A 109967-nucleotide genomic window follows, 5' to 3' on the forward strand; every position below is an offset into this window, starting at 1 on the left:
TTGCTGGTGAACTGCGGGAGGAAGAGCAGGGCGACCGCGACGGCGAGGAACACCACGAGCGCCGTCACGTAGAGCGGGAGCCGGAAGCGGCCGAGGTCGAAGGTGCCGGGCTCACCCGCGGGGATCGTGCCGCGCCGGTAGCCGACGATCAGCCCGATGGTCTGCAGGATGTAGACGAAGAAGAACAGCAGCGATGCGATGCCGATGATGTAGTTGAACGCCTTTTCGTTGACCAGCGCCGAGAGCAGGAGGGCCGTTGACAGGCAACCCAACCCGAGCACGGCGTAGGTCGGGGTCTTGCTCTTGGGCGACACGTGGCGCCACACGTGGGAGAACGGGAGCATGTTGTCGCGGGCCATCGAGTACGTGAGCCGAGTGGCCACCAGCATGTTGGCCAGCAGACAGGCCAGGATGTTGGTCAGTGCCACGGCCACCACGATCTTGGTGACGACGGGACCGGCCTGCTGGGTGATGATCTCTTCGATCGGCGCGGCCGAATTCGCCTCGACCGCAGCGGTGTCCTTGATGGCCAGCACGTACACCACGTACATCAGGAATTCGATGACGATCGAGGTGATGAGGGCGTAGAACATGGTCTTGGGCACCACCCGGCGGGCGTTCTTGGTCTCCTCGGCGACATCGGCCCCCGATTCGACTCCGATCAGGCCGAAGAACGGTCCCAGCGCGGCGGCGAGCCAGGCCAGCATGTAGGAGTCCTTGTCGCCGGACTGCCCGCCGGTGAACAGTGTCGAGATCGGCTGGTGGTTCTCCGGCGAGGAGAACGCGATGATCGCGATCAGTGCCGTGGCGCCGACGGTGATGACGAGTTCGAGGCTGACGCCGATGTTGTTGACCATCGTCGCGAACCGAACGCCGTAGATGTTGATGAGCACGCACACGAAGACCACCGCGATGGCCAGCAGGATCTGCGCGCTCTGGCTCATGCTCCAGCCGAACAACCCGCCGAGGTACCCCGACAGGATGAAGCCGACGCCGGTCATGCCGCAGACCCAGCCCAACAGCGCGATGACGCCGGTGAACCACGCGAGATTGGGCCCGTTGATCCGGCTGATCCACTGATAGGAGTAGCCGGCCAGCGGCAGCTTGGCCGTCAGATCGGCGGCGATGAACGTCCACAGCGTGAACACCGCGCCGGCCAGCAGCAGCGTCCACACGAACGGTGCGCCGGCGGTGAAGTAGCCGGCGCCGAAGCCGGTGAACACCGCGGTGGTGGCGCTGATCGTCGCGAACCCGATCGCGAACGATGCCAGCGTGCCGACCGAACGGTCCAGCTTCTGGGTGTAGCCGAGTTCGGCGAGCACCGCGTCTTCGGTGTTCGTCTCGGGTGGGGATGAATGAGTAGGGCGGATGACTGCGTCGGTCATGGTCACTCCAGGTCACGCTGGGGGGATGGACACTCCAGGACAGACTTCCGCCATCTCGGCGTCACCGGAAGTTCGATGTTTTGATCTCGTCATAAACTGCGCTTATCACTCCGGTTCGGGTTCCCCGGTGCTCCACTGTTCGGCCACCAACCGGACGAGGGCGTCGGCCTGGGGCGTCAGGTTGCCGGGGTTCCAGGCGAGTGCGGTGTGGCTGGGCGGCCGGTCACTGATCGGGACGTAGGCGATGCCAGGCCGGTCGTAGAACCTGGCCACCGACGACGTCGTGAAGCTGATCCCGAGCCCGCGCGCGATCGCCGTCGTCTCGGCCTCGTAGGTGGCGGCCACCGCGGCGATGGTCGGCGGGCGGTTGCCCCGCACGTCCATCGCCAGCCAGTAGTCGCGCCACGTGCCCGCTGTCAGCGGCGCGCATACGATCGGATCGTCGAGCAGCTCCATGACCGAGACCTCGGCGCGCCCCGACAGCCGATGGTCGCGAGGCAGGCAGGCCACCCACGACTCGGAATCCAGCATCAGCATGCGGTGCTCAGGCAGGTCGACCGGCGGACGAATGATCGCCACTTCGGTGGTGCCCTCGGCGAGGCCCGCCGTCGGGTCCGCGAAGTCGAACTCGATGGGTTCGACCGTGACGTCGGGGTAGGCGGCCTCGAAGCGGCGCACCAGGCGGAACAGCAGGTCAGCGCCGGTGCCGATAAGGTAGCCGACCCGCAGCACGCCACGGCGGGTGCCCGAGAGCATGACGAGGTTGTCGACGACGGCATCCACACCGGCCAGTGCCTGCTGCACCTGGGGTAGCCAGGCCGTGCCGAGATCGGTGAGCGCGACCTCGCGGGTGTTGCGCCGGAACAGCACGACGCCGAAGTGCTGTTCGAGTTGCTTGATCGCGGTGGACAGCGCGGGCTGGGTGATGAACAGCTTCTCGGCTGCGCGCCGATAGTTGAGCTCCTGGCCGAGGACGGCGAAGTAGCGCAGCTGGCGCAACGTCACGTCGGTGCTCGTGGTGCGCCTCCTCGCCGGGGTTGGGACCTGTGAGGCGATGCTAGGCGCACCGGTAGCCTGAAGCACCGTGACTTCAGGAGCATCAGGTATCGGCGTGGCGACCATCGCGGCCGACGGATCCGTTCTCGACGTGTGGTTCCCCGCCCCCGAGCTTTCGACCGAGGCAGACTCGGGGACCGTGCGGCTGTCGGTGGCCGAGGTGCCCGCCGAACTGGCCGAACTCGCCGGCCGCGATGACGACCGCGACGTCGAGACGGTGCTGGTGCGCACCACGATCGGGTCGCTGGAGGACAAGGCCGTCGACGCCTATGACGCCTACCTGCGTCTGCACCTGCTCTCGCACCGACTGGTGGCGCCGCATGGGCTCAACGCCGACGGATTCTTCGGCGTGCTCACCAACGTCGTGTGGACCAACTACGGGCCATGCGCCATCGAGGGATTCGAGATCGTACGAGCCCGGTTGCGTCGCCGTGGCCCCGTCACCGTCTACGGCGTGGACAAGTTCCCCCGGATGGTGGACTACGTGATGCCGGCCGGGGTGCGGATCGCCGACGCGGATCGGGTGCGCCTCGGTGCGCACCTGGCGCCCGGGACGACGGTCATGCACGAGGGCTTCGTGAACTACAACGCCGGCACGCTGGGCAGCTCGATGGTCGAGGGCCGCATCTCGGCGGGCGTGGTGGTCGGCGACGGCTCCGATGTCGGTGGCGGCGCGTCGATCATGGGCACTCTCTCCGGTGGTGGCACGCAGGTGATCTCGGTCGGGAAGCGTTGCCTGCTGGGCGCCAATGCGGGCCTGGGCATCTCGCTGGGCGACGACTGCGTGATCGAGGCCGGGCTCTACGTCACCGCAGGCACCAAGGTCACCACCGCGGACGGGAAGACGGTCAAGGCTCGTGAACTCTCGGGCGCGAACAACCTTCTCTTCCGGCGTAATTCGGTGACAGGCGCGGTCGAAGTCGTCAAGCGCGATGGCACCGGCATCACGCTGAACGACGCCCTGCACGCCAACTAGTCCCGCCAGTTCGGCGAGCGCTCGTGTTTGTACGTCGACACGCCGCGCGCGCTGGCAGTCTCCGCGCGCTCGGCGCGCGCGAGCGCGCATCGGGCGCCCGTGACCGAACTCTGACGAACACGCCGCAGCCACGGGAATCCGTTTACCACCCCCGGCGCGTGGGGATTGTCTTCGAAACCACGTCGACAGGAGTCACCCATGGCGGCGAGCGGCGAGCACGAGACAGCGCTTCCTCCCGACCCGGACCCCAGCGACACGACCGGCCTCGCTGAGGGCGGCAGTGTCCAGCCGGGCGATACGCCGCCAGATTCGGGTTCTCTGTCGGCGTCGGCGAACCAGGACCCGCCGCCCAAACGCCGGTTCACACCGGTGGCGATCGCGGGCATGGCCGCCGCCGCACTCATCGCCGTTCTCTTTCTCATCGTCGCGGTCGTCTACGGATTGCAGGTGTTCGGACTGATGGACCGGTGGTGAACCGGCGCGCGTAAGGTCAGGCGCCCCGCCGGTCCACCCACGCCGCCAGCGCGTCCGGCGTCGTCACATGGTCGAGTCCCGCGATCACAGCGCCCTGCAGCGGCCCGTCCTCGCCGTGCTGGGCATCGCGGACCGCAGGCGGCGACGCCTTCCGGAACGCCATCAGCCCGTCACGGAAGGCAGCGTCGAACGCATCGCCGGCCTGTGCGCGCACCAAGGCGGCTACCCCGCCGAGCGTCACGACCTGCGGGTCGTGCAGATTGACCAGTGCTCCGATGCCACGGCCCAGAGACGTCGCCACCCGCTCGAACGCTTTGTGAGACAACGCGTCCCGATGTGCGGTGAGGACACGGACATAACCCACCGGATCGGCGGGCTCCGGCTCGCCGAGGTGACGCGCCAGCGCCCGGCCGTCCACGGTCAGATCCCAGCAGCCCCGCGCCCCGCACGGGCACTCGCGGTCGAGGTCTCCGAACGGAATGTGGCCGTACTCCCCCGCCGCTCCGTGCGCGCCTGCGACCGGATCACCGTTGACCACCAGCGCCCCGCCGATGCCCTTCGCGACCATCAGATGCAGTGCCGTCGTCACGCCGCGCGCAGCACCGGTGCGGGCCTCGGCCAACCCCGCCAGGGTTGCGTCGTTGCCGAGCAGCACGGCCACCCGTCGTGGGATCCTCGCGGTCAGGACCGCGAGGTCGACATCTCGCGAACCCCGGGCGGTGAACTGGACGAGCCTGGCCTCGCTGACCGTGCCTGCCACCGACACCGAGAGCGCCGCAACACGATCGGCGTGCCGGCGATACGCCGCGCCGATCGCGCGCGACATCGCTGTCAACGCACCGCCGAGATCGTCACCGGCATAGGCCTCGTGCGCGACGATCTCAGGGCGGCCGTCCACACCGGCGACCGCCAGCCGCCAATCGGCAGCCCCCAGGTCAGCCGCCAGGATCAGCGGGCCCTCGGGGTGGGCGGCCAGCACCGCGGTCGGGCGGCCACGCCCCTGCGCCGCCGCGGGGGCCTCGTCGAGCAGGCGGGCCTTCCGCAACCGCGCGGCCAACTCGCTGGCGCTGCCGCTGCCGATGCCGAGACGCGCCGCTGCGGCGGCGCGCGTGATCCCGCGTTCGTCCCGCATCACCGCGAGGAGCTGCGCGGCGGTGAGCCAACGCAACCGTTCGGCGTGCGCAGAGACCATGCGCGATACTCCTTTTGAATAAACTCGGCTTCCGAGTATATTAAGCACACGTGACTCTGACAGCCGACCAGGACACGACGCGCGGTCTGCGCGACGCCCTGCCCGCCCTGCTCTCGCTGGCACTGGCCTCGGCACTCGCGGTCACCACCGAGATGCTGCCGGTGGGGCTGCTCCCCGACCTGGGCTCGGCGTTCGGCGTCTCCGCGTCGACCACCGGCCTTCTCGTAGGGCTCTACGCGGTGATGGTGGCGGTGTTCGCCGTACCGCTGACGATGGCCACCTCCCAGTTCCCCCGTAAACCGCTCCTGATGACCACGATCGCCGGCTATGTGGTGAGCAACACAGTGGTCGCACTCGCCCCCACCTTCGCCGTCGTCGCCGTCGGCCGCGCCGTCGGCGGCCTCACCCACGCACTGTTCTTCGCGTTGTTGATCGGCTACACCCCGCGGCTGGTGTCACGTGCGCAGGTGGGCCGGGCGCTGGCGATCGCCGGCAGCGGTGTCTCCGCCGGCCTGGTGCTGGGCGTGCCGCTGCTGACCTCGCTCGGGGCGGCGGCCGGTTGGCGCGCCTCGTTCATCGCACTGGCGGTGGCGTCGGTCGCGACGTTCGTGCTCGTCGGTGTCGTGCTCCCGGCGGTGGCCAACACCCTGCCGACCAGCAAGCCCGAGCCCGGGCGCCGCGGCATGCTCGCCGCCGTGTCCGCGTCCAACCTGGTGGTCTTCGTCGGCCACTTCAGTGCCTACACCTTCATCAGCCTGCTGCTGCTGTCCAGCGGCGTCGGGCCGGCGTTCATCGGACCGATACTGCTCGGCTGCGGCGCGTGCGGGCTGATCGGACTCTGGTACGCCGGCAAGGGACTCGATCGCAATCCCCGCCGCACCACCCTGATCCTGCTGCTGGCCACCGTGGCGGCCGTGGTGCTGCTCGGACTCGGCTGGCCGGCGCTGGTGGCTGTCCTCGGCGCGACGGCGCTGTGGTGCGCCGCGTTCGGCGGGGTTCCATCGATCTATCAGGCCTGCGCGGTGCGCACCCACGCGGTGTCGCCGGAACGTGCCGGGGCATGGGTCAACGCGACGGCCAACGTGGGGATCGCCGGTGGATCCGCGCTGGGTGCGATGCTGCTGGACCGGGCCGGGCTGGGGGCGCTGCCGTGGGTCGCGGTGGCCTTGATCATCTGCGGAACGGTCATTGCCGCGGTGTCGCGCAAAGCCTTTCCGGCTCAGCCCTAGTTCAGCCGGCGGCGTTGGGCCGCAGCGGCGGGCAGTTACCCTGCGCGTCGACGGCCAACTCGAAGTGCCAGATCTCGTTGGCATAGATCTGGCAGAGTCCGAACTGCTTGCCGTTGGCGATGAGCCATTCATCGGCCGCGGGCGGCCCGATGTCGACCGCTTCGCCCTGGACGTGACGGGACACCTCCGGCGTGGCCACGAACTGCGCCGCGGCTGCCACACTGCCGTAGCTGCGTACCGCGTCGTCGAACAGCCGCTGTTGGAAGCCTTTCGAGCGCCAGCCCGAGGTGATGCGGATGTCGATACCCGCCGGCTGCGCAGCCCGCGTGGCGTCCTGAACGGCCCGCACGAGAGCCGGATTCATCTGCGAGAGAATCGGGTTGGCGGTGTCGAACGGTGACAGCGTGGTGCCGTCGGGCAACCAGCCGCCCGTGGTGTCGACGGCCGCCGACCCGATGGACAGCGGTTCGACGGGCGGGGGTGGCGCGGCGGGTTCGGGTGGCGGGGGCGCGACGATGCTGGTCTGGACGAGCATGACCTGCGGCTGCGACGGCGGTGACTGCTGGGGCGCGTAAGCACAGGCCGCGACGGTCAGCGCGCACCCGATCGCCGCGAGCGCGCGTGTTCTGCCAGATGAGCGCGGCGTGTTGCGTGCAGACACGCTCCCTCGCCGGACCGACATCAGAACTCCTGCAGCAGTTGCTTTTTCAGCACCTTGCCCATGCCGTTGCGGGGCAATGCGTCGACGATGCGCACCTCCCGCGGCCGCTTGTGCACCGAAAGCTCCTGCGCGACATGCTCGATCAGCTCATCAGGTGAAGCGTCGCCGACCACGAATGCGACGATCCGTTGCCCGAGATCGGCATCCGGCGCCCCGACGACCGCGACTTCACTCACCCCGGCATGCGCGAGCAGCACGGTCTCGATCTCGCCGGCACCGATACGGAAGCCCCCACTCTTGATGAGGTCGACCGATTCGCGGCCCACGATGCGGTGCATACCTGCCGCGTCGATCACCGCGACGTCGCCGGTGTGGTACCAACCGTCGTCGCCGAGCACCTCCGCCGTGGCGTCGGGCCGGTTCAGGTACCCGTCGAACAGTGTGGGGCTCTGCAGATACAGCGCGCCGATCGTCTCACCGTCGTGGGGGGCGATCGTCCCGTCCTCGGCGACGATCTTCGTGTTCACGCCGTCCAGCGGAAGACCCACCCACCCCGGCCTGCGTTCGCCGGATGCCAACGTGCTCAACGTGATCAGCGATTCGGTACTTCCGTACCGTTCCACCGCCTGGTGGCCGCTGAGCTCGGCCAGCCCGTCGAACACCGGCACCGGCAGCGCCGCACTCCCCGACACCAGCAGTCGCGCCGGCGTCATCGCCCGGGCGGCGTCGCCGTCGTCGACGATGCGGGACCACACCGTGGGCACCCCGAACACCAGGGTGCCGCCGGCGGACACCGCCTGCGCGTAGTTCTGCGGCGACGGCTTGCCGGTGTGGACGAAGCGATTGCCGATGCGCAGCGAGCCGAGCAGGCCGAGCACGAGCCCGTGCACGTGGTACAGCGGCAGCCCGTGCACCAGCGTGTCCTCGGCCGTCCACTCCCAGGCCGCGGCGAGCATGTCGATGTCGGCCGCGATCGCCCGGCGACTGACCAGCACGCCTTTGGGCGCTCCGGTGGTGCCCGAGGTGTAGATGATCAGCGCCGTCGCGTCCGCGGGGGGTTCGGCGTAGCGGTGCCAGGACCGGGCGTGCATCCGCACGGGAATGTGCGGCAGGCCCCCGGTGTCCTCGGGCAGCTCCCCCAGCCAGGCCTGGGCACCGGAATCGCTGAGGATGTGGCGGCGCTCGGCAGCGCCCACGTCGGCGGGCACCGGGACCACGGGCACGCCGGCGATCAGCGCGCCGACGACGGCCAGCACGCTGGCGGCGGTCGGCCGGGCGAGCACGGCAACCGTCGTAGCACCTGCGACGCGTTCGGCGACCGAAGTGGCTGCGCCGACGAGGTCGCTTCGGCTCAGCGTCACGCCGTCGATCCGCACCGCGTCGTCGATATCGGCTCCGGCAGCCACCGCGGCAGGGTTCAGAGAGGCCAGCAGCACCCACTGAGGCTACCCGGCCGGGCCTGACCTACTCGGCGATACTGGGGCCATGGAGCCGATCCGGGCGCTCGCGTCACGCGAGATCTATCAGAACAACTGGTTGACGATCCGCGAGGACGACATCGCGCGCCCCGACGGCAGCCGCGGGATCTACGCCGTCGTCGACAAGCCCACCTACGCGCTGGTGATCCCGCGCGATGGTGACCGGTTCCACCTCGTCGAGCAGTTCCGCTACCCACTGGGATTGCGGCGCTGGGAGTTTCCCCAAGGAACCGCCCCGGACCGCGCCCACCTCGAGCCGGCCGAACTGGCGGCGCGCGAGCTCCGGGAGGAGACGGGTTTGACGGCGCAGACGCTGACCGAACTCGGACTGCTCGACGTCGCGCCGGGGATGAGCAGCCAACGCGGCCGGGTGTTCCTGGCCACCGGCATCACCGAGGGCCCGCACGACCGTGAGCACGAAGAACAAGACATGCGCAGCGCGTGGTTCGTGCGCGCCGACGTCGAGCAGATGATGCGTGACGGCGTCATCACCGATGCGCAGTCGATGGCGGCGTGGACGTTGATGCTGCTTGCCGGGCTGTGACGGCTGACTGCGGACGAGATCAACCCGTGACGCAACCGTGCCCGTGTCGGCGGGGATCGGCGCCCGTCAGCGGAGATACCGTTCACAGGTAACAACTGCAACTACGGCGAGGAACCATGTCTGCCCGACGGACCGCCTGCGCGTCTGCGATGCTCGTCGCCGCCGCGTGCGTCCATCCCGCCGCGACGGCAACGGCCGCCCTCCCCGACTGGTCCGGGCCCTACACGGTGATCACGTTCGCATCGAGCAAGCTGGGCACCAGCATCGCCGCCCGCCAGCCGGAGCCTGACTTCCGCGCCCAGTACACGTTCAACACGTCCTGCGCGGGCACATGCGTGGCGACGGCGAATGACGGTCCGGCCCCGAGCAATCCGACGGTGCCGCAGCCGAGCCGCTACACGTGGGACGGCAAGCAGTGGGTGTTCAACTACAACTGGCAGTGGGAGTGCTACCGCGGCGACGATGTGCCCCGCGAGTACGTGCCCGCCCGCTCACTGGTGTTCTACGCACCGACGTTGGACGGTTCGATGTACGGCAGCTGGCGCACCGAGATCCTCGAGGGCGTCTGCAAGGGCACCGTGATCATGCCGGTCGCGGCGTACCCGGCCTGAGTGCCCGGCCTAGGCCAACAGGCCGTCCACGAGCGCCGTGGGCGAACCGAACCGGTGCGCGGTGACCGAGACCGCCTGTTCGCGCAGGAACGTCAGCATCTCGACCCGCCCCGCTTCGACCACCGGTTGTGCGTACAGCGCGATGTCGGCCCTGCCGTCGCTGGCTGCGGCGAACGCTTCACGCGTGCCCCCCAGGAGCCGGACGCGGGCAGGAGCTTGGTCAATACTCTTACTGCGCAACCTCGTTCGCCAGGCGTCGGCGTCCTCGGCGCGACAGGTCACGCCGTGGGCGTGCAGCAGCCCGGCCACCGCCGGCTCCAGCGGCGAAGGGGTCGAGACGGTGACATGGCTGCGCGCCAGCACACCTGCAGCGACGACGCGCAGCAGCGCCACGGTCGAGTCGTCTTCCGCGCGCACCGTCACCGGCACGGGCCGATAGCGCAGGACGTTCTTCTCTGCCGCAAGACCTGTCACGTCGCGGGCCACACCGAACTCCTGCTCCCAGGCCAGCGCATCGGAAGCCAGGGACCGTTGCAGGACATCGCGGTTCACACCGAGATCTGCTGCAGCACTCAGGAAGTCGTCCAACACAGGCGTCAGAGCCGTGCCGCGTGTCGCGGGTGCGGTCTGCCAGTCGGTCAGCCCGATCAGGTAGTTCGGCCCGCCGGCCTTGGTGCCGGCGCCGACCGCGGACTTCTTCCACCCGCCGAACGGTTGCCGTCGCACGATCGCACCGACCGTCGACCGGTTGACGTAGGCATTGCCGGCCTCGACCGTGTCGATCCAGCGTACGATCTCGGCACGGTCGAGGGAATGCAGTCCGGCGGTCAGACCGTAGTCCACCTCGTTCTGGATGGCAATCGCCTCGTCCAGGTCGGCGGCTTCCATGAGACCCAGTACGGGACCGAAGTATTCGGTCAGGTGATATTCCGAGCCACGACGCACCCCGGTCTTCACCCCGGGCGACCAGAGCCGGCCGGTGTCGTCGAGCCGGCGCGGCTCGACGAGCCACTGCTCCCCCGGACCCAGAGTGGTCAAGGCGTGCAACAGTTTTCCATCAGCAGGCTCGATCACCGGACCCATCTGCGCGGTGGGGTCAGAGGGGTACCCGACCGTCAGCGAGGTGACCGCGTCGACGAGCTGATTACGCAACCGCGCGGAGTTCGCGGTGGAGCCGACCAGGATCGCCAACGATGCGGCCGAGCACTTCTGGCCGGCATGGCCGAACGCCGAGGCCACCAGATCCTTGACGGCCAAGTCGATGTCGGCATGCGGGGTGATCACCATCGCGTTCTTGCCGCTGGTCTCGGCGAGCAGCGGCAGCTCCGGCCGCAGCCGACGGAACAGGGCCGCCGTGTCGAACGCACCCGTGAGGATCAACCGACCGACCCGCGGATCGGAGACCAACTGCGAACCGAGTTCGCTCTCGTCGACGTGGACGAGCTGCAGCACGTCGCGCGGGACGCCGGCGTCCCACAGCGCCTGCACCATCACCGATCCGCACCGGCGCGCCTGCGTGGCCGGCTTGATGATCACCGCGCTACCGGCCGCCAGCGCCGCCAACGTCGAGCCTGCCGGGATCGCGACCGGGAAGTTCCACGGCGGCGTCACGACGGTCAGTCCGACCGGGACAGCGGTGGCGCCGTCGACGTCGTCGAGGGTTTCGGCAAGGTGGGCATAGTAATTCGCGAAGTCGATGGCCTCTGAGACCTCCGGATCGCCCTGGTCGAGGGTCTTGCCGGTCTCGGCGGCCATCACCTCGAGCAGCCGCGCGCGGGCGGCTTCCAGGGTGCCGGCGGCACGCCGCAGGATCGCCGCCCGGTGTGCACCCGACTGCGCCGACCATGCACTGCCGGCGGCGACACCGTCGGCGATCACCGTCTCGAGGTGATCGGCACCGGTCACCGTGTGCTCGTCGACCAGCGCCAGCCCAGCCGCGGACTGCGCGATCCGCTCGGTGATCGCCCGGCCCCAGGCCCGGTTGCCCGGCAGCGAGGGATCGGTGTCGGCGACGTTGGCGAACACCGGGTGCACCGCCCCCTCCGGGTCGTCGGTGCGGCGGTCCTGACGGCGATTGGGCAGTGGCACCTGAGTGTCGAGGGCGGCCAACGAGGCCACGAACCGGTCCCTCTCCCGCTCGTACAGGGACCGCTCGTCGTGCAGGTCGAACACCGCCGACATGAAATTCTCCTGGCTCGCGCCTTCTTCGAGCCGTCGCACCAGGTAGGCGATCGCGGCGTCGAAGTCCTTCGGGTGCACCACCGGCACGTACAGCAGCAGGCCCCCGACGGTGCGGCGGACCGCTTCGGCCTGAGCTTCGGCCATGCCCAGCAGCATCTCGAAGTCGATGCGGTCCCGGACCCCGCGCCGCCCTGCCAGCACCCACGCGTAGGCGATGTCGAACAGGTTGTGGCCGGCCACCCCGATGCGCACGTTCGCCACATGCTCGGGGTGCAGGGCGTAGTCGAGGACCCGCTTGTAGTTGGTGTCGGTGTCTTGCTTGGTGGGCCACGTCGCCACGGCCCACCCGTGCAGGTCGGCCTCCACGTGTTCCATCGGCAGGTTGGCGCCCTTCACCAGACGAACCTTGATGCCTGCCCCGCCGCGCTGTCGGCGGGCACTGGCCCAGTCCTGCAGCCGCATCATCGCCGAGAGGGCGTCGGGCAGATAGGCCTGCAGCACGATCCCCGCCTCGAGATGCAGGAGTTCGGGACGGTCCAGCAACCGGGTGAACACCGCGATCGTCATCTCGAGGTCGCGGTACTCCTCCATGTCGAGGTTGATGAACTTCGACGTCGGCGAGGTGGCCGCGAGCGTGAACAGCGGAAGCAGGCTGCGTTCGACGTGGTCGACCGCCTCGTCGAACGCCCACGGGGAATGAGGCGGCACGGTTGCCGAGACCTTGATCGAGACGTAGTCGACGTCTGGACGCGCGAGAAGTCGTTCGGTGCCGTCGAGGCGGCGCTGCGCTTCTCCCTGGCCGAGAACCGCTTCACCCAGCAGGTTGATGTTGAGCCTCACCCCGCGGTCGCGGATGCGGGCGATGGACGGGCCGAGGCGCCGGTCGGTGGCGTCGACGAGCAGGTGGCCGACCATCTCCCGCAACGCCCTGCGAGCGATCGGGATGACCAGTCCGGGGACGACGAGCGACAGTGCCGCGCCCAGCGAGATCAGGCGGCGCAGGTGCCACGGCAGGAAGCCCGGGGCGCTGCGCGCGAGATCGCGGAGGTTGGCGGCTGCGACGCGGTGGTCGTCGGGGCGGATCACCCGGTCGACGAAGCCGACGGTGAAGTCGAGCCCGGCGGGGTCGCGGAGCACGTCGGCGAGCCGGCGGGCCGCCGCGGTGTCCCGCCGCCCTGCGGCATCGTCGAGCCAGCCGCGGACCAGGGCCTCGACGTCGGTCAGCACGTCGGCGTCACGGTCGATGAGTGTCATGTCTCCATGATCCCGGCCGACGAAGCCTAAAATAAAGCGATGATTTGTGAAGGTAAAGCGTAAGCAGAAGTGACTATTCGGCGCCCGGATCTGCTCGACACCCGCCGCTTGCGCCTGCTGCGGGAGCTGAGTGTGCGCGGCACCATCGCCGGCGTCGCCGAGGCGCTGCACCAGAGTCCGTCGTCGGTGTCCCAAGCCCTCGCCCGGCTGGAGCACGACGTCGGGGTGCCCCTGCTGGAGAAGGTCGGCCGGCGGGTGCGGCTCACCCCGGCCGCCGAAGTGCTCGTCGAGCACACCGCGGCGATCCTGGACCGGCTCGAGCTGGCTGCGAGCGAGGTCGCGGCGCGCAGTGGCGAGGCCTCCGGGACGGTGCGTCTCGCCGTGTTCCAGTCCGCCGCCTCGGCGTTCATGCCGCAGATGCTCACGGAGCTGGCGTCCCGTCATCCGCGTCTGCGTGTGACGATGTCGCAGCGCGAACCGGAACAGGCGCTCTACGAGACGTGGCTGCGGGAGTTCGATCTGGTGATCGCCGAGGAGTACCCCGGGCACGCGGCGCGGGTCTATCCCGACCTGGATCGCGAGCCGCTGACGTCTGATCTACTTCGGCTCGCCGTGCCCACGACCGGTGAGCGGTGGGAGCGGGTGCGCACCGTGGCCGACGCGGCCGAGCTGCCCTGGACCATGGAACCTGCCGGCACCGCATCCCGGCACTGGGCCGAACAGCTGTGCCGCCGAGCCGGATTCGAGCCCGACGTCCGCTTCGAGACCGACGACCTGGAAGCGCAGATCGCGCTGATCGAGAGCGGGAACGCGGTGGCGATCCTGCCGGATCTGATGCGGGTGCGACGCCGCCCGGACGTCCGCGTCATCGACGTCGACGCCCGCCGGCGCACCGTGTTCACCGCGACCAGGACCACGCTCAGCCGCACCCCGGCGATCCGCGCCTGCCGCGAGGCACTCGCCTCGGTCGCGCCGGCAGAGCTCACGCTTTCTTGACCGCGATTTTCTTCCGCGAGCAGACGCGAACTCGCGCACTTTCGGCGTGGCGCGCGCGAGTTCGCGTCTGTTCGCCACAGGGACCTGAGCCCCGGGCACTCGCGGCGGGACGTCAGGCGAGCCGGGCGGCCGCGGCGGTGATCCGCTCGTCGGTCGCCGTCAACGCCACCCGCACGTGCCGGGTGCCGCGGGGGCCGTAGAACTCGCCGGGTGCGACGAGGATGCCGCGCTCGGCCAGCCACGCGACCGTGTCGCGGCCCGGCTCGTCGCGGGTGGCCCACAGGTAGAGCCCCGCCTCGGAGTGGTCGACCGTGAATCCGGCCGAGCGCAGCGCGGGCAGCAGCAGCCCGCGCCGATGCTCGTAGCGGGCACGCTGCTCAGCCTCGTGCGCGTCGTCGTCCAGCGCGGCCACCATCGCGGCCTGCACCGGCGTCGGCACCATCATCCCGGCATGCTTGCGCACCGCGAGCAGCTCGGCGACCACCGCCGGATCGCCGGCGACGAAACCGGCGCGATAGCCGGCCAGCGACGACGTCTTCGACAGCGAATGGATGGCCAGCAACCCGGTGTGGTCACCGTCGCAGACGTCGGGATGCAGCACCGACAGCGGCGCCGCGTCCCAACTCAACCCGAGGTAGCACTCGTCGGAGGCGATCAGAACGCCGCGTTCGCGCGCCCAGCCGACGACCTTGCGCAGATGCTCGACGCCGAGCACCTTCCCGGTCGGGTTGCTGGGCGAGTTCAGGAACACCAGCGCGGGAACCTGCGGCCCCAGCTGTGTCAGCGAGTCGGCCCGGACCACAGCCGCGCCGGCCAGAAGGGAGCCGACCTCGTAGGTGGGGTAGGCCAATTCGGGCACGACGACGGTGTCGGAGGGACCGATACCGAGCAGGGTCGGCAGCCACGCGATCAGTTCTTTGGTGCCGATCACCGGGAGCACCGCGGCGGGGTCGAGCCCGGTGACGCCGTACCGCCGGGCGAGCGCCGCGACCGCCGATTCGCGCAGCGCGGCCGTGCCCGCGGTGGTCGGGTAGCCGGGCGCCGCGCTGGCGGCCGCGAGTGCCTCGCGGATGATCGGAGCAACCGGGTCGACGGGCGTGCCCACCGAGAGGTCGACGATGCCGTCGGGATGGGCGCGCGCGGCCGCGGTGACGTCGGCGAGGGTGTCCCACGGGAACACCGGTAACGACGCCGAACGGCGACGGGCGGCGAGGTCAGGCACGGGACCGGGTCCCGCCGTTGAGGTCAGTCCTCACCCTGCGGCGGCAGGTCCTTGACCGCCTGCGGATCGTTGTCGGTCTGGCCGACCTTGGATGCGCCGCCGGGCGAGCCCAGCTCGCTGAAGAAGTCGGCGTTGACCTGCGTGTAGCTGCTCCACTGGTCCGGCACATCGTCTTCGTAGTAGATGGCCTCGACCGGGCACACCGGCTCGCAGGCGCCGCAGTCGACGCACTCGTCGGGGTGGATGTACAGCATCCGGGCGCCCTCGTAGATGCAATCGACAGGGCATTCCTCGATGCATGCCTTGTCTTTGACGTCGACGCAGGGCTCGGCAATCGTGTACGTCACGAACTTCTCCTAAGTCCTCTCGAACTACCTGTCCGGTGGGCTGTTCCCGGTAGGCGCGCTGGTCGGCGCGACCGGCTCAGCAAGTATCCCTGCCGATGGTTGGCCGCGCGTGTCAGTGTGCCCTAACTTCGCCGAACACCCGTGGGGGTTCCGCGTGGTTACTGATACTAAACGTCGCAGATACCACGCGCGTGGGACCTCCGCGATTGTCGACGCGACGTGTCGGGAATGTATTCGGACCGCGGTCCGTTTCAGCGGATGTTGCCGTCGGACCGTCCGACGCATGTCCGGAAGGAACTCCCATGACCAGCTCTGTTGCCACCGCCCTGCCGACCGGTACCTGGGCGATCGATCCCGTCCACTCCTCGGTCAACTTCTCGGTACGCCACCTCGTCGTGAGCAAGGTCCGCGGCGGATTCGACACCTTCAGCGGGACGATCACCGTCGCCGAGGACGGCACCCCGTCCGTGCAGGCCGAGATCGCAGTCGACTCCGTGAACACCCGCAACGAGCAGCGTGACGCGCACCTGAAGGCCGCCGACTTCTTCGACGTGGAGAACCACCCCGTCGCCACCTTCGCCTCGACCTCGGTGCGTGAGGCCGGCGACCACTACGTGCTCGAGGGAAACTTCACCCTCAAGGGCATCACCAAGCCGATCTCACTGGACCTCGAGTTCAACGGGGTGAACCCCGGCATGGGACACGGCGAGGTCGCCGGTTTCGAGGCGTCAGTCGTGCTGAACCGCAAGGACTTCGGCATCGACATCGACATGCCGCTGGAGACGGGCGGCGCCGTGGTCGGCGACAAGGTCACGATCACGCTGGAGATCGAGGCGCTCAAGCAGGCCTGACGTTCGCGGGCCGCATCGCCTCAGGCGATGCGGCCCCGCTCGGTCACCAGGTGATGGCTTCTTTCAGCCCGGCCGAGACTGCCTTCTTCGCGACCTTGCGACCCTTGTGGCGCTTGCCCGACGAGGCGCGCCGACGGCGCAGCAGCAACACCGCGACGACGACGGCGCCGACGGCTGCCGCGAGCGCGACCACGGACGTCTCCGGTGCGTTCTCGGTCACGGCGTGCTTCACCTCGCCGGCCTTGTCCTGCACGGAATCGGCGACCTCCGAGGCCTTTTCGCCGGCCGCCTGCGTCACGTCGTCGACCTTCTGCTTCGCTCCAGCCTCGACCCGATCGGCCGCGCCATCGGCGCGCAGATCGTCGTTCCCGGTCGCCTCGCCCACCGCTTCCTGCGCGCGGCCTGCCATCTCCTGAGCCTTGTCGGTCAGCTCTCCCATGATCACTCCTTCGATTTCACGTTGTCACCTGTGAGACGGCGGCGAACAGCGAAACCGAACGGCTGGGGATCCGTGACGTCCGACACAACGGTCAGCGATGGGTCACGCGGGTGACGCGCATCGACGGCACATGGCCCGCGTCTCCCGGTTGGTCCGGGAAGTCGAAGACACCGAGGATGAGCATCATCGGATAGTCCGGCGCCTGGGTGCAGGTTCTCGTCACCTCACCGTCGATGGTGAACTCCACCGATCCGGGGCGCCAGTGGGCGGCGTAGGTGTGGGACCGGGTGATGTCGATGTCGCGGCGCTCTGCCGAGAAGTCTTCCCGCAGTGCGGGATCGCGAAATCGATGAATACCCTGCCCCACCTGCGCGGTACCGCCCTCGATCGTGTCGCCGAAGACCTCCATCAGGCAGATCTCCCCGCACCTGTCCGCGCGGTCCTCCAGCCCCACCATCCAGGCCGAGAACATCGATCGCGCACCAAGATCCGCGGTGCACGTGACCGCGATCGACCCGAAATGCGGGGTGAAGCCGAGCACCGTCGGCTGCTGCTCGCGCACCACCAGGTCGTCCCGGAACGGTTGCGGCGCATCGGTCGACCCCACCGGCCCTGATCGATTCGCACTCTGGATCGCCGACACCCGCAGTGGCGTCTCGTGCAGATCAGGACACCACAGCGGGTGATCGAAGGGAACCGACAGTGTCAGGCCGTCATCGCCCACCGTGTAGGCGGCCGCCGCCGCGGCTCGCGAACTCCACGCGGGAAGGTAGGACGCCGTCCACACATCGGGATCGAGGACAGCGAACCGTTCGTCGAACCCCATGGCGCGGACTCTAGCGACTATTCGTTGACGAGGCCCCACTTCGCCTCGGTGCCGACGTGCCCGATGCGGACCACCTGCACGGTCGTCGCCACCCCGATCACCACCGCGAGCACCGCCACACCGATCGCGATTCCCTTGTGCGGCGTGTCCGAACGCCCGGCACGCACGTGCAGCACCGCGATCGCGATCGCCATCACCAGCAGCGCGATCGAGAAGTAGATCATCGTCTCGCCGCGCTCCTCGTGCAGTTCCAGGATCGGGCTGTGCGAGTCCTCCCGGTTGTACAGCCATTCTCCGGCCGACGTGGTCAGTGGGGTGAGCACCAGGTTCACCGCGGCCAGCACCACTACTAACCACACGAAACGTGTTCGCGCCCAAGGTAATAGCGCGCAGAGTATGCCGAGACCGGCAGTGAGCGGGGCGAGGACGACGATGGCATGGACGAGAAGAGCATGCGCGGGCAGCCCGGCAATGGTGGACACGAGTTCTCCCTAAGGGGTCAGGATCGAATGACTGATGTCACCGATCTGGTCGATCGTCAACGTCAACTGATCACCGGGTCGCAACCAGTGGCCCGTCTCCATGCCGGATCCACCCGGCAAGGTTCCCATGGCGAACAGCTCTCCGGGAAAGAGTCTTTCGTCCCGAGATGCGTGAGCGAGCATGTCGCCCAGCGTCCATTGCATTCCGCTGCTGAACACCGTCGACACGGTCGCGCCGTTCACGGTCACCAATCCGGTCAGTTCGTGGATGTGAGGCAGGATCTCCTCCGCACTCACCGCGAGCACCGACATCGAGGAGGTGAAGTGTTTGGCCTTCTGCGGCCCCAGTCCGGTCGCCATCTCACTACGTTGTACGTCACGGGCGCTGAAATCGTTCACCACGACGAAGGCTCCGATGGCCTCGACGGCTTCCGCGGGCTGGGCGTTGTGGAGCGGTGCGCGCAAGACGAAGCCGACTTCCAGCTCGAAATCCAGTGCGCGCGAATAGGACGGAACGCTGATCGGCGTGCCGCTGGGCACGAAGGTCAGATGGTTGGACATGTAGTAGATCGGCTGACGGTAGAACAGCGGCTTGGGCTTGAACGCGGGGAACGGGCGGCGGGTCAGCTTCTCCACCGTTCCTGCGGCGCGGGATTGGCCAGGATGGAAGCGGCGCACCAGACCGCGCGCCGCATCGATGGCGTGCCGTTCGTAGAGCATGAAGTCGCGAAACGACGCGGGCTGGACAGGCAGGACGTGGCCCGAGAGCTGGTGGTGGTCGCGCGCCATCGAGAGTTCCCACTCGCGGTCGAACACCTGACCGCCCAGGGCATCGGTGTCAGGTGCGGCCTGCCATGTGCCGTCGTCGCCGAGCGCTTGCACCTCGATGCGTCCGTCGACCAGCATGCGCCGCAGCTTCACAGTGAAGGTGATACCAGCTGCAGCTGTGAATTGCGGTGGGACGTGCGCACTCGTCACGATCGAGTGCGCGCGCAGCGCCCACCTTTCGCGGCGTGTCGAGAGACAAACACGCTCGCTCGCCGGACAGGGGCTAGGCCGCCAGCGGGGTGTAGTCGGTCGAGCGTTGGCGGGCCGGGCGGCCGATGCCGTCGGCGATGGCGACCAGTTCGGCAACGGTCTTGGCGCTGCCGTTCTCCGAGCCCGCCATCCGGGAGATCGTCTCCTCCATCAGCGTGCCGCCCAGATCGTTGGCGCCGCCGTTGAGCATGACCTGGGTGCGCTCGACGCCGAGCTTGACCCAGCTGGTCTGGATGCTCGGGATGCGACCGTGGAGCATGATCCGCGCCAACGCGTGGACGGCCCGGTTGTCTCGGTGCGTGGGCCCCGGTCGCGCCCCACCCGCCAAGTACAAGGGCGAGGACTGGTGCACGAACGGCAGCGGGACGAACTCAGTGAAGCCACCGGTGCGGTCCTGGATGTCGCGCAGCACGTTGAGATGGCCGACCCAGTGTCGCGGCGTGTCGACGTGGCCGTACATCATCGTCGACGACGACCGCAGCCCGACCTCGTGGGCGGTCGTGACGACCTCGATCCACATCGAGGTCGGTAGTTTGCCCTTCGTCAGCACCCACCGCACCTCGTCGTCGAGGATCTCGGCCGCGGTGCCGGGGATGGACCCGAGGCCGGCTTCGCGCAGCGCGGTCAGCCACTCCCGGATCGACGTACCGCTGCGGGTGACACCGTTGGCGATCTCCATCGGGCTGAACGCGTGCACATGCATCGAGGGCACCCGCGCCTTGACCGCGCGCACCAGATCGGCGTAGCCGGTGACGGGCAGTTCGGGATCGATGCCGCCCTGCATGCACACCTCGGTCGCCCCCGCCACGTGCGCCTCCCACGCCCGGTCGGCGACCTCGGCCGTCGACAGCGAGAACGCGTCCGCATCGCCTTTGCGTTGCGCGAACGCGCAGAACCGGCAGCCGGTGTAGCAGATGTTCGTGAAGTTGATGTTCCGGTTGACCACATAGGTCACGTCGTCACCGACGACGTCACGGCGCAGCGAATCTGCCAGTGCGGCAACGGCATCCAGGGCCGGCCCGTCTGCGGTGGCCAGGGCCAGGTACTCGTCGTCGGAGCATCCGGCCGGGTCTCGCTCCGCGGAGCGCAACGCGGCCAGCACATCGGTGTCGATCCGCTCGGGGGCCCGGGCGGCGAGCTCGTGCACCTTCTCCCGGATCGACTCCCAGTCGCCGAACGCCGACCCGAGGTCGCTGCGGGTTTCGGTCAGGCGCCCTTCGGAATCGATCGCGCTGTGCAGATCGATTCGGCCGAGGGATTCGGTGGCCTCGTCGGGTTCCTGCCACGGCCGCCCGACCGGGTCGACGTCCAGGGCGTAGCCGGTGTCGGGATCCGCCAGCGCGTTGACATGACTCATCACGCGAGGGTCGATCCAGGCCGCCCCGGCCTGCACGTACTGCGGCTGGGCAGTCAACCGCTGCACCAGGTCATAGCCGGCTTCGGCGGTCACCTCAGCAAGCTCGTCGAGCGCGGGCCACGGCCGCTCGGGGTTCACGTGATCGGGAGTCACCGGCGAGACGCCACCCCAGTCGTCGACGCCGGCGGCGATCAGCGACAGACACTCCGACCGCGAGACGAGGTTGGGCGGGGCCTGGATTCGTACCTTGGGCCCCATCACCAGCCGCGTCACCGCGATCGTTGCCAGGAAGTCCTCCAGGCCGGCGTCGGGAACGGCCGCCATCGCGGTGTGGTCCTTGGCGCGGAAGTTCTGCACGATGACTTCCTGGACGTGCCCGAACTCCTTGTGCGAGCGTCGGATCGCATGGATCGTCTCGGCCCGCTCGGTCAGCGTCTCCCCGATACCGACCAGCAGCCCGGTGGTGAACGGGATCGACAGACGGCCGGCGTCGTCGAGGGTGCGCAGCCGCACCGCGGGGTCTTTGTCGGGACTGCCGTAGTGCGCCAGCCCCTTGGTCTCGAACAGCCGTCGCGACGTCGTCTCCAGCATCATGCCCATCGACGGCGCCACCGGCTTGAGCCGCGAGAGTTCCGACCACGACATCACCCCGGGATTCAGATGCGGCAGCAGCCCCGTCTCCTCCAGCACCCGGATCGCCATCGCCCGCACGTAATCAAGCGTCGAGTCGTAACCGCGTTCGTCAAGCCACTGCCGCGCCTCGTCCCACCGCGCCTCCGGCCGGTCACCGAGGGTGAACAGTGCTTCCTTGCAACCCATTTCGGCACCGGCCCGCGCCACGGCCAGGATCTCGTCGGGCTCCATGTACATGCCCTTGCCCTCGGCGCGAAGCCGTCCGGGCACGGTGACGAACGTGCAGTAGTGGCACGTGTCGCGGCACAGGTGGGTGACCGGGATGAACACCTTGCGCGAATACGACACCGGCAGCCGGCCCGCGGCACCCCGCCGGCCCGCCGCCTCCAGACCCGCGTCCCGCACCCTCGCCGCAGACGCCATCAAGTCGGCCAGATCCGCACCGCGAGCCGTCATGGCGACCGCGGCTTCCTCGACGTTCAGCGTCACACCGTCACGGGCACGCCGCAGTACCCGCCGGACCGCCGCCGCAGAGGGCGGTGTCGCGGGCGAAGGCAGGCTGGGGTCGGGCAGATCGGTGCCGCGCTGGGAGTTCAGAGCCACTTCCCCATAACCCCGGCGTCGACGCGGATCATCCGCGCGTCTCACATTCTGAAACCACAGCGCCTGGCATAGGGGCCACAGTAGTCAACGGCGGTTGGTCCCGGGGCTCGCCCCGGCCCGTTCCGACGCTGCCCGCCGCCTTGTCAGGAGCCAGCCGGCGGGGAGCGCCCCGACGGCGATGAGCAGGATCGACGCGTACTCCATCAACCCCACTCCGCCGAACACGATGTCGTCGCCGGGACCACCGAACGTGCACAGCAGCACGGTCGCGAGCCACGCCCACAGCGGCGCGGCCGCCAGCCGCGTCGACGACGTCCACTGCAAGGCCACCCAGACCAGGGCGACGTTGATCGCTCCGCTGAGCACGGCACTGATCGGGACGGGGACGCCACCCACCCGCAGCGGCAGGAAGAAGACGGCCATCAACGCCGAGAGCACGCCATCGACGGCGAGGACGGCGAGCACGACCCAGCGCAGCCGGTCCGACGCCGGCACCGCGGAGGACGTCAGGTCGGGATGCTGTCGATCACGGACACCAGCGAGCCGATGACCCACTGGAAGTTGTCGAGGCGGTCCTGCCAGTGCTGCAGGTTGGGATCGAGATCCGGATCCATGAGCTTCCCTTCCGCGCGTCGGGCAGACCAGCGCAGCGTACCCCGTCCTGCGACGGCTCACTCCAGACTCAGCCCAGCGAGCAGGTCGGTCTCCCACCCACGCTCGTCGCGCTCCCCCGCCTCGCCGGAGACCAGCACGTAATGCTCGACCGCGGGCACCGGGAGGGCGATGTTGTTCGACAGCGCCATTGCAGTGCCGTCGGGTGCGACCTGGACCTGGGTCGCGTGCGCGCGCAGCGCGGCCACCTTGGCGGGCAGGTGCGCGCTGACGTCGAGCGCGGCATCGATGGTGTCGTCGTCGAACCCGATGAGCGGCAGCGCGCCGGCGTCGAGGGTGACCCAGTGCTCCGGAAGCCCGGACAGCCCGGCGAGCCCGTCACGAATCGCGTTCTGCGACATGACGTTCCAGTAAACCTTGGGCACCCGCCACTGCGCCGCGGCGACCCCGGCGATGGCGATCCGGTGAGCGTGGATGTGGTCGGGGTGGCCGTAACCGCCCTGCGGGTCGTAGGTGACCACGACGTGCGGGCGCAGGTCGTCGATCACCGCTGCGACCGCCGCGGTCTGCTCGTCGATGTCGCCGTCGACGAAGCGTTGCCGATGCCGGGCGGGCGTGCCCGCCATGCCGGAGTCCCGCCACCGGCCGGCGCCGCCGAGGTAGCGGGGACGGTCGACCCCGAGCGCGCTGAGCGCGGCGGTCAGCTCACCGATGCGGTAGCCGCCGAGCTGGTCGGCCGCGTCGACGGCCAGCTGCGCCCACTCCTGCCCGATCACCTCGCCCTCCTCACCCAACGTGCAGGTCAGGACGTGGACCTGCGCGCCGCGGGCGCAGTAGTGGGCGATCGTGCCGCCGGTGGTGAGGGTTTCGTCGTCGGGGTGGGCGTGGACGAACAGCAGCCGCGGCGTCTCCATGCGCTCAGCTTGCCCGCTCGTCTGCCGGTCATCGACTCCAGGTGTGGCTTAGATTCGCCTCGTGTCTCGCCGCATGATCGAGTTCGGCTGCGCGATCGTCGTGATCGGCCTGCTCGCCGGCGTCGCGGGAGCTGCGACGACGTTGATGCTGCACGCTGTCGAGCACCTCACCTACCGCTACAGCTTCGGGACGCTGCTCGCCGGCGTCGAGAACAGCGGCGACTGGCGCCGCGCGCTGGGTCCGATGATCGGCGGCGCGCTGGCGGGCACGGGCTGGTGGCTGTTGCGGCGCCGCGGCTCCGTGCCCGGCCTGTCCGCAGTGCTCGCCGGGGAGCAACCCGTGCGGCGGTTGGCGCTGACGGGCGACGCCGCACTGCAGGTGCTGCTCGTCGGATCGGGGGCATCTCTGGGGCGGGAAGGTGCGCCCCGTCAGCTCGCCGTGGCGTGGGGGGATCTCGGTACCTCGCGGTGGACACTGACCGCCGAGGACCGCCGCATCCTGCTCGCGTGCGCGGCGGGCGCAGGGTTGGGCGCGGTGTACAGCGTGCCGCTGGGCGGCGCGTTGTTCGCGACGCGAATCCTGTTGGGCACCTGGCATCCTCGCGCGGTCGGCACCGCGCTCATCACGTCCAGCCTGGCGGTCGCCGTCGCGGCGCCGGTCACGCACCTGGAGCATCCGCTGACCTGGCCGGCCGCGAGTCTCTCTCCGCTGCTGGCTCTGCTCGCCGTGGCGCTGGCCCCGCTCGCAGTGGCCGTCGGGTGGGCATTCACGCGGGTGACCGCTTCCCGGCCCGCGGCGGTGTCGCCGGCCTTGGTCCCTGCGATCGCCGCGGCCGGACTCCTCACCGGGGTGTGCTCGATCTGGCTCCCGGTGCTACCCGGCAACGGTCGCAGCGTGCTCGAGGTCAGCGTCGACAGCGGCCTCACGATCGGCGCCGCCGCGGCCATCCTGGTGCTCAAACCGCTGCTGTCGGCGGCGTTTCTGCGCGCCGGGGCCGTCGGCGGACTGCTGACCCCGGCGCTGGCGACGGGAGCGGCGGCCGGTTCGGTGGTGGCGCTGGGCCTCAACTCCGTGGCCGGGACCTCGCTGCACGTGCCCGCGGTGTCGCTGATGTGCGCGGCCGGTGTGCTGGCGATCACGCAACGCTCGCCGTTGTTCGCCGCCCTGTTCGTGTGGGAGCTGGCACGCCCGCCGGTGTGGCTGCTGGCGGTGTTCGCGCTAGCGGCGTTCACCGCGTACGGCCTGACTCGGCTGCGTCGGGTCAGTTGCTCATGACTACTGGGGCAGCTTGAGCCACTGCCCGGCGTCGCCGACGATGCCGACCGGCACGGCGCCGGTGAGGCTGACCCCCTGCACGCTGGGCCCAGCGGCAACGATCGTGGTGTCCTGCAGGATCGGCAGCACGGTGGCCATGTCCCACAGCCGCGGTTCGACGTCGTCGATCACCTCGCCGATGTCGGCGGTGCCCTGCAGGGCGGCGTCGATCCGAGGCTGGATCGTCCGATCGCAGACGCCGGTGATGTTGCTCGGAGCCTGAACGAGCTGGCCGGTCTCCGGCGCGGGCACGGGCGTGGTGGCTGTGGTCGGCTGGGCAGTGGTCGTCGGTGACGGCGTCGGAGAGGACGAGCTCGGTGCAGTCGAAGCAGGTGTGGTCGGGGTGCTCGGCGCGGTGGTCGGGACGGCCGTCGCCTCCAGCGCGGGACATCCGAATCGCGATGCCAGCGCGGTTGCGAGATCGCCCCCGGCCTGATGCCAGCCGACGACGGCGTCGACCGTGTTGTCGGTCAGCGCCTCGCCGTAGAGCGTCACCGGGTCGAGTGCCGACACCGACGCCGCGATCCCGACACTGCGCAGCTGGTCGGCCGCGGTGTTGGCGACCGCCACCGATGTCGGGTCGTTGGCGGCCACGCCGAGGACGAACGTCAGCGGCTCGCCGTCCTTGACCAGCTGGCCGCGACCGTTCTCCGGCGGCGCCGGGCTCGACGTCGGTGTCGGAGTCGGAGTCGGGGTCTCGATCTGGTAGCCGGCAGTCCCGAGCAGCGCCATCGCCTCATCGCGCGTCATGGCGGGAGGAGCCGTCGGCACATAACCCGGGTCCGACGGCGAGCGGACCTGCGCCTGCGCCAGCGTCACGGTGTTGTCGTCACCGGCTCCGACCGCTGCCAGCAGATCGACGTCGAGGAGGCCGAGGACGGCCTTGCGCACCTGCGTGTCCGCGAGCGCGGGCCGTTGCGCCCGCAGTGTCAACTGCATGACGCGCGGGGTGACGATCCGGGCGGTCCGCACGTCGGGGATCGCCGAGAGCTGCGCGAACACCGCGGATCCGCCATGCACCTGCGCCACCTGGGTGTCTCCGTTGCGGATCGAGTCGGCCAGCGCGGCAGGCGCGCCACCGCGGCGGAACAGGATGAGGTCGGGGACGGCGGGTTTGCCCCAGTAGCGGTCGTTGCGCGCCAGCAGGATCTCGTCGCGCTGCGGGTCGATGCTCTCGACGCGGAACTGCCCGCCCGTCACCGGAAGCGCCTGCGCGAGCCCCGCGGAGAACCCGCCGGGCACGTCCTTGACGATGTGCGCGGGCAGGATGTTGTGGAACAGCTCGCGCCACGCCGGGTAGGGCTGCGAGAACGTGACCACCGCGGTCTTGCCGCCTTCGACGGACTGCACCCCGGTGATGAGGTCGTAGCCGGCCGGGTCCACCGTTCCCGGCTCGCTGACCATCTGCCGCCAGAGGTACCAGAAGTCGTCGGCGCCGATCGGCGCATTGTCCGTCCACTGCGCCTCGGGACGGACCTTGTAGGTGACGGTGAAGGGGTCCTGATCGGTCACCTCGGCCGACTCCAGCAGCGTCGGGTCCATCTCCCAGCGCGAGCCGGTCGGGGTGCGGGAATCGGGGATCGGCCGGAAGGTGCTCGGCAGCACCAGCGAACTGATCGCCGCGTTGACGGGCGACTGGTCGGACACCATGTGGGCGTTGAAGCCGGGACCGATCGAGTCGATCGCCATGATGATCTGCGTTGCCTTCGTCGGCGGCGGCGCCGTGGACTTCGTGGTGTCGGTGCTCTGCGGCGCGGGCGGCGGGCTCACCGTGCAGCCCGACACCGCCACCATCACGGCCGCCGCGCAGCAGAGAACTCGGCGGGCGATCGGCACGCTGTACAGGGTAGCGACGGGCTTGCCCTACACCCCGGCCTGTTGGTTGGACTGCTTGGCCCGTGCTTTCGCCCGCGCCCGCAGCGAGGCGGTCAGCTCCACTTTGCGCACCCGCACGATCTCCGGCGTCACCTCGACGCACTCGTCCTCGGCGCAGAACTCCATCGCCTTCTCGAGGTCGAGTTCCAGCGGGCGGGCCAGCGTCTCCATCACGTCGGCCGTCGAGGACCGCATGTTGGTGAGCTTCTTCTCCCGGGTGATGTTGATGTCGAGGTCCTCGGCGCGCGGGTTGATGCCGACGACCTGGCCCTCGTAGGTCTCCTGCCCGGGCTCCACGAAGAACTGCCCGCGGTCGGCGAGCTGGATCATCGCGAACGGCGTGATCTGGCCGGACCGGTCGGACACCAGCGAACCGGTGTGGCGCGCGCGGATCTCTCCGGCCCAGGGCCGGTAACCGTCGAACACGGCGTTGGCGATGCCGGTGCCGCGGGTCAGGGTCAGGAAGTCGGTGCGGAACCCGATCAGCCCGCGGCTGGGAACGATGAAGTCCATGCGCACCCAGCCCGCCGCATGGTTGGCCATGTCTTCCATGCGGCCCTTGCGGGCGGCCATGAGCTGGGTGACAGCGCCGACGAACTCCTCGGGGCAGTCGATCGTCATCGCTTCGAACGGCTCGTGCAGCTTGCCGTCGATCGTCTGGGTGACCACCTGCGGCTTGCCGACCGTCAGCTCGAAGCCCTCCCGGCGCATCTGCTCGACGAGCACCGCGAGCGCGAGCTCGCCACGGCCCTGCACCTCCCAGGCATCGGGGCGGCCGATGTCGACGACCTTGATCGACACGTTGCCGACCAGTTCGGAGTCGAGCCGGTTCTTGACCATGCGGGCGGTCAGCTTGTGTCCGGAGACCTTGCCCGCCAGGGGCGAGGTGTTGGTGCCGACGGTCACCGAGATGGCGGGTTCGTCGACGGTGATGCGCGGCAGTGCGTGCGCGTGGTCGGGGTCGGCGAGGGTGTCGCCGATCATGATCTCGGGCATGCCCGCGACCGCGACGATGTCGCCGGCGACGGCTTCGTCGGTGGCGGTACGTTCCACACCTTCGGTGACCAGCAGCTCGGTGATCTTGGCATTCGTGATGACAGGGTGGCCGTCGACCTCACGCATCCAGGCCACCTGCTGGCCCTTGCGGATGCGGCCCTTGTAGATGCGGATCAGTGCGAGACGGCCCAGGAACGCTGATGCGTCGAGGTTCGTGACGAGCGCCTGCAGCGGTGCTTCCGGATCGCCCTGTGGCGGCGGAATGTGCTCCAGCAGCACGTCGAACAGTGGGTCGAGGTTGTCCCCGTCGGGGTTCTGCCCGTTTGCGGGTTCGGTGGTGCTGGCGATACCGGCACGCCCCGAGGCGTAGAGGACAGGCAACCCGAGCGCGAACTCGGCTGCCGTCTGCGCTTCGGCGTCGAGGTCCGAGGCGACGTCGAGCAGCAGGTCGTGGCTTTCCGAGACGACCTCGGCGATCCGGGCGTCGGGCCGGTCGGTCTTGTTGACGACGACGATCACCGGCAGGTGCGCGGCCAACGCCTTGCGCAACACGAAACGGGTCTGCGGCAGCGGGCCCTCGGATGCGTCGACCAGCAGCAGGACACCGTCGACCATGGACAGGCCGCGTTCCACCTCGCCGCCGAAGTCGGCGTGGCCTGGTGTGTCGATCACATTGATGACGGTCATCGACCCGTCGGGGTGGTGGCGGTGCACCGCGGTGTTCTTCGCCAGGATCGTGATGCCCTTTTCCTTCTCCAGGTCACCGGAGTCCATCAGGCGTTCGATCGCGTCGTCACCGCGGTGGGTCAGCGCCCCGGATTGACGGAGCATCGCGTCGACCAGGGTGGTCTTGCCGTGGTCGACGTGGGCCACAATGGCGACGTTGCGGAAGTCGGGGCGTGCAGTCACGCCCGTGATTGTCGCAGTGTCGTGCACCGATCGCGAAAACGAGAGATACCCGTCACGTGGCCAGCAAGCTCACCGACCTCACCCCGAAGAAGAAGTGTTGCCGCAGCAAGCCGCGCTGCAAGCGGTGTCCGGTGGTGCTGCACAAGGTCGACAAAGCCCAGCGCAACGGGCTGCGTGGCAAGGAGTTGCAGAAGGTGTTTAAGCGGGCCCGCAAGGCCTGATCAGGAGCCGCGAATCGGCGTACCGTGGGGTGATCCGTCAGCTTCGTGGAGGTTGGCCATCATGACGTACGAAGTCCTCACCGTTGCCCTGATCATCGCGCTCGCGACATTGGCCGCGCTGGCGATCTATCTGGGCCTGATGAACTGGATCGGCGCGCTCTACATGGTGCGGTGCACGGCCTGTCACCATCTGGCGTTCAGTTCGCGCCGCGATCCGCGACTGTCGTGTCCGCACTGTGAGCACCCGTCGCTGCTGCACCCGATCTACGCGGTACGCCACCGCGATGCCCCGGTGCGCGTTCTCGACGACCGGCTGCGGTTCTAGCGCGGCACGTCGGGCGGGCTGATGCTGCGCGGCGTCAGCCCCCGCGAGCGCACGTGCGTCGCGATTTCGCCCAGGCTGGTCGTCCACACATCCGCGTGCCCGGCGACGTAGCCGATCAGGTCGTCGAGTTCTTCTGCCCGCGAGGGCCTTCCGCTGAGGAAGGGATGGTTGGTCAGCACCCAGCAGCCACCGACACGGCGCAGCGCGTCGAACTCGAGTTGCCACAATTCCCGTGCCTTGCGGGGTGATTCGATGAGTCCGCTGCCGGACACGTCGGGCAGGTAGCAGTACTGTTCCCAGTCGTCGAGCGCCCACTGGATCGGGATCTCCACGAGCTGCCCGTCAGCCCCGACCGCGAGTTCGTAGGGGTGGTCGGCGTCCATGAGGCTGGAGTCGTAGAGGAACCCGCGTTCGAGCAGCAGGGCCGGGGTGCGCCACGACAGGTCCCACATCGGCGCCCGGTATCCCACCGGCCTGATCCCGGCCACGTCGGCCAGCGCGGCCAATCCGCGGTCCAGAGCGTCGATCTCGCCCTCGAGGGACAGCTGCGTGGGTTGCTCGTGCAGGTAGCCATGATGGGCGACCTCGTGACCGGCCGCGACGATCGCGCGGACTGCCTGCGGGTAGCGGTCGGCGGTGTGGCCGGGCACGAAGAACGTCGACGCGATCTGATGACGCTCCAGCAGCGCCAGGATGCGCGGGACACCGACGAGCGGACCGTAGGCCTGGTGACTCATCACGCTCATCCGCGCGCCGACCGACTGCCAGTCGCCCGACGAATTCCACAGCACCGCGGATTCGGCATCCAGGTCGAACGTGAACGCCGCCGCCGCGACTTTGCCGCGCGGCCAGTCGAATTCGGTCATGTCATCGGCCTGCCATCAAGGTGATCAGTTCGTAGGCGAGGTTGGCCGCCGCGACGGCGGTCACCTCGGCGTGATCGTAGGCCGGCGACACCTCGACGACGTCGCCGCCCACGATCGGCAGGTCTCGCATCGCTCGCAAGATCGCGACCAACTCCCTGCTGGTCATCCCGCCGATCTCGGGAGTGCCTGTGCCGGGGGCGAACGCGGGATCGAGGACGTCGATGTCGATGGACACGTACACCGGGTGATCTGCCACCCGCTCGAGGATCCGATCGATCGTGCCGTCGACGCCGATGCGATCGATGTCGCGGCAGTGCACCACGGTGAAGCCGAGTTCGGCGTCGTCGAGCAGATCGGCTCGGTCGTAGAGCGATCCGCGGATCCCGACGTGCGCCGACCGGTCCTTGACCAGCAGACCCTGCTCGGCGGCCCGACGGAATGGCGTGCCGTGGGTGCAGGGTGCCCCGAAATAGGTGTCCCACGTGTCGAGGTGGGCGTCGAAGTGCACGAGCGCAAGCGGTCCGTGCATCGCGTGCAGCGCCTGCAGTGCCGGTAGGGCGATCGTGTGATCGCCGCCGAGCAGCACCACCCGCTGACCGTCCTCGACGAGCAGATCGGTCACCCCGTCGCGGATCTGGTCGACTGCGGTGGCGATGTCGAACGGGTTGGCGGCGATGTCGCCGGCGTCGATCACCTGGGCCGCGGTGAACGGCGCCACGTCGAGTGCCGGGTGGTAGGGCTTGAGCAACCGCGACGCCTGCCGGATCGCGGCAGGACCGAATCGCGCCCCAGGCCGGTAGGTCACCCCGCTGTCGAACGGCACGCCCGCCACCGCGATGTCGTAGCGCGGCACCTCGTGGCGCTGCGGCAGCCGCGCGAACGTGCCCAGGCCCGCGTAACGGGGCACCTGCTGGGCATCGACCTGGCCCACGGTGCCGTTGGCAGTGTGCACATGAGAGCCCTGTGCCATGACGTGTTCTCCCTTTCGCGTCCGTCTCACACCCGTGACCGTGTCGAAGCGCCGTTGCAGGACAGCACCTGTCCGACGACGGCTGATACCTCGAAGTCGGCGAGCATCTCCACGGCCACCGCGATCTCGTCAGGAGTTCCTATGCGCCCCAAGGGGATTGCAGTGGCATATCGGGCGTGCACGGTGGCCAGGTCAACCCCCGCTGCGGCGGCGTCGACCTCCAGTTGCGGAGTGTCGGTGACACCGGGTGCGACGCCGTTGACGATGATGCCCTCCGGGGCCAGTTCACGGCCGAGGGTCTTCACCAGCGAGATCAGCCCCGCCTTGGACGCCGCGTACGCCGTCGCCTCGGGCCAGCCGGTGACACCCCATTCGCTGGTGATCACGACGATGCGGCCCTCGCCTCGGCGGCGCATGTGCGGTAACACCGCCTGGATCAGGAAGAAGGTGCCGCCGAGATTGGTGTCGACGACTTTCCACCAGTCCGCGTCATCGTGGTCGAGCAGCGGCGCCATCGTCATGTAGGCGTGATTGGCGACCAGCACGTCCAGTCGACCGGCGGTGTGGGCGACGGCATCAGCGATACGCACACATTCGGCCGGATCGGAGACGTCGCCGGTTACCGCGAATCCGCTGATGCTGTCGGACAATTCGATGAGCTCGGGAGTCTCGCGCAGATCGTTGACCGCCACGGTGGCGCCGGCGGCTGCCAGTCGGCGGGCATGCGCGACACCCATGCCCTGCCCGGCGCCGGTGACCAGCGCGACGCGGCCCGTCAGAGAGGTCGTCATATCACCGCTCCCGAGTTCACGTTGACCACGTCACCGACGCTGAACCCCGCATCGCACACCAGGTACTCCACGCATCGGGCGACCTCACGCGGCAACGCCAGCCTGCGCAGCGGCAGTGTGCTGAGGTATTCGCTTGCACGCCAGGGGGAATCAGCCGCGAGCAGAGGTGTCTCGGTGGGTCCCGGAGCGACGGCGTTCACACGCACGCCCACCGGGGCCACCTCGGCGGCGAGGCTGCGCACCGCACCCAGCAGAGCTCCCTTGGCGGCGGCGTAGTGCGCATCGTGATCGCCGCCCCCGACCGCGAGTTCGCTCGCTATGGCCACCAACGAGCCCTGAGTCGCCTCCAGGTCCGGCAGACACGCCCGCGCGAGGTTCACGAAGCCGCCCAGGTGCACCCGCAGCATCCGCCGCCATGCCGTCGCATCGATCTGGTCGACCGGTGCCATCGCGTAATGTCCGGCGACGCTGACGGCCGCGGTCACCGGCCCCAGCCGTGTGCGCACCTCGTCGATGGTCGACGCGAGCGCTGCGCTGTCGGACACATCGGCGCGCACCGCGAGGTCGACGCCGTCTGCGTCGACGAGATCGACTCCGGCGACTGCGAACCCGCGGGCCCGCAGCGCAGAGACGACCGCGGCACCGATGCCGCTGGCCGCCCCTGTGACGACCGCAGTGCGACGGTCACTCACTGCCGGAACCGCCGCGCCTCGTCGGCGCGCTCGTCGAGGGATTCGGCCTCCTCAACGACGCTGACGGCGACGATGCGGGACCGGACCGCGGCGAAGATCGCGGCACCGAGCAGCGCGAGTGCCAGCACTCCGATCCACACCGACCAGTCGAGGTATCGCTGTTCGTAGACCGCGCGGGGCCAGGAGATGTTGAGCATCTGCAACACCGCCCACACCACGGCGACCGCCGCCACGGGCAGCGCGAACCGGCCGAGCGAGAAGGACGGTGCGGTCCAGGTGCGGCGGATGAGCACGATCAGGAATCCGATCAGCGGGAACAGGAACGCCAGATAGAAGCCGCCGGTGGTGAAGTTGACCATCAGCGAGTAGATGTCGCCGGCGACGATCGACAGCCCGAACAGGGCACCGCCGACGACGGTGGTCACGGCGATGGCCGCCACGGGCATCCGGTTGGCCCCACCGAGGCGGGCCAGTACTCCGGATGCGGGCAGCGCGCCGTCGCGGGCGTAGGCCCAGATGACGCGCGACGCTGCGGTCTGCAAGGCCAGGAAGCTGGCGAGGAACCCGATGACGAACAGCACCTCCACCGGTTTCGCGATTCCGGCACCCAGCGCCGCGGTCAGGGTGTCGTACACCGGGTCGGCGACCGAACCGGCCGTCACCGCGTCGATGTCAGGGATGGCGAGGATTATCGCCAGGCTCGAGTAAGCGACGACGAGCGCGATGAACGTCAGCGAGAACAGGACCGCCTTGGGCAGATCCCGGCGGGGCTCGTGCACCTCCTCGGCGATGGCGCCCGCACTCTCGAAACCGACGAACGAGAATCCGATGAACGCGACGGCGATCAGAAACGGCCCCGACAGGTAGGACCAGGTGTCGACGCCGCTGCCGCCGCCGTCGAAGAGCACCGAGACTGAGTTGTTGCGATGGAACAGCAGCAGCCAGGTGCCCAGCCCGATCGAGCCGAGCACCTCGGCGACGATGCTCGCGGTCATGAACAGTTTCAGTGCGCCGCGACCGATCAGGTTGATCAGCGTTCCGCACAGCAGGATCACCAGCGCGATGACCGCTCGCAGACCGCCCGAAGGAGCGCTGACCCCGGCGATGTCGGCGATGAACCCCGCCGCCCCCAACGCCACGGTCGCCATCGCGATCACCAGGGTCCACATGTAGAACCACCCGGCGAACCAGCCGTACCCGGTGCCCAACAGCCGGCGCGACCACTGGTAGATCGAGCCCTCCAGCGGCCAGCGGGACACCAGGGTGGCGAACACGAACGCCACCAGCAACTGGCCGCCGAACACCAGCAGGAAGCCCCACCAGAAGCTGGGGCCCGCGGCGGTCAGGGCCAGCCCGAAGATGCCGTAGAGGGCCACGATCGGGGAGATGAAGGCGAACGCGAAGGCGAACGCCGACCAGAGCGAGAACTCGCGCCGCAGGGCGTAGGGCGAGTCGACGCTGTCGAGCGATGACGACATGAGTGCTCCCATTCGGTCCGGGTTGGGAGAACTATCGGTCCGCGTTGTCGTGATCACCACCCGAAGCGCGGAAAACGCTGCGATCGCACCCCACACGGGGTGCGGCATTGGACGATCGCACAACGGCGCGCAGCGACGATGTGACCACGGCGTTACGCTCGGCCCATGACCGACCCGCCGGCCCCGGGCGCGGTGGCACCGACGGTGCGCGACCTGCTGGCCGGATCGCCGTTGGGTCTGATCGAGCCGCCGGGCGAACCACAGGACATGGACCGGCCGATCAGCTGGGTGCACACGACCGAGATCCGGGACCCGGCCCGCTATCTCCAGGGCGGGGAATTGGTGTGCACCGTGGGTCTGTCGCTGCACACGCCGCAGGACTGCCACGTCTTCGCCGACGCGCTGGCCCGCTGCGGCGCTGCAGGGGTGTGCTTCGGCACCGGTGACGGGCACGACGTCGTCCCGGCCGAGCTCCTGGACAGGTGCCGAGCGCACGGCCTGCCGGTGGTGATCGCGCCGCGGGACGTCCCCTTCGAGACCGTCAGCCGCTTCGTGGCCGACTACCGGCTCGGCGCCGAACTCGCCGTCGCCCGCGCGACCACCGCTCTGGTGCCCGAGATGATGGCGGCGCTGCGGCGGCGCGATCCGGTCCGCCTGCTGCTCGACCGGGCTGGGGAACTGCTGGGCTGTTACTTCATTCTCGACGAGCAGCAGAGCCGCCCGCCGTCCGACGACGACCACACCGAGGTCACGGTCACCATCGGTGACCTGGGTGCACTGGTGTGGATAGGTCGCGGCGCGCCGCCCGACCCCTCACTGCTGGAGACCATCGGCCGTTTCGTGCAAGCGGCACAGAGCGAGCACGACATCGAGGCCGCCCTCGCCCGGGAGCGCGTCGGCCAGCTGCTCTCCCTCGTCGAACGGCGGATGCTGCTGCCCGACGCGCTGCATCAACTCCTGCGCTGGCCCACCACACCGTCGGCGACGGTGCGGGTGTCCGCATGGCCCGGTGGAGCCGGCGCCCTGCTGTCCCTGGCCTTCCCCGACGCCCTGGTCGGCGACGCCTCCGATGTGTGTCTGGTGCTCAGTGAGGCCGGGGTGGACGACACTATCGCCGAGACACTGTCGCTGCCCTCGGGCCATTCGGCGGAGGTACCGATCACCGAGCTGGGCCCGGCGATCGCCCAGTCTCGTATTGCGCTGGGCCTGGCCCATCAGCACGGCGGCAGCATCGGGCCCGATCAGCTCAGCACGCTCACGAGCCTGATCGAGCAGCTGCCGAAGGCGCAGCTGACTCCGTTCGTGGCCCAGCTGATCGAGCCGCTGCATCGGCTCGACCGCGAGCGTGCCACCCAGCACGTGCGCACCCTGCGCACGTTCCTGGCAGCCAACGGTTCGCTGTCCGAGACGGCTCGCACACTGTTCCTGCACACCAACACCGTGCGCCACCGGCTGGCGCGGATCCGCGAGATCACCGGCCGCGATCCACTCAGCTTCGACGACCAGACCGCGTTCGCGATCGGACTGCGCGCTTTCGACCGCTCCCCCGGCGGCGCCCGGCGCGATCACGGTCAGTGATGCGTGATGGGGAACAGCGGCGGGTTGAGGCGGGCGAAACCCTCCTGGCGGTAGTAGGGAAAGTGGGGGTAGGGCGGTTCCCGTCCGCTGACGGCATCGAGGCGCGCGATCTGGTCGGGGGTGAGCGCCCAACCGACAGCTCCGAGATTCTCCTCGAGCTGGCGGGCATCGCGGGCGCCGACGATCACCGATGCCACCGTCGGACGGCGCAGCAGCCAGTTCAGCGCAATCTGTGGAATGGTTTTGCCTGTCTCGCAAGCGATCTCGTCGAGGACGTCGACGACGTCGTACAGCAACTCTTCATCGACCGGCGGGCCGGCAGCTGCGGTCTCGTGGAGGCGACTCTGGGTCGGCACCGGCGAGTCTCGGCGAATCCGCCCGGTCAGCCGCCCCCACCCGAGCGGGCTCCAGACCAGGGCGCCAACGCCCTGATCGACGCCCAGCGGCATCAAGTCCCATTCGTAGTCACGCCCGATCAGCGAGTAGTAGACCTGGTGGGCGATGTGGCGTGGCGTGTGCGCCGCGTCCGCCGCCGACAGCGCCTTCATCAGTTGCCAGCCCGCGAAGTTGGAGACTCCGCTGTACCGGATCTTGCCCTGTCGGGTCAGGACATCCAGGGTGTCCACGACTTCCTCGACGGGGGTGTGGGCGTCGAAACCGTGCAACTGGAACAGGTCGATGCGGTCGGTGTCGAGGCGATGCAACGCCTGCTCCACGGCCGTGATCAATCGCGTTCGTGATGTTCCGGCATCTGCCGGGCCGTCTCCCATCGGCAGTGCCGCCTTGGTCGAGATCAGCACATCGTCGCGCCGACCCTTCACTGCCTGCCCGAGGATCTCCTCGGATCTACCGGCCGAGTAGACGTCCGCGGTGTCGAACACCGTGATTCCGGCGTCCAGGCACCGGTCGACCAGCCGTCGCGCCTCGCCCACGTCGGTGCTGCCCCAGGCGCTGAAGAACTCACCGCCTCCGAAAGTGGCTGCGCCGAAAGCGAGTTCGGACACCACCAGGCCGGAGTTGCCCACACGTCGGTACTCCATACCGCCTCCTTAATGGCACGAATTTCCTTTTAAGGAAGCTATCAGATGTTCATTCTTAAAGCGACGCTTGTCCCGTTAACATGATCGAATGGCGACACACCGACCCGGAGGCAGAACCGCGCAGGTGCGCGAGGCCGTTCTCGAGGCGACGGCCGACCTCCTCGTGGACGGCGGCCTGGAGGGTGTCGACCTCAGCGAGATCGCCCGTCGCTCAGGGGTCAGCAAGTCGACGCTCTACCGGCGGTGGGGCACGGTGTCAGCGCTCGTGGCCGACCTGCTCGTCGACATGGCCGACACGTCGTCGCCGCGGCCGACGACCGGGAGCCTGCCCGGAGACCTGCTCGCCATCGCCCTGCTGATCCAGCGCACCCTCGCGGACCCTCGACAGGGGCGCCTCTTCGCCGCGATCATCGCCGCCGCGACGTGCAACCGCGATACCGCAGACGCTCTCGCACGGTTTTACCGGACCCGTACCGACGAGTTCGCCCCTGCGATCTCCGAGGGAATTGCCAAGGGGGAAGGGCCCTCTGGAACGGACCCCGCAGACGTCATCCGCCATCTGTCCGCGCCGCTCTACTACCGGATGCTGACGGGCAGCGGGGCACCCGACGCCGAGGACGCCGAGCGCACGACACGGGCAACACTGGCCGCGCTCACCGCGGGGGTGTTCATCCGCGACACCGAAGGAACCACCGCGTGACGCGTCAGCCGTGCAGTAGAGCCGCCAGATCAGGCAGCCACGCCCGATCGGCCGGCACCCAGCGCAGGCCGTCGATGTCCGCGGCGACGACCCAGCGCAGCGCCCGATGGTCGTGCGGATGCAGCATCCCACCGGTGCGGGTCACCAGATACGCCCGCAGCGTCGCCGTCTCACTCAACGCGACATCCGCCCCGAGGCGTGCACCGACAGTGACCTCGATCCCCAACTCTTCCAACAACTCTCGCTGTAACGCCTCAGCGTCTCTCTCCCCCGTACCCACTTTTCCGCCGGGCAGCTCCCAGCACCCCGCCAGCTCGGGCGGACGGGCCCGCTGCGCCACGAGCAGCCTGCCCTGCTCGATCAGCGCGCCGGCGACGACAACCAGGGTGGACATTGCCGCAGACGGTATACCGTCGAACCCATGGCCGTGTTATCAGACGACGATGTCGATGCTGTCCTGCCCCAACTCGACGGCTGGGAGCGCTCCGACGGCGCCCTGCGCCGCAGCGTGGATTTCCCCGCTTTCCTCGACGGCATCGAGGCGGTACGGCGGGTGGCTGAGCGCGCAGAGGCGGCCGACCATCATCCTGACATCGACATCCGTTGGCGCACAGTAACTTTCGCGCTGGTCACCCATTCCGAGGGCGGTATCACGGACAAGGACGTGGCGATGGCCCGCGAGATCGACGGCCTCCTCGGCTAGCGATCCACCCCAGCGTCGTCAACGTCGCGACGATGTAGATCAGCCCGGCCCACGCCAGGTACCAGGGGCGGGAGATCTGCCAGATGGTCGGCTGAGCGAAGCTGAGCAGCCACGGCACCCCGATCAGCGTCAGCGCCAGCCACCCCCACCCCAGGATCCGCGCGCCGAGTTCTGCGCGCAGCGGGCCGTGCAGCAGCCAGATCATCAGCGGGATCAGCCACACCCAGTGGTGCGTCCACGAGATCGGCGACAGCAACAGTCCGAACAGCGACACGATGACGATCGCGCCGAGCCGGTCGGCCGCGCCGCCGATCGCGCGCCACGCCAGCACGGCCAGGACGGCCGTCACGGCGATCCCGGCCACGACGGCGGGGCCGTAGCCGGCGTCGTGGCCGAGGATGCGCGAGACGCCGCCGCGCCAGGACTGGTTGAACGATGTGCCGACCGGGCCGACACGCCCGGCGTCGCCGAGCAGGTCGGTGAAGTAGAACCGGGCCTGCTGGCCGATCACGAGCATCGACACACCGATCGTCGCGAAGAACACGACGGCGGAGAACGCCACCGCCGCCCAGCGGCGTGCGCCGGCGAAGTACAGACCCGAGACGGCCGGGGTCAGCTTGATGCCCGCGGCGAGTCCCACCAGCAGCCCCGACATCCACCAGCGTCTGCTGCGCACCGCGAGCAGGATGGCCAGCACCAGAACGACGTTGACCTGGCCGTAATCGAAGGTGCTGCGCAGCGGTTCGGTCCAGATGCCGACCGCGGTCCACAGCATGGCGACACGCCGGTCACCGCCCGCTGCGGTGTCGGTCAGCAGGTCCTGGCTGACCCGCACGACGCCGTAGAGCGCGGCCATGATCCCGAGCGACCACAGGAAGGCCACCACCGGAAACGGCAGCAGGTGCAGCGGATAGAACACCACCGCGGCGAACGGCGGGTAGGTGAACGGCAGCGGGAAGTCCGGGGTCTGGTCGGCGTAGACGTAGTCGTAGAGGGTGCCGGGCCGGTCCAGCGCGGCCGCGCCACCGACGTAGACGTGCAGGTCGACGAAGTTCGCGCCGTTGGGTAGCAGATAGGTCCATGCCAGCCGGGCGCCGATGCTCAGGATCAGCAGCACGGGGGCCGCGGCAGACAGCCGGGCTGCCCACCGTGAGCCCGCTGCCGCCTCGATGGTGTCGATGGCTCCGACTCTATCGATCGGTCACCATCTGCCTTCACGTCCGTAACGGTTGAATAAATGCCACTCATGTCACTTGAGTAACTCTAGTAACAGGCTAGCTTCGGGTTCAGGCGTGCCACTACATCGATTGGGAGTTCTCATGCACCGCACCCGGAAACTGTTCGCCACCACAATGATTGCTGCGGCAGGAGCGGTGACGGCTGCTGTTGCCCTCAGCGCAGGAGCAGCCGCTCAACCGGCCCCGGCCCCCGCTCCGGCGCCGGCCCCGGCCGTGCCCGGCCTGCCGTTCCTGCAGCAACTCGCCGCCAACCCGGCGGCTGCGACGCAGCTCATGCAGGGTTTCGCCAACCTGATGGGCGGCGCCCCCGCCGCCGCGTCCGCGACGACGAGCGCCGCCACCGCACCGCTGGCCCCCGCCCCGGGAGCCACCGCGTCACTGACTCTGCCGCCGAGCGTCAACGCCCTGCCCGGCGCCGTCGCCGCGCTGCCGGAGACGCTGCCCGCGGCCATGCCGACGGTGACGGCCACCCCCGGCACCGTGCCGGCCGGCAACACCACCACCGTCCCGCCGGTCAACACGCCGGCCGCCGCTTCCCCGCTGTCGGGTCTGACCGATGTCCTCGGCGCGCCCGGCAGCCTGGCCTCACTGCTGCCCGGCGGGTCCCCGCTGTCGAGCCTGCTGCCGACCGGCGCCACTGCGGCGACGCCCGCCGCTGCGACGACACCGGCCGTGCCCGCGGCGCCGGCAGCTCCCGTCGCGGCTCCGCTTCTCTCGGCCCTGCCCTGATTCAGCTCGCCCGATAACCGCCCATCCGACACGAGGGGAACCATGTCAACGATCAGGACGATGCTCACCACCGCCTTGGCGGTGAGTTCATCGACCGCGTTGCTGGCGGTCGGCGTGACCGGCGTCGCTCACGCCGATCCGGTGGCGCCGCTGCCGATCGACGGACTCACCGCACCGGGCCTGCCCGCGGTGCAGAGCCTCGGGCCGGTCATCCAGCAGGCCGCGGCGGATCCGTCGAATGCGGCGTCGATGCTGATGGCCGCCGCGGCGGTGTTCGCCGGCGACGCCGCGGCCCCGGCGCCGTCGCGGGACGTGGCGTCGGCGGTCAACCAGTTCGTGCAACCCGTCGCGCACGTTCCTGCGGCGGGGGCGGTGCCCGGCGCGGAGGCTCACCTCCCGGCGGGCGTGAACCCGGAGTTCGCGGTGGGTCCGGCTCCGGATGCTGCGCCGGAGGTGGCGCACATGGTGACGCCGCAGGCGGCGCTGCCGGGGCCTGACCCGGCGGCCGCCGTGCCCGCACCGGCTCCCGATCCGGCGGCCCCGCCGGCACCGGCCCCCGATCCGGCGGCCCCGGCCGCCACGCCGGTCGCCGCGACGACGCCCGGCGGGGGCGTGTTGGGGCCGAATACCCCGGTGACGCAGGACTTCCTGTATCCCTCGATCAGCAACGGCTGCCTGGCTGACGGCGGCAACGTGCTCGCGACGGCCATCTCGGTGGCAGGCCCGGCCGCGATCCCGCTACCCGGACCTGGCCCCGGCCAGACGGCGTACGTGTTCACCGCGATCGGCACGCCCGGTCCTGCGGCCGAGCAGAAGCTTCCGCTGAACGCCACGTGGGTCAACCTCACCACGGGCAAGTCGGGCAGCGTGACGCTGAAGCCCCGGCCGGACATGAACCCCCAGGGGCCGACGACGCTGACGGCCATCGCCGACACCGGCTCCGGCAGCATCATGTCGACGATCTTCGGTCAGGTCACCACGACCGAGAAGCAGTGCCAGTTCATGCCGACGATCGGCTCCACGGTCGTCCCCTGATCTGGCTCCCCCTCGCGAAGGTGCATTCACGGTAGCGGCAACGACGCCGCAACTACCGTGGGTGCACCTTCGCGCTGTGGTCAGTAGGCCATGAACAGAATGGCGTCGCGGTCGTAGTCGCGGCCGGGGTGCACCTCGGACAGATGCGCCTTGGCCTTCTCGACCAGATCGTCCTCGTCCTTGCCCTGGATGGCCTCGCCGCACGGGCAGCTCAAGTGAGTCTTCATGACATCACAATGGCACACATGGACACCTACGAGGTGATGCGTTCGACGGGGGCGGTCCGGCAGTTCACCGGTGACCCTCTGCCCGACGAGACGCTGTACCGCATCCTCGACCACGCACGGTTCGCGCCGACGGGCGGCAACCGCCAAGGGGTGAGGGTGATCGTGGTGCGCGAGTTCGATACGCGCGTGGCGTTGGCGACCCTGAGCGAGACCGGCGCGCGCCGCTACAGAGCCCAGTCCGCGAACGGCGAAGGTCCGTGGAATCCGTTGCAGCCCATGCGCGCGACCCTTGAGCAGGTGGCAGCCACCGAGGTGCCTGCCGCAATGACGGCGCCGCTGCACACTGCGGCGGTGGTACTGGTGGTCTGTGTCGATCTCGGCGTGGTGGCCGCGACGGATCAAGACCTCGACCGCATCGGCGTGATCGCCGGCGCGTCGGTGTACCCGTTCGTCTGGAACGTGCTGCTGGCCGCCCGTAACGAGGGCTTCGGCGGTGTACTGACGACGATGGCGGTTGCCGAGGAGCCGCGGGTCAAGCAACTGCTCGGCATTCCCGACGACTATGCGCTGGCCGCTGTCGTTCCGCTCGGTCGACCGCAACGGCAGGTCCGCACGCTCACCCGCAAGCCGGTCGCGCAATTCGTGACGTCGGAGCGCTTCGACGGCGTGCCCTTCTCGAACGACGGCGTACCCGTGAGACCGTGAAGAGATGGCAGTGACGCTGGGGTACGCGACGGCCGGAGGGCCGGCGGCGGACCTCGCTGACCAGCTCGCCGAACTCGCCGCCGCGGGCGTCGACTCACGGCGCATCTTCACGGATCGGGCAGCCGGTTCGGCGGAGAAGATGCGGCCAGGATTGATCGCGCTACTCAGTTATGCCCGCCCGGGAGATGCGGTCGTGGTCGTGAGCCTGGACCGTCTGGGGCGCTCGTCGGCCGAGGTGGCGCACATCGTGGCGGACCTGACAGGCCGCGCAATCACGCTGCGCTGCTTGGCCAGCGGCCTCGACACCGCGAGCGCGGCGGGTCGAGCAGTGGCCGAGGTCCTGATTGAGCTCGCGGCGCTGGACACCGCGTTCGAAAGTGAACTCAGGTCGTAGCTTTGGCCGCCTTGGCCTTCGCTTTCATCTCCTTCTTGTACGAGCGCACCTTCTGCAGCGAGCCCGCGTCTTTCACATCGGCCACCGACATGTGGGCACCGGCCTTGCCGTAGTCACCGGCAGCGGCGCGCCAGCCCGACGGCGTGACCCCGTACTGCTTGCCGAGCAGCGCGAGGAAGATCTTGGCCTTCTGCTCGCCGAAGCCGGGCAGCGCCTTGAGACGACGCAGCACGGTCGCACCGTCGGCGCCGTCGGACCACAGGGCCGTCACGTCACCGCCGTACTCGTCGACGACCGTCTGCGCCAGCGCCTGCACGCGCTTGGCCATCGAACCCGGAAAGCGATGAACCGCAGGGGTTTGCGCGCAGACCGCGGCGAACTCCTCGGGGTCGAAGTCGGCGATGGTCGCGGCGTCGAAGCCGCCGATGCGGTCGGCGATCTTCTTCGGCCCGGCGAACGCCACCTCCATGGCGATCTGCTGATCGAGCAGCATGCCGACCAGCAGAGCGAAGGGGCTCTCGTCGAGCAGAGCGTCGGCGTCTGCGTCCTGCGCGAGGCACAACGTCACGGTCATCTGCAGCAGCTTACGTAAACGCGATGCGCGGCTCCACGCGCTCGGCACGCAACCTCGGACTTCTAGCTAGCCGTCAAACATGTGGCTAATCTCATCTCGCTTCTGCGAGAGCTGATTCTCCATGTAGATCGCGCTGAAGAGAGCAACAGCCAGGGCGAGCGACGCCACGACTCGAACCCACCCGACAGCTCGCATCAAGAACGCGACAGCTACTCCCGCCGCCGCCAGACCGACACCGGTCCAGATTGGGCCGGTGCCGGTGAGGAGGCTTGCCGATTGCATGGACATCATCAGGCCAATGACTGCCAGGACACAGACACCGATGGCGACGGCCGTATCCCGCCCCTTTGAAGCGTCGCGACTAGTCGTCGGGTTCACCCACCCAGTGCCGTCCCAATAAATCTGCCGGTTGGCGTCGAGGGGGTCGGGATACCACCCCGGTGCTTGAGAAGGCTGAGTCATTGCTTCGATCCCCCATTTCTTTCTCAGCAAGTATGCAGGGCGACCACGAATATTTTGGTTACAAAGGACAACATGACCTGAGGTAGCGACCGCACATGTCCGCCAATAAGCAAACGTGGGCGAGACCCAGGACAAGCGCCGTGCCCACGCCTTGAACCCATCCTGATGCGGGGCGCAAACGTCGACGTCTCGTCAGCGATCGCATTCCAGCGGGACGGTCGGCACCGTTTCTGGCAATTCGCTGACAGATAGCCAGGCGTCCACGTACTCTCCATATCTGCGCCTTGGGGGGTTCAAAGAATGAAAACCTATGTTGCGGCGGCCTGGATTGCCGGCGCTTTAACCGGAGCATTCGTCGTTGCGGCATCACCGGCCACGGCCGACAGTCCAGTTCATCAACTGCCGCTTAGCCCTGTCAGTCAACAAAGTGCCGTTCGATCGGCGCAGTCCTATCTGGAGATGTCCGGGTTCTCGCGCAGCGGACTCATCAATCAGCTGGAGTACGAAGGGTTCTCAACCGACGAAGCAGTTGTGGCTGCCGACAGTATCGGTGCCGACTGGAACCTTCAAGCAGCTAGGTCGGCAAAGTCGTATTTAGAGATGTCCGGCTTTTCTCGCAGTGGCCTCATCAACCAACTTATGTACGAGGGTTTCACGGCCGCGCAAGCACAGTACGGCGCGGCATCCGTCGGTCTGTGAAAACAACGGGGAGATAGAACGATGACCGCAAAATTTTGTCCGCTAGCGATGATCACCACCGTGATGATCGGGCTTGGATTGGCATACGCTGCACCCGCTTCGGCGCAAAGTTGGACGATGCCGAACCTCATCGGGAAGGATCTGCAGGGCGCCCAGGACGAGATCCAATCGGTCTCCGACGGGCAGGTCTGGTTCTCCGGTTCCACCGATCTGACCGGTCAAGGTCGCGCACAGATTCTGGATCGCGCGTGGGTGGTCTGCACATCGACGCCACCGCCCGGTTCACCGTTCACGACGACGACCGACATCACCTTCGGTGTCGTCAAGAAAGACATCGAGACCTGCCCCTGACGTGACCGCACCGAGGAGAACTCCATGAGGCGCATCGCCGTCGCGCTGGCCGCAGCAACTGTCATGGCGCTGGCGCTCGCCGGAACCGCCCAAGCCATCCCGGATCAAGGCACGCCGGCTTTCTACGCGTACCTGCAAGGCTTGCAGCGCAACGGCTACAACCTCAACCCGGATACCGCGTGGCGGGTCGCGCATCAGGCGTGCATCGGCGGCATCCCCGGCTACATCGGCCTCGAGCTGGCGGCCCAGGGCGTCATCGGCCCCGGCGCGCAGGAGCGCGTGTTCGACGTCGCCCGCAAGTACGCGTGCCCGGTGCAGTGACGCGCGCTGCGCAGTAGTCGGCCAAGGCACAGCCGAGGCATACCATCGACAACTGAATATGTGGCGAGGAGCGTGAACCATGTCCGGCCAGCTCGCCATCGCCCTGACCGTCGCGCTGATCGTCATCGCGGTGGCGGCGGTCGTCTTGGCGCTACGCACCCGGCGGGTGGTCGCGACACCGACCGAGCGGGCCGTGCACGCCGCGCTGCACACCGCGTCGCTCGCGGCCCGTGCGCTGCGCCAGGGCCTGACCCCGGACTCCGCCCGCGAGGCGGCCCCGTTCCTGCGGGAACTCACCGGCACCGACCGGCTCGCTCTGTTCGACAGCACCGGCAAGCTGCTGGTCTGCGATCCCGACGACCCCAGCGACGAATGGGACGCCGACGTGCGTGACGCCTGTGCGACAGCGGCCGGCGATTCGCTCTCCGGTCAGCGCCGTGTGATGGGGCACGCCCCGACCTCAGCGGTCGTCGCACAACCGCTGCTCGCCGACGGCGGCGACGTACTGGGTGTCCTGGTCGTGGTGACGACGCGCTCCCCGGGTCCGGGTCTGCTGGGCGCCGTCGGCGAGGTGGCCCGCTATGCCGCGAGTCAGATCGAACTCGCCGAACTCGACGCCTCGCGGGCCAGGCTCGACCGCGCCGAGGTCCTCGCGCTGCGCGCCCAGATCAGCCCGCACTTCCTCTACAACTCGCTGAACACGATCGCCTCGTTCGTGCGCACCGACCCCGATCGCGCCCGCGACCTCGTCCTGGAATTCGCCGACTTCACCCGCTACTCCTTCCGCGCCGCCGGCCAATTCACCACGCTGGCCGAGGAACTGAAGAACATCGACCGCTACCTCACCCTCGAGCGCGCCCGTTTCGGCGACGCGCTGCGGGTGCGGCTGCAGGTGGCCCCCGAGGTGCTCACCGTCACGGTCCCGTTCCTCGCTCTGCAACCGTTGGTGGAGAACGCCGTTCGGCACGGCTTCGCGGGACGCGGAAGTGGGTCCATCGAGTTGATCGCGCGCGACGAGGGCTCCGACTGCGTCATCTCGGTCGAGGACGACGGTGTCGGCATGGACCCCGAGGTGTTGCGTTCGGGAACGGGCGACGCACTGCCGACCGGCGACACGAGCGGCACCGAGGGCGCCTCGGCGCACGTCGGACTGACCAATGTCGACCATCGACTGCGCGCGGCATTCGGCAACGATTACGGTCTGGTGGTCGAGACAGCGATCGGCGCCGGCACCAAGGTGACCATGCGGGTGCCCAAGTTCCGATCCGGCGTACGGGCCGATGGAGGGACGTTCGGGGTGGGTCGAAATGGCTAGGCGTGTGTAGGCAGTGAGCAGATCCCTCACCGTTCTCGCGGTCGACGACGAGGTCCCCGCCCTGGACGAGGTGGCGTACCTGCTGAGCCGTCACCCCGACATCGGCGAGGTGATCCGCGCCGGGGACGCGACCTCGGCCCTGCGGGAGCTCAATCACCGTCGCATCGACGCGGTCTTCCTCGACATCAACATGCCCGGCCTGTCGGGCATCGAATTGGCCGGGGTGCTCGCGCACTACGCGCAGCGGCCGGCCATCGTGTTCGTCACCGCTCACGACGACAAGGCCGTCGCCGCCTTCGATCTCGGCGCGGTCGACTACCTGCTCAAGCCGATCCGCGACGACCGTCTCGACGAAGCGGTCCGTCGCGTCGTCACGTCCCGCCCTGCCGACACTCCGACCGAGCGCGACGACGCCGACTCCGACGTCATTCCCGCCGAACTCGCCGGCGTCACCCACCTCATCCCCCGCACGAGCATCAGCTGGGTCGAAGCCGAAGGCGACTATGCCCGCCTCCACTCGGCGTCCGGGGCGCACCTGGTGCGGATTCCGCTCAGCACCCTGGAAAACCGTTGGGGCGAGCACGGTTTCCAGCGGGTGCACCGCTCCTACCTGGTCGCGCTGCCGTTCGTGACGGGGCTGCGCACCGCGGACGGCGCGGTCCTGGTTCGCCTGCGCGACAACGGCGCGTCACCGGCGGTGGAACTGCCCGTCAGCCGGCGCCAAGCCCGCGAGCTGCGGGACCGGGTGGTGCGCAGCCCGATGCGCAGCCTGCGCCCGGGAGGCAGCGATGAGTGACCGCCCGCAGCGGCAACGGGTCGTGCTCGCGCACCGCCGCGGCGCCCGCATGGTGCGCACCCGCGTCGAGGTGCAAGAGCAGACCCAGGTGGGCGACGCGCTGGTGCGCGGGCTCGTGCGTGCGCAGCTCGGCTTGGCGCTGCGGCTCGGCGCGGTGGTGGTCTGCCTGGTAGGCGCGATCCCGGTGATCACCGCGCTGTTCCCCGCCCTGAGCTCGGTGACGGTGCTCGGGTTGCGGCTCAACTGGCTGGTGTTGGCCGGCCTGGTGTACCCGCTGCTGTACGGCATCGGCTGGGCCTACGTGCGACTCGCCGAACAGGGCGAGAGGGACTTCGTCGGCGTGGTGGACGCCGAACCGTGACCGGTTCACCGCTGACCGCCGCCGCGCTGCTGGCCGCGGCCGGTGCCACGATCGCGATCGGCGCCTACGGAGTCCGCTTCTCCCGCACCACCTCCGACTTCCTCGTCGCCTCCCGCACTGTCGGCTCGCAGTGGAACGCCGCCGCGATCTCGGGTGAATACCTCTCGGCAGCATCGTTTCTCGGCGTGGCGGGGCTGATCGCCAAGTACGGTGCCGATGCGCTGTGGTACCCGGTGGGTTTCACCGCGGGCTATCTCGGCCTACTGCTGTTCGTCGCGGCGCCGCTGCGCCGCTCGGGGGCCTACACCGTGCCCGACTTCGCCGAGTTCCGGCTCGGCTCCCAGCGGCTGCGCAAGATCGCGATGCTCGTCGTGGTGGTGATCTGCGTCTTCTATCTGGTACCGCAGTACCAGGGTGCGGGCCTGACGCTGAGCACCCTGCTCGGGACGCCGGTGTGGTTGGGGCCCTTGGCTGTCGGCGCGATAGTGCTGACCAACGTGGTGGCCGGCGGCATGCGCTCGATCACGTTCGTGCAGGCGTTCCAGTACTGGTTGAAACTGACCGCGGTGGCGATTCCCGCGCTCGCGCTGGCGGGTCTGTTCCTCGGCGATCGTGGCGGTGAGCTCGGTGGCCCGCTCCCCCCGACCGTCACGCAGGACATCACGGTGGCCATCGACACCGATGTGGTGGTGCAGGTGGTCGCCCCGGGAGGCATCACGGTCACCGGCACGCTCGACGGACGTCCGGTGGCCGAGGCGCCCGTCGGCGGCGCGGGCGAGCACACCCTGGGCGCCGGCAGCACGCTGCGGCTGGCCGCGGGCGCGGCGACACCGGTGGTCGCGGGCACCCCCGCCGCCGGGGCCGACTGGATCGCCTCGGGCGGCGGGTTGGGCGGTGCCCATCCGATGTATCAGGTCGTGTCGATCATGGTGGCGACCTTCCTGGGCACCATGGGGTTGCCGCACGTGCTCGTGCGCTTCTACACCAACCCCGACGGACGGGCGGCGCGGCGCACAGCCCTGGCGGTCATCGCGCTGCTGGCGCTGTTCTATCTGTTCCCGACGCTGCTGGGCGTGTTCTCCCGGCTCTACGTGCCGCAGCTGCTGATCACCGGAACCGCGGACGCGGCGGTGCTGCTGGCACCCGGGTCCGCGGTGGGCGGCGCGGCCGGGCAGCTGCTGGCGGCGCTGGTGGCTGCGGGTGCGATCGCGGCCTTCCTGGCGACGTCGTCGGGCCTGCTGGTCAGCTTCGCCGGCGCGTTGGCCACCGACGTGCTGGGTGGCCGCGTGCGGGACTTCCGCGTGGCTGCGGTGATCGGCGGTCTGATCCCGATTCCGTTGGCGCTGGCCGCATCCGGCGGGCTCGAGCTGTCCCGCAGCGTCGGACTGGCGTTCGCGGTGGCGGCCTCGACGCTGTGCCCACTGCTGGTGCTGGGCATCTGGTGGCGCGGCCTGACCGCCGCGGGGGCCGGGTGGGGACTGGCCGTCGGTGGGTTGCTCTCCGGCGTCGCGGTGACGGTTGCGGTCGCCGGGGGCGTCGACGACGACGTCGCCGGAGGGTGGCCTGCTGTGCTGATCGGGTATCCCGCCGCGATCAGCGTTCCGCTGGCGTTCGCGACGATGATCGTGGTCAGCCGCGTGACCCGCGAGTCGGTGCCCGCTGACGTGGCGCAGACGTTCGCGCGGATGCACCTGCCGGAAAACTTGGGGATGGTCGTCGAGCGCGTGCCCGACACGTAAGCCGCTTGTCAGCCGTTCGTCGATGCCGACCGACCGCTCACCGCAGCGCTGCCCGACCTCATCGTGTTCACCCGATTGTGCCTGTTTTTGTGACCCACATCTCAACTACGGTCCTGAGCACAGCCGGTTCACAGCAGTCAGGAGCGACATCACCGTGTCCGACACCGACCTACCCATCCGCCCGGACGCGATCAGCGGGGAACGCTATCTCGAAGTCCAGGCCAGCCCGGAGTTCCAGGAGCTACGAAACAGACTGCGCCGCTTCGTGTTCCCGATGACCGGGATCTTCATCGTCTGGTACGCCGTCTACGTACTGCTGGGCGCCTTCGCCCACGACTTCATGGCCACCAGGGTGTGGGGCGACATCAACGTCGGGCTCATCATCGGCCTGGGTCAGTTCCTGTCGACGTTCCTCATCACCGGCCTCTACGTCCGCTTCGCCAACCGTGAGCTCGACCCGCGCGCCGAGGCGATCCGCACCGAACTGGAAGGCGACCTCCGATGACCACCGTCCTGGCGCAGTCTTCGACCGTCGGCAACCCCATCGCCAACATCGGGATCTTCAGCCTGTTCGTCGTCGTCACGATGATCGTGGTGATCCGCGCCAGCAAGCGCAACGCCACCGCTGACGAGTTCTTCACCGGCGGGCGCGGATTCTCCGGCCCGCAGAACGGCATCGCGATCGCCGGCGACTATCTGTCGGCAGCCAGCTTCCTCGGCATCGCGGGCGCGATCGCGGTCTACGGCTACGACGGCTTCCTCTATTCGATCGGCTTCCTCGTGGCCTGGCTCGTGGCGCTGCTGCTCGTCGCCGAATTGCTACGCAACACAGGTAAATTCACGATGGCCGACGTGCTGAGCTTCCGGCTCAAGCAGCGCCCGGTGAGGCTCGCTGCGGCCACCAACACCCTGACGGTGTCGTTGTTCTACCTGCTGGCCCAGATGGCCGGCGCCGGCGGGCTCGTGGCGCTGCTGCTCGACATCAAGAGCCGCACCGGTCAGTCCGTCGTCATCGCCGTCGTCGGCGTGCTGATGATCGTCTACGTGCTGGTCGGCGGCATGAAGGGCACCACATGGGTACAGATCATCAAGGCCGTGCTGCTCATCGTGGGCGCCGGCTTCATGACCGTGATGGTGCTCGCCAAGTTCGGGCTGAACTTCTCCGAGATCCTCGGCTCCGCGCAGTCGGCGATCAGCGGCGCCACCACCGAAGGCGTCGCCAAGCGTGACGTGCTCGCCCCCGGCGCGCAGTACGGCGGCTCGCTGACCTCGCAGATCAACTTCATCTCGCTGGCACTGGCGCTGGTCCTGGGCACCGCGGGCCTGCCGCACGTGCTCATGCGCTTCTACACGGTGCCCACGGCCAAGGAGGCGCGGCGCAGCGTCGTCTGGGCCATCGCGCTGATCGGCGCCTTCTATCTGTTCACGCTGGTGCTCGGATACGGCGCGGCCGCCCTGGTCGGCCCCGACCGCATCCTGTCCGCCGCGGGCGGGGTGAACTCCGCGGCGCCGCTGCTGGCGTTCGAACTGGGTGGCGTGATCCTGCTCGGCGTGATCTCGGCGGTCGCGTTCGCGACCATCCTCGCCGTCGTCGCCGGCCTGACGATCACCGCGTCGGCGTCTTTCGCTCACGACATCTACGCGAGTGTCCTGAAGAACCATCAGGTAACCGAGGCCGAGCAGGTCCGGGTCTCCCGGATCACCGCGGTGGTGCTGGGCGTGTTCGCGATCGGCCTGGGCATCCTCGCCAACGGCCAGAACGTGGCGTTCCTGGTCGCGCTCGCATTCGCGGTCGCGGCAGCGGCCAACCTCCCGACGATCGTGTTCTCGCTGTACTGGAAGCGGTTCAACACCCGCGGCGCACTGTGGAGCATGTACGGCGGGCTCATCTCGACCCTCGTACTGATCGTGTTCTCCCCCGCGGTGTCGGGCGCCAAGACCTCGATGATCCCGGGCGCTGATTTCGCCTGGTTCCCGCTGGCCAACCCCGGCATCGTGTCGATCCCGCTGGCGTTCGTGCTCGGCATCGTCGGCACCTTGACCTCATCGGATCGCGGCAACCCGGAGGTCAACGCCGAGATGGAGGTGCGGTCGCTCACCGGTATCGGCGCGGAGAAGGCGGTCGCGCACTGACCCGGTCTGCGGAATAGCCTCGGCGGGTATGCCGCTGAGAATGTCCGTGCACCGTTACTCGATGGCTCTGCTGGGCTACGCGTTCGCCGCGATCATGGTCGGCACCACGCTGCCCACGCCGATGTACGCACTGTTCGCCGAGGAACTGCACTTCCACGTGCTGACGACGACGATCATCTTCGCCGCATACGCCGGCGGCGTGCTGTCGGCGCTGCTGCTGTTCGGCCGCTGGTCCGATGTGGTGGGCCGGCGGCCGGTGCTGCTGGCCGGGATCGCGATGGCGGCGGCCAGCGCCGTGGTGTTCGTCCTGGCCGACTCGGTGCCCGAACTCCTCGTCGGCCGGGTGCTGTCCGGGTTGTCGGCCGGGTTGTTCACCGGGACGGCGACGGCGGCGGTGATCGAGGCGGCGCCGCCGGCGTGGCGGAGCCGCGCGGCCGCGGTCGCCTCGGTGGTGAACATCGGCGGGTTGGGCCTGGGTCCGGTGCTGGCCGGCGTGCTCGTGCAGTACGCGCCACGGCCGCTGGACCTGAGCTTCGTCGTGCACCTCGCGTTGACGGTCGCCGCCGCGGTCGCGGTGCTGTGCTCACGGGAGACCTCCCCGCGGCAGGGCCGGCTCGGGTTCCAGCGTCTGGCGGTGCCGCCGGAGGCGCGGCCGGTCTTCATCGTGGCCGCGCTCGCGGGTTTCGCGGGGTTCGCCGTCACCGGCCTGTTCGCCGCGGTGGCGCCGTCCTTCCTGGCCGAGGTCATCGGCATCGGCAACCACGCGCTGGCCGGGCTCATCGCCGGCACGATCTTCCTCACCTCGGCGCTGGCCCAGGTCGCGGCGCGGACCATGAATCCCGAACGGGCCGTGGCGATCGGCTGCGCGATCCTGATCGCCGGCATGGCGACGCTGGCGGTGGCCCTGCACGTCGGCTCGCTGCCGGGCCTGATCGCAGCGGCCGTCATCTCCGGCATCGGCCAGGGCATCAGCTTCAGCCGGGGGCTGGCCGCGGTGTCTGAACGCACCCCGCTCGACCGGCGCGCCGAGGTCAGCTCCACCTACTTCGTCGTCGCCTATGTCGCGATCGCGGTTCCCGTGGTCGGTGAGGGCGTGGCCGCCCAGGCGTGGGGATTGCGCACCTCGGGGGTGGCGTTCGCGATCGCGGTCGCCGTTCTCGCTGCCGGCTGCCTGATCGCGATCCTGAGTGCTTCTACTCATTCGGAGGATGCCGAGCCGCAGCTAGTTTCGGGGCATGAGCCAACGGATGCGGTTTCCCCGCCCCGATGAGGTAGAGGCAGCCACCCCGCCCGAGCGCGATCGCGCGATCGACGTCATCCGCATCACCGCGCTCGTCGGAGTCGTCGTGGGTCATACCGTGATGGCGACCAGCACCATCCGTGACGGCGTCTTCGTCTGGACCAACCTGCTGACGGTGTCGCCGGTGTTCCAGGCGCTGACGTGGGTCTTCCAGATCATGCCGCTGTTCTTCTTCGCCGGCGTGGCCGCGTCGGTGCAGACGTGGACGCCGGGCGCGAGCTGGGGCGACTGGCTGATGCGCCGCTGCACCCGCCTGTACCGGCCGGTGTTCTCCTATCTGGCGATCTGGGCTGTGACGCTGGTCGTCGCGCGGGACGTGCTGCCCGTGCACGTCTACGAACCCATCGCCGGGATCTCCATCCAGCTGCTGTGGTTCCTCGGCGCCTACGTCCTGGTGCTCGCCACGGTGCCGCTGCTCGCGCGGATCACCACGACCCGTCGCTTCGTCACGACGGTGGCCGTCCTGTACGGCGTGGTCGCCGGGGTCGACCTGCTACGCATCAGCGTCGACGGTTGGTCGGCGCTCGGCTACCTGAACTTCGCGATGTGGTTGATCCCCGGCGCTTTCGGCGTCGCCTATCGCCGCGGCCTGCTGCGCGGCCGCACGGCGCTGACGACGGCGCTCGTCGCGTTCGGCGTCAACGTGGCGCTGGTGGCCTTCGGCCCGTACGAGCTCAGCCTGGTGGGGTTGGAGAGCCAGCATCTGAAGAACATGACGCCGCCGTCGCTGCTACTGGCTGGGCACGCGATCATGATGTGCGCGTTGGCAATTGCCGCTGCGCCCGCGATCGGCCGGTGGGCGCGGCGGCCACGGGTGTGGTGGGCGACGGCGATCGGCAACTCCGGAGCGATGACGCTGTACCTGTGGCACATCCCACCGCTGCTCGCCATCCATCTCGCGTTCGACTACCTGGGCTTCCCGCGCTTCGACCCCGCCGCGCCGGACTTCGTCGTCGTGTCCGTCCTGCAGGTGGCGATCATGGCGGCAGCGGTCGCTGCCGCGTTCGTCGCGCTGCGCCCGCTGGAGAACGGCCCACTTCCGTTGTGGGACGGCGGCTTCGTGGCCGTGCCGGGGGCACGCAGTGCCGCAGTCGGATCGCTGCTCTGCATCGCCGGAGCGGCGACGCTGGCATCGGTCGGGTGGGGCCTCAAGGATCTGGGCCTACCGCTGGTGGCCGTGACGCTGTGCGCGCTGATCGCGGCGAGGGCACTGGCCCGCGACGAGCGCCCGGTCACCCAGCCGCCGCGTGAGGCGGCCGCTGCGGGAAGGTGAGTTAGCCGCTCTTGCGGCGGAACTCGCGACGGTTCTCGAGCGGGCCGTGCGCACGGGGTTGCTTCGTACCGCCGTCGCGGTGGTTGGAGCCGCCGCCCGCCTGAGCTTTCTTGCGCTCCAGCGCCTCACGGAACTTGCGCTTGTTCTCGTCCTCGGGAGTATCGGACGACTCGGCCGACCCTTGGGATGCCATGGCGCAAGCGTAGCCGCTCAGCGCTTGCCGGGCGGCATGCCGTAGAGGTGTCCGATGGGTAGGCGCATCAACACCCGCCGGTCGTCGACCATGGCGCGGCGGTAGTCGTCCCAGTCGGGGTGTTCCCCGGCGATCTCGCGGTAGAGCTCGACCAACCCCGCGACGGTGTCGTCGTTCGGGTCGGCGGCAGGCGGGGTGAGCACGGCATCGCCCTCGGCCACCGCGTAGGCCCAGCCGTCGTCGGAGCTGACATGGATGGCTGCGCGGGGATCGCGGCGCAGGTTGCGCGTCTTGGCCCGCGGCTCGGTGATCGACACCGAGATCGTCAGCGTCCGCGGATCGAAGTGATAGGACACGTTCGACAGCTGCGGTCTGCCGTCGCGTTTGAGGGTGGCCAACACCCCCAGCGAGTTCCCGGCGATCAGCGCCAACAGCTTGTCGTCGAACACGTCGCGTGTCATCACCTGAGGGTACGTCGGCGCAGGAAGTGGAATGATCGAACAGGTGGACCTCATGCACAACACGGTGACCCCGCGATGACGCACTATGTCGCGCTGTTGCGCGGGGTGAACGTGGGTGGGGTCAAGCTGAAGATGCCCGAAGTTGCGCGCGCCCTGTCCGACGCCGGCTTCACCGATGTGACGACGGTGCTGGCGACGGGCAACGTGCTCGTGAGCAGCCGGGCCGGGGCCGCCGGTGTCCGCAAGAAAGCCGAAAAGGCACTGCGTGACGAATTCGGTTACGACGCTTGGGTTCTGGTGTACGACATGGACACGTTGGCCGACATCTCCGCCGCCTATCCGTTCGAGCGCGAACGCGACGGTCACCAGTCCTACGTCACGTTCGTCAGTGACCCCGAGGTTCTCGGCGAGCTGGCCGCGCTGTCGCCCGGGCCGAAGGAGAAGATCGAGGCGGGTGACGGCGTCGTCTACTGGCAGGTGCCCAAGGGGTCGACACTGGACAGCACCGTCGGCAAGACCATGGGCGACAAGCGGTACAAGCCCTCGACCACGACCCGCAATCTGCGCACCATCGACAAGCTGTTGGCAGCCTGAGAGCGAAGACGGAGATCACCACGGATGACACGATCGCCCAAGCACGCTGCGGATCTGACGGGAGTCTCGGAGACCGCGTTGATGACGCTCGCGGTGCGAGCGGCTGAGGCGCGCCGCCCCGACGGGATCATCGACGACCCGATGGCCATCCATCTGATGGACTCGATCGACTTCGACTTCGCGAAGTTCGGCTTCACGCGCCGCCAGGACATGGCGTTGCGGGCCAACCTGTTCGACAAGTACGCCCGCCGCTATCTGCGCGACCATCCGAAGGCGACGGTGGTGGCGTTGGCCGAGGGTCTGCAGACGAGCTTCTATCGACTCGACACCACCGGCGGGGTCGGCCACGACTTCTCGTGGCTCAGTGTCGACCTGCCGCCGATGATCGACCTGCGACGGGCCATCCTGCCGCCGTCGGATCGCATCACCGAGTGCGCGCAGTCCGCGCTCGACTTCAGCTGGATGGACGGGGTCGACACCGGCAGCAACTCCGAGAACGGGGTGTTCATCACGGCCGAGGGACTGTTGATGTATCTGCAGCCCGAGGAAGCGATGTCGATCATCACCGAGTGCGCCGCCCGTTTCCCCGGCGGCCAGATGATCTTCGATCTCCCGCCGTCGGGATTCGCCGCGCTGGCCCGCCGCGGAATGCGCACCTCGCTGCGCTACCGCGTTCCGCCGATGCCGTTCTCGCTGACGGTCGCCGAGCTCGCCGATCTGGCCAACACGGTGCCCGGGGTGCGGGCCGTACACGATCTGCCGGCCGAACCTGCCCGGGGCCGTCTGCTCAACGCAGTGCTGTGGACCTGGCAGCGGCTGCCGCTGCTCGACCCGCTGCGGCCGCTGACCACGCTGCTCGAATTCGGCTGATCAGCCGAACGCCGCCTCGACATAGCGCAACGCCTGCCCTTTCCCGACCCCCAGCGCTTTGGCCGCCGACACATAGGTGTGTGCGGCGTCAGCCAGCGCAGAGTCGGCCGGGTCCGAGCTCGCGACGAAAGTGCCGAACCGGCCACGGGTTTCCAGAATGCCGGCGGCTTCCAGCTCACGGTAGGCGCGGGCGACGGTGTTGACCGCCAGACCCAGCTGGCCGGCCAGTTCCCGCACGGTCGGCAGGCGCGTGCCCGGCGTGAGCCGGCCGTCCCGAATACCCTCGATGATCTGCGTTCTGAGCTGGTCGAACAGCGGTCGGGCCGCTTGCGTGTCGACGTGCACCCAATCCCCCAACTCGGCCACGTGCTCAGTATCGCCCACAGCGACTAGTTTGGTGGAGTGCAGGTGACGGTCTTCAGCGGCGCCGGGATCTCGGCCGAAAGCGGTGTGCCGACGTTCCGGGACGTCGAGACCGGCCTGTGGGCCCACGTCGATCCCTACGAGATCTCGAGCTCGGACGGCTGGCGGGCGCATCCCGATCGGGTGTGGGCCTGGTATCTGTGGCGCCACCACATGATGGCGACCGTCGCACCCAACGACGCGCACCGCGCCGTCGCCGCCTGGCAGGACTACGCCGACGTGCGTGTCGTCACCCAGAACGTCGACGATCTGCACGAGCGGGCCGGCAGCACGAAGGTGTACCACGTCCACGGCAGCCTCTTCGAATTCCATTGCGACAGTTGCGGAACCGCATACAACGACGCGGTGCCCGACATGCCCGAGCCGGTCGAGTCCGTCGACCCGCCGCGGTGCGCGGTCTGCGGCGGGCTGATCCGGCCGAACGTGGTGTGGTTCGGCGAGGCGCTGCCCGACCGGGCTTGGCAGCAGTCGGTCGACGCGGTGGTCGGCGCCGACGTCGTCGTGGTGGTCGGAACATCGTCGGTGGTCTATCCCGCGGCCGGGCTCCCCGAGATGGCGGTGGCCAGCGGCACCCCGGTGATCGAGGTCAACCCGGAGCCGACGCCGCTGTCGCGCAGCGCGACGGTGTCACTGCGCGAGAAGGCGGGCACCGCACTGCCCGGGCTGCTGCAGCGGCTGCCCGCGCTGATCGGCTAGAGACTCGCTGACGACGCGGGTTTGACGGCCCGGCCGATCGCGAACTCGGCGACCGGGAGCGGCACCCAGCGGGGCATCGTCCACTCCCGGCGTGCCCCTTCCAGACGGAAGCCCGCCCCGGCGATGGTCTCTTCGGTGTGGCGATGGGTGTGGCAGTTGCCCGCCAGCCGCGGCCAGATCGTCGCGTCCGCGACCTTCTGCAAACCGGCCCTGGCTCCGGAACCGGCGACATGCTCCAGGTAGCGCATCTCGCCCCCCGGCTTCAGGAGGGAGAACAGATGGGTGACGACCTCACCGGGATGCTCGACCGAGCACAGCACCAGCGAGCACACCACCGCGTCGAACTGCCCGCCGGCCTGGAATCCCTCGACGGTGTCGGCGGTCAGCGTGACGGGCACCGGCGCCAGTGCCGCCGCGTGCTCTGCGATGACGGCGAGCCTGCGCTCGGGTTCGACAGCGACGACCTCGGTGACCGTGGCCGGATAGAACGCGAAGTTGGTTCCGGTGCCTGCGCCCACCTCGAGCACGCGGCCCGCGAGGCCGGCCAGGTTCTCCCGGCGCAACCGCCGCACCGATTCCGGTTCGCGGGCCGACATCGCGGTCCACATGCGCGCGAAGAACGGGTTGTCGACAGTGGTGGCCATCCGAGAGCTCCTCACAAACGACCGTCAGAGGTCCGGTATACAGCTGAACCTACCCGCGGGTAAGAATTGCCACAGTTTTCCGAGTCTGGACTCAAAGTTTCCTTAGACCCCGAGGTTACTGTTCAGTACATGTGGATCGACGACACCAATGCTGATGTCATCAAGGTTGATTTCGACGCCCTCTACCACGGCGATGTTCTCGTCGAGGGATTGACGTCGGAGCAGCTCGACGACGAGCAGTTCCTCCCCTTCGCAGTGTGACAAGAGAGCGCGCGCCCATGACGGACGCGCGCTCTTCCCGCTGTTCTAGACCGCTGAGGTCTGCGCGACCATCCCGGCCAACCGGCCGCGGATCAAGTCTTCCGCCTCGGCCACGATGCGCGACACCAAGTCGCCCACCGTCGGGATGTCATTGATCAGGCCCATGGCCGTACCGACAGTCCAGATCCCGGCGTCGACATCTCCGTCGTCGAACACCTTCCGGCCCCGCGACCCGGCCACCAGATCCTTCACGTCGTCGAATTGACCGCCGCCCTTGAGGATCTCCACGACCTCCCGCGACACCGCATTCGATGCCACCCGCGCCGTGTTGTGCAGTGTCCGGAAGATCAGCTCTGTGCCCCGCTCGTCCCCGGCAACGATCGCGTCCTTGACGTTGTCGTGGATGCACGACTCCTGGGTGCACATGAACCGCGATCCCATGTTGATGCCGTCTGCGCCCAGTGCCAGCGCGGCCACCAGTCCGCGGGCGTCCGCGAACCCGCCGGAGGCGATCATCGGTATCTCGATCTTGTCCGCGGCCGCCGGGATCAGCACCAAGCCCGGGATGTCGTCCTCCCCGGGATGACCCGCACATTCGAACCCGTCGATGCTGATGCCGTCGACGCCCAGGCTCTGCGCCTTGACGGCATGCCGCACCGAGGTGCACTTGTGCAGCACCTTGATGCCGTTGTCGTGGAACATCGGCAGGTGCGGCGCCGGGTTGGAGCCCGCCGTCTCGACGACCTTGATGCCAGCGTCGACGATGACCTGGCGGTACTCGTCATACGGCGGCGGGTTGATCGTCGGCAGGATCGTCAGGTTCACGCCGAACGGTTTGTCGGTCAGGTCCCGCGTCTTGGCGATCTCGTTGGCCAGGTCAGCAGGCGTCGGCTGCGTCAGCGCCGTCAGGAACCCCAGCCCGCCCGCATTGGCAACGGCCGCAACGAGTTCCGCGCGACCCACCCACTGCATACCGCCCTGGGCGATCGGATGCTCGACACCGAAGGTCTCGGTGAACTTCGTGCGGATGCTCACCTCTGCCCTCGGCTCTTCGCGCAAGCGCTCATCGCGGGGCCATCCGGATCGCGCCGTCGAGACGGATCGTCTCTCCGTTGAGCATCGGGTTCTCGACGATGTGCGTGGCCAGGGCGCCGTACTCGTCGGGGTCACCGAGACGCGCCGGGTGGGGCACCTGCTTGCCCAGCGAGGCCTGCGCCTCCTCGGGCAGCGAGCCCAGCAGCGGAGTCTTGAACAGGCCCGGCGCGATGGTGACGACGCGGATCAGATCGCGGGAGAGGTCACGCGCGATCGGCAGCGTCATGCCGACAACGCCGCCCTTGGACGCGGAGTAGGCGGCCTGCCCGATCTGGCCGTCGAACGCTGCCACCGACGCGGTGTTGATGATGACGCCACGCTCCCCGTCGATCGGCTCGGTCTTCGCAATGCGTTCAGCCGCAAGGCGAATCACGTTGAAGGTGCCGATCAGGTTGACCTCGACCACCTTGCGGAAGCCGTCGAGCGGGAAAGGCCCCTCCTTGCCGAGGGTCTTGATCGCGTTGCCGATGCCCGCGCAGTTGACGTCGATGCGGACCGGGCCCATCTCTTCGGCCGCGTCCAGCGCTGCGCTGACCTGCTCGGGATCGGTGACGTTGGCCTCGACGAACTTGGCGCGCGGCCCCAGCTCGGCGACCGCCTCGGCACCCTTGAGGTCGATCACCACGACGGATGCACCACGGTCCAGCAGGCGCTTCGTGGTCGCCAGACCGAGACCGGATGCACCTCCGGTGACGAGCGCGACAGCGTCCTTGATCTCCATTGATCGATTCCTTTCTGTTGGCTAAACCCAGTCCTGCAGAACAGCTTCGGTGTCGGCACCCGGCACGCCCGGCGCCTCCGGGGAATCCGGCACGCTGCGGGAGAACCGCGGGGCCGGCGCGGGGTAGAGGTTCCCGTTCTCCTGGTAGAAGGTTCCGCGCTCGGTGTTGTGCGGTTCGGATTCGACCTCGGCGAACGACAGCACCGGCGTGACGCAGGCATCGGTGCCGGCGAACGTCTTCGCCCAGTGGTCGCGATCGTGCGCGCCGAACGCCTCGGTCAGCCGCGCCCGCAGTTCGGGCCACCGGCTCACGTCGTTCTGGTCGGGCAGATCGGCCGCGTCGAGCCCCAGGCCCTTGAGCATCTCGGCGTAGAACTGCGGCTCGATCGCTCCGACGGCGACGTAGCGGCCGTCGGCGCAGGTGTAGGTGTCGTAGTAGGGCGCACCGGTGTCGAGCATGTTGGTGCCGCGCTCGTCGCTCCACATGCCGGTGCCGCGGAACGCCCACATCATCGCCATCAGCACGCTGGAGCCGTCGACCATGGCGGCGTCGACGACCTGACCCTTGCCCGAGGTCTGCCGCTCCCACAGCGCTGCGAGGACCCCGACCAGCAGGAACATCGATCCGCCGCCGAAGTCGCCGGCGAGGTTCAGCGGCGGCACCGGGCGCTCACCGGCGCGGCCGATCGCGTGCAGCGTGCCGTTGAGCGAGATGTAGTTGATGTCGTGGCCGGCTTGCTGCGCCCGGGGTCCGTCCTGGCCCCAGCCGGTCATCCGCGCGTAGATGAGGCGTTCGTTGACCTTGGCGCAGTCCTCAGGGCCCAGGCCGAGCCGTTCGGTGACCCCGGGGCGGAACCCCTCGATCAGCACGTCGGCCTTGGCGATCAGGCTCAGTACCTTCTCGACGTCGGCCGGGTCTTTGAGGTTGGCACCGATCGATCGCCGGTTGCGCAGCAGGTAGTCCCCGCTGGGTGCGCCGCCGCCCTTACCGGGACGTTCCACGCGCACGACGTCGGCGCCCAAGTCGCCGAGGATCATCGCCGCATGGGGGCCAGGGCCGATGCCTGCCAACTCCACCACGCGTAGTCCCTGCAGAGGTCCAGCCATCTCCAACCGCCCTTCGTCTCGGTCGCTCGGTCGAGCCCGACATAGCTTACTTGTATAACCTTCTCGGCCGACCTAGGGTGCCTGACTATGGCGACGACGCAGGACTACGTGGATATCGACGACCTCCGGGTGAGCCGTGATGCGGGCGTGCTGACCGTGACACTGCACCGGCCGGACAGCCTGAACTCGCTGACCGCCCCGATGCTGACCACGCTGGCCGACACCCTCGAACGCGCCGCCGGCGACCCCGAGGTGCGGGTGGTGCGCATCGAAGGCGCCGGGCGTGGCTTCTCGTCAGGCGCGGGCATCAGCGAGTCCGACCATGCCAACCCCGGCGCGGCGGGTACACCGGCCGAGGTGCTGGATGCCGCCAACCGGTGCATCCGCGCGATCGTGGCGCTGCCGCAGCCGGCGGTCGCCGCGGTGCAGGGCGCCGCGGCGGGTGTCGGGGCGTCCCTGGCGTTGGCCTGTGACGTCGTATTGGCTTCGGAGAAAGCATTTTTCATGCTCGCCTTCACCAAGATCGGGCTGATGCCCGACGGCGGGGCGTCGGCGTTGATCGCCGCGGCGATCGGGCGAATCCGTGCGATGCGAATGGCGCTGCTCGCCGAGCGCATTCCCGCGGCCGAGGCTTTCGACTGGGGGCTCGTGAGCGCGGTGTACCCGGCCGATGACTTCGCCGCGGAGGTCGACGCGGTGATCGCGCGGCTGGCCCGCGGCCCCGCCGTCGCTCAGCGCAAGACCAAGGACGCGGTCAACGCGGCGACGCTGGCCGAGCTCGAAGGTGCGCTGGAGCGCGAGAAGGAGGGTCAGCTGATCCTGCTCGAGGCCGGCGATTTCCGCGAGGGCGCACGCGCCTTCCAACAGCGCCGAGAGCCCACCTTCACCGACTCCTGACCCCCACACCCTTCCGCCCAAACCGACGTTTGGGCGGAAAAGTGCGAGTACCGGGCGCCATTTCGTCGATCTCGGCACGCCCGGGCAGGAGTGCCGACGCCCGCTCGGCACCCCGGCAGCACTCGAAAATCGTTCGACGCGACCACTACTCGTCAGCCACCATCGATCGGTGAGCACAGACTTCGAGATCGAGACGCCGGCGGCAGATGCCCGCTGGCGCGTGCTCGCGCCTTTCCAGTTTCGCGAGTACCGCCTCCTCATCGCCGCGGTATCGCTGTCGATCTTCGCCGAAGGCATGTGGGCGGTGGTGATGACGTTGCAGGTGATCGCCATCGACAACGACCCCACCTCGCTGTCGCTGGTCGCGACGTGCCTGGGCCTGGGTCTCGTCGCGTTCGTACTCGTCGGCGGCCTGGCCGCAGACCGACTCCCCCAGCGGGCGATCATCATCGTCGTCGAAATCGTCAACACCGCAGTGGTTTCCACCGTCGCGGTGCTCGGCTTCGCCGGCACGCTACGGATCTGGCATCTCGCGGTCGCGGCCGGCGCGCTGGGGGTGGCGGCCGCGTTCTTCTTCCCCGCCTACTCCGCTCTGCTACCGCGCATCCTGCCGGCCGAACAGCTGCTGGCCGCCAACGGCGTCGAGGGGATCGTCCGGCCGGTGTTCCAGCGCGCGGCAGGACCCGCGGTGGCCGGCATGCTCATCGGCGCGACGTTCCCCGCTGCGGGCGCACTCGTGGTGGCAGTCCTGTTCGGCGTCGGCCTCGCGCTGCTCATCGCCACCCGGCCGGCCACCACACCCGCTCTCGCACAACCACAGTCACGGTTGCTGCGCGATCTGCGCGACGGCGTCGGATTCGTCTGGCGCACACCGTGGCTGCTGTGGACACTGCTGTTCGCCAGCATGTTCGTGCTGGTGGTGCTCGGCCCCATCGAGGTCCTGCTGCCGTTCATCGTGGCCGAGCGGTTCGCCGATGGTGAGCAGACCTACGGGCTGGTCCTGGCGTTCTTCGGTCTGGGTAGCGCGCTGGGCGCACTGGCGGTGTCGTCACGACAGCTTCCCCGCCGGTACCTGACCGTGATGATGACGATGTGGGGGTTGGGCTCGATCCCGCTCGTGATCGTCGGCGTCACGTCGTCGTTCCCGGCGATGGCGGCGGCGACGTTCGTCATCGGCGTCACCGACGGCGCAGGCATGGTCATCTGGGGCACGCTCCTGCAGCGGCGGGTGCCGCCAGCGATGCTGGGCCGGGTGTCGAGCCTGGACTTCTTTGTCTCACTCGCCTTCATGCCGGTGTCGTTCGCGATCATCGGCCCGCTGTCGAAAGTGGTCTCGATGCAGACCATCTTCCTCGTCGCGGGTCTGATGCCGGTCCTGCTGGCGGCCACAGCGATGGCCGCGGCCCGAATGCGGCGCGACGAGCTCGCGCACCCGCTGCGTTAGACCCCGAACAGCGGGGGCAGCGCGAGGACCATGACCAGACCCCAGAAGAAGTGCGTCAGCATCGAGGCGAGCACTCCCCCGGTGGCGCGGCGTTCGAGCGCGCACACGGTGCCGAGGACGATCGCCGCGAAGCCCAGCATCGGGTTGCCGGTCGTGGCCGCGGTCGCGATGACGTACAGCACGGTCGATACCAGCACCGGCTTGTACTTCCACAATGCGGTGTAGAGCGCGCCGCGGAAGAACATCTCCTCGGCCAAGCCGTTGATCACCGTGATGAACGCGATCACCCACAGCGGCGCCGTGTTGACGTACTCGAGCACGCTGGTGATGTAGTCGCGCACCGGGGGGATCTGGCGCGCCACCAACGCACCCACGACGAAGATCGCGCCCAAGCCGAGCCCGACAGCGGTACCGGTGATGACCGGGCGTTGGTTGCGCCCGCGGAAGCTGACGTGCCCCCAGTGCAGCGGGCCGGACAGGAACGCCCCGATCGCCCAGACCGCGGCCAGCGCCAGCGTGAGCCAGACGAACGAGCTGTCGCCGGGTGGACGGCTGAGCGAGTAGCCGAGCAGCGCCGCACCGATCAGTAGGAAGACCCCGACGACGAACTTGCGGCGGGTGACCATCGACGGCGGTTCGTTGAATGCCGGCGCCTTGGCGCGAGCGATCTGTTTGATCTCGCCGGACAGCGGCGTGTGGTCGTCAGCGTTCACGCAATACTCCCCTTGGGCACCAGTCCGATCACGTGGTCCAGACCGGTACGAACGGCAGCGGCGACGGGCTTGGGCACCAGACCGAGCAGCCCGAGAACCGGCTGGACGGCGGTGGGCGTGACGGCGCAGGCGAGTTGACGCAGCCGCAGCGCATCGCCACCCGCCCAGTCGGGATCGGTGTCGGCGAGGTGGTGCGGGTCGGCGAGCTTGTCGACCGGCCGGCGTCGCGGGCTGGTGATGGCTGCGCGCATCGCGTCCTCGATGCCGGTGAGGCCGCCCGGCGGATCGGGCACCAACCCGGCGAGTCCGTCCTGGGTGGCCATCATCGGGAAGTCCAGCGATTCGATGAGGTCGCCCGCCAAGCCGCCGGGCACCGGGAGGATGACGCCGCTGACCGCGGACACCAGTCCGGTGTCGATGCCGTAGACCGGAACCGGGGTCCGCCAGATTCCGGCGATGCGCGCATAGGTGCGCAGCAGATCCCCGTAGGTGGTGGTCTCAGGGCCGCGGATGTCGTAGGAGCCTGCCGGCACCTTCTCGTCCGCGGCGGCGACGAGGTAGTGCAGCACGTCGCGAATCGAGATCGGGTCGATCGGGTTGGCCGACCATGCCGGCATGGGCAGGAGCAGGAATCGGTCGGCGACGTAGCGCATCATCTCGAACGACGTCGACCCGGCGCCCAGCACGATCGCCGCGCCGAGCCAGACGACGTCGGGGCCCCCGTCGACGTGGAGGGCGTGGGCGACTTCGGCGCGGCTCGCCAGGTGTTCCGAGAGCGGTCCGCCGTCGGCGGCCTGCGGCACGAACCCGCCGAGGTAGACGATGCGGCGCACCCCTGCCGCCTTGGCCGCCTCGGCGACATTGGCGGCTGCCTGGTTGTCGGCCTCCCGGAATCCGGGCTGGCCGATGCCGTGCACCAGGTAGTAGACGACGTCGATCGGCCCGGCGTCGTCGAAGGCCCGGCGCGCGGAGTCGGCGTCACCTGCGTCCAGCTCGACCGCCGAAACCCGGTCGTGCCAACCGAATTCGCGCAGCCTCTCCGGGTTGCGGCTGACGGCGACGACGTCGTTGCCGTCGGCCAGCAGTGCCGCGACGAGGCGAGAGCCGATGTAGCCGCTCGCGCCGGTGACCAGAGTCCGATTACCCACGACTGGCCTGTACCCCAACCATCGGTATGTCAGACGTTGCCTGTGTCACGGTGCAATTTGACCAGCTCCTGGTACAGCAGCGCGTTGGTCCGGATGCCCTCTTTCTCGGCGTCGCCGAGCTCGCGGCGCACCTTCGCGGGCACCCCGGCGACCATGGTTCCGGGCGGGATGTCGGCACCCTGGGACACCACGGCCCCAGCCGCGATCAGACATCCGGCGCCGATGGTGGCCCCGTTGAGGACCACTGCTCCCATCCCGATCAGCGTGTCGTCGCCGACGGTGCAGCCGTGCAGCACCGCGTTGTGCCCGACGGTCACGCCCGCACCGATGCGCGCGGGGAAGCCCGGGTCGACGTGGACCGTCACGTTGTCCTGGATGTTGCTGCCCGGCCCGATCTCGATGTCCTCCGTCTCGGCGCGCAACGTGGCGCCGTACCAGACGCTGGCTCCCTCGGCCAGGATGATCCGGCCGACGAGGGTGGAGTTCGGGGCGGCCCAACTCTGCGGGTGCAGCTGCGGTGCGTGCCCAAGAACGGGAAGGATCAGTGGCTCCGGCATGGCGCCATCGTAGGGTCGGCTACCACTTCCCCAGCGGGCGCGTGCGATCCTCTCGTCGTGACAGTGACGTCGACCCCCACCGCTCAGCAGATCGTCGAAGGCGTCGATCTGACCGGCAAGACCGTCGTGATCACGGGCGCGACGTCGGGACTGGGCCGGGAGTCGGCCCGATGCGTGGCGATCACTGGCGCCCGGGTGGTCTTGACGGGCCGGGACACGTCAGCGCTCGCCGATACGGACGCATGGATTCACGAGCAGGTGCCGCAGGCGCTGACGGCGACGGTGCATCTGGACCTCGCGTCGCTCACATCGGTGAGTGCGGCCGCGGCGCAGATCAGCGACCTCACCCCCGCCGTGCATGTCCTGATGAACAACGCCGGGGTCATGTTCACCCCGTTCGAGCGGACCGTCGACGGTTTCGAGATGCAGTTCGGCACCAACCACCTCGGTCACTTCGAGCTGACCCGCTCGCTGCTGCCCGCCCTGGTCGCCGCCGACGGCGCTCGCGTGGTGAACCTGTCGTCGGAGGGTCACCGGATCGGCGACGTCGACCTCGACGACTCCAACTGGGAGCGCCGTGATTACGACAAGTTCGCCGCATACGGCGCGTCGAAAACCGCCAACGTGCTGCACGCGGTCGAACTGGATCGGCGGCTGCGCGACAGCGGCGTGCGGGCCTACGCGGTGCATCCCGGCATCGTCGCGACGTCGCTGGCCCGGCACATGCACGAGCAGGATTTCGCCGCGCTGAACCTACGGGGGCGCACCAATCGGCAGTTCACGACGCCCGAGTACGGCGCCGCCACGCAGGTGTGGGCTGCGGTCAGCGACGACGTCACCGAGCTGGGTGGTGTCTACCTGTCCGACTGCGCGGTCGCCGAGGCTGCGCCCTACGCCACCGACGAGGCCCGCGCCCTGACGCTGTGGCATCTCTCCGAAGACCTCTGCACGGCCGCCGTCGGCGCTTGATAACCGCAGGTCAGCAACTCTTCTGTAACGCTTCGTAGCGCAACCGCGACACATTCTCGACTTGGTCGTGACCCGAGCGTGCGCTTAGCATGCCAAGCGACCTGACGAGCATGAGGAGCAGAACGTGAAGACCCGCCCCAGCAAGGCCATCGGCATCGCTGCGAGTGCCGCCGCGATCGCCCTGTCGGTTCCGCTGGCCGTGAACGCATCCGCGCAGCCGACCACGACGACGGTGACGGCCGAGATCCCCGACCCGCAGGGCAAGTGCGATCCGTTCAAGCAAGCGGTGCCGAACTGGAAGAGCCTGGCCAATCTGCCCGTCAGCAAGGTGCTGGCCAGCATCCCGGACATCAGCTCGTTCAACGCGGCGGTGTCCGGCCAGCTCAACCCGGCCGTCAACATCGACCCGGTGCTCGACAACGGCCCGTTCGTGGTGTTCGCGCCCACCAACGAGGCGTTCGCCGAGCTGCCGCCTGAGCAGCAGGAGATGCTGCGTACCGATCCTGCCGCGCTGACCAGCCTGCTGTACTACCACGTGTTCCTCGGACTGCTGGGCCCCGATGACGTGAAGGGTCAGCGGCCCACCCAGGAGGGCACCGAGATCGAGGTCACCGGCTCCGGTGACGACCTCAAGGTCAACGAGACCACCAAGGTGGTGTGCGGTGGCATCCAGGCCCAAAACGCGCGCATCTACCTGGTCGATCACGTGCTGAACCCGGCGGACGCACCGGCCCCGACCACGCCGACGAGCACATCGTCGACGTCGGAGGCGGCGACCCCGTCGGCCACGCCGACGACGACGGCCGCGGCGCCGCTGCCGGCCGAGACCACCACTCCGGCCGCCGAAGCCCCGATCGGTTAGTGATTTCGGCGTGGTTGTCGTCGCCTAGCGACGACAACCACGCCGAAGTTCCGTCTAGAGGCCGAGGTCGCGGCCGATGATCTCCTTCATGATCTCGGTCGTACCACCGAAGATCGTCATGATGCGGCCGTCGACGTAGTCACGGCAGACGCGGTACTCCATCATCCAGCCGTAGCCACCGTGCAGCTGCACGCACTGGTCGACCACCTTCTTGGCGACCTCGGTCGCCCACCACTTGGCCTTGGCCGCTTCGACCGCGGTCAGTTCGCCGTCGACGATGGCCTGCAGACACCGGTCCACGTACTGTTCGGTCACGTCGAGCTCGGTGTCCATCTCCGCGAGCAGGAACCGGTTGTGCTGGAAGCTGCCGATCGGCTGTCCGAAGGCCTTGCGGTCCTTGACGTATTGCAGTGTCTGACGCCAGGTTTCGCGCGCGCCGGCGATCGCGGAGATCGCGATCGACAGCCGCTCTGACGGCAGGTTCTGCATCAGGTGGTAGAAGCCGCGTCCCTCCTTGCCCAGCACGTTGGCGTTCGGCACTCGGACGTTCTCGAAGTGCAGTTCGGCCGTGTCCTGAGCATGCATGCCCATCTTGTCGAGCTTGCGGCCGCGGCTGAAGCCCTCCATGCCACGCTCGACGACCAGCAGCGAGAAACCTTTGTGGCCGGCTTCGGGATCGGTGCGGGCGACGACGACGACGAGGTCGCTGTTGATGCCCGACGAGATGAAGGTCTTGGACCCGTTGAGAATCCAGTCGTCCCCATCACGCACGGCCGATGTGCGGATGCCCGCGAGGTCGCTGCCCGCGCCCGGCTCGGTCATCGCGACCGCGATGATGGTCTCGCCGCTGGCGATCCCCGGCAGCCACCGCTCCTTCTGCTCGTCGGTGGTCAGATCCTTGAAGTAGGGCGCGACGACGTCGTTGTGCAGGCTCAGCCCGGGTCCGGGCACACCGGCCTTGGCGATCTCCTCGTCGATGATCGCGTTGAACCTGAAGTCGTCGGTGCCGCCACCGCCGTACTCCTCGGGCATGTTGAACCCGATCAGGCCGTGCTTGCCCGCCGCGACGTAGGCCGACCGGTCGACGATGCGATCGGCCTCCCACTTCTCGGCGTTGGGTACCAGTTCACTGTCGATGTATCCGCGCACGGTGTCGCGGAACGCCTCGTGCTCGGCTTCGTAGATGGTGCGCTTCATGATCGATTCCCTTACTTGGCTTTCCAGACAGGTTGACGTTTCTGAGCGAACGCGAGTGGGCCTTCCGCGGCATCCTCCGAGCTGAAGACCATGACGGCTTCGCGCATCGTGCGGGTCCATCCGGCTTCCTCGTCGACGACGACCCCGTCGTCGATACCGCGAGCGACCCGCTTGCTGGCCTGAACGGCCAACGGGGCGTTGACGGTGATGCGTTCGGCCAGCGCGAGCGCGGCGTTCAGCACGGTCCCGTCGGGCACGACCTCGTTGACCAGCCCCCAGCGTTGCGCGTCCGCCGCGCTGATGGGCTCGCCGGTGAGCATCATGTGCATCGCGACCTTGCGCGGAATCTGCTCGACGATCCGGAACACGCCGCCCGCGCCGGCGATCAGGCCCCGCTTCACCTCGGGCAGACCGAATGCGGCGCTTTCCTGGGCGACCACCAGATCACTGGCCAACGCCAGTTCGGTGCCGCCGCCCAGGGCGGTGCCGTTGACCGCGGCGATGGTCGGCTTGTCGATGGCATGGCGGACGTAGCCGGCGAAACCCCACTTGGGCTTGTCGGGGTGCCCGATGTTCTCGCCGCGCGAGAGCGCTTTGAGATCGGCTCCGGCACAGAAGGATTTGTCGCCCGACCCGGTGAGCACCACCACCCACACGTCCGGGTCGTTCTGCGCCTCCTCCAGCGCGTCACCGAGGGCGATCGACACGGCCGCATTGATGGCGTTGCGGGCCTCGGGCCGGTTGATCGTGATGACCATGACGTTGCCACGGCGCTCGACGAGCGCGCCGGGCTGGGGCTGATCATCGCTCACAGCAGTTCCAGGATGGTGGCGTTGGCCTGGCCGCCACCCTCGCACATGGTCTGCAGTCCGTACTGAATTCCGTTGTCGCGCATGTGGTACAGCAGCGTGGTCATGATGCGGGCGCCCGAGCCGCCGAGCGGGTGACCGAGGGCGATCGCCCCGCCGTTGGGGTTGAGCCGCTTCTCGTCGGCACCGATGTCCTTGAGCCACGCCATCGGCACCGGAGCGAACGCCTCGTTGACCTCGAAGGCACCGATCTGATCGATCGTCAGGCCAGACCGCTTGAGCGCCTTCTGCGTGGCCGGGATCGGCGCGGTCAACATGATCACCGGGTCGGCTCCCGCGAGCACAGCGGTGTGCACCTTCGCCAGCGGTTTGAGACCGAGCTCCTTGGCCTTTTCAGCCGACATGAACAGCAGTGCGGCCGAGCCGTCGGAGATCTGAGAGCTGTTGCCGGCGTGGATCACTCCGTCTTCACTGAACGCGGGCTTGAGCTGCCCCATTTTCTCCAGGGTCGTGCCGCGCCGGATGCCCTCATCCTTGAGAACCGGGTTACCGTCCTGGTCTTTGATCGCCACGATCTGGTCGTCGAACGCGCCGGAATCCTGTGCCGCAGCGGCTTTTTCGTGCGAGTCAAGAGAGTATTGGTCGAGATCGGTGCGGCTGAAGCCCCACTGCTCGGCGATCATCTCGGCGCCGATGCCTTGGTTCGGCGTCTTGCTGTAGCGGTCCTTGAATCCGGCGGGGTAGGGGTTGCCGCCGCCGGCGAGCGACGAGCCCATCGGGGTCCGCGACATCGACTCGACGCCACCGGCGACGACGACGTCGTAATGGCCGGCGACCACACCGGCCGCGGCGAAGTGCACCGACTGCTGGCTCGATCCGCACTGCCGGTCCACGGTCACGCCGGGCACCGACTCCGGCCAGCCGGCCGTCAGCAGCGCGGTGCGTGCGATGTCGAGCGCCTGCTCACCAGCCTGCATGACGCAACCCCAGATGACGTCGTCGACCAGCGCCGGGTCGACCCCGGCCCGCTCGACGAGACCGTTGAGCACCTGCGCGGACAGCTCGGCCGGATGCACTCCGGAGAGGCCTCCGTTGCGCTTACCGACTGGTGAACGCACTGCCTCGACGATGACGGCTTCAGGCATGGAAGACACTCCTTCATTGGATGGGTGCCTCGAAGTTAAACGAACAAGGTTTACTAGGTCAACTTGCTAATTGGCGGCGTGCGGCGCGGTCCGCCGCGTCGATCAACTCGTCCCGGAACAGTGGGTGCGCGATCGCGGCCAGCGCGTGCCCGCGCTCCCGCACGGAGAGCCCTTCGAGCTCCGCGGCGCCGTATTCGGTGACGATGACGTCGACGTGGTGGCGGGGGGTGGTGATGACCGCGCCGGACGCGAACTGCCCGACGATGCGCGAGTGCGGGACGCCGTCGCGTTCGAACGTCGAGGGCAGGCAGATCAGCGACCGGTCGGACAGCTCGAGACCGACGCCGGCCACGAAGTCCTCGGCCCCTCCGATGCCGCTGAACTGCTCGTCGCCGATGGTGTCGGCCACCACCTGACCGTGCACGTCGACCGCCAGCGCGCCGTTGATCGAGATCATGTCGGTGTTGGCCGCGATCACCTCGGGCGCATTGACCACCTCGACAGGCAGGAACGCAACCTCGGCGTTGCCGTCCAGCCAGGCGTAGAGGTCCGCCGACCCGAGGGCGAACGTCGTGACGCTGACGCCGTCGTACTGGCCTTTGTGCGCGTTGGTGACCTTGCCTGCCTGATGCAGACGCATGCAGCCGTCGGTGAACATCTCGCTGTGCAGGCCGAAGTCGCCGACGTCGCCATCGGCGAGCAGCGTCGCGATCTGGCTCGGGATCGCGCCGATCCCGGTCTGCAGTGTGGCCCCGGACCCGATGAACTCCACCGCATGCCGGGCGATCGCCACATCGGTGTCGGTGGTCGCAGCGGTGGGCAGCGCGAGCGGCGGCTCGGTCGAGGGGATCAGCACGTCGATCTCGTCGACGTGCAGCGCGTGCCGGTACCGCTCGCCCCATCCACCCGTGCGTGGGAACGCCTCGGAGGCTTCGACGATCAGCAGCCGGTCCGGATCGGCTCCGGCCCGATGCAGTTCGGCGACGGTGGCACCCGCGTGCAGCGACAGCGAGCACCAGCCGTCGGCGTCGGGCGGTGTCGCGACCGTGGCCATCACGCGGGGTCGCTGCCGTTCCAGCAGCGGTCCGAAGCGGCGGAAGTCGGCGGGCATGAAGTCGACGTCGGCGCCGGATTCGCGCAGCGCGCGCTCGAGCGGGCCGTAGAACCCCGACAGGTACCGGACCCCCGGACGGGAGAACAGCTCGGTGCCCACCGCCAGCAGCGCGCCGTACACCCGCAGGTCCGTCCAGTCGGTGCGCGCACCGAGGGCCCGCAGGAACGTCGGCGGCTGTCCCGGGCCCAGCGGAACACCCAGCGTGTCGACGGGACGCAGCCGCTCCGCGGCTCGCTCGGCCGTCAGTTCTTCCGGCATGCCGATACCCTGCCATGCAGGTCACCGCGCCCAGCGGTCAAACGCCGAACGATTCCGAGCCCGGTTCGGTGCTCCCGACATGGTTTACTGAGTTGCACAGCTCACCGCGACCCGTGGTGGCCCGACCCAGTTGACGTGGAGACATCGTGACGCGCAGTACCCGCTTGGCGCCGATGATCGACGCTGCCGGTTCGCGGGCGGGTGTGCGCTCACCGAAGACCGCCGAACTGGTCGCGGGCACGCTGCGTCGCATGGTCGTCGAGGGTCAGCTGATCGACGGCGACTTCCTGCCCAACGAAGCCGAGCTGATGGCCCACTTCGGCGTCAGCCGGCCGACACTGCGCGAAGCCGTCCGGGTGCTGGAATCCGAGCGGCTGGTCGAGGTGCGGCGAGGATCGCGCACCGGGGCACGCGTGCGGGTACCGGGTCCCGAAGTGGTGGCCCGCCCGGCCGGGCTGCTGCTCGAACTCTCCGGCGCCACGATCGCCGATCTCTTGACGGCGAAAGCCGGCATCGAACCGCTCGCGGCGCGCCTGCTCGCCGAGTCCGGCTCGGAAGAGGCTTTCGCCGAACTCGACACGCTGCTCGAAGATCTGGTGGCCCAGGGCTGCGACTCCGACCGGCTGGCCGAGAACACCGGCACCTTCCATCTCCGCGTGGTGCAGTTGTCGGGCAACGAGACGCTGTCGATCGTTGCCGGCATGTTGCACGAGATCACGGTGCGGCACACGGCATTCGTCTTCAACGAGCGAAGGCCCGTGTCGAAAGCCGACTACGACAAGCTGATTCGCTCCTACCGCAAGCTGATGGCCTACCTGCGAGCCGGTGACGCCGCCGGCGCCGAGCAGCACTGGCGTAAGCACCTCGACGTGTCGCGTGAGCTGCTGCTCACCGGCCTGGAGAGTGTGCCGATCCGCGACGTGATGGGCTGACTGACCCCGTCTGGCTCAGGTCGTCTCTATCGTGTCCTTGCGCCACGTCACGTGCACCGGCACGGTGTCGTCCCACGGCTGCCTGGTCACCATGTCGGCGACCAGGATGAAGCCCCGCTCGAACTCCCCCGTCGCCGCGTCAACCAGACGGTACTGCTGGCGTTGCCGGTGAATTGGTTGCGCGTCGAGCAGCAGCACCCGCACCTCCCCCGGCTCGAAATGACAGCGCTTCTGCAGCGCGGCGATCAGCTGCTCGTTGTGCATGTGACCGTCGCCGAAGTTCCATCCGATCGCGGTGCTGCAGATCCGTTCACCGTCGGTGAGGACGTAGTCGGCTTCGTCGTAGCCGGCCATCAGCCGATGCGCGAGCGTGAACATCGCCCGGCCGTGAGTGTTGAACGAGCGGAAGGCATACCCCATGTACTGGTACATCTCGGCGGTCTCGCGGCTGCCGTAGAACTTCTCCATCTGCGCGGCGGGCATGCTCGCGATCGCGACGATGCCGGCGGCGATCTTGGCGTCAGCCGAGGGCTTGATGCACCACAGCGACGTGTCCCAGTTGCCCGCGTAGTAGCGCATGCCGGGCAGGAAGGACACCTTGCGCGGGAACAGGTTTCCGATCGCGACGGTGCCCGCGGACACCGCGAACAGCACCAGCGGCCACGGGCTGCCCAGATCGCCCAGCCCGATGCCCGCGTTGCCGACGAACAGCGCCAGCACGGAGAACATCATGAAGACGTTCCATTCCAGCGGTACGCCCATCGGGATCGCCGACAGGATGCCGAAGTGGAAGCACAACATCACGAACGCCGCGATCGCGGTGGGCCAGCCGCCGTGGGAGAAGAACAGCACCAGCGGGATGAGCATCTCGATCGCCGTCGAGATGTGGGCGAGCCAGCGCGACGCGGGGCCCGGTCGCAGATCGTCGGGGAAGTGCTCGAAGAACTTGCGTTTGATCCAGCGCGGGCGGATCACCGGGTTGTTGCTCATCATCGTCGAGATGACAAACGGGAAGTGCTTGTTCAGCTTCGAGGTCGCCGCGCCCATCCAGATGACCAGGCACACCAGCTTGGCCGCGATCACGATGTCGGCGCCGCTGAACAGGAAGCAGACCGCCAGCGCGCCGTAGACCTCGCCGCGCGCGGCCAGGAAGAGCACCTTGTCGCGCAGCCCGGCGAGTGCGAGCAACACCAGGATCGTGGCGGTCTGCCAGACAGGCAGCACGCCGATCTGCGAGCCGAGCTCAGGGATGGGGCCGGTGCCGTCGGAGAAAATCGCCACCAGGAGCATCACCAGAAGGGCGCCGTAGAGGACGACGTCGACGGGCGTGCGGGCGTCACCCTTGGTCAGCGGGACCCGGTTCGGCCACGGGGGTAGCCGAATGGTGCTGGGCCGCAACCAGTACAGGACCGAACCCATCGGCGGGAAGAACCGGTTGTTGAGCGGTCCGAAGCCGCAGCCGAGCCCGACGATCTCGAACAGCATCGTGTAGAAGACGACCTTCTGGTACACGATCGGCTCGTGGTACCAGGCCGCGACTCCTGTGAAGCCGTCGATGCCCGTGGTGGTCAGGACCACCAGCCACGCGACCACGGCGTAGAGCAGGATCTTGACGACGTAGAACAGGTGCATCACCACTGGTGTGCCGAAGCCCACCTCGGCCCAGTGTCTGGCCATCGGGACGATCCGCTCCGCGCGGGTTCCCTTGCTCCATTCGGCGTAGTCGACGACGGGCGCGTCTTGCTTGAGAAACCCCATGGCTCCAAAGACTAGAACGTGTTCCAGTTCTGGCGAACGCGAACAGACACAAAATCGCGAGGAATCGCGGCGAAACGCCGGAGTTCGCGTCTGCTCGCCGGAAGAAGGTGACCCCAGGCCCGGGTCAGGCGGGCACCCAGTTGCCGTGGAACCCGGCGGGCACCCGGTGCGGCAACTTGATCGCGGCCACGTCGTCGAGGGTCTGCGCATCCAGGATCTTCAGCTCGCTGGAGTCGGTGGCCCGGTCGTACACGTACCCCATCAGCACGCCGTCGTCCTCGTCGGCGTCCGCGGTACTGGGCTCGAACACGAACTCGCCGACGGACTTACCCGACCCGAACGAGCGGGCGGCCGAATTGTCGCCCACCAGATCGTGTTTGAACAGCGTCTCGTCCCCACCGGCCGTGAACCCGGGCGCATAGCCGTAGCGGTGCCGCTTGCCGACGAGCCGCTCGTCGACGCGGGGGAACTCCTGCGGGCGGTCGTCGATACGCGACTCGCGGACCTTGCCGTCGGCCAGGTCGACGGTCCACCGCTCGAGCGTCGGGGGGCCCTCGCCGGGGCCCAGGTGGTCGGTGTCGAACATCGTGGGGTGGCGGACGACGTCGAGCACGACGGTGTCGCCGGAGTCGTAGGCGTTCATCGGGTGGAACACGTAGCAGGGCTCGACGTCGAACCACCGAACGTCGGCGTTACCGCCCTCGCGCGGCATCACGCCGACGCGCGCGGGGTAGTTCGGATTCCACGAGTACGGGAAGCGGCGGTCGGCCGACGGTGCGGCCGGCATGCGTGCCGCGATCGGATCGGGGATGCGGACGCGCCCGATCAACGCCGAGAGCATCAGCCGGGCGGGTAGCCGCAGCGCCCGCGGCACCGTCATCTCCACGGCCTGCTCCACGTCGAAGGTGACGGGCAGGTCGTAGAACACGACATACCGCTCGGTCAGCGAGAAGTCGTGCATCATCGGGCTTCCCGTGACGTCGATGTCGACGGTGCGACGAGCCCGGCCGTCGGCTCCGATCACCGAGTACTGCACGGTGTTCTTCTGCGCCAGGCGGTAGGACACAGCATGCAGCTCGCCGGTGGCCGGGTCACGCTTGGGGTGCGCGGTGTAACCGCCGCGCACCGTGCCGTCGAAGTCGCAGACCCCGACGGTGTCCAGCTCATCGGTGAGTTCATAGGCAGGCACGCCCGCCTCGATCAGCGCCAGCGTCTTGCCGGCGTGGCCGATCACGTTGGTGTTCGCGCCGATGGGCGACACCGCGGCCCGGACGTCGGGCGCCGGTTCGCCCAGCGCCCGCGCCGTGCCGGGGCCGCGGACCCAGCGGTTGCGGTACCACTCGGCGCGCCCATCGCGCAGCCGGATGCCGTGCACCATCCCGTCGCCGACGAACCAGTGGTACAGCAACGGGTCGATCTCCCCGATCGGGTTGGGCCCGTTGCGCAGGTAGCGACCGTCGAGATGGTCGGGGATCGATCCGGTCACCTCCAGATCGGTGAGCGTGACTTCCTCCGAGAGTGGCGCATAGACGCCCTCGAGATAGCGATTGGCCATGACGCCTCCTATAACAGCGTTATCGTGCACCCTGTATAACACCGTTATGGCAGGATGGCAACCATGAGTGGGATGCCGGAAGCCGTGATCGACGCAGGCGTGCGTCTGCTCGAGCGCGACGGCGTGGCCGCACTGCGGGCGCGCGCCGTGGCCGCCGAGGCGGGCACGTCGACGATGGCGGTGTACACCCACTTCGGCGGCATGACGGGTCTCCTCGATGCGATCGCGCGCGAGGTCTTCGACCGGTTCACGGCCGCGCTCACCGAAATGCCGCCGACCGAAGACCCGGTGGCCGACTTCCTGGCGATGGGTCTGGCCTACCACCGGTTCGCGATGGCCAATCCCCAGCGCTACCAACTGATGTTCGGCACCTCGGCCCCCGCGTCGATAGCAGCACACCGGGTCGATCTGACGTCGACCGCCAACGCCACCGACCGCAGGGAATGGGCGGCGTCCTTCGGCGCCCTGCGCCAGGCCGTGCACCGCATGAGGGCCGCCGGCCGTATCCGTGCCGACGACGAGCTCGCGGCGGCGGCTCGGCTGTGGAGTGTCGTCCACGGCGTCGTGATGCTCGAGACCGCCGGGTTCTTCGGCCACGACGGGCACGGCCTGACCCGCATCCTCGGGCCACTCATCATCGACGCGCTGGTCGGCATGGGCGACGACCGCGATGCGGCCCAAGACTCGCTGCGCTCGGTCATCGCGCGGACGGAGTCCGCCGATCAGCCGAGTTCTCGGGCCAGCAGCTCCACGTAAGCGTCGATGTCGCCGATCGCCGATTCGGCGGCGTGCACGCTGATCGCGACGGTGTCGCCGATGCCGTGCACCCCGTGGGTGACACCCATCATCGGCGACAACGCAGGGAAGCCGGCGGTGAGCACGACGGGCGCGCCGCCGAAGGACAGGTCCGCGCGCCCCCTGTTCACGCTGGAGACGACGGTGTTGCCGCTGACCGTCGACCCGCGCTGGTTCGGATCGAATTGGCCCATCCCCCAACGCAACAGCGCGGCCGGAACCGCGGCGAACACCGCGTCCTGCGCGGCATTCGCCGGGTGCGACACCCGACGGCGGCGCCGGTGCAGGTCCCGCTCGATCGCCTCCGCCCGGCGCTCGGGCGCCAGGTGTGGGTAGAGCCCGATGCCGACGTTGCCGAAGTGGTTGTTGGCGCGGCGCGCACCGGGTTTCGCCACTGGGATCTCCGCGCCGAGCTGTGCCGGGTCGTCGCCGCGCGCGCGCAGATGAGCAGCCAGTGCCGCCGAAATCGCCGTCAGCGCAGTGATGGTGACCGTCGGGCCGGCCAGCTGATCACGGCGTCGGACGACGGTGCGGACATGCACCGCGCCGGCCGGCCGGGTGTTGCTGCTCAGCACCGGGCACGGAACAGGCGGCGCCGGAACCAGTCCTGCGTCGGTGTCTCGGACCAGCCGGCGGTGCGCCCGGGCGGCGGCCACCGAACGCGGCACGAAGCCGTGGGTCGGCAGTGGTCGCACCGCCTCCACAGCGCCGGCGCGCCCGAACAGCCGGGCCCCCAGTGCTGAGGCCCGCGAGCCGTCGGCCAGCGCGTGCGAGATCTGAAGCACCGCAACTGAACCCACCTCAGTACCGGGAAGCTCGCTGACGTCGGGGAAGACGTGGAGGCGCCACGGATGGACATGGGAGTCGACCTGCTCGCCGGCCAGGGTGGTCACCGTGGCGAGCACGCGTGCCCACGTGGCCGCCTCGTGCACGACGAACTGCCGAGCCTCGACGTCGCTGCGCTCCCACACCGGATAGCGCCACGGGCCGCGGTCACGGACTCGGACCGTGAGCTCGGTACAGCGCGCGGCCTCCCCGCGTACGGCGGTGAGCGCGACGGCGGGATCGACCGGTGCCCCGAATCCGTAGAGAAGGAACTGGTCGTTCGGGGTCGCCGCCGACAGCAGGAGCATCTGCGCATCGACCGCGGTGAGTCGGCGCGCCGTCATGGTGCCAAGGTTAGGCTGGCGCCATGCCACTGCTGCCACCCGTCTCGGACACCGGGGCGGTGCTGGTCACCGGAGCGTCGTCAGGCATCGGCGAGCAGATCGCCCGCGAGTTCGCCCGCCGCGGCTACCCGGTGGTGCTCGTGGCCAGGCGCGCCGACAAGTTGACCGCGCTCGCGCAGTCTCTGGACTCCCGCGCCTACGTCCTTCCCGCCGACCTGGCCGACCCGGCGCAACGCGCCGCGCTGCCCGATCAGGTCGCCGCACTCGGGCTGATCGTCGAGATCCTCGTCAACAACGCCGGCATGTCCAACCTCGGACCGGTCGCGCGGGTGCGCGTGTCCGACGAGCTGCGGCTGATCGAGCTCGACGTCGCCGCGGTCGTGGATCTGAGCACCCGCTTCGTCCCCGCGATGGTGACGCGCGGTCGCGGCGCGGTGCTCAACGTCGCCTCGGTCGGCGCATTCGGGCCGGTGCCGTTCCAGGCCTCCTACGGGGCGGCCAAAGCGTTCGTGCTCTCGTACACCGAGGCCATGCGGGAGGAACTGCGCGACAGCGGCGTGACGGCAGCCGTGGTGTGCCCCGGCCCCGTGCGCACCGAATTCGGCGCCAACGCAGGCATTCCCGACGAAGAGGCCGAGAAGATGCTGCCCGCTTTTCTGTGGGAACAGGCAGACGCAGTGGCGCGCACGGCGATCGACGGCCTTGACAAGGGTCGCGGCGTGATCGTTCCCGGGGCCCCCAACCGGGCGGCCGCACTGCTCTATCGCTATGCGCCGCACCGGATGCTGCTGCCACTGCTGGGCCGCAGCCACCCTGGCAGCAGGACGTGACTAGACCGGATCGAACTCTGAGATCAGCCACCGGTCGCCGACCTTGTCGAGGGTGATGCGCACACTCGAATTCGTGGCGGTCGGGGCGTCCCCGCCGACGGTCACGGTCTGGTTGACGAACACCAGCACGACCGCCTTCTCAGCGGTGGCCAAGACCGACGCCGCGGCGGGCACCGAGGCGACAGCCGAGATCTGCTTCTGCTTGGCGTCGGGGATCACGACGTCGTCGGTCAGCGACGTGTACGAATCGCGGAATTCACCGGTGAGCAGCTCCCGGGCGGTACCGAGCTGCTGATCGACCTTGTCGGGGGTGTACGACAGCAGCGCGACCGTGATGTCCCGAGCCGCCTGCACCGACGCCGCCGCGGCGACCTCCCGGTCACGCTCCCCGTCGTCCTGCCACTTGAGATATCCCGCACTCAGCGCGAGGACCAACGCCAGCGCCGGCAGCAGCCCGAATGCGACGACGCGCATCCACACCGGACGCCTGCGCGCGACCGGCGTCGTCGCCACATCGCCCGTGTCCTCGATCGGCCGGGCCTCGTGCGCCGCTGACGTCTCGTCGATCGCCCCGGTCACGGCACGAAGTCCACGTTGGACACCTTGGCCTCGTCACCGATCTTCTCCACCGAGATGCGCATCCGAAAGGCCCGCGGCTTCTGGTCCTGCCCGCCGGCATTGGACGTCTTGACCGTCACCGCAACCAGCACCTGCGCCTCGTGATCGGTCGAGCTCTCCACCCCCGCCTCGGCAATCGTGCCGACCGACGTCGACTTGGCGACCTCGACCACCTGCTTGAACGGTTCCGCGCGCTGCTGGTAGTCGTCGTAGAACGTCCCGGTGGCCGAATCCAGCACCCGCTGCACATCGGCGTCGGCGTGCTGCCAGTCGATCGTCGTCAGGTTCAGCGCGCCTCGGCGGGCCACCTGCAGGAACTGTTCGCGCTGCTCCTGCGCCCGGTGCGATTCCCAGGTGCGGTAACCCAGCCAACCGGTCAACCCGGCGAGCGCCACCGCGGTGACCAGACCGACGATCAGCGCCGCCCTGACGTTCGACCGCGGCGTAGGCGCCGCGCTCAAAGTCTCGTTGTCGGCGAGGCTCTCGTCGGTGTCGAGAATATCGCCGGGAGGCGCAGCATCGCCCGCCATGTTCGCTCCTTTGCAGCGCCGGTGGCCAGTGTCTGCAGAGACGTCTGCCCGGACCAACGTACGTGCCGCGGGAGGAACCTCAGGTGGCGGCTCGAGGCGCGTCACTCATGCGACACCGCACCAACCGCGCGCAGGGCGAAGTCGAGCAGCCGGGACTCGGCGTGCTTGACCGCCTGCACGTCCTCGGGCGCGACGCTGGACAGGATTCGACTCACCAGCGCGCTGATCGCGACCGCGTCGTGCTCGGGATCGGCCAGAGGGAACGCCCCGGAGGCGCGCCCGCGGCGCAGGATGTCGGCGAGCGAACGCTCCCTGCTCGCATGCGTGCGCTCCCGCAGGTCTCGGTAACCGGCTGCCGAGCGGACCTCCTCGGAGTCGATGACGGCCATCTGCATCCGCCGCTGCGGGTCGACGAGAAGATCGAAGATCTCTCCGATCCAGGCCGCCAGTTGATCGGCGGGGCTCCCGACCGCGTCGGCAGCCACCCGGTCGACCCGTTCCGCGATCTCGTCGGCGCCTTGCTGCAGCAGTGCGAGGAAGAGATCGTCCTTCGATCGGAAGTGGCGGTAGAACGCTCGGCTGGAGACGCCGGCGATGCGCAGGATGGCCGACATCTTGACAGGTTCCCGGTGCGGATCGGACAGGCAGCGGTAGGCGGCCTTGATGATGCGCCGCCGTTCGTCGTCGGAGCCGGCCACAATTTGCACAAGCGAAAATATTAGAGCGATGCCGGCCATCCAGGACCCGAGATCGCCGTAACTGGTGTGCTGGGTAACCTCAGCCTGACGGGGACCGGCGAGAGGACGCGGTGGACGATGACCAGCAGCGATGCGACGACCGCAACCTTCATCGGCGCCGAGGGCCTGCGGTTGGTGGCCGACGAGTGGAACCGTCCGTCGACCTCCGACGACGCCGACACAGGGCGCCCGTCGGTTCTGATGCTGCACGGCGGCGGGCAGAACCGCTGGTCCTGGAAGAACACCGGGCAGGTGCTGGCCTCCCGCGGACTGCACGTGGTCGCCCTCGACAGCCGCGGGCACGGCGACAGTGACCGCTCCCCCGATGCCCGCTACAGCGTCGACGCACTGTCGGCCGACACCGTCAATGTCCTCGACCAGATCGGGCGGCCGACCGTCCTGATCGGCGCCAGCATGGGCGGACTGACCGGCATCCAGGCCGCGCGCGACGCCGGCCCGCAGCGGGTCACCGGTCTGGTGCTCGTCGACGTGGTGCCGCGGTACGAGAAGGACGGCAGCGCACGCATCCGCGACTTCATGTTCAGCCACGTCCACGGATTCGACTCGCTCCAAGACGCCGCCGACGCGGTCGCCGCTTACCTGCCACACCGCACCCGCCCGCAGAACCCCGAGGGGTTGAAGAAGAATCTGCGGCACCGCAACGGACGCTGGTACTGGCATTGGGATCCGGCGTTTCTCACTGCGCCGCATGATGATCCGTTCCTGCGCGTGGAACAACTCGAGCAGGCGGCCGTCGAGTTGACCGTCCCGATCCTGTTGATCCGGGGCAAGCTGTCCGACGTGGTGAGCGAGCAGGCTGTCGCAGACTTCCTGGAGAAAGTGCCGGGCGCCGAGTTCGTCGAACTCTCCGGAGCGGGGCACACCGCCGCCGGCGACGACAACGACGCCTTCTCCGAAGCCGTGGTGTCGTTCGTCCTGCGGCCGTGACGGATCGGCCCCGGTCTTCTCACACCAGCAGCGGCACACCCTCCACCGGGTCGGCTCTGAGGATCTCGAACATCGCTGCGGGACTGGTCAATTCGGTCCTGGATACCGCGGTGCCCGCCACGACGAGTCGACAGGTCGCCACCGCCGAGTTGTAGCAGTACTTCTCGGCGCCACCGGTGTCGGTGTAGGTCAGGCCGATTACGTCCTCGGCGGCGGCCGCGATCTCCCCTTCGATCGTCTGCTCCCCCACCCGCGCCCCGAAACTCCAGGTGAAGGGCTCATACCGGCCGTGAGTCTGCAGGCTGCCCGCGACGCTGCGCACAGCGAACTCCATCCCGGCGTGGCGCAGCACGAAGAGCGTGACCGCGGGCAGCAGAACCGGGCCCAGTGCGGCCCGCGCGGTGATGATCTCGAGGGTGGTGTCCGGCGCGTCGTCGAACGCGCACACCTGCCCGTAGGCGTAGGCAGCAGTGTGCCGGCTGCCCCAATTGTGGTTCACGCTGCCCACCCACCCGTCGAGATCGACTGTCAGCCCGTCGATCTCGAGGCGGCCGTTCACCTCTGCCCTGGGATGCCGCACGAGCGTCTTCGCCGGCGGGAAGCGCGACTGGTAGGCCCGGTCGGACAGGACCCGCACCGCAGGCTCACCACCCGGCCTGATCGTCAGATCCCAGCGCGCGCGGCCGGCGAGCGCACCGACCGCAGCCGTGTCCGTCAGGGTCGTACCTCCGATCTGCGCGGTCCACGGAACGTCCTCGAAGACGGCGGTATCGATCGGAACGGATTGCCGGTGCGCCCGGTGCCCGGCCGCGTCGAACGCCATCACCCACACGTCGGCGCTCGCGGTGCCGGTCGACGAACGCAGCAGTGTCTCCCGCAACCAGATCGCGCGGGCACCGTCCCCGCTGGTGGCGCGCAGCCAGCGACTCTCGTAACAGGGGGCCTGTGAACAATTCACGCCCCCAGCATCCAATACTGGAGCGGTGACCGGGATGCAGATCGTCGCGTTGGCACTGGCCGCGCTCGCCGTCGGCGAGGCGGTCGCGATCGGAGTGCTGTGGCGACGGGCCCGGGCCGCACAAGCCGAGGCGGACGAGCTGCGGGGTCGCCTCGACACGCGACAGCTGCTGGTGTCGGGCGGCACGAAAGCCGTCAAGACGGTGTGGCAGACCGCGAACATCCTGCGGCGCGACGGCCTGGGCGCGGCGGTGCGCTCGTCCATCGAGGATCTCGCGGATTGGGCCGAGGTGGAACGGCCCGATCTCGCGCGGCTGTCCCGCAACGGGCGGCTGGCGATCATGTTTTCCGACATCGAGGAGTCCACCGCGCTCAACGAGCGCATCGGCGACCGCGCGTTCGTGCGGCTGCTCGGCAGGCACGACCGGGCCGTGCGCCGCCACGTGCAACGTCATGAGGGCCACGTCGTCAAGAGCCAGGGCGACGGGTTCATGGTCGCGTTCGCCCGCCCCGAGCAGGCCGTGCGCTGCGCAATCGACATCCAAGACGCACTATCCAAGCGGCGCAACGGCATTCGTGTGCGCATCGGAATCCACACCGGGAAGTCGGTACTACGCGGCGACGACGTGTTCGGCCGCAACGTGGCGATGGCGGCGCGGGTCGCGGCGCAGGCCGAGGGTGGTCAGATCCTGGTCAGTTCCGCAGTACGCGACGCGCTCGGCGTAGACAGCGACGATCTGGTCGTCGAGCCGAGCCACGACACGGAATTGAAGGGCTTCTCTGGGACCCACACGCTGTACGCGGTCACCGCGTGACGTCGGGCTGTTGCGCCTGCGCCAGGCGCTGGTGCAGGCGGGCGCGGATGTCGTCGGGAGTGTAGGAGTTGCGCCGACGCTGATCGCGAGCGACCAGCACGCCGCCGGCGACCACGCCCGCCGCCCCGGCCAGCCCGACCCACTTCCAGATTCCCCGCATATGCCCCAGTCTGCCTAAGCTGCGGGCATGAATCCAAGCACGGTGTCTCTTGAACGCGCGCTGGATGAAACGCGTACGGGCGACATCTGGTTGTTCCGCGGACACTCGGGGCCCGACCGGGCGATCCAGTCGATGACCAACAGTCCCGTCAACCACGTCGGGATGACCGTCGCGCTGGAGGATCTGCCGCCACTGATCTGGCACGCCGAACTCGGCGACAAGCTCCTCGATCTGTGGACCGGCACTCACCACCGCGGGGTGCAGCTCAACGATCTGCGGGCAGCGGTGGACCGCTGGTCGAACGCCTACGGTCAGCGCTGTTGGCTGCGCCAGCTCACGCCGCCCGCGACGACGCAGCAGGAGGATCGCATGCTGTCGGTGATCGCCCGCATGGACGGCACCCCGTTCCCCTCCACGGCTCGTCTGACCGGGCGCTGGCTGCGCGGGCGGGTGCCCACCGTCAGCGACTTCACTCGCGGAATCCCACTGATACACAAGGCTGTTCGTCGGTCGGCAGAAAAGCGCAAGGCCGAGCGGACGCAGATGGGCCTCGAGACCGCATACTGCGCGGAGACCGTGGCGATCACCTACGAGGAAATGGGGCTGCTCGTCACCGAGAAGAATGCGAACTGGTTCGACCCGGGATCGTTCTGGAGTGGTGACGATCTGCCCCTGGCCGACGGCTGCCGCCTCGGAGACGAGATCGCGGTCGTGCCGTGAAGAACTCCGGTGAAACGCCGGGGCGGCTACCGGCTTCCGTGCACCCGCAATGCTTTGCTGTTCGCAGGCACCGCGAGACAAGGGAGTGTCAGGCATGACCGTCACCGCCCGAGCCCCGTCCCCCGACGCTGATGACGAGCCGCGCACGCGCTCTCGCGGACGGGCGCTGTCCATCGTCGTCGCCTCGCTCGGCACGCTCGTGATCATCGTCGCACTTCTGCTCACGACTCGTGGCCCTGCCACGCAAGAGGTGCAATCGATTCCAGCGCAGCCGAATGCAGCATCAGCGCGGGTGGCTGCACCCGTGACGCCCGCGCCCGTGGCGCCCGCGCCGCTGCCCGCTCCCGCGGTGGCAGCACCGGCCGCCCCGGCGGATGCACCGGAGGCCATGCCGATGGACAGCCAGGGCTTCATCGACTCCGCAGCACGGTGCGACTCCGGTCAGAGCGCTGTCGCCGTCGCCCGCACCGACCGCGCGGCCATCGCGGTCTGCCGCGACGGGGACGGATACACCTACCGCGGCGTGCGATTGCGTGACGGCGCGTCACTGCGCCTCGACGACGTGCGCCTGATTCCTGCCGGATTCGAAGCGCGCAACGACACCACCACATACCGACTCACGAACACCGAACTCGTCGTCATAGACGGTGAGGCACTGCAGAGCCGGGACCGCGTCATCGAATACCGGGCCGGCTGAATCGGTTTCACCCGTGCCCACGATCACCGCGATCCACCACCCCGGGCTCAACGCGCCCTCGGGCATCATCGCCGCCGGCGGCGACGTCTGGTTCACCAACATCGGTGACCACCGAATCGGCCGGGTACGCGACGGTGAGGTCGAACTTTTCGGCGCCGAGGCGGGCGTCATTCGCTTCCCTGCCAACATCTTTCCCGCAGCTGACGGCCGGGTGTGGTGCACCAGCCTCGGCTCCGATGCACTGGTCGCCATCGACCCGCGCAGCCCCGATCCGGCGTCGACGATCACCGCATGTCCCCTACCGGCCGGGAGTCGCCCGGTGGCGCTCAAGTCGGCCCCCGACGGTCGGCTGTGGTGCTCGCTGCGCGGCAGCGATGCGATCGCTTCGGTCGATCCGTGCGCCGACGATCCCGCGGCGTCGCTGCGTTTGATCACCGACGACGGCATCGCCGCCCCCGCCGCCCTGTACGTGACGACGGACGGTCGGCCGTGGTGGGTCAACGCGGGATCGCTCGGTAGCTGCGATCCGCGCACCGGGGAGGTGACGACGGTCGCGTCGCTTCCTGCGACTCCGAGGGCATGGGCGCAGGCCGATGACGGCACGCTGTGGCTGACCACCCGCGAGCCCGCGGGACTACTGAGGTTCGACCCCGGGGACCCCATCGGCACCATGCGCCACTTCATCCACCCTGATCTCGGCGAACCCGACGGAATCTGCCTCGCCGGCGGCCGCCTGTGGTTCGTCGACACGGCCACCGACCGCATCGTCGGTGTCGCGCCGGATCGCGCGTCTGACCAGCAAGCCTGGACGTTCGTCAGCTCGCCCGACATCCGCGGACCGTTCGACATCAAACCCGGCCCGGACCCGAGTGTGGTGTGGTTCACAAACAAGGCGGGAAACACCCTCGGCCTGCTCAGCGCTGAACCCTGACGGAACGTTCGAACTCACCGCGGCCGCGCATCGGTTTACTGATCGAATTCTGTGGCTACGCTGAGAAACGGTTCGGGGGGTCGTTGCGTTCTTCACAGCGACTCTAAGGAGGGTTTCATGCAGTTCAAAAAGATCGCCGCCGGCGCTATGGCGGCCGCAGCATTCGGGTCGGCCATATTCGGCCTCGGCGCAGGGATTGCCCAGGCGAAGCCGGGCCACGGTCACGACGACATCTGGCTGCCGGGCGATCCGCCTGGCCACAACCCGTGGGGCCCGCCTGGCCAGATCGCCAAGGGTCCAGGCCCGCTGGCCGGCCCGCCCGGACACTGGGGTGACCCGGTCCGTCTGGGACTTCCGCCGGTGTGGCGTCCCGCCAACTGGATCGACCTGGGCATCCGCGATCCCCAGCCACTGGTGTGGAACCCGGGCAGCAATTCCTGGGGCATCTGGTGGAACGGGTTGTTCATCGGCTACGTGGGCTGATGTCGGAGGTGTAGCCCGCTTGTGACCTGACTGCGACCGCGGTCGGGGAAGCTGACACTGTGGCCGCCGTCGTCGTGTTCTCGATGATGGCGGCCACAGGTCTGTTCGGGTACTACCTGGGCCGCCGCTCCACGTCACAATCGAGAAGCTGGCGCCAGCGCACGCGGCGGCCCGCGCTCGCCCGTCAGGCCGCCTCACTTCTGGCCCTCGTCGCCGTCAGCCAACTGCAGCGCAGCGTGCAGGGCCGGATCACGTCCCGTCGCGGCTGAGTCGCTTCGCCATGCTGGGGTAGCTTTCCGAGTATGCCGCTTCGCTACGTCGACCCGCACCGGAAACGGGGCAGCTCCTACCAGCGCGGCGTGCGTTTCGGCCGCTCGCCCGTCGGCCAGTTCTTCGCACGCCACGTCGCGCGTCGCACCGACCCCTACCTGTTCCGGCTCACCGGCGGACGGGTCAACATGGGGCCCATCATCAACGCCCCGCTCGTGTCCACCGGGGCGAAGTCCGGCCAGCGCCGCCAGACGCAGCTCACCTACTTCCACGACGGGTCCGACGTCATCCTGATCGCCTCGAACTACGGGAAGCGGCGGCACCCGTCCTGGTACTTCAACCTGACCGTGCACCCGGAATGCGAATTCGGCGACGAACCGTTCACCGCCACGGAGATCACCGATCCGCAGGAGTACGCGCGGCTCTTCGCGTTGGCCGAGCAGGTGTACGCGGGCTATGACGACTACCGGGAGAAGACGGCGGACACGGGCCGCCAGATTCCGATCATGAGGCTGACGCCGCGCTGAATCGCGGGTTCCCTTCTCAGACTGTCGCACGGTAGGGGGCTTGCCGCAAGACCCCGGTGATGCCGCACACTGCTCCGACCGGATCAGTCGACGGACGGAGAGCTCGATGCCCGAATCACCGAAACCCTTTGTGCCACACGAATCTGGCGCGTTCCTGCACGGCAGCAAGGCCGACCTCACGGTGGGTGATCTGCTGGTGCCCGGCCGGCCGATGAACCACGACGTGAACCGGCAAGCCAACCACGTCTACGTGACACGCACGCTCGATGCGGCGACGTGGGGGGCGGAGCTCGCTGCCGGCGACGGACGTGGCCGCATCTATGTCGTCGAGCCGACGGGAACCCTGGAGGACGACCCCAACGTGACCGACACACGCATGCAGGGGAATCCGACGATGTCCTACCGCACCCGCGAGCCGGTGCGCGTCGTCGGCGAAATCACCGACTGGGTCGGGCATTCCGCCGAGCAGATCCAGAAAATGAGGGACCGGCTGGCCGACCTCAAGGCCCGCGGGCTCGACGTCGTCTACGACTGATCCTCAGACCCCGAACTTGGCGCGCGCCGCGTCGGTCACCGGCGTGAACAGGTTCACCAGGTTGCTGTCCGGGTCACGGAACAGCAGTGCGCGATTGCCCCACGGCATCGTGGTCGGTTCGGTGACGACGTCGTCCAATTGCCCTTGCAGACGGGCATATTCGGCGTCGACGTCGGCTACGAGGAACTCGATGATCGCGCTGCGGTTGGCCGCCGGCTCGGCAGACCCGGCACCGAAGAGCGGCACCGTCTTGTCACTGCCGATGGCCAGCGTGCCGACCGGTGTTGCGATCTCGGCGAACAGTTCGTTGCCCCAGGCTGCCGAGGAGGTGGTGACCAGCTCGTAGAACGAGACGAGGCGCGCCACGTCGGCGGTGATGAGACGGATCGACAGGAGCTTCATGCCGGCAGACGGTAGACCTGGCCACCGACATCATCGCCGCGCCGACGGCTCAACCAGGCAGATCGCAGACCAGAAGGTGGAATGCACCGTCGCCGTCGCCGACGCGCCGGTCCTCGATCTGGGCGAACCCAGCGTCCCGGAGCACGCTCACGACCTCCGCGATGGGTCGCAACCGGAAACCGTGCCGGGTGAACGGCATCTTCGCCATCTGACTCGGGTCACCGACGCCGAGGACCAGCCGCCCGCCGGGCCGCAACACCCGCGCCAACTCGGCCAGGGCCGCGGGGAGGTCGGACACGAAATAGATGGTGTTCGTCGAGATGATCGCGTCCAGCACGGACTCCTCGAGGGGCAGGCTCTCCATCCGGCCGGAATGCAGACGCAGACGCCCGCGCGCGATCGCGTCGGAAAACCGGCGCCTCGCATCGGCAAGCATCGTCTCCGACATCTCGATGCCGTGCACCACTGCGACACCGCGGTCGAGGAGGAGCGAGAGCCCGACCCCGCCACCGAAGCCGATGTCGCCGACCTCGGCGTCAGGCCCGCACTCCGTGGCCGCGACGGCAGCGACGACCACCGACCGGTTGCCGCGATTGAGGAGGCGGCCAACGACACGACCGGCGAACCCGGTCGGTTCACCGAGCTGGCGAGCCAGCCCGGCGAGCGCGCGCTGCGCAATCGGCATGGCTCATTAGACCAGTCATAGCAAGCGATGTCGTTCGGATTCCTCAGGAGCCGCCGGGCCGCAGTGTCGGCGGAGACCACCGACCTTCCACGATCTCCGCTCTCGGCTTGTAGAGCCGGATGAGGTAGTTCCACCCGTCCGGGCACACGATCGCATTCGGGGGGACGACACCCTCGGTCGAGGCGATGAAACGAACGGTGACCGACCCGTCGCTGTCACGCTCGCCGGTCACGCTGTTGACGGTGTAGAGGTCCTTGTCGTTGGCCCGGAAGAACCCCGCGGCGTCATACACCGACACCGACCAGAAGGCGTCGATCGGAACATCGACGAACCGCAATTCGTAGTCGCCGGGCGGGACCCTCGGGTCCACACCGATGTACGTCGCCTCCGATGTCGGCAGGCCACCCCACCCTGCCGCGCATGCGATCAGATGATGGATCGGATCGACGTCCTCCCGCGTCCCGAACGAGCGATCGAACTGGTCGAGTCCACGTGCGAGCTCCAACAGCGCCCCGCGAGTGGCGTCCAAGCTGTCGCGGTCGTAGTCGGGCATGACGAAATCGTCTCGCCCACCACCGTCGAGTTGCAGCTGATCCTGAAGCGCCGTGACGGCAGCGACATCGTCGGAGTCGTTCGGATTCACCAGGATTCGTACCCCGATGAAGGCGTAGCGAGAACCAGCAGAGTCGCTGGTGATCAGGTGCTCGCCGGGGTCGTGCAGAACGCTGTTGATGTAGTGGTCCTCGTTCACCACCATCACCGAGAGGTACCGGCCGCCGGCGTCGGGCACTGTGAGGCGGACCGGTTCGGCGAGGTCGACGACAGCGAAGCTGTAGAGGGTGTCGCGGTTCAGTCTGATGACGGTCTGCTCGTCGATGCGGGCCGGGGCCCGGTTGTGCCGGAACCGACCGATTCCCCCGGCCACCGCCTGGTTGTCCGCGAACATCCGATGGCTCTCAGCGCGGACGAAGTTGTCGACATTCACTCGGATCGCCACGACCGCCACACTAGTGAGCGCGCGGTGCGGGCACCCATCAATCAGGAAAGAGTCGGGCGCCGGCCGTCGCCGCTACGACCCTTTGGACAATTGCTCGCGAATCGCTTCCTTGTCGATCACCGACCAGACCTCGACGATCTGCCGATTGTCGAAGGCGTAGAACACATGCTCGGCAAACGAGACCCGTCCGCCGGTGGGCTCGACGCCCAGGAAGGCCCGCTGTGGAGTGCACTGAAAGAAGAGCCTGCACGACACCACGCGGTCGTCGGCAAGCAGGATGTCCGGGGTGAACTCGAGGTCGGGTATCGCGTCGGTGTCGGCCACGAGCATCGCCCGATAACCGCTCAGACCTACCCGTTGCCCGTTGTACACGACCTCCTCGGCGACGAACTGTCCGAGGTCGTCCCATCGCCGTTCGTTCAAGCAGGCCAGGTAGTCGCGATAGATCAGAAGCAGGTCGCTGTTCATCGGTCGTCCGACTCCATCACTTCTTCTCCCTAGACGTTGAAGCGGAACTCCACCACGTCGCCGTCGGCCATCACGTAGTCCTTGCCCTCCATGCGGACCTTGCCCGCCGCCTTCGCCGCGGCCATCGAACCGGCGGCTACCAGATCGTCGAACGACACGATCTCGGCCTTGATGAAGCCCTTTTCGAAGTCGGAGTGGATCACCCCGGCCGCCTTTGGTGCGGTGTCGCCCTGGTGAATCGTCCACGCGCGGGCTTCTTTCGGGCCCGCAGTCAGATAGGTCTGCAACTTCAACGTGTGAAAACCGGCGCGCGCCAACGCATCCAGCCCGCGCTCGGTCTGCCCGATCGATTCCAGCAGCTCGGCTGCGGACTCCTCGTCGAGCTCCTGCAGTTCCGCCTCGATCTTGGCGTCCAGGAACACCGCGTCCGCCGGAGCCACCAGCTCCCGCAGCTCGGCGACGCGCGCGGCGTCGGTGAGCACCGACTCGTCGGCGTTGAACACGTACAGGAACGGCTTGGACGTCATCAGGTTCAGCTCGCGCAGCGGCGACACGTCGACGCCGGCCGCGAACAGGGTCGTGCCGCCGTTGAGCACGTCCTGCGCGGCGAGCGCCGCCTCGTGGATCGGCTTGCGGTCCTTGTGGGTGCGCGCTTCCTTCTCCAGCCGCGGCAGCGCGCGCTCCAGCGTCTGCATGTCGGCGAGGATCAACTCGGTCTCGATGATCTCGATGTCGGACTTCGGATCGACCCGTCCGTCGACGTGTACGACGTCGCCGTCGGCGAAGACACGCACCACCTGGCAGATCGCGTCGCTCTCCCGGATGTTGGCCAGGAACTTGTTGCCCAGACCGGCGCCCTCGGAGGCACCTTTGACGATGCCGGCGATGTCGACGAACGTCACCGGCGCCGGCACGGTCTTCTCCGAACCGAACAGCTCGGCCAGCTTGTCCAGGCGCGGATCCGGGAGTGCGACCACACCCTCGTTCGGTTCGATCGTCGCGAACGGATAGTTGGCGGCCAGTACGTCGTTGCGCGTCAGCGCGTTGAACAGAGTCGACTTACCCACGTTCGGCAGTCCGACGATTCCCAGATTCAAGCCCACGGAGACCACAGTCTGCCAGATGTCTGCCAGACGTCACCGCCACACAGGCGTCCGCTGGCGGCAAGCGGTCACCCCAGCCGGTACGGTCGACGTGTGTCAGGACAGCGTGCGCGCTCGGCGGTGCCAGCCGAACTCCGCTCCGCGCACCCCGGTATCGCGGGAGTGCCCTGGTGGGGCGCCATTCTGATCGCTGTCGTCGCCTGCACGGCCGGCTTCGCCATCGACGCCGGTTCCGGCTCGCTGACGACCGTGTTCTCGGTGCTCTACGTCATGGGCTGCCTCGTCGCGGTGCTCGCCGTCCGACGCAACGGCTTGTTCACAGCTGTCATCCAGCCCCCGCTGCTGCTGTTCATCACGGTGCCCGGTGCCTACTTCCTGATGCACAGCAGTGACATCAAGGGCATCAAGGACCTGCTGATCAACTGCGGGTATCCGCTGATCGAGCGGTTTCCGCTGATGTTCTTCACCTCTGCGGCCGTCTTGGTCCTCGGGATCGCGCGCCGCTACCTCGGCGCCTCCCCCGCGGGCCACAGCAGCAAGGTGTCGGCGAAGCTGTCGAGCTTCGTCACCGGCGACAAGGGCGAGAGTGTCGACGCCGCCGAGTCCGAGGACAAGAAGCCGAGGGAGCGGCGCCGGCGCCACACCTCAGCCAAGCGCACCGAGACACCCGGGGACGCCGCGAGGGCCCGTGCCCGCGCCGAGCGGCCCACGCGGCGTGCCGCGCCGTCGCGGTCACGGCATGCCCGCCCGCCCGACCCGACCGAGATCATCGAGCCCGTCGTCGATCTCGACCGGCCGCGGCGCCGTCGCCCCCGCCCGGACGAGGCACCCCCGGCGGAGCCCAGGCGCCGGCCCCGGCCATCGGGGCAGCGGGAGTCCGCGCGCGAGACCCGCGTCCCGCCCAGCGAGCGCCTCAGCGGGTACGAGCGCCCGGTGCGCCGGCCCCGCTATGACGACTACGAGCCACGCGAGAGCAGCACCCACCACCCGGTCTCTCGGGTGCGGTACCGCGGCAGCGACGAGGCCGACGACCAGGAGTACCGGCCGCGGCGGCGGCCGTCCCGTGACGTCGACGCCGATCGTTGGAATTACGACATCTAGGACCGGACGTCTAGGACCGCAGGAAGCGGCCCGCGGCATCGACCGCCGGCGTCGAGGAGTCGGCGTCGCTGACGAACACCGCCAGCGCCAGGTCGTCTCGAATGCCGACGAACCAGCCGTGCGCCCGCTGGATCCCGTCAGGTCCGACGTACTCGGCGGTACCCGTCTTGCCGAGCATGCCGGGGATGTCCTGCAGCTGAGTCGCGGTGCCCGCGGTGATGGTTTCCCGCATCATGGCCTTGACCTGCTCGTCGACGCCGGCGGGCAGCGGCTGTGGGGTGCGGTCCGCGGCGGCGGGCTGACCGGCCACGATGGCCGGCGTGGGTACCGACCCGCGCGCCAGCGTCGCGGCCACCAGCGCCATCCCGAACGGTGACGCGGTGACCTTGCCCTGCCCGATGCCCTCCTCCACACGCAACGCCGAGGTGTCGGCGACGGGTACCGAGCCCGTCACCGTGGTCATTCCCGGCGCGGTGAAGTCGATGCCCAGACCGAGCTGCGCGGCGGCGTCGGTCAGCGCGTCGGGCGGCAGGTTGACCGCGAGGCGGCCCATCGTGGTGTTGCAGGACCGCGCGAATGCGGTGTGCAGGGGCACATCGCCGAGGTCGAAGTCGTCGTCGTTGGGGATCTGCCGGCCCTCGATGTTCTCGGTGCCAGGACAGCCGAGGACGGTGTCGGCGGTGACCTGGCCGGCCTGCAGCGCTGCCGACACGGTGACGGTCTTGAACGTGGACCCGGGCGGATACAGACCCGTCAGCGCGATCGGGCCCTGGGCGTCTGCGGGCGCGTTCTGCGCGACGGCGAGCAGATTGCCCGTCGACGGTTGGATCGCCACCAGGGCGGCCGGGGTCGGCAGCGGCGCCAGTGCATCCTCGGCGGCGCGCTGCATGCCGATGTCCAGCGTGGCGGCGATGTCGCCGACGGGTTGGGCGTCCTGTCCGCCGACGCGCTGTGCACCCGCGGCGGTCTGAGCGGTCACCGCCCAACCGTCCGCGGCGTCCATGCGCTGCTGCCAGAGGTCCGACAGCCCGGACAGCGTGGGCGAGGTCAGCGCACGGTCGGTCGCGAGGAGGCGGGTCTGCGGCCGCAGCGTGACGTTGGGCAGCGCGGTCAGCTGCGCTTGGATGGGGGCCAGGTCGTCGTCGCGCAACGTGACCGCGGTGACGGGTCTGCCAGCCGCCAGTTCGCCGGCCAGCGACTCGGGCGTGATCGTGGGGGCAATCGGATTCAGCAGTGCGGCAACGGCATTGACGTCCGCCCCGGGTGCGAGGTCGACGAGCGTGACGACGTGCTGGGTGAGCAGTTCAGCGCCGGTGCGGTCCAGGACGCGGGCGGCGGGTTGCGGCACGAGCGTGCTGAACGACAGCGGGCCCTTGTCCAGACCCGGCGCGACCGTGGTGGCGTCCCATCGGATCTTCCAATCGTCACCGGCGGCAGCGGCCCGCCCGTCGGCGCTGTAACTCCACTCGATGCGCTTGTCCGGCCCGAACTTCCACGTCGTGTCGAGCGTGAAGGTGCCCGCGCCGTTGTCGTCGGCGGTCGAGGAAACGCCGACGTGGACGTCCTTGCCCAGGCTCGCGAACAGCGCGTCCAGCGTCTTGGTGGCCGAGGCCTGATCGGTGGTCAGCGCGGCTGCGGCGGCCGCATCACCGCGGCTGAGCGCATCGGCGAACGCGGTGACGGTGTCCCGCAGCCGGTCCCCGGCGCTGCTGCACCCCGCCAGCACCAGCAGGACGACGAACAGGACAGCCGACGATCTCCCGCGCACACCCACGGGTGCCGAAGGTACCCGTTAGGCGCGTGCGGGCCGGATCTCTCGCGGCAGGGCGAACACGAGTGTCTCGTTGGCGGTGGTCACCGGCTGCACGGTCCCGAAGCCGAGCTCTGCCAACCGGTCGAGCACACCGCGGACGAGGATCTCGGGCACCGACGCGCCGGAGGTGACGCCCACCGTCGTCACGCCCGAGAGCCATTCCGGATCGATGTCCTCGGCGTAGTCGACCAGATACGCGGCCGACGCTCCGGCGCCCAGCGCCACCTCGACAAGCCGCACCGAGTTCGACGAGTTCCGCGAACCGACGACGATCACCAGCTCGCACTCCGGCGCCATCGCCTTGACCGCCACCTGACGGTTCTGGGTGGCGTAGCAGATGTCATCGCTCGGGGGGTCCTGCAGCGTCGGGAACTTCTCCCGCAGCCGGCGCACGGTCTCCATGGTCTCGTCGACCGAGAGCGTCGTCTGGGAGAGCCACACGACCTTGTCGGGATCGCGGACCGTGACCTTGTCGACAGCGTCGGGATTGTCGACGACCTGGACGTGGTCGGGCGCCTCTCCGGCGGTACCGACGACCTCCTCGTGGCCTTCATGGCCGACGAGCAGGATGTCGTAGTCGTCGCGGGCGAACCGCTTGGCTTCGTTGTGCACCTTGGTGACCAGCGGGCACGTGGCATCGATGGTCTGCAGATTCCGGGCCTTCGCCTCGACGTGCACCGTGGGTGCGACGCCGTGGGCGGAGAACACCACGATGGCGCCCTCGGGTACCTCGTCGGTCTGCTCCACGAACACCGCGCCGGCCTTGGCCAGCGTGTCGACGACGTAGCGGTTGTGCACGATCTCGTGGCGGACGTAGACCGGTGCGCCGTGCTTCTCCAGGGCGCGCTCGACGGTCTCGACGGCGCGGTCCACGCCCGCGCAGTACCCGCGCGGCTCGGCCAGCAGCACCCGCTTGCCGGCGTCGTCGCCGACAGCCGTACCCAGCGCGGATCGGCTGGCGCCAGGAATCCCCATGTTGACAGTCGGCGGCATGGCTCCAGGGTACTGATCGGCTCCCGGCCCTGCCCAGCCGTAGGCTGTGGCCATGGCAACTGCACCGTACGGGGTCCGTCTGCTGGTGGGTGCAGCGGTGACCGCGATCGAGGAAACCCGCAAGCTCCCGCAGACCATCCTGATGTACCCGATGACGATCGCGAGTCAGATCGCCCAGCTGGTCATGAAGATGCAGCAGGACGTCGCGGTCCTGGTCATCAAGGGCGACGAGACTCTCGACACGATGTTCCCGCCCAAGGACGAGCAGCCCGAGTGGGCGACCTTCGACGAGGACCAGCCGGGCGAGGGACAGTCCGACGCCGACGTCGTCGAGCTGCCGGTACGCGACGGCGAACGGCTCACCGAGGGCCGGTTCGCGCTGTTCAGCGAGGAGCCGGAGACCCCCAACACCACCGTCGCAACGAACCCGGACTCGGCACCTGATGCCCCCGAGATCGTCACCGAGATCGACTACCAGAACCTGACGCTGGCCCAGCTTCGCGCCCGCCTGACCTCGCTGCGGATCACGGATCTGGAGACGCTGCTCTCCTACGAGGAGACGACGAAGGCACGCGCCCCGTTCCAGACCCTGCTCGCCAACAGGATCACGCGCGCGTCGGCGAAGTGACCAGCCCCGGGCAGTCGCCGGAGAATCCCTTTCCCGTCCGCGGTGTCGCGATCCGCGTCGCCGGCTGGATCGACAAGCTCGGCGCCGTCTGGGTCGAAGGGCAGATCGCCCAGTTGACGCTGCGACCGAACTCGAACACGGCGTTCATCACGCTGCGCGATCCTGCTGCCGACATGTCGCTGTCGCTGACCTGCCCCCGCGACCTGGTCATCAATGCGCCGGTGAAGATGACCGACGGCACGCAGGTCATCGTCTACGGCAAGCCGAACTTCTACACCGGCCGCGGCACGTTCTCGCTGCGGGTCAGCGAGATCCGCGCCGTCGGCATCGGTGAGCTGTTGGCCCGCATCGATCGCCTGCGCCGCCTGCTCGAGGCCGAGGGCCTCTTCGACGCCCGCCTGAAACGGCCGATCCCGTTCCTGCCCGGCACGATCGGGCTGATCACCGGCCGGGCCTCGGCCGCTGAACACGACATCACGGCCGTCGCATCGGCACGCTGGCCCGCCGTGCGTTTCGAGGTGCGCAACACGGTGGTGCAGGGCCCCAACGCGGTGCCCCAGATCGTCGACGCACTCCGAGCGCTCGACGCGAACCCCGAGGTGGACGTCATCGTGCTGGCGCGCGGGGGTGGCAGCGTCGAGGACCTCTTGCCGTTCTCCGACGAGACGCTGTGTCGCGAGATCGCGAGATGCACGACGCCGGTGGTGAGCGCCATCGGACACGAACCCGACAATCCGCTCTGCGACCTGGTCGCCGATCTGCGGGCCGCCACCCCGACCGATGCGGCCAAGCGGCTCGTGCCTGACACGACGGCGGAGCTGGCGCTGGTCGCCGACCTGCGCCGGCGCAGCGCGCGGGCGCTGCGCAACTGGGTCAACCGCGAACAGCACACGCTGACGCAGCTGCGCAGCCGGCCGGTGCTGGCCCGCCCGCTCGAGGCGATTTCTGCCAGGGCCGACGAGATCCACCGCGCCCGCCGGGCGGCCCGCCGCGACATCGCCCGCCTGCTCGACGTGGAATCCGACCGGATCGGACATCTGTCGGCGCGGTTGAGCACACTCGGTCCGGCGGCCACGCTGGCGCGCGGCTACGCCGTCGTCCAGTCGGTTCCAGAGAGTGGCGTGCCGCAGGTGCTGCAGTCGGTGGCCGACGCACCGGCGGGAACGCGGCTGCGCGTGCGCGTGTCCGACGGTGCGGTGACGGCGATCAGCGAGGGTGGGGTGGAGGACGTCGAATGAAGCCTATTAGCAAGCTCGGCTATGAAGAAGCACGGGACGAACTGATCGAGGTCGTGCAGCAGCTCGAGCACGGCGGTCTCGATCTGGATGCGTCGCTGAAACTATGGGAACGTGGTGAAGCACTGGCAAAATGCTGTGAAGAGCACTTAGCTGGAGCGCGCAAGCGAGTGGCCGACGCACTGGCCGCCAGCGACGACTCGGGCGAGTGACCGCGGGACCGTTTGACGGTCCATGCTGGAAAATTGGAACACGTTTCAGTTATCCTGCGCGAATGGGTGATGCATCGTTGACGACCGCACTGGGCCGGGTCCTGGTCACCGGCGGGTCCGGCTTCGTGGGGGCCAACCTCGTGACCGAACTGCTCGACCGCGGACTGCACGTGCGCAGCTTCGACCGTGTGCCCTCTCCCCTGCCCGCGCATCCGAAGCTCGAGGTCCTCGAGGGAGACATCACCAACACCGCCGACGTCGCCCGCGCGGTCGAGGGCATCGACACCGTGTTCCACACCGCGGCGATCATCGACCTGACCGGTGGCGGGTCGGTCAGCGAGGAGTTCCGCCGGCGCAGCTTCGCGGTCAACGTCACGGGCACGCAGAACCTGGTGCGTGCTGCGCAGCAGGCCGGCACCCAGCGGTTCGTCTACACCGCGTCCAACAGCGTCGTGATGGGCGGTCAGCGCATCTCCGGCGGCGACGAGACACTGCCCTACACCGAGCGATTCAACGACCTCTACACCGAGACCAAAGTGGCGGCCGAGAAGTTCGTGTTGGCCGCCAACGGGGAGAACGGCCTCCTCACCTGCTCCATTCGGCCGAGCGGAATCTGGGGCCGCGGCGATCAGACGATGTTCCGGCGCGTGTTCGAGAGCGTGCTGGCAGGCCACGTCAAGGTGCTGGTCGGGAGCAAGAACGTCAAGCTGGACAACTCCTACATCGCCAACCTGGTGCACGGCTTCATCCTGGCCGCCGAGCACCTGGTGCCCGGCGGCACCGCACCCGGTCAGGCCTACTTCATCAACGACGGCGAGCCGATCAACATGTTCGAGTTCTCCCGCCCGGTGGTGGAGGCGTGCGGGCAGCCGTATCCCCGACTGCGGGTGCCGGGCCGGCTGGTGTGGTTGGCGATGACGTTCTGGCAGTTCCTGCACTTCCGCTTCGGGGCACCCAAGCCGCTACTGGAACCCCTTGCGGTGGAACGGCTTTACCTCGACAACTACTTCTCGATCGCCAAGGCCGGCCGCGACCTCGGTTACCGGCCGCTGTTCACCACCGAGCAGGCGATCGAGCAGTGCCTGCCCTACTACGTCGAGCTGTTCGAACGGATGAAGGCCGCGGCGGGCGAGCCGCTCGTGCATGCTTCAGCACCCGCTCCGCCGGAGGGCTGAGCACCACCTTCGACTATGTCCCGCAACGCCGCGACATGGCCGTTGAAGGCTTGCCGGCCGTCACGGGTCAGCCGAGCGCGCACCTTGCGGCGACTGCCGTCGAGACGGCGCTCGGTGGCGACGTAGCCGGCCTGCTCGAGGACCGTCAGTTGCTTTGACAAAGCTGAATTCGACAGGGCCAGCGTCTCTTTCAAGTAGGAGAATTCAGCCCAGTCGGTGGCAGCCAGCGTGGCGACCAGTGACAATCGCGTGCTCGGATGGATCAATTCGTCGAAACGCGGAGCCGTCATGCGCGCACCCAGCGTCGGCACACCCGCAGCATCTCGGGACCGCCGAAACCCACCATCGCCGCGACGAGGATCGCCGCTCCGATACCCGGGTGACGCGCGCCATCGGCGTGCAGCGCGAATCCGGCGCCGATCGTGACGGCCACCATCGCCACCAGTATCCCGATGGCCACGACCGGTACTCGCCGACCGGCACAGTCAGCGCTGACCTGGAGACGGTCCGTTCGACGCCGCCCGCTCAGCCAGCGCGACGCCGCCATCGAGTGGACGATCCCGAAAAGCACGGTCGCAGCCAACGCCAGCCATTGCGACCCCAGATCCCCGAGGACACCGAGAACAACCCAGGCCACAGCGAGGAAACACCAGTACCACCGCGGCAGACCCACCTGTTCCACGACATTCGCAGTGGCCTGCTCGATCGCGTCCAGTGCCGCACGGGCGTCGGCTCGCGTTACGTCATCCATACCCAGCCCCACTTTCCCGGTAGGAAACAAGACTTCACTTTCCCATCGGGAAAGTCAACACTTTTCGGGTCAATACGCCGACGGGTCACCGCGGCCAGTTCTACGCTTGACGCGAACGTCAGATGGTGAAGGAGCCCGCCATGCCCGACGGAAAGCCGAACATCCTCGTCATCTGGGGTGACGACATCGGGATTTCGAATCTCAGCTGTTACAGCCGCGGAATGATGGGCTACTTCACGCCGAACATCGACCGGATCGCCGACGAGGGCATGTTGTTCACCGATTCCTACGGCGAGCAGAGTTGCACCGCCGGTCGGTCGTCGTTCATCACCGGACAGAGCGTGTACCGCACTGGCATGAGCAAGGTCGGGATGCCCGGGGTCGACATCGGCCTCCAGAAGGAAGATCCCACGATCGCCGAACTCCTCAAGCCACTGGGCTACGCCACGGGCCAATTCGGCAAGAACCATCTCGGTGACCTGAACAAGTACCTGCCCACCGCGCACGGGTTTGACGAATTCTTCGGAAACCTCTATCACCTCAACGCAGAGGAAGAACCGGAGAACCCGGACTACCCGACCGCCGAAGAAGCGCCAATGCTGCGCAATGCCCTGCTACCGCGAGGGGTGATCCACTCCTGGTCAACGGAGGCCGAATCAAACGAGGTCGACGAGCGCTACGGCCCTGTCGGTAAACAGCGCATCGAAGACACCGGGCCGCTCACCAAGAAGCGGATGGAAACGATCGACGACGAGACCACCGACGCCTGCGCGGAGTTCATCCGCAGGCAGAATTCGGAGGGCACGCCGTTCTTCGTGTGGATGAACATGACGCACATGCATTTTCGGACCCACACCAAGCCCGAGAGTCTGGGGCAGGCCGGCCGCTGGCAGTCGCCCTACCACGACACCATGATCGACCACGATCGCAACGTCGGCACATTGCTGGACACTCTCGACGAGTTGGGCATCGCCGACGACACGATCGTCGTCTATTCGACCGACAACGGTCCGCACGCGAACAGCTGGCCCGACGGCGCCACCACCCCATTCCGCAGCGAGAAGGCCACCAATTGGGAAGGAGCCTTCCGCATCCCAGAGTTGATCCGTTGGCCCGGCAAGATCGCGCCCCGAAGTGTGTCCAACGACATTGTGCAGCACCACGATTGGCTGCCGACGTTCCTGGCAGCAGCCGGTGATCCCGGCATCATCGAAAAGCTCAAAGCCGGACACACCATCGGCGACATGACCTACAGAGTGCACATCGACGGATACAACCTGCTGCCTTACCTGACCGGCCAGGAGGACCGAAGCCCTCGCCGCGGGATGATCTACTTCTCTGACGACTGCGACGTGCTGGGCATCCGCGCCGAGAACTGGAAAGTGGTCTTCCAGGAGCAGCGGTGTGAAGGCACCCTGCAGATCTGGTTCGAACCGTTCACTCCGCTCCGCGCACCCAAGTTGTTCAACCTACGCACCGATCCGTACGAGCGGGCCGACCTCACCTCGAACACGTACTGGGACTGGGTGATCGACCGAATCTTCCTCGTGCTCTACGGATCCGCCGTTGCGACGCAATTCCTCGACACGTTCAAAGAGTTCCCTCCGCGGCAGGAGCCGGCGTCGTTCACGATCGATAAGGCCGTCGCAGAATTGAACAAGTTCCTGTCCGCCCGCGGCGGATGAGCGCGAACTCGCTCGCCGGGTGGCGTGACGGAAGCGCGAAAACCGCGATCATCGACTTCGTCGACGGCGTCGTACACGAGATCCCGCCGGCCGACCGCGTCGCCGTCTTCGACAACGACGGCACGCTGTGGTGCGAGAAGCCGGCCTACATCCAGCTCGACTTCATCGTCCGCCGGCTCGCGTTGCGCGCGGCCCATGACCCGTCGCTGGCCGGTCAGCAGCCCTACCTCGCCGCCAGCAGAGGAGACCTCGGCTGGTTCGGCCATGCCATCACCAGCCATTACGACGGTGACGACACTGCGCTGAAAACGCTTGCTGCAGCGGTGATGTCGCTACACGAGTCGATGGCCGTCGAAGACCATGCCGCGCTCGTCAGCCAGTTTTTCGACGAGGCCCACCATCCCACGTTGAACCGCCCGTACCGCACCTGCGTCTACACGCCGATGGTCGAACTGCTGCGCTATCTGGAGACCAATGATTTCACCTGTTACATCGTCTCGGGCGGGGCCAGGGACTTCATGCGCCCCATCGCCGACACGGTCTACGGCATCCCGCCGGAACAGGTCATCGGCAGCGCGCAGGGGCTCGCCTTCACCGGCGACGAGGGAGGCCACGGCGACCTCCTGATCCAGCCCACCTTGGACGTCTTCGACGACGGCCCGGAAAAGCCGGTGCGCATCTGGAGCCGGATCGGACGGCGGCCGATTCTGTCGGCCGGCAACTCCAACGGCGACGACGAGATGCTCAGATACGCCGGCCGGCCCGGCCGGCCGGCGTTGCGCCTCGTCGTCGTCCACGACGATCCCGACCGCGAATTCGCCTACACGGCAGGCGCTGAACGCCTCCTCGAGCATGCAGACCGGTTCGGCTGGAGGACAGTGAGCATGAAAAACGACTGGGCGTGCGTGTTCGGTGGCTGAGGACCTCGCCTGGATCCCCGCTCAGACCACCGTGGTCGGTTCCGACGACCATTATCCGGAAGAGGCGCCTGCCCACACCGTCACCGTCGAGGGTTTTTGGATTCAGAGGCACGCCGTCACGAACGCGGACTTCGCGGAGTTCGTTGCTGCGACCGGCTACATCACTGTCGCCGAACGACCTATCGATCCGGCCGACTTCCCGGGGGCCCCTCCGGAGAATCTGGTGTCGGGATCGATGGTCTTCCAGCGCACCCCGGGCCCGGTGGACCTGCGACACCTCTCGCAATGGTGGCGGTGGGCGCCCGGCGCGTGCTGGGACCATCCGCGCGGCGCGCGATCGACGCTGCGCGGCCGCGAAGACCACCCGGTCGTCCACATCGCCCACGACGACGCCGACGCCTACGCGCAGTGGGCCGACCTGGATCTGCCGACCGAGGCGGAGTGGGAGGTCGCTGCGCGCGGCGGCCTCCCGCACGCTGTCTACACCTGGGGCGACCAACCGGAGGGACCGCGCGAACGGCTGGCCAACTACTGGCACGGCCAGTTTCCCTACCTGCCCGACACCGGCTACGGCCAGACCGCACCGGTGGGCTCGTTCCCCGCCAACGGCTACAGCCTTCACGACATGGCCGGCAACGTGTGGGAGTGGACGAGCGACTGGTACGGCGACACGCGAGACCGACAGGTGTGCTGCGCCGCCGACACCTACGACCCGCGCCAACCCCAGTTCGCGGTTGCGCGCCGGGTGATCAAGGGCGGCTCGTTCCTGTGCGCCGACAGCTACTGCATGCGATACAGACCCGCTGCTCGTAGACCGCAGCAGGTCGACACGGGGATGAGCCACCTCGGTTTTCGATGTGTCAGGCGTTCTCCGCCGACTCCTTGATCGCCGCCAGCGTGGCCGGGATGCCGGTGCGCGCCGCCTCGCTGCGCTTGGCGATCTCCTCGTCGGCGGCGTCACCGTAGCGCTCCCGAAAGCCCTCGAGCCCGGCCGGCAGGAACGTCCAGTGTTCGGTGAGTCGGGTGCCCTCGCCGTCGGGCTCGAACGAGTACCCCCAGCGCACCCAGCCGTTGTTGACCTCCCAGGCGAACTCGCGGCCCGGATCTGCGGCCACCACCTGGCTGCGCGTCTCCCAGGTCCGTTCGGGGAGCTCGTTGCGCCCGGTGAACCATGCCCCGACGCGGGGACCGTCTCCGTCGTCCCACCAGCAGGCCTTACAGATCGGGCTCCACGCACCCATGTTCGTCACGTCGGACACCAGCGCGTAGAGCTCGTCAGGTGGCACCGCCACCGAAATCGACTCGGATCTCTGCAATTCGGTCACGATCGTGAGTCTGCCAGCCGGGAATCCGACGGCGCTATTGCGTTTTCGGTGCCCAGGTGTGACGTTGTCACGATGGCCGAGCGCGTCGCTGTGATCATCGGAGGAGCCTCTGGAATCGGATGGGCGAGCGCGCAGGCGCTGGCCGCCGACGGGTGCCGCGTCGTCGTGGCGGACCGTGACGGGGAGGCGGCCACCACGCGCGCCGCGGCGCTGGGTGAGCCGCACGCCGCGGCATGGGTCGACGTCGCCGACGAACCCTCTGTGGAACGCCTTTTCGCCGACATCGGCGCCCTCGACATCGCGGTCAACTGCGCAGGCTTCAGCAACATCGGGCTGATCACGGAAATGCCCGCCGAGGATTTCCGCGCCGTGATCGACGTGTGCCTCGTGGGCGCGTTCCTGGTGACCAAGCACGCCGGCCGGCACCTGCGCGAGGGTGGCTCTTTGGTGCAGATCGGTTCGCTCAACGGCCGCCAACCCGCCGCAGGCATGAGCGCCTACTGCGCCGCCAAGGCAGGCCTGTCGATGCTGACCCAGGTGGCCGCACTCGAGATGGGGCCGCGCGGCATCCGCGTCAACGCGGTGGCGCCGGGATTCGTCGACACGCCGCTGACCGCACCGGCGGCCGCGATACCCGGTGTCCTCGGCGACTACGTCGACAACACCGCGCTCGGTCGGGCCGGCACGCCGGAGGATATCGCCAATGCCGTTGTCTACCTGTGCGATCCGCGATCGTCCTGGCTGACGGGCGAGGTGCTCGACATCAACGGCGGGGCGCACCTCAAGCGCTATCCGGACCTGCTCGGCCATGTGATGCGGCTGGTAGAACAGTCACCGTGAGTGACACCGGCCCCGCGGGCTTCAGCATCAGGCAGAAGCGTGCGCTGGCCGTCGCCACCGTGGTGGCCCTCGGGTTCGGGGCGTACTTCCTACGCAGCTATTTCCTGCTGATCGCGGTGGCCGCGGTGCTGGCGTTCCTGTTCAGCCCGCTCTACCGACGGTTGCGGGCGACGATGAACACCGGGCTGTCCGCGACGGTGACGCTGCTGGCCGCCGTCGCCACGGTGATGATCCCGCTGTCCGGCGTGATCGTCCTGGCTGTGCTGCAGATCAGTGAGATGGTCACGAGCATCGGCCGGTGGGCCGACCAGACCGATTTCACCGCCCTGGCACAGCGGCTGCTCGATTCCGCGAACGAGGTGTTGGCGCGCATCCCGTTCGTGAACATGACGCTGACGCAGGATTCGGTGCGCGACGCCGCCACCAAGGTCGGGCAGGGCGCGGGCCAGTTCGCGCTGGACTTCGCGCGCGACTCGGTAGGCGGCATCGCCGCGACCGTCACCGGACTCGTGATCTTCCTGTACGTGTTCCTCGCACTGCTCACCAACGGCGGCAAGGTGGCCGATCTGTTCCGCGACCTCAACCCGCTCGGGCGTGAAGTGTCCGACATCTACCTGGCCAAGATCGGCGCGATGGTGTCGGCAACGGTCAAGGGCCAGTTCGTCATCGCGGTGTGTCAAGGGTTGGCCGGTGCGGTCTCGATCTACGTCGCCGGGCTGCACGACGGGTTCTTCATGTTCCTGATCTTCCTCACCGCGCTGTCGTTCATCCCGCTGGGCAGCGGCGTCGTCACGGTCCCACTCGGTATCGGCTTGGCCATCTTCGGGAACGTGGCCGGCGGCGTGTTCATCGTGGTGTTCCACATTCTGGTGACCACCAGCATCGACAACCTGCTGCGCCCGTTCCTGGTGCCCAAGAGCGCTCACCTGCACCCTGCTCTGATGCTGCTGGCGGTGTTCGCCGGGCTGAAGATGTTCGGTTTCTGGGGCATCGTGCTGGGGCCGGTGCTGATGATCGTCATCGTGACGACGATCAGCGTCTACCTCGCCGTGGACAAGGGGGCTCCGCTGGATTCGATCACCGGCACCCGCGGCGATCCGCCCGACGACGAGAAAGACACGCCGTGGTGGAAGCGGCTGCTGCCGGCCCGGGCGCTCAGGTCAGGCGGGACTTGAGGAACTCGACGACCCGCTTGCGGGCCTCGTAGGCCGGTTGTCCGTCGACCTCGCGAACCTGGTCGGTGAGCACCGAGTGCGCCATCCGGCCGAAGCCGTCCGGGTTGCCCTTCTTGGAATTAATCTCGATCACCTCGAAGGCGTCACCGAGGCGGTTCTTCAATGTGGTGAACCGCTCACCCGGTGACATGGCGTCCTCGCTGAACCGCAGACCCATCACGCACAGGCCCTCGTTTCGGGCGCGGGCTTCGATCGTCGCCATCTCGGATTCGGAGACGCCGGGATCGCGTTTGTGCTTGAGCGTCAACGGAAGCGGCACAGACGGCTGGCTCATCACCGGGGCGAGGACGCTGTCGTCGACGGCTGCCGCGAGCGCGAAGCCGCCGGTGAAACACTGCCCGATGACGCCCACACCCTTGCCGGGAGTCTTGGCGTTGAGGTCACGGGCGAGCGCCCGCAGGTAGTGCGCGACCGGCCGGTCGGCGTTGGTCGTCAACGCCGCGAACTCCTTGGCCACACACCCTTTCAGCAGAACCGGCACCGCGTTGGGCCGCAGCGCGGGCGCGCCGGGGGTACCGAACAGAGAGGGCGCAGCCACGGTGAAGCCGCTGTCCACCAGGTGATTACCGAGCGCGAGCACGCCGGGGTGCAGGCCGGGCATCTCGGGGATCAGCACGACCCCTGGCCCCTCGCCCTTGCGGTAGACGTCGTGGGTGTAGCCGGCGGCGGTGAACGGTTCGGCCACCCAACCGGACAGATCTGCTACTGGGAAGCTCATCACGTCTCCGTTGTCGAGTCAGGTGAGTCGGTCAGGTCGTCTGATCAGGTCTGAGTCAGCGGCTGCTGCGATTGCGTCGCAGCGGCCAGCGTACGGTACTCGTCTGTACCTGCGGCGCCGCGCAGCGCGAGTTGAGCGGGTCCGGTGGGACCGCGGACCTGGGCGGTCCACACCGGCTCGGCGGCCCGGCCGTCCTGCTCGCCGCCCTGGTAAACGACCCACCGGACACCGTCGACGTCCTCGGTGCCCGTCGGCACCAGGTCAGGGCTGAACGAGGCGATGAGCTTGTCCTCGTCGGCATTGCTCTGCGTGAGGCTCAGGTACATGCCGCTCGGCGCGAGGTAGCCGACGGTGGACGCCACCGCACGCTCCGGTTGGCCGGTCTGCGGATCGGTGCGGCCCCCCTCGATACCCTTACGGCTGCCCGAATTGGCCCGCCAGTCGCGCGGCAGCTGCGGCACCCGGATCGGGATCTTCAGCGTGTCCGCGTCGGCCTGCAGAGCGGCCTGGGCGTCGTAGTCGGGGGTGGGGCCTGCGCCCGGACCCGTCGGCGCGAACGAGCACATGCCGAGCACACCTGCCAGCACGACACAGGCCACCACCAGCGGACCGATCGACCAGAACATGTCGCGCCCGTCCTGCAGCAGACGGGACTTGGCGGGCTTGGCGATGGGCACCGCGTACCCGGCCGCGGGGTGTTCGGCGCCCTCACTGCCTGCGGGCTGGCCGGGGTCGGGCGGCGTGGTCATGACTGCCAGTATCCCAGCTCCCGATCGGTGGCCCGCTAATGGGACAATCTGGCCCATGACGCAATCGAGGCGGGAAGCCCCCGACCGCAACCTGGCCCTGGAGCTCGTGCGAGTCACCGAGGCGGGCGCGATGGCGGCGGGCCGCTGGGTCGGTCGCGGCGACAAAGAGGGCGGCGACGGTGCCGCTGTCGACGCGATGCGCGAGTTGGTGAACTCGGTGTCGATGCGCGGGGTGGTCGTCATCGGCGAGGGCGAGAAGGACAACGCCCCGATGCTCTACAACGGCGAAGAGGTCGGCAACGGCGACGGGCCTGATTGCGACTTCGCAGTCGACCCCGTCGACGGCACCACGCTGATGAGCAAGGGCATGCCGAACGCCATCTCCGTGCTCGCCGTGGCCGAGCGCGGAGCGATGTTCGACCCGTCGGCAGTGTTCTACATGCACAAGATCGCGGTCGGCCCCGACGCCGCCGACGTCATCGACATCAACGCGCCGATCGCCGAGAACATCAGGCGCGTCGCGAAGATCAAGAACTCCAGCGTGCGCGACCTGACGGTGTGCATCCTGGACCGCCCGCGCCATCACCAGCTGATGGACGATGTCCGCGAGGCGGGCGCCCGCATCCGGCTGATCTCCGACGGCGACGTCGCAGGCGCGATCGCCGCATGCCGGCCGGGGTCGGGCACCGACATGCTGGTCGGCGTCGGTGGCACCCCGGAGGGCATCATCGCCGCGGCGGCCATCCGCTGCATGGGCGGCGCCATTCAGGCGAAGTTGGCGCCCAAGGACGACGAGGAACGGCAGAAGGCCCTCGACCGCGGCCACGATCTGGACCGGGTCCTGCGGACCGAGGACCTGGTCTCCGGCGAGAACGTCTTCTTCTGCGCGACCGGCGTCACCGACGGCGATCTGCTCAAGGGCGTGCAGTACTACGGCGGCGGCTGCACCACGCAGTCGATCGTGATGCGCTCGAAGTCGGGCACGGTCCGGATGATCGAGGCCTATCACCGGCTGTCCAAGCTCAACGAATACTCGGCGGTCGACTTCACCGGAGACACCTCCGCCGCCTATCCCCTGCCGTAACCACCCATCCCCGACACACACGAACAGGAAGCGAATGAGCGACAACGAGGTCGAGTACCGCATCGAGCACGACACGATGGGCGAGGTCAAGGTGCCCAAGAGCGCGCTGTGGCGGGCCCAGACCCAGCGCGCGGTGGAGAACTTCCCGATTTCGTTCCGACCGCTGGAGCGCACCCAGATCCGCGCGCTCGGGCTCCTCAAAGGTGCCTGCGCACAGGTCAACAAGGACCTGGGCCTGCTGGCGCCGGAGAAGGCCGACGCGATCATCGCCGCCGCGGCAGAGATCGCCGACGGGCAGCACGACGACCAGTTCCCGATCGACGTGTTCCAGACCGGTTCGGGCACCAGCTCGAACATGAACGCCAACGAGGTCATCGCCTCCATCGCGGCGGCGAATGGTGTCACGGTGCACCCGAACGACGATGTCAACATGTCGCAGAGCTCCAACGACACCTTCCCCACCGCGACGCACATCGCGGCCACCGAAGCCGCTGTGCGCCATCTCATTCCGGCGCTGGAAGTACTGCACGAGTCGCTCGACGGCAAGGCCCGGCAGTGGCGGACCACGGTCAAGTCGGGCCGCACGCACCTGATGGACGCGGTCCCCGTCACGCTGGGCCAGGAGTTCGGCGGGTACGCCCGTCAGGTCCAGGCCGGTATCGAGCGGGTCAAGGCGACGCTGCCCCGCCTCGGTGAGCTCGCGATCGGCGGAACGGCGGTCGGCACCGGTCTCAACGCCCCCGACGGGTTCGGGGAGAAGGTCGTCGAGGTCCTGGTGGACCAGACGGGTATCGCCGAATTGCGCCCTGCCGTCGACCATTTCGAGGCGCAGGCCGCTCGTGACGGGCTGGTCGAGGCGTCGGGCGCGCTGAAGACCATCGCCGTGTCGCTGACCAAGATCGCCAACGATATCCGCTGGATGGGTTCGGGGCCGCTGACCGGGCTCGGCGAGATCCAGCTGCCCGATCTTCAGCCCGGCAGCTCGATCATGCCCGGCAAGGTGAATCCCGTTCTGCCCGAAGCGGTCACGCAGGTCGCCGCGCAGGTGATCGGCAACGACGCCGCCGTCACCGTCGGCGGTCTCTCCGGCGCGTTCGAGCTGAACGTGTACATCCCGATGATGGCGCGCAACATCCTCGAGTCGTTCACGCTTCTGGCGAACGTGTCGAAGCTGTTCGCCGAGAAGTGCATCGACGGCCTGATCGCGCACGAGGAGCACCTGCGTGAGTTGGCCGAGTCGTCCCCGTCGATCGTGACGCCGCTGAACTCGGCGATCGGCTACGAGGAGGCCGCGAAGGTGGCCAAGCAGGCGCTCAAGGAGAAGAAGACGATCCGTCAGACGGTCATCGACCGCGGCCTGATCGGCGACAAGCTCTCCGAAGAGGAGTTGGACAAGCGTCTCGACGTGCTCAAGATGGCGAAAGTTCGCGACGGAGAGTAGAGCTTCCCCTTGCTCGGCCTCTTCTACGCGCCGTTGTTCGGGCCGCCCGAGTTCTGGTCGGGGATGTCGGTGATCGGGAAGTTCGGCATCGGCGCGGGTGACGGTGTCGCCGGCAGCGGCGGGATCTGATCCGGCGGTAGGTCGACGAGACCGTTGACGGGCGGCCCGTTCTCGCGGCTGCCGTACACGGTGCCGGGCTGGCGCGGTCCGAGCATCCGGCTGACCGTCACCATGTGGTAGCCGTTGGCTTTCAGCACCGGGAGGAACTGCTCGACCAGGTCGACGGTCGAGGAATAGGTGTCGTGCATCAGCACCACCGAATTGGGCTGGATCTGACTCATCAGCAGCGCCCGGGTCGCGGCGGTGTTGGAGTCGTTGGCCCAGTCGAACGGGATGACGTCCCAGTTGATGTCGGCCAGTCCCTGCCGCCCGGCCTCGGCGAGCACGGCGTCGTTGACCAGGCCGCCCGCGGTGCGCGACAACGTCGGTCGCACTCCGGTGGCGGCGACGATCGCGTCCACGCCCTTGCTGAACTGTGCCGGAATGTCCTGCGGCGGGATCGTCGTCATGTTCGGGTGTTCCCAGGTGTGGGTGCCGATCTCCATGCCCGCGTCGGCGATCCGCTTGGCGCCGGCCGGGTTGGCCGCCACCTTGTTGCCGATCAGGAAGAAGGTGGCCTCGGCGTTGTTGGCGCGCAGGATCGACAGCAACCGGTCGGTGAACGGCGACGGCCCGTCGTCGAACGTCAGCGCCACGCACTTGACCTGCGCGCAGTCGACGTCGTCGGCGT

General features: G+C 68.5%; 123 protein-coding genes (2 of these 123 only partly in view). 60 read left to right on the forward strand and 63 right to left on the reverse strand.

Annotation, left to right across the window (positions count from 1 at the left end; all coding sequences use genetic code 11):
• On the reverse strand, window positions 1-1385 hold the 5' portion of the coding sequence (locus tag ACZY1G_RS05810; RefSeq protein ID WP_463821856.1) for an APC family permease. 118 nt of this gene lie to the left of the window's left edge; only the first 1385 of its 1503 coding nucleotides appear in the window; its start codon is at window positions 1383-1385; its stop codon lies beyond the left edge, outside the window.
• Between the two features lie 105 nt (window positions 1386-1490).
• A complete protein-coding gene (locus tag ACZY1G_RS05815; RefSeq protein WP_463821857.1) occupies window positions 1491-2390 on the reverse strand; it encodes a LysR family transcriptional regulator in 900 nt (299 codons plus the stop codon).
• A gap of 79 nt (window positions 2391-2469) precedes the next feature.
• Between ACZY1G_RS05815 and dapD the strand changes: the two genes are divergently transcribed.
• On the forward strand, window positions 2470-3417 hold the full coding sequence (gene dapD, locus ACZY1G_RS05820; RefSeq protein ID WP_463821858.1) for a 2,3,4,5-tetrahydropyridine-2,6-dicarboxylate N-succinyltransferase: 948 nt from the start codon (window positions 2470-2472) through the stop codon (window positions 3415-3417).
• A gap of 198 nt (window positions 3418-3615) precedes the next feature.
• On the forward strand, window positions 3616-3891 hold the full coding sequence (locus ACZY1G_RS05825) for a DUF6480 family protein (RefSeq protein WP_463815562.1): 276 nt from the start codon (window positions 3616-3618) through the stop codon (window positions 3889-3891).
• A gap of 16 nt (window positions 3892-3907) precedes the next feature.
• Here ACZY1G_RS05825 and ACZY1G_RS05830 read toward each other — a convergent pair whose 3' ends face one another.
• A complete protein-coding gene (locus ACZY1G_RS05830) occupies window positions 3908-5083 on the reverse strand; it encodes an ROK family transcriptional regulator (RefSeq protein WP_463821859.1) in 1176 nt (391 codons plus the stop codon).
• Window positions 5084-5133: 50 nt separating this feature from the next.
• On the opposite strand from ACZY1G_RS05830, the gene ACZY1G_RS05835 reads away from it, so the two are divergent.
• Entirely contained in the window at window positions 5134-6312 is a 1179-nt protein-coding gene (locus ACZY1G_RS05835; RefSeq protein ID WP_463815559.1) for an MFS transporter, read from the forward strand.
• A gap of 1 nt (window position 6313) precedes the next feature.
• On the opposite strand, the gene ACZY1G_RS05840 is transcribed toward ACZY1G_RS05835, so the two are convergent.
• The gene (locus ACZY1G_RS05840; protein ID WP_463815558.1) at window positions 6314-6973 is read right to left on the reverse strand and encodes a M15 family metallopeptidase; all 660 of its coding nucleotides are present in this window, start codon (window positions 6971-6973) and stop codon (window positions 6314-6316) included.
• 20 nt (window positions 6974-6993) lie between these two features.
• Window positions 6994-8409, reverse strand: coding sequence for an acyl-CoA synthetase (locus ACZY1G_RS05845; protein WP_463821860.1), 1416 nt, complete (start codon window positions 8407-8409; stop codon window positions 6994-6996).
• Between the two features lie 49 nt (window positions 8410-8458).
• Between ACZY1G_RS05845 and ACZY1G_RS05850 the strand changes: the two genes are divergently transcribed.
• On the forward strand, window positions 8459-8995 hold the full coding sequence (locus ACZY1G_RS05850) for an NUDIX domain-containing protein (RefSeq protein ID WP_463821861.1): 537 nt from the start codon (window positions 8459-8461) through the stop codon (window positions 8993-8995).
• Between the two features lie 116 nt (window positions 8996-9111).
• Window positions 9112-9606 carry an Rv2253 family sensor-like surface protein gene (locus ACZY1G_RS05855; RefSeq protein ID WP_463821862.1) on the forward strand — a complete coding sequence of 165 codons (495 nt, stop codon included), beginning with the start codon at window positions 9112-9114 and terminating at the stop codon, window positions 9604-9606.
• 9 nt (window positions 9607-9615) lie between these two features.
• Here ACZY1G_RS05855 and ACZY1G_RS05860 read toward each other — a convergent pair whose 3' ends face one another.
• On the reverse strand, window positions 9616-13041 hold the full coding sequence (locus tag ACZY1G_RS05860) for a bifunctional proline dehydrogenase/L-glutamate gamma-semialdehyde dehydrogenase (protein WP_463821863.1): 3426 nt from the start codon (window positions 13039-13041) through the stop codon (window positions 9616-9618).
• 69 nt (window positions 13042-13110) lie between these two features.
• Here ACZY1G_RS05860 and ACZY1G_RS05865 point away from each other — a divergent pair, with 69 nt between their 5' ends.
• Window positions 13111-14037, forward strand: a complete 927-nt coding sequence (locus tag ACZY1G_RS05865) for a LysR substrate-binding domain-containing protein (RefSeq protein WP_463815554.1) — start codon at window positions 13111-13113, stop codon at window positions 14035-14037.
• Between the two features lie 112 nt (window positions 14038-14149).
• Here ACZY1G_RS05865 and dapC read toward each other — a convergent pair whose 3' ends face one another.
• Both dapC and fdxA read right to left on the reverse strand, forming a co-directional pair.
• A complete protein-coding gene (gene dapC / locus ACZY1G_RS05870; RefSeq protein WP_463815553.1) occupies window positions 14150-15259 on the reverse strand; it encodes a succinyldiaminopimelate transaminase in 1110 nt (369 codons plus the stop codon).
• 23 nt (window positions 15260-15282) lie between these two features.
• On the reverse strand, window positions 15283-15606 hold the full coding sequence (fdxA, locus tag ACZY1G_RS05875) for a ferredoxin (RefSeq protein ID WP_463815552.1): 324 nt from the start codon (window positions 15604-15606) through the stop codon (window positions 15283-15285).
• Window positions 15607-15908: 302 nt separating this feature from the next.
• Here fdxA and ACZY1G_RS05880 point away from each other — a divergent pair, with 302 nt between their 5' ends.
• Window positions 15909-16457, forward strand: a complete 549-nt coding sequence (locus ACZY1G_RS05880) for a YceI family protein (RefSeq protein WP_463815551.1) — start codon at window positions 15909-15911, stop codon at window positions 16455-16457.
• 43 nt (window positions 16458-16500) lie between these two features.
• Here ACZY1G_RS05880 and ACZY1G_RS05885 read toward each other — a convergent pair whose 3' ends face one another.
• The 7 genes from ACZY1G_RS05885 to mshB form a co-directional block, all read right to left on the reverse strand.
• Window positions 16501-16896, reverse strand: coding sequence for a CsbD family protein (locus tag ACZY1G_RS05885; protein ID WP_463821864.1), 396 nt, complete (start codon window positions 16894-16896; stop codon window positions 16501-16503).
• A 91-nt stretch (window positions 16897-16987) separates the two neighbouring features.
• Window positions 16988-17722 (reverse strand): glycoside hydrolase family 16 protein, encoded by a 735-nt coding sequence (locus ACZY1G_RS05890; protein ID WP_463815548.1) that lies wholly within the window; start codon window positions 17720-17722, stop codon window positions 16988-16990.
• A 17-nt stretch (window positions 17723-17739) separates the two neighbouring features.
• Window positions 17740-18204, reverse strand: a complete 465-nt coding sequence (locus ACZY1G_RS05895) for a DUF2231 domain-containing protein (RefSeq protein WP_463815547.1) — start codon at window positions 18202-18204, stop codon at window positions 17740-17742.
• A gap of 9 nt (window positions 18205-18213) precedes the next feature.
• The gene (locus ACZY1G_RS05900; RefSeq protein WP_463821865.1) at window positions 18214-19125 is read right to left on the reverse strand and encodes a fumarylacetoacetate hydrolase family protein; all 912 of its coding nucleotides are present in this window, start codon (window positions 19123-19125) and stop codon (window positions 18214-18216) included.
• Between the two features lie 130 nt (window positions 19126-19255).
• The gene (locus tag ACZY1G_RS05905; protein WP_463821866.1) at window positions 19256-21835 is read right to left on the reverse strand and encodes a bifunctional FO biosynthesis protein CofGH; all 2580 of its coding nucleotides are present in this window, start codon (window positions 21833-21835) and stop codon (window positions 19256-19258) included.
• 84 nt (window positions 21836-21919) lie between these two features.
• A complete protein-coding gene (locus tag ACZY1G_RS05910; RefSeq protein WP_463821867.1) occupies window positions 21920-22390 on the reverse strand; it encodes a hypothetical protein in 471 nt (156 codons plus the stop codon).
• Between the two features lie 116 nt (window positions 22391-22506).
• Complete coding sequence (gene mshB / locus ACZY1G_RS05915) at window positions 22507-23361, reverse strand: N-acetyl-1-D-myo-inositol-2-amino-2-deoxy-alpha-D-glucopyranoside deacetylase (RefSeq protein WP_463815542.1); 855 nt, start codon at window positions 23359-23361, stop codon at window positions 22507-22509.
• Between the two features lie 61 nt (window positions 23362-23422).
• On the opposite strand from mshB, the gene ACZY1G_RS05920 reads away from it, so the two are divergent.
• Complete coding sequence (locus ACZY1G_RS05920) at window positions 23423-24637, forward strand: chloride channel protein (RefSeq protein ID WP_463821868.1); 1215 nt, start codon at window positions 23423-23425, stop codon at window positions 24635-24637.
• Here ACZY1G_RS05920 and ACZY1G_RS05925 read toward each other — a convergent pair whose 3' ends face one another.
• Together ACZY1G_RS05925 and typA are read right to left on the reverse strand one after the other, a co-directional pair.
• Window positions 24638-26470, reverse strand: coding sequence for an ABC transporter family substrate-binding protein (locus ACZY1G_RS05925; protein ID WP_463822212.1), 1833 nt, complete (start codon window positions 26468-26470; stop codon window positions 24638-24640).
• Window positions 26471-26539: 69 nt separating this feature from the next.
• Entirely contained in the window at window positions 26540-28456 is a 1917-nt protein-coding gene (typA, locus tag ACZY1G_RS05930) for a translational GTPase TypA (protein ID WP_463815540.1), read from the reverse strand.
• A gap of 56 nt (window positions 28457-28512) precedes the next feature.
• On the opposite strand from typA, the gene ACZY1G_RS05935 reads away from it, so the two are divergent.
• Together ACZY1G_RS05935 and ACZY1G_RS05940 are read left to right on the forward strand one after the other, a co-directional pair.
• Window positions 28513-28677, forward strand: a complete 165-nt coding sequence (locus ACZY1G_RS05935) for a hypothetical protein (RefSeq protein WP_463815539.1) — start codon at window positions 28513-28515, stop codon at window positions 28675-28677.
• A gap of 58 nt (window positions 28678-28735) precedes the next feature.
• The gene (locus ACZY1G_RS05940) at window positions 28736-29002 is read left to right on the forward strand and encodes a hypothetical protein (RefSeq protein WP_463815824.1); all 267 of its coding nucleotides are present in this window, start codon (window positions 28736-28738) and stop codon (window positions 29000-29002) included.
• Here the strand turns inward: ACZY1G_RS05940 and ACZY1G_RS05945 are convergent.
• The 5 genes from ACZY1G_RS05945 to ACZY1G_RS05965 are packed head-to-tail and all read right to left on the reverse strand — an operon-like array spanning window position 28999 to window position 33799.
• The gene (locus tag ACZY1G_RS05945) at window positions 28999-29868 is read right to left on the reverse strand and encodes a polysaccharide deacetylase family protein (protein ID WP_463815537.1); all 870 of its coding nucleotides are present in this window, start codon (window positions 29866-29868) and stop codon (window positions 28999-29001) included. The genes ACZY1G_RS05940 and ACZY1G_RS05945 overlap by 4 nt on opposite strands.
• Window position 29869: 1 nt before the next feature.
• Window positions 29870-30838 carry an agmatinase gene (speB, locus tag ACZY1G_RS05950; protein ID WP_463821869.1) on the reverse strand — a complete coding sequence of 323 codons (969 nt, stop codon included), beginning with the start codon at window positions 30836-30838 and terminating at the stop codon, window positions 29870-29872.
• Between the two features lie 26 nt (window positions 30839-30864).
• Entirely contained in the window at window positions 30865-31629 is a 765-nt protein-coding gene (locus tag ACZY1G_RS05955) for an SDR family NAD(P)-dependent oxidoreductase (RefSeq protein WP_463821870.1), read from the reverse strand.
• Window positions 31626-32321: an SDR family NAD(P)-dependent oxidoreductase gene (locus ACZY1G_RS05960; RefSeq protein WP_463821871.1), complete on the reverse strand. Its 696-nt coding sequence runs from the start codon at window positions 32319-32321 to the stop codon at window positions 31626-31628. Before ACZY1G_RS05960 ends, ACZY1G_RS05955 begins: the two co-directional genes overlap by 4 nt.
• Complete coding sequence (locus ACZY1G_RS05965) at window positions 32318-33799, reverse strand: APC family permease (RefSeq protein WP_463821872.1); 1482 nt, start codon at window positions 33797-33799, stop codon at window positions 32318-32320. The genes ACZY1G_RS05960 and ACZY1G_RS05965 overlap by 4 nt, the downstream gene beginning before the upstream one ends.
• A 165-nt stretch (window positions 33800-33964) precedes the next feature.
• Between ACZY1G_RS05965 and ACZY1G_RS05970 the strand changes: the two genes are divergently transcribed.
• The gene (locus ACZY1G_RS05970) at window positions 33965-35377 is read left to right on the forward strand and encodes a PucR family transcriptional regulator (protein ID WP_463821873.1); all 1413 of its coding nucleotides are present in this window, start codon (window positions 33965-33967) and stop codon (window positions 35375-35377) included.
• On the opposite strand, the gene ACZY1G_RS05975 is transcribed toward ACZY1G_RS05970, so the two are convergent.
• Window positions 35371-36417 carry an aldo/keto reductase gene (locus ACZY1G_RS05975; protein ID WP_463821874.1) on the reverse strand — a complete coding sequence of 349 codons (1047 nt, stop codon included), beginning with the start codon at window positions 36415-36417 and terminating at the stop codon, window positions 35371-35373. The two genes, ACZY1G_RS05970 and ACZY1G_RS05975, sit on opposite strands and share 7 nt — an antisense overlap.
• 88 nt (window positions 36418-36505) lie before the next feature.
• Here ACZY1G_RS05975 and ACZY1G_RS05980 point away from each other — a divergent pair, with 88 nt between their 5' ends.
• Window positions 36506-37117: a TetR/AcrR family transcriptional regulator gene (locus ACZY1G_RS05980; protein WP_463815530.1), complete on the forward strand. Its 612-nt coding sequence runs from the start codon at window positions 36506-36508 to the stop codon at window positions 37115-37117.
• A 4-nt stretch (window positions 37118-37121) separates the two neighbouring features.
• Here ACZY1G_RS05980 and ACZY1G_RS05985 read toward each other — a convergent pair whose 3' ends face one another.
• A complete protein-coding gene (locus ACZY1G_RS05985) occupies window positions 37122-37511 on the reverse strand; it encodes a (deoxy)nucleoside triphosphate pyrophosphohydrolase (RefSeq protein WP_463815528.1) in 390 nt (129 codons plus the stop codon).
• 27 nt (window positions 37512-37538) lie between these two features.
• On the opposite strand from ACZY1G_RS05985, the gene ACZY1G_RS05990 reads away from it, so the two are divergent.
• The gene (locus ACZY1G_RS05990) at window positions 37539-37820 is read left to right on the forward strand and encodes a 4a-hydroxytetrahydrobiopterin dehydratase (protein WP_463821875.1); all 282 of its coding nucleotides are present in this window, start codon (window positions 37539-37541) and stop codon (window positions 37818-37820) included.
• On the opposite strand, the gene ACZY1G_RS05995 is transcribed toward ACZY1G_RS05990, so the two are convergent.
• A complete protein-coding gene (locus ACZY1G_RS05995; protein ID WP_463822213.1) occupies window positions 37768-39018 on the reverse strand; it encodes a mannosyltransferase in 1251 nt (416 codons plus the stop codon). The genes ACZY1G_RS05990 and ACZY1G_RS05995 overlap by 53 nt on opposite strands.
• Window positions 39019-39139: 121 nt before the next feature.
• Here ACZY1G_RS05995 and ACZY1G_RS06000 point away from each other — a divergent pair, with 121 nt between their 5' ends.
• Together ACZY1G_RS06000 and ACZY1G_RS06005 are read left to right on the forward strand one after the other, a co-directional pair.
• Entirely contained in the window at window positions 39140-39787 is a 648-nt protein-coding gene (locus ACZY1G_RS06000; RefSeq protein WP_463815526.1) for a hypothetical protein, read from the forward strand.
• A gap of 42 nt (window positions 39788-39829) precedes the next feature.
• Window positions 39830-40822, forward strand: coding sequence for an Rv1157c family protein (locus ACZY1G_RS06005; protein ID WP_463821876.1), 993 nt, complete (start codon window positions 39830-39832; stop codon window positions 40820-40822).
• A gap of 80 nt (window positions 40823-40902) precedes the next feature.
• Here the strand turns inward: ACZY1G_RS06005 and ACZY1G_RS06010 are convergent, their stop codons facing one another.
• Window positions 40903-41049 carry a DUF1059 domain-containing protein gene (locus tag ACZY1G_RS06010; protein ID WP_241207105.1) on the reverse strand — a complete coding sequence of 49 codons (147 nt, stop codon included), beginning with the start codon at window positions 41047-41049 and terminating at the stop codon, window positions 40903-40905.
• A gap of 18 nt (window positions 41050-41067) precedes the next feature.
• Here ACZY1G_RS06010 and ACZY1G_RS06015 point away from each other — a divergent pair, with 18 nt between their 5' ends.
• Both ACZY1G_RS06015 and ACZY1G_RS06020 read left to right on the forward strand, forming a co-directional pair.
• Window positions 41068-41754, forward strand: coding sequence for a nitroreductase family protein (locus tag ACZY1G_RS06015; protein ID WP_463821877.1), 687 nt, complete (start codon window positions 41068-41070; stop codon window positions 41752-41754).
• 4 nt (window positions 41755-41758) lie between these two features.
• Window positions 41759-42148: a recombinase family protein gene (locus ACZY1G_RS06020; protein WP_463815523.1), complete on the forward strand. Its 390-nt coding sequence runs from the start codon at window positions 41759-41761 to the stop codon at window positions 42146-42148.
• Here ACZY1G_RS06020 and ACZY1G_RS06025 read toward each other — a convergent pair.
• A complete protein-coding gene (locus ACZY1G_RS06025) occupies window positions 42138-42722 on the reverse strand; it encodes an HhH-GPD-type base excision DNA repair protein (RefSeq protein WP_463821878.1) in 585 nt (194 codons plus the stop codon). The genes ACZY1G_RS06020 and ACZY1G_RS06025 overlap by 11 nt on opposite strands.
• A gap of 66 nt (window positions 42723-42788) precedes the next feature.
• On the reverse strand, window positions 42789-43184 hold the full coding sequence (locus tag ACZY1G_RS06030) for a DUF2510 domain-containing protein (protein ID WP_463821879.1): 396 nt from the start codon (window positions 43182-43184) through the stop codon (window positions 42789-42791).
• 300 nt (window positions 43185-43484) lie between these two features.
• On the opposite strand from ACZY1G_RS06030, the gene ACZY1G_RS06035 reads away from it, so the two are divergent.
• The 11 genes from ACZY1G_RS06035 to ACZY1G_RS06085 all read left to right on the forward strand — a co-directional run bounded on the left by ACZY1G_RS06035 (window position 43485) and on the right by ACZY1G_RS06085 (window position 53472).
• Window positions 43485-43883, forward strand: a complete 399-nt coding sequence (locus ACZY1G_RS06035; RefSeq protein WP_463821880.1) for an Ltp family lipoprotein — start codon at window positions 43485-43487, stop codon at window positions 43881-43883.
• A gap of 117 nt (window positions 43884-44000) precedes the next feature.
• On the forward strand, window positions 44001-44234 hold the full coding sequence (locus tag ACZY1G_RS06040; protein ID WP_463821881.1) for a hypothetical protein: 234 nt from the start codon (window positions 44001-44003) through the stop codon (window positions 44232-44234).
• 24 nt (window positions 44235-44258) lie between these two features.
• Window positions 44259-44555, forward strand: a complete 297-nt coding sequence (locus ACZY1G_RS06045) for a DUF732 domain-containing protein (protein ID WP_463821882.1) — start codon at window positions 44259-44261, stop codon at window positions 44553-44555.
• A gap of 79 nt (window positions 44556-44634) precedes the next feature.
• Entirely contained in the window at window positions 44635-45870 is a 1236-nt protein-coding gene (locus ACZY1G_RS06050; protein ID WP_463815521.1) for a sensor histidine kinase, read from the forward strand.
• A gap of 13 nt (window positions 45871-45883) precedes the next feature.
• Entirely contained in the window at window positions 45884-46666 is a 783-nt protein-coding gene (locus tag ACZY1G_RS06055) for a LytR/AlgR family response regulator transcription factor (protein ID WP_463821883.1), read from the forward strand.
• Window positions 46659-47027, forward strand: a complete 369-nt coding sequence (locus tag ACZY1G_RS06060) for a hypothetical protein (RefSeq protein ID WP_463815518.1) — start codon at window positions 46659-46661, stop codon at window positions 47025-47027. The genes ACZY1G_RS06055 and ACZY1G_RS06060 overlap by 8 nt, the downstream gene beginning before the upstream one ends.
• A complete protein-coding gene (locus ACZY1G_RS06065; RefSeq protein WP_463821884.1) occupies window positions 47024-48766 on the forward strand; it encodes a sodium/solute symporter in 1743 nt (580 codons plus the stop codon). Before ACZY1G_RS06060 ends, ACZY1G_RS06065 begins: the two co-directional genes overlap by 4 nt.
• 154 nt (window positions 48767-48920) lie before the next feature.
• Complete coding sequence (locus tag ACZY1G_RS06070; RefSeq protein ID WP_463815516.1) at window positions 48921-49271, forward strand: DUF485 domain-containing protein; 351 nt, start codon at window positions 48921-48923, stop codon at window positions 49269-49271.
• Window positions 49268-50899 carry a solute symporter family protein gene (locus ACZY1G_RS06075; RefSeq protein WP_463821885.1) on the forward strand — a complete coding sequence of 544 codons (1632 nt, stop codon included), beginning with the start codon at window positions 49268-49270 and terminating at the stop codon, window positions 50897-50899. Before ACZY1G_RS06070 ends, ACZY1G_RS06075 begins: the two co-directional genes overlap by 4 nt.
• Window positions 50900-50927: 28 nt before the next feature.
• The gene (locus tag ACZY1G_RS06080; RefSeq protein WP_463821886.1) at window positions 50928-52169 is read left to right on the forward strand and encodes an MFS transporter; all 1242 of its coding nucleotides are present in this window, start codon (window positions 50928-50930) and stop codon (window positions 52167-52169) included.
• Window positions 52135-53472 carry an acyltransferase family protein gene (locus tag ACZY1G_RS06085; RefSeq protein WP_463821887.1) on the forward strand — a complete coding sequence of 446 codons (1338 nt, stop codon included), beginning with the start codon at window positions 52135-52137 and terminating at the stop codon, window positions 53470-53472. Before ACZY1G_RS06080 ends, ACZY1G_RS06085 begins: the two co-directional genes overlap by 35 nt.
• Before the next feature lies 1 nt (window position 53473).
• On the opposite strand, the gene ACZY1G_RS06090 is transcribed toward ACZY1G_RS06085, so the two are convergent.
• Complete coding sequence (locus ACZY1G_RS06090; protein ID WP_463815511.1) at window positions 53474-53665, reverse strand: DUF5302 domain-containing protein; 192 nt, start codon at window positions 53663-53665, stop codon at window positions 53474-53476.
• Window positions 53666-53682: 17 nt separating this feature from the next.
• A complete protein-coding gene (locus ACZY1G_RS06095) occupies window positions 53683-54126 on the reverse strand; it encodes a PPOX class F420-dependent oxidoreductase (RefSeq protein ID WP_221356634.1) in 444 nt (147 codons plus the stop codon).
• A 75-nt stretch (window positions 54127-54201) separates the two neighbouring features.
• Here ACZY1G_RS06095 and ACZY1G_RS06100 point away from each other — a divergent pair, with 75 nt between their 5' ends.
• On the forward strand, window positions 54202-54720 hold the full coding sequence (locus tag ACZY1G_RS06100; protein ID WP_463821888.1) for a DUF1697 domain-containing protein: 519 nt from the start codon (window positions 54202-54204) through the stop codon (window positions 54718-54720).
• A gap of 24 nt (window positions 54721-54744) precedes the next feature.
• Window positions 54745-55590, forward strand: a complete 846-nt coding sequence (locus ACZY1G_RS06105; RefSeq protein WP_463815507.1) for a class I SAM-dependent methyltransferase — start codon at window positions 54745-54747, stop codon at window positions 55588-55590.
• Here ACZY1G_RS06105 and ACZY1G_RS06110 read toward each other — a convergent pair whose 3' ends face one another.
• Window positions 55591-55956, reverse strand: coding sequence for a GntR family transcriptional regulator (locus tag ACZY1G_RS06110; protein ID WP_463815506.1), 366 nt, complete (start codon window positions 55954-55956; stop codon window positions 55591-55593). It lies immediately after the preceding gene.
• Between the two features lie 36 nt (window positions 55957-55992).
• On the opposite strand from ACZY1G_RS06110, the gene ACZY1G_RS06115 reads away from it, so the two are divergent.
• Window positions 55993-56709 carry an NAD-dependent deacylase gene (locus ACZY1G_RS06115; protein WP_463815505.1) on the forward strand — a complete coding sequence of 239 codons (717 nt, stop codon included), beginning with the start codon at window positions 55993-55995 and terminating at the stop codon, window positions 56707-56709.
• On the opposite strand, the gene ACZY1G_RS06120 is transcribed toward ACZY1G_RS06115, so the two are convergent.
• Window positions 56706-57353 carry a class I SAM-dependent methyltransferase gene (locus tag ACZY1G_RS06120; protein WP_463815504.1) on the reverse strand — a complete coding sequence of 216 codons (648 nt, stop codon included), beginning with the start codon at window positions 57351-57353 and terminating at the stop codon, window positions 56706-56708. The genes ACZY1G_RS06115 and ACZY1G_RS06120 overlap by 4 nt on opposite strands.
• A gap of 129 nt (window positions 57354-57482) precedes the next feature.
• Here ACZY1G_RS06120 and ACZY1G_RS06125 point away from each other — a divergent pair, with 129 nt between their 5' ends.
• The gene (locus ACZY1G_RS06125; RefSeq protein WP_463815503.1) at window positions 57483-57614 is read left to right on the forward strand and encodes a hypothetical protein; all 132 of its coding nucleotides are present in this window, start codon (window positions 57483-57485) and stop codon (window positions 57612-57614) included.
• Between the two features lie 45 nt (window positions 57615-57659).
• Here ACZY1G_RS06125 and ACZY1G_RS06130 read toward each other — a convergent pair whose 3' ends face one another.
• From ACZY1G_RS06130 to ACZY1G_RS06140, 3 genes are read right to left on the reverse strand one after another with little or no spacing between them, the layout of a single operon-like run.
• Window positions 57660-58649 carry an NAD(P)H-dependent flavin oxidoreductase gene (locus ACZY1G_RS06130; protein ID WP_463821889.1) on the reverse strand — a complete coding sequence of 330 codons (990 nt, stop codon included), beginning with the start codon at window positions 58647-58649 and terminating at the stop codon, window positions 57660-57662.
• A 28-nt stretch (window positions 58650-58677) separates the two neighbouring features.
• A complete protein-coding gene (locus ACZY1G_RS06135) occupies window positions 58678-59430 on the reverse strand; it encodes a 3-hydroxyacyl-CoA dehydrogenase (RefSeq protein ID WP_463821890.1) in 753 nt (250 codons plus the stop codon).
• A 21-nt stretch (window positions 59431-59451) separates the two neighbouring features.
• Window positions 59452-60537 carry a CaiB/BaiF CoA transferase family protein gene (locus ACZY1G_RS06140; protein ID WP_463821891.1) on the reverse strand — a complete coding sequence of 362 codons (1086 nt, stop codon included), beginning with the start codon at window positions 60535-60537 and terminating at the stop codon, window positions 59452-59454.
• Between the two features lie 87 nt (window positions 60538-60624).
• Between ACZY1G_RS06140 and ACZY1G_RS06145 the strand changes: the two genes are divergently transcribed.
• Window positions 60625-61434 (forward strand): enoyl-CoA hydratase, encoded by an 810-nt coding sequence (locus ACZY1G_RS06145; RefSeq protein ID WP_463821892.1) that lies wholly within the window; start codon window positions 60625-60627, stop codon window positions 61432-61434.
• Window positions 61435-61621: 187 nt separating this feature from the next.
• Window positions 61622-62878, forward strand: a complete 1257-nt coding sequence (tet(V), locus tag ACZY1G_RS06150; RefSeq protein ID WP_463822214.1) for a tetracycline efflux MFS transporter Tet(V) — start codon at window positions 61622-61624, stop codon at window positions 62876-62878.
• Here tet(V) and ACZY1G_RS06155 read toward each other — a convergent pair.
• From ACZY1G_RS06155 to ACZY1G_RS06165, 3 genes are read right to left on the reverse strand one after another with little or no spacing between them, the layout of a single operon-like run.
• Window positions 62875-63591 carry a lysostaphin resistance A-like protein gene (locus ACZY1G_RS06155; protein ID WP_463815498.1) on the reverse strand — a complete coding sequence of 239 codons (717 nt, stop codon included), beginning with the start codon at window positions 63589-63591 and terminating at the stop codon, window positions 62875-62877. The two genes, tet(V) and ACZY1G_RS06155, sit on opposite strands and share 4 nt — an antisense overlap.
• A complete protein-coding gene (locus ACZY1G_RS06160) occupies window positions 63588-64739 on the reverse strand; it encodes an NAD(P)H-binding protein (protein WP_463815497.1) in 1152 nt (383 codons plus the stop codon). The genes ACZY1G_RS06155 and ACZY1G_RS06160 overlap by 4 nt, the downstream gene beginning before the upstream one ends.
• 29 nt (window positions 64740-64768) lie before the next feature.
• On the reverse strand, window positions 64769-65296 hold the full coding sequence (locus ACZY1G_RS06165) for a gamma carbonic anhydrase family protein (protein ID WP_463815496.1): 528 nt from the start codon (window positions 65294-65296) through the stop codon (window positions 64769-64771).
• Window positions 65297-65359: 63 nt separating this feature from the next.
• On the opposite strand from ACZY1G_RS06165, the gene ACZY1G_RS06170 reads away from it, so the two are divergent.
• Window positions 65360-66265: an SDR family NAD(P)-dependent oxidoreductase gene (locus ACZY1G_RS06170; RefSeq protein WP_463822215.1), complete on the forward strand. Its 906-nt coding sequence runs from the start codon at window positions 65360-65362 to the stop codon at window positions 66263-66265.
• 124 nt (window positions 66266-66389) lie between these two features.
• Window positions 66390-67127, forward strand: coding sequence for a fasciclin domain-containing protein (locus ACZY1G_RS06175; RefSeq protein ID WP_463821893.1), 738 nt, complete (start codon window positions 66390-66392; stop codon window positions 67125-67127).
• A gap of 54 nt (window positions 67128-67181) precedes the next feature.
• On the opposite strand, the gene ACZY1G_RS06180 is transcribed toward ACZY1G_RS06175, so the two are convergent.
• Genes ACZY1G_RS06180 through ACZY1G_RS06195 form a run of 4 tightly spaced genes read right to left on the reverse strand, consistent with a single transcriptional unit; the run spans window position 67182 to window position 71650 of the window.
• A complete protein-coding gene (locus ACZY1G_RS06180; RefSeq protein ID WP_463815493.1) occupies window positions 67182-68324 on the reverse strand; it encodes an acyl-CoA dehydrogenase family protein in 1143 nt (380 codons plus the stop codon).
• 11 nt (window positions 68325-68335) lie between these two features.
• Window positions 68336-69136: a crotonase/enoyl-CoA hydratase family protein gene (locus tag ACZY1G_RS06185; protein ID WP_463821894.1), complete on the reverse strand. Its 801-nt coding sequence runs from the start codon at window positions 69134-69136 to the stop codon at window positions 68336-68338.
• The gene (locus ACZY1G_RS06190; RefSeq protein ID WP_463815490.1) at window positions 69133-70278 is read right to left on the reverse strand and encodes a thiolase family protein; all 1146 of its coding nucleotides are present in this window, start codon (window positions 70276-70278) and stop codon (window positions 69133-69135) included. The genes ACZY1G_RS06185 and ACZY1G_RS06190 overlap by 4 nt, the downstream gene beginning before the upstream one ends.
• 58 nt (window positions 70279-70336) lie before the next feature.
• Window positions 70337-71650, reverse strand: coding sequence for an acetyl-CoA hydrolase/transferase family protein (locus tag ACZY1G_RS06195; protein WP_463821895.1), 1314 nt, complete (start codon window positions 71648-71650; stop codon window positions 70337-70339).
• Window positions 71651-71796: 146 nt separating this feature from the next.
• On the opposite strand from ACZY1G_RS06195, the gene ACZY1G_RS06200 reads away from it, so the two are divergent.
• The gene (locus tag ACZY1G_RS06200; RefSeq protein WP_463821896.1) at window positions 71797-72582 is read left to right on the forward strand and encodes a FadR/GntR family transcriptional regulator; all 786 of its coding nucleotides are present in this window, start codon (window positions 71797-71799) and stop codon (window positions 72580-72582) included.
• A 15-nt stretch (window positions 72583-72597) separates the two neighbouring features.
• Here the strand turns inward: ACZY1G_RS06200 and ACZY1G_RS06205 are convergent, their stop codons facing one another.
• On the reverse strand, window positions 72598-74340 hold the full coding sequence (locus tag ACZY1G_RS06205) for a DUF3556 domain-containing protein (protein WP_463821897.1): 1743 nt from the start codon (window positions 74338-74340) through the stop codon (window positions 72598-72600).
• A gap of 124 nt (window positions 74341-74464) precedes the next feature.
• On the reverse strand, window positions 74465-75895 hold the full coding sequence (locus ACZY1G_RS06210; protein WP_463815486.1) for a carotenoid oxygenase family protein: 1431 nt from the start codon (window positions 75893-75895) through the stop codon (window positions 74465-74467).
• 63 nt (window positions 75896-75958) lie between these two features.
• Between ACZY1G_RS06210 and ACZY1G_RS06215 the strand changes: the two genes are divergently transcribed.
• Window positions 75959-76651, forward strand: a complete 693-nt coding sequence (locus tag ACZY1G_RS06215) for a TetR-like C-terminal domain-containing protein (RefSeq protein WP_463821898.1) — start codon at window positions 75959-75961, stop codon at window positions 76649-76651.
• Here the strand turns inward: ACZY1G_RS06215 and ACZY1G_RS06220 are convergent.
• Window positions 76618-77859, reverse strand: coding sequence for a WS/DGAT domain-containing protein (locus ACZY1G_RS06220; RefSeq protein WP_463821899.1), 1242 nt, complete (start codon window positions 77857-77859; stop codon window positions 76618-76620). The two genes, ACZY1G_RS06215 and ACZY1G_RS06220, sit on opposite strands and share 34 nt — an antisense overlap.
• Window positions 77860-77882: 23 nt before the next feature.
• Here ACZY1G_RS06220 and ACZY1G_RS06225 point away from each other — a divergent pair, with 23 nt between their 5' ends.
• Entirely contained in the window at window positions 77883-78689 is an 807-nt protein-coding gene (locus ACZY1G_RS06225) for an SDR family NAD(P)-dependent oxidoreductase (protein ID WP_463821900.1), read from the forward strand.
• On the opposite strand, the gene ACZY1G_RS06230 is transcribed toward ACZY1G_RS06225, so the two are convergent.
• The 3 genes from ACZY1G_RS06230 to ACZY1G_RS06240 form a co-directional block, all read right to left on the reverse strand.
• Window positions 78690-79268, reverse strand: a complete 579-nt coding sequence (locus tag ACZY1G_RS06230) for a hypothetical protein (protein WP_463821901.1) — start codon at window positions 79266-79268, stop codon at window positions 78690-78692.
• Window positions 79265-79837: a tetratricopeptide repeat protein gene (locus tag ACZY1G_RS06235; RefSeq protein WP_463821902.1), complete on the reverse strand. Its 573-nt coding sequence runs from the start codon at window positions 79835-79837 to the stop codon at window positions 79265-79267. Before ACZY1G_RS06235 ends, ACZY1G_RS06230 begins: the two co-directional genes overlap by 4 nt.
• A 101-nt stretch (window positions 79838-79938) precedes the next feature.
• Window positions 79939-80544 carry a TetR/AcrR family transcriptional regulator gene (locus tag ACZY1G_RS06240; protein WP_463821903.1) on the reverse strand — a complete coding sequence of 202 codons (606 nt, stop codon included), beginning with the start codon at window positions 80542-80544 and terminating at the stop codon, window positions 79939-79941.
• 108 nt (window positions 80545-80652) lie between these two features.
• On the opposite strand from ACZY1G_RS06240, the gene ACZY1G_RS06245 reads away from it, so the two are divergent.
• Complete coding sequence (locus ACZY1G_RS06245) at window positions 80653-81522, forward strand: alpha/beta fold hydrolase (RefSeq protein ID WP_463815478.1); 870 nt, start codon at window positions 80653-80655, stop codon at window positions 81520-81522.
• Window positions 81523-81541: 19 nt separating this feature from the next.
• On the opposite strand, the gene ACZY1G_RS06250 is transcribed toward ACZY1G_RS06245, so the two are convergent.
• A complete protein-coding gene (locus ACZY1G_RS06250; RefSeq protein ID WP_463821904.1) occupies window positions 81542-82480 on the reverse strand; it encodes a hypothetical protein in 939 nt (312 codons plus the stop codon).
• Between the two features lie 34 nt (window positions 82481-82514).
• Between ACZY1G_RS06250 and ACZY1G_RS06255 the strand changes: the two genes are divergently transcribed.
• Window positions 82515-83294, forward strand: a complete 780-nt coding sequence (locus tag ACZY1G_RS06255; RefSeq protein ID WP_463822216.1) for an adenylate/guanylate cyclase domain-containing protein — start codon at window positions 82515-82517, stop codon at window positions 83292-83294.
• Here the strand turns inward: ACZY1G_RS06255 and ACZY1G_RS06260 are convergent.
• The gene (locus ACZY1G_RS06260; protein WP_463815475.1) at window positions 83284-83454 is read right to left on the reverse strand and encodes a hypothetical protein; all 171 of its coding nucleotides are present in this window, start codon (window positions 83452-83454) and stop codon (window positions 83284-83286) included. The two genes, ACZY1G_RS06255 and ACZY1G_RS06260, sit on opposite strands and share 11 nt — an antisense overlap.
• 42 nt (window positions 83455-83496) lie before the next feature.
• Here ACZY1G_RS06260 and ACZY1G_RS06265 point away from each other — a divergent pair, with 42 nt between their 5' ends.
• The 7 genes from ACZY1G_RS06265 (at window position 83497) to arr (ending at window position 87617) form a co-directional block, all read left to right on the forward strand.
• Window positions 83497-84174, forward strand: coding sequence for a guanylate cyclase (locus tag ACZY1G_RS06265; RefSeq protein ID WP_463815818.1), 678 nt, complete (start codon window positions 83497-83499; stop codon window positions 84172-84174).
• A 94-nt stretch (window positions 84175-84268) separates the two neighbouring features.
• Window positions 84269-84871, forward strand: coding sequence for a hypothetical protein (locus ACZY1G_RS06270; RefSeq protein ID WP_463821905.1), 603 nt, complete (start codon window positions 84269-84271; stop codon window positions 84869-84871).
• Window positions 84872-84884: 13 nt separating this feature from the next.
• Window positions 84885-85802 (forward strand): Vgb family protein, encoded by a 918-nt coding sequence (locus tag ACZY1G_RS06275; protein WP_463821906.1) that lies wholly within the window; start codon window positions 84885-84887, stop codon window positions 85800-85802.
• A gap of 117 nt (window positions 85803-85919) precedes the next feature.
• On the forward strand, window positions 85920-86285 hold the full coding sequence (locus ACZY1G_RS06280) for a hypothetical protein (RefSeq protein WP_463815472.1): 366 nt from the start codon (window positions 85920-85922) through the stop codon (window positions 86283-86285).
• Between the two features lie 59 nt (window positions 86286-86344).
• Entirely contained in the window at window positions 86345-86554 is a 210-nt protein-coding gene (locus tag ACZY1G_RS06285; RefSeq protein WP_463815471.1) for a hypothetical protein, read from the forward strand.
• 33 nt (window positions 86555-86587) lie between these two features.
• Window positions 86588-87082, forward strand: a complete 495-nt coding sequence (locus ACZY1G_RS06290; RefSeq protein WP_463815469.1) for a nitroreductase/quinone reductase family protein — start codon at window positions 86588-86590, stop codon at window positions 87080-87082.
• A gap of 106 nt (window positions 87083-87188) precedes the next feature.
• Window positions 87189-87617 carry an NAD(+)--rifampin ADP-ribosyltransferase gene (gene arr / locus ACZY1G_RS06295; RefSeq protein WP_463821907.1) on the forward strand — a complete coding sequence of 143 codons (429 nt, stop codon included), beginning with the start codon at window positions 87189-87191 and terminating at the stop codon, window positions 87615-87617.
• Between the two features lie 3 nt (window positions 87618-87620).
• On the opposite strand, the gene ACZY1G_RS06300 is transcribed toward arr, so the two are convergent.
• The 5 genes from ACZY1G_RS06300 to ychF form a co-directional block, all read right to left on the reverse strand.
• On the reverse strand, window positions 87621-88019 hold the full coding sequence (locus ACZY1G_RS06300) for a VOC family protein (protein ID WP_463815467.1): 399 nt from the start codon (window positions 88017-88019) through the stop codon (window positions 87621-87623).
• Window positions 88020-88068: 49 nt separating this feature from the next.
• Window positions 88069-88704 carry a class I SAM-dependent methyltransferase gene (locus tag ACZY1G_RS06305; protein ID WP_463815466.1) on the reverse strand — a complete coding sequence of 212 codons (636 nt, stop codon included), beginning with the start codon at window positions 88702-88704 and terminating at the stop codon, window positions 88069-88071.
• Between the two features lie 43 nt (window positions 88705-88747).
• Complete coding sequence (locus ACZY1G_RS06310) at window positions 88748-89701, reverse strand: DUF1254 domain-containing protein (protein ID WP_463815465.1); 954 nt, start codon at window positions 89699-89701, stop codon at window positions 88748-88750.
• A gap of 72 nt (window positions 89702-89773) precedes the next feature.
• Window positions 89774-90169: an ester cyclase gene (locus ACZY1G_RS06315; protein ID WP_463815464.1), complete on the reverse strand. Its 396-nt coding sequence runs from the start codon at window positions 90167-90169 to the stop codon at window positions 89774-89776.
• A 29-nt stretch (window positions 90170-90198) separates the two neighbouring features.
• A complete protein-coding gene (gene ychF, locus ACZY1G_RS06320) occupies window positions 90199-91272 on the reverse strand; it encodes a redox-regulated ATPase YchF (protein ID WP_463821908.1) in 1074 nt (357 codons plus the stop codon).
• A gap of 93 nt (window positions 91273-91365) precedes the next feature.
• On the opposite strand from ychF, the gene ACZY1G_RS06325 reads away from it, so the two are divergent.
• Complete coding sequence (locus tag ACZY1G_RS06325; RefSeq protein WP_463821909.1) at window positions 91366-92373, forward strand: DUF6542 domain-containing protein; 1008 nt, start codon at window positions 91366-91368, stop codon at window positions 92371-92373.
• A gap of 10 nt (window positions 92374-92383) precedes the next feature.
• Here ACZY1G_RS06325 and ACZY1G_RS06330 read toward each other — a convergent pair whose 3' ends face one another.
• Window positions 92384-94147 carry a penicillin-binding transpeptidase domain-containing protein gene (locus ACZY1G_RS06330; protein WP_463821910.1) on the reverse strand — a complete coding sequence of 588 codons (1764 nt, stop codon included), beginning with the start codon at window positions 94145-94147 and terminating at the stop codon, window positions 92384-92386.
• A gap of 18 nt (window positions 94148-94165) precedes the next feature.
• On the reverse strand, window positions 94166-95179 hold the full coding sequence (locus ACZY1G_RS06335) for a 4-hydroxy-3-methylbut-2-enyl diphosphate reductase (RefSeq protein ID WP_463821911.1): 1014 nt from the start codon (window positions 95177-95179) through the stop codon (window positions 94166-94168).
• Window positions 95180-95231: 52 nt separating this feature from the next.
• On the opposite strand from ACZY1G_RS06335, the gene ACZY1G_RS06340 reads away from it, so the two are divergent.
• The 4 genes from ACZY1G_RS06340 to ACZY1G_RS06355 all read left to right on the forward strand — a co-directional run bounded on the left by ACZY1G_RS06340 (window position 95232) and on the right by ACZY1G_RS06355 (window position 98429).
• Window positions 95232-95807, forward strand: coding sequence for a lipid droplet-associated protein (locus ACZY1G_RS06340; protein ID WP_463821912.1), 576 nt, complete (start codon window positions 95232-95234; stop codon window positions 95805-95807).
• The gene (xseA, locus tag ACZY1G_RS06345; RefSeq protein ID WP_463815457.1) at window positions 95804-97045 is read left to right on the forward strand and encodes an exodeoxyribonuclease VII large subunit; all 1242 of its coding nucleotides are present in this window, start codon (window positions 95804-95806) and stop codon (window positions 97043-97045) included. The genes ACZY1G_RS06340 and xseA overlap by 4 nt, the downstream gene beginning before the upstream one ends.
• Window positions 97042-97254, forward strand: a complete 213-nt coding sequence (locus ACZY1G_RS06350) for an exodeoxyribonuclease VII small subunit (RefSeq protein WP_463815456.1) — start codon at window positions 97042-97044, stop codon at window positions 97252-97254. Before xseA ends, ACZY1G_RS06350 begins: the two co-directional genes overlap by 4 nt.
• A gap of 62 nt (window positions 97255-97316) precedes the next feature.
• Window positions 97317-98429, forward strand: a complete 1113-nt coding sequence (locus ACZY1G_RS06355; protein ID WP_463821913.1) for a 3-beta-hydroxysteroid dehydrogenase — start codon at window positions 97317-97319, stop codon at window positions 98427-98429.
• Here ACZY1G_RS06355 and ACZY1G_RS06360 read toward each other — a convergent pair.
• Together ACZY1G_RS06360 and ACZY1G_RS06365 are read right to left on the reverse strand one after the other, a co-directional pair.
• The gene (locus ACZY1G_RS06360; protein WP_463821914.1) at window positions 98345-98719 is read right to left on the reverse strand and encodes a transcriptional regulator; all 375 of its coding nucleotides are present in this window, start codon (window positions 98717-98719) and stop codon (window positions 98345-98347) included. The two genes, ACZY1G_RS06355 and ACZY1G_RS06360, sit on opposite strands and share 85 nt — an antisense overlap.
• Window positions 98716-99180 carry a hypothetical protein gene (locus tag ACZY1G_RS06365; protein WP_463821915.1) on the reverse strand — a complete coding sequence of 155 codons (465 nt, stop codon included), beginning with the start codon at window positions 99178-99180 and terminating at the stop codon, window positions 98716-98718. The genes ACZY1G_RS06360 and ACZY1G_RS06365 overlap by 4 nt, the downstream gene beginning before the upstream one ends.
• 140 nt (window positions 99181-99320) lie before the next feature.
• Here ACZY1G_RS06365 and ACZY1G_RS06370 point away from each other — a divergent pair, with 140 nt between their 5' ends.
• Genes ACZY1G_RS06370 through ACZY1G_RS06380 form a run of 3 tightly spaced genes read left to right on the forward strand, consistent with a single transcriptional unit; the run spans window position 99321 to window position 102671 of the window.
• A complete protein-coding gene (locus ACZY1G_RS06370; RefSeq protein WP_463821916.1) occupies window positions 99321-100865 on the forward strand; it encodes an arylsulfatase in 1545 nt (514 codons plus the stop codon).
• On the forward strand, window positions 100862-101785 hold the full coding sequence (locus tag ACZY1G_RS06375; RefSeq protein WP_463815450.1) for an HAD family hydrolase: 924 nt from the start codon (window positions 100862-100864) through the stop codon (window positions 101783-101785). Before ACZY1G_RS06370 ends, ACZY1G_RS06375 begins: the two co-directional genes overlap by 4 nt.
• Window positions 101778-102671: a formylglycine-generating enzyme family protein gene (locus ACZY1G_RS06380; RefSeq protein WP_463821917.1), complete on the forward strand. Its 894-nt coding sequence runs from the start codon at window positions 101778-101780 to the stop codon at window positions 102669-102671. Before ACZY1G_RS06375 ends, ACZY1G_RS06380 begins: the two co-directional genes overlap by 8 nt.
• Here ACZY1G_RS06380 and ACZY1G_RS06385 read toward each other — a convergent pair.
• Window positions 102646-103110 (reverse strand): SRPBCC family protein, encoded by a 465-nt coding sequence (locus ACZY1G_RS06385; protein ID WP_463815448.1) that lies wholly within the window; start codon window positions 103108-103110, stop codon window positions 102646-102648. The two genes, ACZY1G_RS06380 and ACZY1G_RS06385, sit on opposite strands and share 26 nt — an antisense overlap.
• Before the next feature lie 72 nt (window positions 103111-103182).
• On the opposite strand from ACZY1G_RS06385, the gene ACZY1G_RS06390 reads away from it, so the two are divergent.
• Window positions 103183-103950 (forward strand): SDR family NAD(P)-dependent oxidoreductase, encoded by a 768-nt coding sequence (locus ACZY1G_RS06390; RefSeq protein WP_463815447.1) that lies wholly within the window; start codon window positions 103183-103185, stop codon window positions 103948-103950.
• Window positions 103947-105125 carry an AI-2E family transporter gene (locus tag ACZY1G_RS06395; protein WP_463815446.1) on the forward strand — a complete coding sequence of 393 codons (1179 nt, stop codon included), beginning with the start codon at window positions 103947-103949 and terminating at the stop codon, window positions 105123-105125. The genes ACZY1G_RS06390 and ACZY1G_RS06395 overlap by 4 nt, the downstream gene beginning before the upstream one ends.
• Here the strand turns inward: ACZY1G_RS06395 and ACZY1G_RS06400 are convergent.
• The gene (locus tag ACZY1G_RS06400) at window positions 105106-105903 is read right to left on the reverse strand and encodes a dienelactone hydrolase family protein (protein ID WP_463815445.1); all 798 of its coding nucleotides are present in this window, start codon (window positions 105901-105903) and stop codon (window positions 105106-105108) included. The two genes, ACZY1G_RS06395 and ACZY1G_RS06400, sit on opposite strands and share 20 nt — an antisense overlap.
• A 44-nt stretch (window positions 105904-105947) precedes the next feature.
• The gene (locus ACZY1G_RS06405) at window positions 105948-106652 is read right to left on the reverse strand and encodes a DUF4245 domain-containing protein (RefSeq protein ID WP_463815444.1); all 705 of its coding nucleotides are present in this window, start codon (window positions 106650-106652) and stop codon (window positions 105948-105950) included.
• A 55-nt stretch (window positions 106653-106707) separates the two neighbouring features.
• Here ACZY1G_RS06405 and glpX point away from each other — a divergent pair, with 55 nt between their 5' ends.
• Window positions 106708-107736 carry a class II fructose-bisphosphatase gene (glpX, locus tag ACZY1G_RS06410; RefSeq protein ID WP_463815443.1) on the forward strand — a complete coding sequence of 343 codons (1029 nt, stop codon included), beginning with the start codon at window positions 106708-106710 and terminating at the stop codon, window positions 107734-107736.
• A 34-nt stretch (window positions 107737-107770) separates the two neighbouring features.
• Window positions 107771-109177: a class II fumarate hydratase gene (locus tag ACZY1G_RS06415; protein WP_463815442.1), complete on the forward strand. Its 1407-nt coding sequence runs from the start codon at window positions 107771-107773 to the stop codon at window positions 109175-109177.
• A gap of 23 nt (window positions 109178-109200) precedes the next feature.
• On the opposite strand, the gene ACZY1G_RS06420 is transcribed toward ACZY1G_RS06415, so the two are convergent.
• Window positions 109201-109967 carry the 3' portion of a polysaccharide deacetylase family protein gene (locus tag ACZY1G_RS06420; RefSeq protein ID WP_463815441.1) on the reverse strand. The gene runs 115 nt beyond the window's last position, so the window shows 767 of its 882 coding nt (coding positions 116-882); its start codon lies beyond the right edge, outside the window; it ends in the stop codon at window positions 109201-109203.

The sequence above is a fragment of the Mycobacterium sp. IDUB_5 genome (assembly GCF_055419565.1).

Excerpts from the sequence above, each read along its gene's own strand:
- ACZY1G_RS05825 (WP_463815562.1), top strand. The coding sequence starts at position 3,616 with ATGGCGGCGAGCGGCGAGCACGAGACAGCGCTTCCTCCCGACCCGGAC.
- ACZY1G_RS05830 (WP_463821859.1), bottom strand. The coding sequence starts at position 5,083 with ATGGTCTCTGCGCACGCCGAACGGTTGCGTTGGCTCACCGCCGCGCAG.
- ACZY1G_RS05850 (WP_463821861.1), top strand. The coding sequence starts at position 8,459 with ATGGAGCCGATCCGGGCGCTCGCGTCACGCGAGATCTATCAGAACAAC.
- ACZY1G_RS05855 (WP_463821862.1), top strand. The coding sequence starts at position 9,112 with ATGTCTGCCCGACGGACCGCCTGCGCGTCTGCGATGCTCGTCGCCGCC.
- ACZY1G_RS05860 (WP_463821863.1), bottom strand. The coding sequence starts at position 13,041 with ATGACACTCATCGACCGTGACGCCGACGTGCTGACCGACGTCGAGGCC.
- ACZY1G_RS05880 (WP_463815551.1), top strand. The coding sequence starts at position 15,909 with ATGACCAGCTCTGTTGCCACCGCCCTGCCGACCGGTACCTGGGCGATC.
- ACZY1G_RS05885 (WP_463821864.1), bottom strand. The coding sequence starts at position 16,896 with ATGGGAGAGCTGACCGACAAGGCTCAGGAGATGGCAGGCCGCGCGCAG.
- ACZY1G_RS05890 (WP_463815548.1), bottom strand. The coding sequence starts at position 17,722 with ATGGGGTTCGACGAACGGTTCGCTGTCCTCGATCCCGATGTGTGGACG.
- mshB (WP_463815542.1), bottom strand. The coding sequence starts at position 23,361 with ATGGAGACGCCGCGGCTGCTGTTCGTCCACGCCCACCCCGACGACGAA.
- ACZY1G_RS05925 (WP_463822212.1), bottom strand. The coding sequence starts at position 26,470 with ATGGTGGCGGTGTCGGGCTGCACGGTGAGCCCGCCGCCCGCGCCGCAG.
- ACZY1G_RS05945 (WP_463815537.1), bottom strand. The coding sequence starts at position 29,868 with ATGACCGAATTCGACTGGCCGCGCGGCAAAGTCGCGGCGGCGGCGTTC.
- speB (WP_463821869.1), bottom strand. The coding sequence starts at position 30,838 with ATGGCACAGGGCTCTCATGTGCACACTGCCAACGGCACCGTGGGCCAG.
- ACZY1G_RS05955 (WP_463821870.1), bottom strand. The coding sequence starts at position 31,629 with ATGACGACCTCTCTGACGGGCCGCGTCGCGCTGGTCACCGGCGCCGGG.
- ACZY1G_RS05965 (WP_463821872.1), bottom strand. The coding sequence starts at position 33,799 with ATGTCGTCATCGCTCGACAGCGTCGACTCGCCCTACGCCCTGCGGCGC.
- ACZY1G_RS05970 (WP_463821873.1), top strand. The coding sequence starts at position 33,965 with ATGACCGACCCGCCGGCCCCGGGCGCGGTGGCACCGACGGTGCGCGAC.
- ACZY1G_RS05975 (WP_463821874.1), bottom strand. The coding sequence starts at position 36,417 with ATGGAGTACCGACGTGTGGGCAACTCCGGCCTGGTGGTGTCCGAACTC.
- ACZY1G_RS05980 (WP_463815530.1), top strand. The coding sequence starts at position 36,506 with ATGGCGACACACCGACCCGGAGGCAGAACCGCGCAGGTGCGCGAGGCC.
- ACZY1G_RS05985 (WP_463815528.1), bottom strand. The coding sequence starts at position 37,511 with ATGTCCACCCTGGTTGTCGTCGCCGGCGCGCTGATCGAGCAGGGCAGG.
- ACZY1G_RS05990 (WP_463821875.1), top strand. The coding sequence starts at position 37,539 with ATGGCCGTGTTATCAGACGACGATGTCGATGCTGTCCTGCCCCAACTC.
- ACZY1G_RS06000 (WP_463815526.1), top strand. The coding sequence starts at position 39,140 with ATGCACCGCACCCGGAAACTGTTCGCCACCACAATGATTGCTGCGGCA.
- ACZY1G_RS06005 (WP_463821876.1), top strand. The coding sequence starts at position 39,830 with ATGTCAACGATCAGGACGATGCTCACCACCGCCTTGGCGGTGAGTTCA.
- ACZY1G_RS06010 (WP_241207105.1), bottom strand. The coding sequence starts at position 41,049 with ATGAAGACTCACTTGAGCTGCCCGTGCGGCGAGGCCATCCAGGGCAAG.
- ACZY1G_RS06015 (WP_463821877.1), top strand. The coding sequence starts at position 41,068 with ATGGACACCTACGAGGTGATGCGTTCGACGGGGGCGGTCCGGCAGTTC.
- ACZY1G_RS06020 (WP_463815523.1), top strand. The coding sequence starts at position 41,759 with ATGGCAGTGACGCTGGGGTACGCGACGGCCGGAGGGCCGGCGGCGGAC.
- ACZY1G_RS06025 (WP_463821878.1), bottom strand. The coding sequence starts at position 42,722 with ATGACCGTGACGTTGTGCCTCGCGCAGGACGCAGACGCCGACGCTCTG.
- ACZY1G_RS06030 (WP_463821879.1), bottom strand. The coding sequence starts at position 43,184 with ATGACTCAGCCTTCTCAAGCACCGGGGTGGTATCCCGACCCCCTCGAC.
- ACZY1G_RS06035 (WP_463821880.1), top strand. The coding sequence starts at position 43,485 with ATGAAAACCTATGTTGCGGCGGCCTGGATTGCCGGCGCTTTAACCGGA.
- ACZY1G_RS06040 (WP_463821881.1), top strand. The coding sequence starts at position 44,001 with ATGCCGAACCTCATCGGGAAGGATCTGCAGGGCGCCCAGGACGAGATC.
- ACZY1G_RS06045 (WP_463821882.1), top strand. The coding sequence starts at position 44,259 with ATGAGGCGCATCGCCGTCGCGCTGGCCGCAGCAACTGTCATGGCGCTG.
- ACZY1G_RS06050 (WP_463815521.1), top strand. The coding sequence starts at position 44,635 with ATGTCCGGCCAGCTCGCCATCGCCCTGACCGTCGCGCTGATCGTCATC.
- ACZY1G_RS06060 (WP_463815518.1), top strand. The coding sequence starts at position 46,659 with ATGAGTGACCGCCCGCAGCGGCAACGGGTCGTGCTCGCGCACCGCCGC.
- ACZY1G_RS06075 (WP_463821885.1), top strand. The coding sequence starts at position 49,268 with ATGACCACCGTCCTGGCGCAGTCTTCGACCGTCGGCAACCCCATCGCC.
- ACZY1G_RS06080 (WP_463821886.1), top strand. The coding sequence starts at position 50,928 with ATGCCGCTGAGAATGTCCGTGCACCGTTACTCGATGGCTCTGCTGGGC.
- ACZY1G_RS06085 (WP_463821887.1), top strand. The coding sequence starts at position 52,135 with ATGAGCCAACGGATGCGGTTTCCCCGCCCCGATGAGGTAGAGGCAGCC.
- ACZY1G_RS06090 (WP_463815511.1), bottom strand. The coding sequence starts at position 53,665 with ATGGCATCCCAAGGGTCGGCCGAGTCGTCCGATACTCCCGAGGACGAG.
- ACZY1G_RS06095 (WP_221356634.1), bottom strand. The coding sequence starts at position 54,126 with ATGACACGCGACGTGTTCGACGACAAGCTGTTGGCGCTGATCGCCGGG.
- ACZY1G_RS06100 (WP_463821888.1), top strand. The coding sequence starts at position 54,202 with ATGACGCACTATGTCGCGCTGTTGCGCGGGGTGAACGTGGGTGGGGTC.
- ACZY1G_RS06105 (WP_463815507.1), top strand. The coding sequence starts at position 54,745 with ATGACACGATCGCCCAAGCACGCTGCGGATCTGACGGGAGTCTCGGAG.
- ACZY1G_RS06120 (WP_463815504.1), bottom strand. The coding sequence starts at position 57,353 with ATGGCCACCACTGTCGACAACCCGTTCTTCGCGCGCATGTGGACCGCG.
- ACZY1G_RS06125 (WP_463815503.1), top strand. The coding sequence starts at position 57,483 with ATGTGGATCGACGACACCAATGCTGATGTCATCAAGGTTGATTTCGAC.
- ACZY1G_RS06135 (WP_463821890.1), bottom strand. The coding sequence starts at position 59,430 with ATGGAGATCAAGGACGCTGTCGCGCTCGTCACCGGAGGTGCATCCGGT.
- ACZY1G_RS06140 (WP_463821891.1), bottom strand. The coding sequence starts at position 60,537 with ATGGCTGGACCTCTGCAGGGACTACGCGTGGTGGAGTTGGCAGGCATC.
- ACZY1G_RS06145 (WP_463821892.1), top strand. The coding sequence starts at position 60,625 with ATGGCGACGACGCAGGACTACGTGGATATCGACGACCTCCGGGTGAGC.
- ACZY1G_RS06165 (WP_463815496.1), bottom strand. The coding sequence starts at position 65,296 with ATGCCGGAGCCACTGATCCTTCCCGTTCTTGGGCACGCACCGCAGCTG.
- ACZY1G_RS06180 (WP_463815493.1), bottom strand. The coding sequence starts at position 68,324 with ATGAAGCGCACCATCTACGAAGCCGAGCACGAGGCGTTCCGCGACACC.
- ACZY1G_RS06190 (WP_463815490.1), bottom strand. The coding sequence starts at position 70,278 with ATGCCTGAAGCCGTCATCGTCGAGGCAGTGCGTTCACCAGTCGGTAAG.
- ACZY1G_RS06195 (WP_463821895.1), bottom strand. The coding sequence starts at position 71,650 with ATGCCGGAAGAACTGACGGCCGAGCGAGCCGCGGAGCGGCTGCGTCCC.
- ACZY1G_RS06205 (WP_463821897.1), bottom strand. The coding sequence starts at position 74,340 with ATGGGGTTTCTCAAGCAAGACGCGCCCGTCGTCGACTACGCCGAATGG.
- ACZY1G_RS06210 (WP_463815486.1), bottom strand. The coding sequence starts at position 75,895 with ATGGCCAATCGCTATCTCGAGGGCGTCTATGCGCCACTCTCGGAGGAA.
- ACZY1G_RS06215 (WP_463821898.1), top strand. The coding sequence starts at position 75,959 with ATGAGTGGGATGCCGGAAGCCGTGATCGACGCAGGCGTGCGTCTGCTC.
- ACZY1G_RS06220 (WP_463821899.1), bottom strand. The coding sequence starts at position 77,859 with ATGACGGCGCGCCGACTCACCGCGGTCGATGCGCAGATGCTCCTGCTG.
- ACZY1G_RS06225 (WP_463821900.1), top strand. The coding sequence starts at position 77,883 with ATGCCACTGCTGCCACCCGTCTCGGACACCGGGGCGGTGCTGGTCACC.
- ACZY1G_RS06235 (WP_463821902.1), bottom strand. The coding sequence starts at position 79,837 with ATGGCGGGCGATGCTGCGCCTCCCGGCGATATTCTCGACACCGACGAG.
- ACZY1G_RS06245 (WP_463815478.1), top strand. The coding sequence starts at position 80,653 with ATGACCAGCAGCGATGCGACGACCGCAACCTTCATCGGCGCCGAGGGC.
- ACZY1G_RS06255 (WP_463822216.1), top strand. The coding sequence starts at position 82,515 with ATGCAGATCGTCGCGTTGGCACTGGCCGCGCTCGCCGTCGGCGAGGCG.
- ACZY1G_RS06260 (WP_463815475.1), bottom strand. The coding sequence starts at position 83,454 with ATGCGGGGAATCTGGAAGTGGGTCGGGCTGGCCGGGGCGGCGGGCGTG.
- ACZY1G_RS06270 (WP_463821905.1), top strand. The coding sequence starts at position 84,269 with ATGACCGTCACCGCCCGAGCCCCGTCCCCCGACGCTGATGACGAGCCG.
- ACZY1G_RS06280 (WP_463815472.1), top strand. The coding sequence starts at position 85,920 with ATGCAGTTCAAAAAGATCGCCGCCGGCGCTATGGCGGCCGCAGCATTC.
- ACZY1G_RS06290 (WP_463815469.1), top strand. The coding sequence starts at position 86,588 with ATGCCGCTTCGCTACGTCGACCCGCACCGGAAACGGGGCAGCTCCTAC.
- arr (WP_463821907.1), top strand. The coding sequence starts at position 87,189 with ATGCCCGAATCACCGAAACCCTTTGTGCCACACGAATCTGGCGCGTTC.
- ACZY1G_RS06300 (WP_463815467.1), bottom strand. The coding sequence starts at position 88,019 with ATGAAGCTCCTGTCGATCCGTCTCATCACCGCCGACGTGGCGCGCCTC.
- ACZY1G_RS06305 (WP_463815466.1), bottom strand. The coding sequence starts at position 88,704 with ATGCCGATTGCGCAGCGCGCGCTCGCCGGGCTGGCTCGCCAGCTCGGT.
- ACZY1G_RS06315 (WP_463815464.1), bottom strand. The coding sequence starts at position 90,169 with ATGAACAGCGACCTGCTTCTGATCTATCGCGACTACCTGGCCTGCTTG.
- ACZY1G_RS06335 (WP_463821911.1), bottom strand. The coding sequence starts at position 95,179 with ATGCCGCCGACTGTCAACATGGGGATTCCTGGCGCCAGCCGATCCGCG.
- ACZY1G_RS06340 (WP_463821912.1), top strand. The coding sequence starts at position 95,232 with ATGGCAACTGCACCGTACGGGGTCCGTCTGCTGGTGGGTGCAGCGGTG.
- ACZY1G_RS06350 (WP_463815456.1), top strand. The coding sequence starts at position 97,042 with ATGAAGCCTATTAGCAAGCTCGGCTATGAAGAAGCACGGGACGAACTG.
- ACZY1G_RS06355 (WP_463821913.1), top strand. The coding sequence starts at position 97,317 with ATGGGTGATGCATCGTTGACGACCGCACTGGGCCGGGTCCTGGTCACC.
- ACZY1G_RS06360 (WP_463821914.1), bottom strand. The coding sequence starts at position 98,719 with ATGACGGCTCCGCGTTTCGACGAATTGATCCATCCGAGCACGCGATTG.
- ACZY1G_RS06365 (WP_463821915.1), bottom strand. The coding sequence starts at position 99,180 with ATGGATGACGTAACGCGAGCCGACGCCCGTGCGGCACTGGACGCGATC.
- ACZY1G_RS06370 (WP_463821916.1), top strand. The coding sequence starts at position 99,321 with ATGCCCGACGGAAAGCCGAACATCCTCGTCATCTGGGGTGACGACATC.
- ACZY1G_RS06375 (WP_463815450.1), top strand. The coding sequence starts at position 100,862 with ATGAGCGCGAACTCGCTCGCCGGGTGGCGTGACGGAAGCGCGAAAACC.
- ACZY1G_RS06390 (WP_463815447.1), top strand. The coding sequence starts at position 103,183 with ATGGCCGAGCGCGTCGCTGTGATCATCGGAGGAGCCTCTGGAATCGGA.
- ACZY1G_RS06400 (WP_463815445.1), bottom strand. The coding sequence starts at position 105,903 with ATGAGCTTCCCAGTAGCAGATCTGTCCGGTTGGGTGGCCGAACCGTTC.
- ACZY1G_RS06405 (WP_463815444.1), bottom strand. The coding sequence starts at position 106,652 with ATGACCACGCCGCCCGACCCCGGCCAGCCCGCAGGCAGTGAGGGCGCC.
- glpX (WP_463815443.1), top strand. The coding sequence starts at position 106,708 with ATGACGCAATCGAGGCGGGAAGCCCCCGACCGCAACCTGGCCCTGGAG.
- ACZY1G_RS06415 (WP_463815442.1), top strand. The coding sequence starts at position 107,771 with ATGAGCGACAACGAGGTCGAGTACCGCATCGAGCACGACACGATGGGC.